This is a genomic window from Neomegalonema perideroedes DSM 15528 (assembly GCF_000374145.1).
Classification (GTDB): domain Bacteria; phylum Pseudomonadota; class Alphaproteobacteria; order Rhodobacterales; family Rhodobacteraceae; genus Neomegalonema; species Neomegalonema perideroedes.
Window position 1 is genome coordinate 743,680 of record NZ_KB893653.1, and the last position, 109,953, is coordinate 853,632.

At 68.6% G+C, this 109,953-nt stretch carries 107 protein-coding genes, 4 tRNA genes, 1 other RNA gene and 1 pseudogene (1 of these 113 only partly in view); 58 read left to right on the forward strand and 55 right to left on the reverse strand.

Features of this window, described 5'->3' with window-relative positions:
- Positions 1-695, forward strand: partial view of a prolyl aminopeptidase gene (pip, locus tag B161_RS0103515; protein ID WP_018631990.1) — the 3' portion only. The gene continues 268 nt to the left of window position 1, outside the view; the window shows 695 of its 963 coding nt (coding positions 269-963); the start codon falls outside the window, past its left edge; it ends in the stop codon at positions 693-695.
- Between the two features lie 38 nt (positions 696-733).
- Here the strand turns inward: pip and B161_RS19935 are convergent, their stop codons facing one another.
- Together B161_RS19935 and B161_RS20265 are read right to left on the reverse strand one after the other, a co-directional pair.
- A complete protein-coding gene (locus tag B161_RS19935; RefSeq protein WP_240471577.1) occupies positions 734-1,306 on the reverse strand; it encodes a hypothetical protein in 573 nt (190 codons plus the stop codon).
- Between the two features lie 81 nt (positions 1,307-1,387).
- Positions 1,388-1,744: pseudogene (locus B161_RS20265) on the reverse strand (nuclease-related domain-containing protein); the annotation flags it as partial.
- A gap of 349 nt (positions 1,745-2,093) precedes the next feature.
- Here B161_RS20265 and pyrH point away from each other — a divergent pair.
- The 13 genes from pyrH to B161_RS0103585 all read left to right on the forward strand — a co-directional run bounded on the left by pyrH (position 2,094) and on the right by B161_RS0103585 (position 14,697).
- Positions 2,094-2,897: a UMP kinase gene (gene pyrH, locus B161_RS0103525; RefSeq protein WP_018631992.1), complete on the forward strand. Its 804-nt coding sequence runs from the start codon at positions 2,094-2,096 to the stop codon at positions 2,895-2,897.
- 41 nt (positions 2,898-2,938) lie between these two features.
- On the forward strand, positions 2,939-3,499 hold the full coding sequence (gene frr, locus B161_RS0103530) for a ribosome recycling factor (RefSeq protein ID WP_018631993.1): 561 nt from the start codon (positions 2,939-2,941) through the stop codon (positions 3,497-3,499).
- 60 nt (positions 3,500-3,559) lie between these two features.
- A complete protein-coding gene (uppS, locus tag B161_RS0103535) occupies positions 3,560-4,309 on the forward strand; it encodes a polyprenyl diphosphate synthase (RefSeq protein WP_018631994.1) in 750 nt (249 codons plus the stop codon).
- An 82-nt stretch (positions 4,310-4,391) separates the two neighbouring features.
- Positions 4,392-5,219 carry a phosphatidate cytidylyltransferase gene (locus B161_RS16530; protein ID WP_040789205.1) on the forward strand — a complete coding sequence of 276 codons (828 nt, stop codon included), beginning with the start codon at positions 4,392-4,394 and terminating at the stop codon, positions 5,217-5,219.
- The gene (gene dxr, locus B161_RS0103545) at positions 5,216-6,397 is read left to right on the forward strand and encodes a 1-deoxy-D-xylulose-5-phosphate reductoisomerase (protein WP_018631996.1); all 1,182 of its coding nucleotides are present in this window, start codon (positions 5,216-5,218) and stop codon (positions 6,395-6,397) included. Before B161_RS16530 ends, dxr begins: the two co-directional genes overlap by 4 nt.
- An 11-nt stretch (positions 6,398-6,408) precedes the next feature.
- The gene (rseP, locus tag B161_RS0103550; protein WP_018631997.1) at positions 6,409-7,764 is read left to right on the forward strand and encodes an RIP metalloprotease RseP; all 1,356 of its coding nucleotides are present in this window, start codon (positions 6,409-6,411) and stop codon (positions 7,762-7,764) included.
- Between the two features lie 63 nt (positions 7,765-7,827).
- Positions 7,828-10,158, forward strand: coding sequence for an outer membrane protein assembly factor BamA (gene bamA / locus B161_RS0103555; RefSeq protein ID WP_026310169.1), 2,331 nt, complete (start codon positions 7,828-7,830; stop codon positions 10,156-10,158).
- A 36-nt stretch (positions 10,159-10,194) separates the two neighbouring features.
- Entirely contained in the window at positions 10,195-10,779 is a 585-nt protein-coding gene (locus B161_RS0103560) for an OmpH family outer membrane protein (RefSeq protein ID WP_018632001.1), read from the forward strand.
- A 132-nt stretch (positions 10,780-10,911) separates the two neighbouring features.
- A complete protein-coding gene (fabZ, locus tag B161_RS0103565) occupies positions 10,912-11,409 on the forward strand; it encodes a 3-hydroxyacyl-ACP dehydratase FabZ (RefSeq protein WP_018632002.1) in 498 nt (165 codons plus the stop codon).
- A 153-nt stretch (positions 11,410-11,562) separates the two neighbouring features.
- The gene (gene lpxA / locus B161_RS0103570) at positions 11,563-12,372 is read left to right on the forward strand and encodes an acyl-ACP--UDP-N-acetylglucosamine O-acyltransferase (protein ID WP_018632003.1); all 810 of its coding nucleotides are present in this window, start codon (positions 11,563-11,565) and stop codon (positions 12,370-12,372) included.
- Positions 12,369-13,250 (forward strand): LpxI family protein, encoded by an 882-nt coding sequence (locus B161_RS0103575; protein ID WP_018632004.1) that lies wholly within the window; start codon positions 12,369-12,371, stop codon positions 13,248-13,250. Before lpxA ends, B161_RS0103575 begins: the two co-directional genes overlap by 4 nt.
- 132 nt (positions 13,251-13,382) lie before the next feature.
- Positions 13,383-14,240 (forward strand): alpha/beta hydrolase, encoded by an 858-nt coding sequence (locus B161_RS0103580; RefSeq protein WP_018632006.1) that lies wholly within the window; start codon positions 13,383-13,385, stop codon positions 14,238-14,240.
- Between the two features lie 118 nt (positions 14,241-14,358).
- Positions 14,359-14,697 (forward strand): YnfA family protein, encoded by a 339-nt coding sequence (locus tag B161_RS0103585; RefSeq protein WP_018632007.1) that lies wholly within the window; start codon positions 14,359-14,361, stop codon positions 14,695-14,697.
- A gap of 13 nt (positions 14,698-14,710) precedes the next feature.
- On the opposite strand, the gene B161_RS0103590 is transcribed toward B161_RS0103585, so the two are convergent.
- The 16 genes from B161_RS0103590 to B161_RS0103670 all read right to left on the reverse strand — a co-directional run bounded on the left by B161_RS0103590 (position 14,711) and on the right by B161_RS0103670 (position 29,561).
- Entirely contained in the window at positions 14,711-15,184 is a 474-nt protein-coding gene (locus B161_RS0103590; RefSeq protein WP_018632008.1) for a hypothetical protein, read from the reverse strand.
- Between the two features lie 87 nt (positions 15,185-15,271).
- Positions 15,272-16,396 carry a branched-chain amino acid ABC transporter substrate-binding protein gene (locus B161_RS0103595; RefSeq protein WP_018632009.1) on the reverse strand — a complete coding sequence of 375 codons (1,125 nt, stop codon included), beginning with the start codon at positions 16,394-16,396 and terminating at the stop codon, positions 15,272-15,274.
- A gap of 315 nt (positions 16,397-16,711) precedes the next feature.
- Positions 16,712-19,231, reverse strand: a complete 2,520-nt coding sequence (locus B161_RS19500) for a M10 family metallopeptidase C-terminal domain-containing protein (RefSeq protein ID WP_018632010.1) — start codon at positions 19,229-19,231, stop codon at positions 16,712-16,714.
- A 388-nt stretch (positions 19,232-19,619) separates the two neighbouring features.
- Positions 19,620-19,695, reverse strand: a tRNA-Phe gene (locus B161_RS0103610).
- Between the two features lie 114 nt (positions 19,696-19,809).
- A complete protein-coding gene (locus B161_RS0103615; protein WP_018632011.1) occupies positions 19,810-20,010 on the reverse strand; it encodes a DNA gyrase inhibitor YacG in 201 nt (66 codons plus the stop codon).
- On the reverse strand, positions 20,007-21,071 hold the full coding sequence (locus B161_RS16535; RefSeq protein WP_018632012.1) for a ribonuclease E/G: 1,065 nt from the start codon (positions 21,069-21,071) through the stop codon (positions 20,007-20,009). Before B161_RS16535 ends, B161_RS0103615 begins: the two co-directional genes overlap by 4 nt.
- A complete protein-coding gene (locus B161_RS0103625; protein WP_018632013.1) occupies positions 21,068-21,667 on the reverse strand; it encodes a Maf family protein in 600 nt (199 codons plus the stop codon). Before B161_RS0103625 ends, B161_RS16535 begins: the two co-directional genes overlap by 4 nt.
- 2 nt (positions 21,668-21,669) lie before the next feature.
- Positions 21,670-21,888 carry a translation initiation factor IF-1 gene (gene infA / locus B161_RS0103630; protein ID WP_018632014.1) on the reverse strand — a complete coding sequence of 73 codons (219 nt, stop codon included), beginning with the start codon at positions 21,886-21,888 and terminating at the stop codon, positions 21,670-21,672.
- Positions 21,889-21,994: 106 nt separating this feature from the next.
- Positions 21,995-22,486: a UPF0262 family protein gene (locus B161_RS0103635; RefSeq protein ID WP_018632015.1), complete on the reverse strand. Its 492-nt coding sequence runs from the start codon at positions 22,484-22,486 to the stop codon at positions 21,995-21,997.
- Positions 22,483-23,787: a histidinol dehydrogenase gene (hisD, locus tag B161_RS0103640; RefSeq protein WP_026310173.1), complete on the reverse strand. Its 1,305-nt coding sequence runs from the start codon at positions 23,785-23,787 to the stop codon at positions 22,483-22,485. The genes B161_RS0103635 and hisD overlap by 4 nt, the downstream gene beginning before the upstream one ends.
- Positions 23,787-24,362, reverse strand: coding sequence for a DUF2948 family protein (locus B161_RS16540; protein ID WP_157755515.1), 576 nt, complete (start codon positions 24,360-24,362; stop codon positions 23,787-23,789). The genes hisD and B161_RS16540 overlap by 1 nt, the downstream gene beginning before the upstream one ends.
- A gap of 37 nt (positions 24,363-24,399) precedes the next feature.
- Positions 24,400-25,701: a UDP-N-acetylglucosamine 1-carboxyvinyltransferase gene (gene murA / locus B161_RS0103650; protein WP_018632018.1), complete on the reverse strand. Its 1,302-nt coding sequence runs from the start codon at positions 25,699-25,701 to the stop codon at positions 24,400-24,402.
- A 111-nt stretch (positions 25,702-25,812) separates the two neighbouring features.
- A complete protein-coding gene (locus B161_RS19715; protein ID WP_018632019.1) occupies positions 25,813-25,980 on the reverse strand; it encodes a hypothetical protein in 168 nt (55 codons plus the stop codon).
- Positions 25,977-27,200 (reverse strand): MFS transporter, encoded by a 1,224-nt coding sequence (locus B161_RS0103660; protein ID WP_018632020.1) that lies wholly within the window; start codon positions 27,198-27,200, stop codon positions 25,977-25,979. The genes B161_RS19715 and B161_RS0103660 overlap by 4 nt, the downstream gene beginning before the upstream one ends.
- A gap of 3 nt (positions 27,201-27,203) precedes the next feature.
- Positions 27,204-28,583, reverse strand: a complete 1,380-nt coding sequence (locus tag B161_RS0103665) for an aminotransferase (protein WP_018632021.1) — start codon at positions 28,581-28,583, stop codon at positions 27,204-27,206.
- A gap of 63 nt (positions 28,584-28,646) precedes the next feature.
- Entirely contained in the window at positions 28,647-29,561 is a 915-nt protein-coding gene (locus B161_RS0103670) for a LysR family transcriptional regulator (RefSeq protein ID WP_018632022.1), read from the reverse strand.
- Between the two features lie 184 nt (positions 29,562-29,745).
- Here B161_RS0103670 and B161_RS0103675 point away from each other — a divergent pair, with 184 nt between their 5' ends.
- Positions 29,746-30,495 (forward strand): sulfite exporter TauE/SafE family protein, encoded by a 750-nt coding sequence (locus B161_RS0103675; protein ID WP_026310175.1) that lies wholly within the window; start codon positions 29,746-29,748, stop codon positions 30,493-30,495.
- 23 nt (positions 30,496-30,518) lie between these two features.
- Here the strand turns inward: B161_RS0103675 and B161_RS0103680 are convergent.
- Positions 30,519-30,593, reverse strand: a tRNA-Thr gene (locus B161_RS0103680).
- A 187-nt stretch (positions 30,594-30,780) separates the two neighbouring features.
- Here B161_RS0103680 and B161_RS0103685 point away from each other — a divergent pair.
- Positions 30,781-31,278, forward strand: a complete 498-nt coding sequence (locus tag B161_RS0103685; protein ID WP_169338265.1) for an SH3 domain-containing protein — start codon at positions 30,781-30,783, stop codon at positions 31,276-31,278.
- Between the two features lie 9 nt (positions 31,279-31,287).
- Here B161_RS0103685 and B161_RS0103690 read toward each other — a convergent pair whose 3' ends face one another.
- The 3 genes from B161_RS0103690 to B161_RS0103700 form a co-directional block, all read right to left on the reverse strand.
- Complete coding sequence (locus tag B161_RS0103690; RefSeq protein WP_018632025.1) at positions 31,288-31,782, reverse strand: MaoC family dehydratase; 495 nt, start codon at positions 31,780-31,782, stop codon at positions 31,288-31,290.
- Between the two features lie 168 nt (positions 31,783-31,950).
- Positions 31,951-32,403 carry a YcgN family cysteine cluster protein gene (locus tag B161_RS0103695; protein WP_040789217.1) on the reverse strand — a complete coding sequence of 151 codons (453 nt, stop codon included), beginning with the start codon at positions 32,401-32,403 and terminating at the stop codon, positions 31,951-31,953.
- Between the two features lie 5 nt (positions 32,404-32,408).
- Positions 32,409-32,717 carry a hypothetical protein gene (locus B161_RS0103700; protein ID WP_018632027.1) on the reverse strand — a complete coding sequence of 103 codons (309 nt, stop codon included), beginning with the start codon at positions 32,715-32,717 and terminating at the stop codon, positions 32,409-32,411.
- Between the two features lie 148 nt (positions 32,718-32,865).
- Between B161_RS0103700 and B161_RS18540 the strand changes: the two genes are divergently transcribed.
- The gene (locus B161_RS18540; RefSeq protein WP_018632028.1) at positions 32,866-33,564 is read left to right on the forward strand and encodes a TlpA family protein disulfide reductase; all 699 of its coding nucleotides are present in this window, start codon (positions 32,866-32,868) and stop codon (positions 33,562-33,564) included.
- A complete protein-coding gene (locus B161_RS0103710; RefSeq protein ID WP_018632029.1) occupies positions 33,561-34,154 on the forward strand; it encodes a TlpA family protein disulfide reductase in 594 nt (197 codons plus the stop codon). Before B161_RS18540 ends, B161_RS0103710 begins: the two co-directional genes overlap by 4 nt.
- Here B161_RS0103710 and B161_RS16550 read toward each other — a convergent pair.
- Positions 34,151-35,497: an MFS transporter gene (locus B161_RS16550; RefSeq protein ID WP_018632030.1), complete on the reverse strand. Its 1,347-nt coding sequence runs from the start codon at positions 35,495-35,497 to the stop codon at positions 34,151-34,153. The two genes, B161_RS0103710 and B161_RS16550, sit on opposite strands and share 4 nt — an antisense overlap.
- The gene (locus B161_RS16555) at positions 35,494-36,345 is read right to left on the reverse strand and encodes a lysophospholipid acyltransferase family protein (protein ID WP_157755516.1); all 852 of its coding nucleotides are present in this window, start codon (positions 36,343-36,345) and stop codon (positions 35,494-35,496) included. Before B161_RS16555 ends, B161_RS16550 begins: the two co-directional genes overlap by 4 nt.
- Before the next feature lie 127 nt (positions 36,346-36,472).
- On the opposite strand from B161_RS16555, the gene B161_RS18545 reads away from it, so the two are divergent.
- Together B161_RS18545 and B161_RS0103730 are read left to right on the forward strand one after the other, a co-directional pair.
- The gene (locus tag B161_RS18545) at positions 36,473-37,096 is read left to right on the forward strand and encodes a TetR/AcrR family transcriptional regulator (RefSeq protein WP_018632032.1); all 624 of its coding nucleotides are present in this window, start codon (positions 36,473-36,475) and stop codon (positions 37,094-37,096) included.
- Positions 37,097-37,233: 137 nt separating this feature from the next.
- Positions 37,234-37,722, forward strand: a complete 489-nt coding sequence (locus B161_RS0103730; protein ID WP_018632033.1) for a hypothetical protein — start codon at positions 37,234-37,236, stop codon at positions 37,720-37,722.
- A gap of 19 nt (positions 37,723-37,741) precedes the next feature.
- Here the strand turns inward: B161_RS0103730 and B161_RS0103735 are convergent, their stop codons facing one another.
- Positions 37,742-39,064, reverse strand: a complete 1,323-nt coding sequence (locus B161_RS0103735; protein WP_018632034.1) for a DUF3422 family protein — start codon at positions 39,062-39,064, stop codon at positions 37,742-37,744.
- Positions 39,065-39,222: 158 nt separating this feature from the next.
- Entirely contained in the window at positions 39,223-40,746 is a 1,524-nt protein-coding gene (gene trpE / locus B161_RS0103740; RefSeq protein ID WP_018632035.1) for an anthranilate synthase component I, read from the reverse strand.
- A gap of 124 nt (positions 40,747-40,870) precedes the next feature.
- Here trpE and B161_RS16565 point away from each other — a divergent pair, with 124 nt between their 5' ends.
- Positions 40,871-42,001 (forward strand): endonuclease/exonuclease/phosphatase family protein, encoded by a 1,131-nt coding sequence (locus B161_RS16565; RefSeq protein ID WP_018632036.1) that lies wholly within the window; start codon positions 40,871-40,873, stop codon positions 41,999-42,001.
- Here the strand turns inward: B161_RS16565 and B161_RS0103750 are convergent.
- From B161_RS0103750 to B161_RS20155, 3 genes are all read right to left on the reverse strand, one after another.
- Positions 41,998-42,189, reverse strand: a complete 192-nt coding sequence (locus B161_RS0103750; RefSeq protein WP_018632037.1) for a hypothetical protein — start codon at positions 42,187-42,189, stop codon at positions 41,998-42,000. The two genes, B161_RS16565 and B161_RS0103750, sit on opposite strands and share 4 nt — an antisense overlap.
- An 81-nt stretch (positions 42,190-42,270) precedes the next feature.
- A complete protein-coding gene (locus B161_RS0103755) occupies positions 42,271-43,452 on the reverse strand; it encodes an alpha/beta hydrolase (protein ID WP_018632038.1) in 1,182 nt (393 codons plus the stop codon).
- A gap of 85 nt (positions 43,453-43,537) precedes the next feature.
- Positions 43,538-44,347, reverse strand: coding sequence for a hypothetical protein (locus B161_RS20155; protein ID WP_157755517.1), 810 nt, complete (start codon positions 44,345-44,347; stop codon positions 43,538-43,540).
- A 277-nt stretch (positions 44,348-44,624) separates the two neighbouring features.
- Here B161_RS20155 and rpmH point away from each other — a divergent pair, with 277 nt between their 5' ends.
- The 8 genes from rpmH to nudC all read left to right on the forward strand — a co-directional run bounded on the left by rpmH (position 44,625) and on the right by nudC (position 52,074).
- On the forward strand, positions 44,625-44,765 hold the full coding sequence (gene rpmH, locus B161_RS0103765) for a 50S ribosomal protein L34 (protein WP_018632040.1): 141 nt from the start codon (positions 44,625-44,627) through the stop codon (positions 44,763-44,765).
- A gap of 16 nt (positions 44,766-44,781) precedes the next feature.
- Positions 44,782-45,198, forward strand: a complete 417-nt coding sequence (gene rnpA, locus B161_RS0103770) for a ribonuclease P protein component (RefSeq protein ID WP_018632041.1) — start codon at positions 44,782-44,784, stop codon at positions 45,196-45,198.
- Positions 45,195-45,437 (forward strand): membrane protein insertion efficiency factor YidD, encoded by a 243-nt coding sequence (yidD, locus tag B161_RS0103775; protein ID WP_018632042.1) that lies wholly within the window; start codon positions 45,195-45,197, stop codon positions 45,435-45,437. Before rnpA ends, yidD begins: the two co-directional genes overlap by 4 nt.
- Complete coding sequence (ttcA, locus tag B161_RS0103780; protein ID WP_018632043.1) at positions 45,434-46,390, forward strand: tRNA 2-thiocytidine(32) synthetase TtcA; 957 nt, start codon at positions 45,434-45,436, stop codon at positions 46,388-46,390. Before yidD ends, ttcA begins: the two co-directional genes overlap by 4 nt.
- 101 nt (positions 46,391-46,491) lie before the next feature.
- Complete coding sequence (gene yidC / locus B161_RS0103785; RefSeq protein ID WP_018632044.1) at positions 46,492-48,321, forward strand: membrane protein insertase YidC; 1,830 nt, start codon at positions 46,492-46,494, stop codon at positions 48,319-48,321.
- A 3-nt stretch (positions 48,322-48,324) separates the two neighbouring features.
- The gene (gene yihA / locus B161_RS0103790) at positions 48,325-49,008 is read left to right on the forward strand and encodes a ribosome biogenesis GTP-binding protein YihA/YsxC (RefSeq protein ID WP_018632045.1); all 684 of its coding nucleotides are present in this window, start codon (positions 48,325-48,327) and stop codon (positions 49,006-49,008) included.
- A 39-nt stretch (positions 49,009-49,047) separates the two neighbouring features.
- A complete protein-coding gene (tkt, locus tag B161_RS0103795) occupies positions 49,048-51,036 on the forward strand; it encodes a transketolase (protein WP_018632046.1) in 1,989 nt (662 codons plus the stop codon).
- A 105-nt stretch (positions 51,037-51,141) separates the two neighbouring features.
- Positions 51,142-52,074: an NAD(+) diphosphatase gene (gene nudC / locus B161_RS16570; RefSeq protein ID WP_018632047.1), complete on the forward strand. Its 933-nt coding sequence runs from the start codon at positions 51,142-51,144 to the stop codon at positions 52,072-52,074.
- Positions 52,075-52,095: 21 nt separating this feature from the next.
- On the opposite strand, the gene B161_RS0103805 is transcribed toward nudC, so the two are convergent.
- Positions 52,096-52,368, reverse strand: a complete 273-nt coding sequence (locus B161_RS0103805) for an accessory factor UbiK family protein (RefSeq protein ID WP_018632048.1) — start codon at positions 52,366-52,368, stop codon at positions 52,096-52,098.
- 138 nt (positions 52,369-52,506) lie between these two features.
- On the opposite strand from B161_RS0103805, the gene lgt reads away from it, so the two are divergent.
- Positions 52,507-53,391: a prolipoprotein diacylglyceryl transferase gene (gene lgt / locus B161_RS0103810; RefSeq protein ID WP_018632049.1), complete on the forward strand. Its 885-nt coding sequence runs from the start codon at positions 52,507-52,509 to the stop codon at positions 53,389-53,391.
- Positions 53,388-54,458 carry a class I SAM-dependent methyltransferase gene (locus B161_RS0103815; RefSeq protein WP_018632050.1) on the forward strand — a complete coding sequence of 357 codons (1,071 nt, stop codon included), beginning with the start codon at positions 53,388-53,390 and terminating at the stop codon, positions 54,456-54,458. Before lgt ends, B161_RS0103815 begins: the two co-directional genes overlap by 4 nt.
- Here B161_RS0103815 and B161_RS16575 read toward each other — a convergent pair.
- A complete protein-coding gene (locus B161_RS16575; RefSeq protein ID WP_040789236.1) occupies positions 54,455-55,414 on the reverse strand; it encodes an ArsR/SmtB family transcription factor in 960 nt (319 codons plus the stop codon). The two genes, B161_RS0103815 and B161_RS16575, sit on opposite strands and share 4 nt — an antisense overlap.
- 186 nt (positions 55,415-55,600) lie before the next feature.
- On the opposite strand from B161_RS16575, the gene B161_RS16580 reads away from it, so the two are divergent.
- Both B161_RS16580 and B161_RS18550 read left to right on the forward strand, forming a co-directional pair.
- Positions 55,601-56,353, forward strand: coding sequence for an MlaA family lipoprotein (locus tag B161_RS16580; RefSeq protein ID WP_018632052.1), 753 nt, complete (start codon positions 55,601-55,603; stop codon positions 56,351-56,353).
- 41 nt (positions 56,354-56,394) lie between these two features.
- Positions 56,395-56,991, forward strand: a complete 597-nt coding sequence (locus B161_RS18550) for an MlaC/ttg2D family ABC transporter substrate-binding protein (protein ID WP_018632053.1) — start codon at positions 56,395-56,397, stop codon at positions 56,989-56,991.
- Positions 56,992-57,158: 167 nt separating this feature from the next.
- Here the strand turns inward: B161_RS18550 and B161_RS19505 are convergent, their stop codons facing one another.
- On the reverse strand, positions 57,159-58,667 hold the full coding sequence (locus tag B161_RS19505) for a sensor histidine kinase (RefSeq protein WP_157755518.1): 1,509 nt from the start codon (positions 58,665-58,667) through the stop codon (positions 57,159-57,161).
- Positions 58,668-58,981: 314 nt separating this feature from the next.
- Here B161_RS19505 and B161_RS18560 point away from each other — a divergent pair, with 314 nt between their 5' ends.
- From B161_RS18560 to B161_RS0103910, 14 genes are all read left to right on the forward strand, one after another.
- Positions 58,982-61,114: a S8 family peptidase gene (locus tag B161_RS18560; protein ID WP_018632056.1), complete on the forward strand. Its 2,133-nt coding sequence runs from the start codon at positions 58,982-58,984 to the stop codon at positions 61,112-61,114.
- A 152-nt stretch (positions 61,115-61,266) separates the two neighbouring features.
- Positions 61,267-62,772 carry a tyrosinase family protein gene (locus B161_RS0103850; protein ID WP_026310177.1) on the forward strand — a complete coding sequence of 502 codons (1,506 nt, stop codon included), beginning with the start codon at positions 61,267-61,269 and terminating at the stop codon, positions 62,770-62,772.
- Between the two features lie 198 nt (positions 62,773-62,970).
- A complete protein-coding gene (locus tag B161_RS0103855; protein ID WP_018632057.1) occupies positions 62,971-63,408 on the forward strand; it encodes a hypothetical protein in 438 nt (145 codons plus the stop codon).
- 121 nt (positions 63,409-63,529) lie between these two features.
- A tRNA-Leu gene (locus B161_RS0103860) sits at positions 63,530-63,613 on the forward strand.
- 179 nt (positions 63,614-63,792) lie between these two features.
- Entirely contained in the window at positions 63,793-64,407 is a 615-nt protein-coding gene (locus B161_RS0103865) for a ribonuclease D (RefSeq protein WP_018632058.1), read from the forward strand.
- 9 nt (positions 64,408-64,416) lie between these two features.
- Positions 64,417-65,427 (forward strand): KpsF/GutQ family sugar-phosphate isomerase, encoded by a 1,011-nt coding sequence (locus B161_RS0103870; RefSeq protein ID WP_018632059.1) that lies wholly within the window; start codon positions 64,417-64,419, stop codon positions 65,425-65,427.
- Positions 65,424-66,077, forward strand: coding sequence for an LPS export ABC transporter periplasmic protein LptC (lptC, locus tag B161_RS18565; RefSeq protein ID WP_018632060.1), 654 nt, complete (start codon positions 65,424-65,426; stop codon positions 66,075-66,077). Before B161_RS0103870 ends, lptC begins: the two co-directional genes overlap by 4 nt.
- Positions 66,070-66,630, forward strand: coding sequence for an LptA/OstA family protein (locus tag B161_RS0103880; protein ID WP_018632061.1), 561 nt, complete (start codon positions 66,070-66,072; stop codon positions 66,628-66,630). Before lptC ends, B161_RS0103880 begins: the two co-directional genes overlap by 8 nt.
- A gap of 45 nt (positions 66,631-66,675) precedes the next feature.
- On the forward strand, positions 66,676-67,455 hold the full coding sequence (gene lptB, locus B161_RS0103885) for an LPS export ABC transporter ATP-binding protein (RefSeq protein ID WP_018632062.1): 780 nt from the start codon (positions 66,676-66,678) through the stop codon (positions 67,453-67,455).
- 35 nt (positions 67,456-67,490) lie between these two features.
- On the forward strand, positions 67,491-69,020 hold the full coding sequence (gene rpoN / locus B161_RS0103890; RefSeq protein ID WP_018632063.1) for an RNA polymerase factor sigma-54: 1,530 nt from the start codon (positions 67,491-67,493) through the stop codon (positions 69,018-69,020).
- 191 nt (positions 69,021-69,211) lie between these two features.
- The gene (hpf, locus tag B161_RS0103895; protein ID WP_018632064.1) at positions 69,212-69,814 is read left to right on the forward strand and encodes a ribosome hibernation-promoting factor, HPF/YfiA family; all 603 of its coding nucleotides are present in this window, start codon (positions 69,212-69,214) and stop codon (positions 69,812-69,814) included.
- 89 nt (positions 69,815-69,903) lie between these two features.
- Positions 69,904-70,425, forward strand: coding sequence for a PTS sugar transporter subunit IIA (locus B161_RS0103900; RefSeq protein WP_018632065.1), 522 nt, complete (start codon positions 69,904-69,906; stop codon positions 70,423-70,425).
- Between the two features lie 2 nt (positions 70,426-70,427).
- Complete coding sequence (locus tag B161_RS16605) at positions 70,428-71,918, forward strand: ActS/PrrB/RegB family redox-sensitive histidine kinase (RefSeq protein ID WP_083922856.1); 1,491 nt, start codon at positions 70,428-70,430, stop codon at positions 71,916-71,918.
- Between the two features lie 125 nt (positions 71,919-72,043).
- A complete protein-coding gene (locus B161_RS0103910) occupies positions 72,044-74,593 on the forward strand; it encodes a sensor histidine kinase (protein WP_018632067.1) in 2,550 nt (849 codons plus the stop codon).
- On the opposite strand, the gene B161_RS19510 is transcribed toward B161_RS0103910, so the two are convergent.
- A complete protein-coding gene (locus B161_RS19510) occupies positions 74,574-75,485 on the reverse strand; it encodes a DMT family transporter (protein ID WP_040789248.1) in 912 nt (303 codons plus the stop codon). The two genes, B161_RS0103910 and B161_RS19510, sit on opposite strands and share 20 nt — an antisense overlap.
- 189 nt (positions 75,486-75,674) lie before the next feature.
- On the opposite strand from B161_RS19510, the gene tsaE reads away from it, so the two are divergent.
- The 9 genes from tsaE (at position 75,675) to B161_RS0103960 (ending at position 88,047) form a co-directional block, all read left to right on the forward strand.
- Entirely contained in the window at positions 75,675-77,204 is a 1,530-nt protein-coding gene (gene tsaE, locus B161_RS16610) for a tRNA (adenosine(37)-N6)-threonylcarbamoyltransferase complex ATPase subunit type 1 TsaE (protein WP_018632069.1), read from the forward strand.
- Positions 77,201-77,932 carry a nucleotidyltransferase family protein gene (locus tag B161_RS0103925; RefSeq protein ID WP_018632070.1) on the forward strand — a complete coding sequence of 244 codons (732 nt, stop codon included), beginning with the start codon at positions 77,201-77,203 and terminating at the stop codon, positions 77,930-77,932. Before tsaE ends, B161_RS0103925 begins: the two co-directional genes overlap by 4 nt.
- Complete coding sequence (gene addB / locus B161_RS16615; protein ID WP_018632071.1) at positions 77,929-81,036, forward strand: double-strand break repair protein AddB; 3,108 nt, start codon at positions 77,929-77,931, stop codon at positions 81,034-81,036. Before B161_RS0103925 ends, addB begins: the two co-directional genes overlap by 4 nt.
- Positions 80,976-84,668, forward strand: a complete 3,693-nt coding sequence (addA, locus tag B161_RS16620) for a double-strand break repair helicase AddA (RefSeq protein WP_083922860.1) — start codon at positions 80,976-80,978, stop codon at positions 84,666-84,668. The genes addB and addA overlap by 61 nt, the downstream gene beginning before the upstream one ends.
- A gap of 39 nt (positions 84,669-84,707) precedes the next feature.
- Positions 84,708-84,866, forward strand: a non-coding RNA gene (gene ssrS, locus B161_RS20365) — 6S RNA.
- Positions 84,853-85,473 carry a 5-formyltetrahydrofolate cyclo-ligase gene (locus B161_RS0103945; protein WP_018632073.1) on the forward strand — a complete coding sequence of 207 codons (621 nt, stop codon included), beginning with the start codon at positions 84,853-84,855 and terminating at the stop codon, positions 85,471-85,473. Before ssrS ends, B161_RS0103945 begins: the two co-directional genes overlap by 14 nt.
- Positions 85,470-86,300: a TIGR00282 family metallophosphoesterase gene (locus B161_RS0103950; protein WP_026310181.1), complete on the forward strand. Its 831-nt coding sequence runs from the start codon at positions 85,470-85,472 to the stop codon at positions 86,298-86,300. Before B161_RS0103945 ends, B161_RS0103950 begins: the two co-directional genes overlap by 4 nt.
- Positions 86,270-87,193 (forward strand): DMT family transporter, encoded by a 924-nt coding sequence (locus tag B161_RS0103955; RefSeq protein WP_018632075.1) that lies wholly within the window; start codon positions 86,270-86,272, stop codon positions 87,191-87,193. The genes B161_RS0103950 and B161_RS0103955 overlap by 31 nt, the downstream gene beginning before the upstream one ends.
- A 110-nt stretch (positions 87,194-87,303) precedes the next feature.
- Complete coding sequence (locus B161_RS0103960) at positions 87,304-88,047, forward strand: YebC/PmpR family DNA-binding transcriptional regulator (RefSeq protein WP_018632076.1); 744 nt, start codon at positions 87,304-87,306, stop codon at positions 88,045-88,047.
- A 133-nt stretch (positions 88,048-88,180) separates the two neighbouring features.
- Here B161_RS0103960 and B161_RS19515 read toward each other — a convergent pair whose 3' ends face one another.
- From B161_RS19515 to B161_RS0104010, 9 genes are all read right to left on the reverse strand, one after another.
- Entirely contained in the window at positions 88,181-88,582 is a 402-nt protein-coding gene (locus tag B161_RS19515; protein ID WP_157755520.1) for a hypothetical protein, read from the reverse strand.
- A gap of 122 nt (positions 88,583-88,704) precedes the next feature.
- Positions 88,705-91,473 (reverse strand): XrtA/PEP-CTERM system TPR-repeat protein PrsT, encoded by a 2,769-nt coding sequence (prsT, locus tag B161_RS0103970; protein ID WP_018632078.1) that lies wholly within the window; start codon positions 91,471-91,473, stop codon positions 88,705-88,707.
- Positions 91,474-91,682: 209 nt separating this feature from the next.
- Complete coding sequence (gene asnB / locus B161_RS0103980) at positions 91,683-93,572, reverse strand: asparagine synthase (glutamine-hydrolyzing) (RefSeq protein ID WP_018632080.1); 1,890 nt, start codon at positions 93,570-93,572, stop codon at positions 91,683-91,685.
- 64 nt (positions 93,573-93,636) lie between these two features.
- Positions 93,637-94,359 (reverse strand): class I SAM-dependent methyltransferase, encoded by a 723-nt coding sequence (locus B161_RS0103985; RefSeq protein WP_018632081.1) that lies wholly within the window; start codon positions 94,357-94,359, stop codon positions 93,637-93,639.
- Positions 94,360-94,481: 122 nt separating this feature from the next.
- Positions 94,482-94,555: transfer RNA gene (locus B161_RS0103990), tRNA-Gly, on the reverse strand.
- Positions 94,556-94,606: 51 nt separating this feature from the next.
- Positions 94,607-95,365, reverse strand: a complete 759-nt coding sequence (locus tag B161_RS16625) for a glycosyltransferase family 25 protein (RefSeq protein WP_018632082.1) — start codon at positions 95,363-95,365, stop codon at positions 94,607-94,609.
- Positions 95,362-96,159, reverse strand: a complete 798-nt coding sequence (locus B161_RS16630) for a glycosyltransferase (RefSeq protein ID WP_018632083.1) — start codon at positions 96,157-96,159, stop codon at positions 95,362-95,364. Before B161_RS16630 ends, B161_RS16625 begins: the two co-directional genes overlap by 4 nt.
- 149 nt (positions 96,160-96,308) lie before the next feature.
- Positions 96,309-96,773, reverse strand: a complete 465-nt coding sequence (locus B161_RS18570) for a cell division protein ZapA (protein ID WP_018632084.1) — start codon at positions 96,771-96,773, stop codon at positions 96,309-96,311.
- Positions 96,766-97,068 (reverse strand): hypothetical protein, encoded by a 303-nt coding sequence (locus B161_RS0104010; protein ID WP_018632085.1) that lies wholly within the window; start codon positions 97,066-97,068, stop codon positions 96,766-96,768. The genes B161_RS18570 and B161_RS0104010 overlap by 8 nt, the downstream gene beginning before the upstream one ends.
- Positions 97,069-97,443: 375 nt before the next feature.
- Between B161_RS0104010 and gap the strand changes: the two genes are divergently transcribed.
- Positions 97,444-98,451 carry a type I glyceraldehyde-3-phosphate dehydrogenase gene (gap, locus tag B161_RS0104015; protein ID WP_018632086.1) on the forward strand — a complete coding sequence of 336 codons (1,008 nt, stop codon included), beginning with the start codon at positions 97,444-97,446 and terminating at the stop codon, positions 98,449-98,451.
- A gap of 116 nt (positions 98,452-98,567) precedes the next feature.
- On the opposite strand, the gene B161_RS19520 is transcribed toward gap, so the two are convergent.
- The 8 genes from B161_RS19520 to fabD form a co-directional block, all read right to left on the reverse strand.
- Entirely contained in the window at positions 98,568-99,215 is a 648-nt protein-coding gene (locus B161_RS19520) for a hypothetical protein (protein WP_018632087.1), read from the reverse strand.
- Positions 99,216-99,454: 239 nt separating this feature from the next.
- The gene (locus B161_RS0104025; protein ID WP_018632088.1) at positions 99,455-99,748 is read right to left on the reverse strand and encodes a hypothetical protein; all 294 of its coding nucleotides are present in this window, start codon (positions 99,746-99,748) and stop codon (positions 99,455-99,457) included.
- 150 nt (positions 99,749-99,898) lie between these two features.
- Entirely contained in the window at positions 99,899-100,222 is a 324-nt protein-coding gene (locus B161_RS0104030) for a 2Fe-2S iron-sulfur cluster-binding protein (RefSeq protein ID WP_018632089.1), read from the reverse strand.
- The gene (gene mltG, locus B161_RS0104035; protein WP_018632090.1) at positions 100,219-101,250 is read right to left on the reverse strand and encodes an endolytic transglycosylase MltG; all 1,032 of its coding nucleotides are present in this window, start codon (positions 101,248-101,250) and stop codon (positions 100,219-100,221) included. The genes B161_RS0104030 and mltG overlap by 4 nt, the downstream gene beginning before the upstream one ends.
- 25 nt (positions 101,251-101,275) lie before the next feature.
- Entirely contained in the window at positions 101,276-102,547 is a 1,272-nt protein-coding gene (gene fabF / locus B161_RS0104040; RefSeq protein ID WP_018632091.1) for a beta-ketoacyl-ACP synthase II, read from the reverse strand.
- Positions 102,548-102,647: 100 nt separating this feature from the next.
- Positions 102,648-102,887 carry an acyl carrier protein gene (locus tag B161_RS0104045; protein WP_018632092.1) on the reverse strand — a complete coding sequence of 80 codons (240 nt, stop codon included), beginning with the start codon at positions 102,885-102,887 and terminating at the stop codon, positions 102,648-102,650.
- Between the two features lie 158 nt (positions 102,888-103,045).
- The gene (fabG, locus tag B161_RS0104050; RefSeq protein WP_018632093.1) at positions 103,046-103,783 is read right to left on the reverse strand and encodes a 3-oxoacyl-[acyl-carrier-protein] reductase; all 738 of its coding nucleotides are present in this window, start codon (positions 103,781-103,783) and stop codon (positions 103,046-103,048) included.
- A 13-nt stretch (positions 103,784-103,796) separates the two neighbouring features.
- Complete coding sequence (gene fabD / locus B161_RS0104055) at positions 103,797-104,741, reverse strand: ACP S-malonyltransferase (protein WP_026310182.1); 945 nt, start codon at positions 104,739-104,741, stop codon at positions 103,797-103,799.
- Between the two features lie 362 nt (positions 104,742-105,103).
- Between fabD and B161_RS16645 the strand changes: the two genes are divergently transcribed.
- On the forward strand, positions 105,104-105,793 hold the full coding sequence (locus B161_RS16645; protein ID WP_018632095.1) for a transglutaminase-like cysteine peptidase: 690 nt from the start codon (positions 105,104-105,106) through the stop codon (positions 105,791-105,793).
- Positions 105,794-105,970: 177 nt separating this feature from the next.
- On the opposite strand, the gene rplI is transcribed toward B161_RS16645, so the two are convergent.
- The 5 genes from rplI to B161_RS0104085 form a co-directional block, all read right to left on the reverse strand.
- Positions 105,971-106,552, reverse strand: coding sequence for a 50S ribosomal protein L9 (rplI, locus tag B161_RS0104065; RefSeq protein WP_018632096.1), 582 nt, complete (start codon positions 106,550-106,552; stop codon positions 105,971-105,973).
- Between the two features lie 10 nt (positions 106,553-106,562).
- A complete protein-coding gene (gene rpsR, locus B161_RS0104070; RefSeq protein ID WP_018632097.1) occupies positions 106,563-106,799 on the reverse strand; it encodes a 30S ribosomal protein S18 in 237 nt (78 codons plus the stop codon).
- A 12-nt stretch (positions 106,800-106,811) separates the two neighbouring features.
- Positions 106,812-107,273: a 30S ribosomal protein S6 gene (rpsF, locus tag B161_RS0104075; protein ID WP_018632098.1), complete on the reverse strand. Its 462-nt coding sequence runs from the start codon at positions 107,271-107,273 to the stop codon at positions 106,812-106,814.
- Positions 107,274-107,434: 161 nt separating this feature from the next.
- Positions 107,435-108,424: an N-acetyl-D-Glu racemase DgcA gene (dgcA, locus tag B161_RS0104080; RefSeq protein WP_018632099.1), complete on the reverse strand. Its 990-nt coding sequence runs from the start codon at positions 108,422-108,424 to the stop codon at positions 107,435-107,437.
- 77 nt (positions 108,425-108,501) lie between these two features.
- Positions 108,502-109,953 (reverse strand): OmpA family protein (locus B161_RS0104085; protein ID WP_018632100.1); only part of this gene is annotated, 1,452 nt, incomplete at its 5' end.

Sequence of the window (109,953 nt, forward strand, 5' to 3'; positions counted from 1 at the left end):
ATCTCGTGGCGGACATCGAGCGCATTCGCGCGCATCTCGGAATTGAAACTTGGGCGCTCTTCGGGGGCTCCTGGGGCTCGACTCTGGCGCTGGCCTACGCCGAGACCCATCCGGAGCGGGTGCGGGCGATGATCCTGCGCGGGATCTTCCTGCTGCGCCAAAGCGAGCTGGATTGGTTTTACGGCGGCGGAGCGGCTCATGTCTGGCCGGAGAACTGGGCGCGGCTGCTGGCGCCCATCCCGCTTGAGGAGCGCCATGATCTGGTCGGCGCCTATTATAAGCGCCTCATGGCTCCGGATTCGGAGGAGCGGCGGCTTTGCGCCCATCTCTGGGGGCAATGGGAGAGCTCGACCATCGCCTTGCGTCCGCCGCCGCCGCATTCCGCGCCGAATCTCTTCAACGCCCATGCTCTGGCCTTCGCCCGCATCGAGGCGCATTATTTCGTCCATGGCGGATTCCTCCGCGAGGACGGCCAATTGCTCAAAGACGCCGGACGCCTCGCCGGGATTCCCGGCGTGATCGTGCAGGGGCGCTACGACATGATCACGCCGCCCGTCAGCGCCTTCGACCTCAAGGCGGCTTGGCCGCGCGCCCGGCTGATCGTCGCGCCGGAGGCGGGCCACGCCGTCAGCGAGCCGGGGATCGCCTCGGCTCTGCTGGAGGCGGTGGAGGATCTCGCCGCCGGGCGGCTCTGAGGGGGCGGGCGCTCCGCCCCCCCCGCTCGTCAGGCGGGTCAGCTCCGGGCGATGCTGGAGATCTCCCGCAATTCGATGTGCTGCGGCTTCGGAGTCCCGGCGGCGTGGAAGAAGATCCTGTCGTGTGGGGCGGCCTCTTGAGATCCTAAGGCGCCGCTCAGGGAGAGAAGAGGCTTGGAGCCCCAGAGCGCCACGAAAAACTGCGACGCCTTCCCGAGGATGTTTTCAGTGCGATGACAGCTCACCTCGATGGCGCTGCCCTTGGAGAGGCTTTTCAAACAATAGGAGTCGGGGCCGATCTTGAGGTCGATCAGATCGCCTGTGAGCGTTCTGCCGCCCCAGAGGACCACCTTGTCGAAGCTGGACAGATCTTCGATGAGCCCGGAGGTTCTCTTATAATCCTGATCGGGGATGCTTCCGAAGAATTTTTCGACGAAGCCTTTGCTTTTTTCCTGACTCAGGCAGATTTCGAGAACGGCCGTCAGGAATTTCTCGCCTGATCTCGCATATTTCTGATCGCCGAGGAATTTATCCAAATCCTTGCTGGTGATGACGTCTGGATTTTCGGCGATGTTCTGAGGGATTTCCAGATTCTTATTGCAGAAAATCACCCGGCATATTCTTTTTTTGGGAATCGAAGCCCCTTTCGATTCAAGATAGCCGCATAAAGCGTCAAGCTTCCTGTGATTCTTCCGAAGAGGATTTTCATGGGGGACTATGGATTTATTATATCTTTCCTGAACCCATTGATCGCCGTCGATCTTCAGTCTTCCGGACCAATTCTTGATTTCAATGGCGCTGATCTGCTTTTGCGAGATGACGATCAGGTCGATCTCGAAGCGTTTCTGGTTGGGATGGCGCGGATCGCTCGGGACTCTCTTGGAGGAGGAAATGCTCGCCGATTTTAAATCCACCCTCTTCGCGACGAGGGATTGCAGCATCTCCTCAGCCTCGCGCCCCGCCTTCACCTCAAGACGCTCAGGATTGATCTGGGATTTTGAGATCTCTTTCCAGAATTCTATGCGGCGTTTTTGATTATTGGTGAGCATTTCTTGGAGAATTCCCGTATATAGCCCTGATTTTTCTGAATTAACTATGAAAACATGATTGAAGAATTAAGCATATCCGCGTATGTTTTTAAAATCCGAAGATCAATCCGATTGATTTTCTTGAAGTTCGACCTGAGGCGGGTTCTCGGGGAAATCGCCTCCTGAAGCCTGAGCGCATTGAAATCCGCTCTCTTCGACATGATAAGCTCCGTGGGGAGGCCGCGCGCGAGGAGGCGCGCAGGCTTGCGGCGGAGCTCTCCGATTCGCACTTGCCAGAGGGCCGCGAATTTCCGAGTTTGCGGGCCGTTTCGGTCTCGTCCCCATCCTCCTGCTTGCTGTGGAGCCCCCCATGACCTCGCCCGCCCCCTCGCCTGCTCCGACGCCTGCTCCGGCGCCCGCCTTTCCGGCTTCTCCGGCGGGCGCCGCGCCCGAGGCCGCTCCGGTTCTCTGGCCGCGCGTTCTGCTCAAGCTTTCCGGCGAGGCTCTGGCGGGGCCTCAGGGCTACGGCCTGCATCAGCAGACCCTCGACGATCTGGCGCAGCAGGTCAAAGCCGCCCATCAGCGCGGAGTCCAGCTGTGCCTCGTGGTGGGGGGCGGCAACATCTTCCGGGGGCTCTCCGGCGCCGCCAACGGCATGGAGCGCGCATCCGCCGATTATATGGGCATGCTCGCCACGGTGCTGAACGCTCTGGCCATGCAGAACGCCCTTGAGAAGGCCGGTCTGGAGACGCGCGTGCTCTCGGCCATTCCCATGGAGGCCGTCTGCGAGCCCTATATCCGCCGCCGGGCTCTGCGCCATCTGGAGAAGGGGCGCGTGGTCATCTTCGCGGCGGGCACGGGAAACCCCTTCTTCACCACGGATTCCGGCGCGGCTCTGCGCGCCATCGAAATGGGCTGCGGCGCTCTGCTCAAGGGCACGCAGGTGGATGGAGTCTATGATTCCGATCCGCGCAAGAATCCTGACGCGGTCCGTTACGAGCGCGTCGGCTACGACGAGGTTCTCGCGAAGAACCTCAACGTGATGGACGCGACGGCCATCGCCCTGGCCCGGGACAACGCCCTGCCGGTGGTGGTCTTCGACCTGCACGCCCCCGGCGCCCTTGCGGAGGTCTTGTCCGGCAAGGGAAAATTCACCATTGTGGAGGAGCGTTAGGGGGCTCGTCGCGCCCCCGCGCATAGAGCATGGATTCGCATATGTCCGACGCCGATTTCGACCTCGATCCGATCAAGCGCCGCATGGAGGGCGCGGTGGCCTCGCTGAAGCAGGAGTTCCAAACCCTGCGCACCGGGCGCGCCGCCTCCTCGATGCTGGAGCCGATCACCGTGGACGCCTACGGCTCGCCGACGCCGATCAACCAATTGGCGAGCATCAGCGTGCCTGAGCCGCGCATGCTGGCGGTGAACGTCTGGGACCGCGGTCTGGTCGGGGCGGTGGAGAAGGCCATCCGCAACTCCGGCCTCGGGGTCAACCCGATGACGGACGGCCCGATCATCCGCATCGTCGTGCCCGAACTGAACGAGGAGCGCCGCCGCGAGCTGACCAAGGTCGCCGGCAAATACGCCGAGGCCGCCCGCGTGGCCGTGCGCAACGTGCGCCGCGACGGGATGGATCAGCTCAAGAAGGCGAAGGCCGCGGGCATGTCCGAGGACGAGCATGATCTCTGGGGCGAGGAGGTCCAGAGCCTGACGGACGCCTTCGTCAAAAGGATCGACGAATCCCTGACGACCAAGGAAAAGGAAATCATGCAGGTCTAGGGCTCCGGCCCGAAGCCCGCGAGTCAGGCGCCACGGGGGCGGCGCGTTAGGGAGCGAGGAATGCTGAAGCTGCGCCCGCAGACGCCCTTCGCCGCAGGAGAAGGCGCGTCCTCCGCGCCCCCCCGGCATGTGGCCATCATCATGGACGGCAACGGACGCTGGGCCAAAGCGCGGGGTCTTCCGCGTCTGGCCGGCCATAAGCGCGGAGTGGACTCCGTGCGCGAGGTGGTCCGCGCCGCCGCCGAGGCGGGGGTGGGGCGGCTGACGCTCTACGCCTTCTCGACCGAGAACTGGCGCCGCCCCGAGGAGGAGGTGGCGGGGCTGATGGATCTGCTCCGCTATTATCTGCGCCATGAGGCCCGCAAGCTCGGACGCGACGGAATCCGGCTGAGGTTCATCGGAGACCGGGCGGGTCTGGCTTCGGATCTGCAAATGGCCATGGCCTCCGCTGAAGCCGTCGATTGCGCGGGCGAGCGCATGGTGCTTCAGATCGCGCTGAACTACGGCGGGCGGGCCGAGATCCTCGCGGCGGCGCGGCGTCTGGCGCGGCGGGTTGCGGAGGGCGAGCTTTGCGCCGAAAACATCGACGAAGGCGAATTCTCCGCCGCGCTGACCACCAAGGGCGATCCTGATCCGGATCTGGTCATCCGCACCAGCGGCGAGCGGCGGATCTCGAATTTCCTGCTCTGGCAGGCGGCCTACGCGGAATATATCTTCACGCCGGTCCTCTGGCCGGATTTCGGGCGCGAGGCTTTTCTCGCCGCTCTGGAGGAATATGGCGCGCGCGAACGCCGATATGGCGGAGTCTGATGCGTCGTTTCCCCTGCGGCGGCGGGCTGCTAGGATCGCGCCGGAAACCATCAGCGAAGCAGGGAGCCCGATGAGCGGCGGAATGCGGGAGAAGCTGGGCGCCGATCTGGGCGCGCGGGCGAAATCAGGCTTGGTCCTCGTGATCGCGGCGGCTCTGGCCTTGGGCTTGGGCGGCGGAACGACGGCTCTGCTGGCGGCTCTGGCGGGAGCGGCCATGGGCTGGGAATGGCGCGGGGTCTCGCTCGGGCGTCAGGAATCCGACGGGCTGGGGAGCGCGCCGCTCATGGCGGGCCTCGCGGGGGCGGCTCTGGCGACCTGGGCCTTCGGGCCTCTGGCGGGGATCGCGCTTTTGATCCTCGGCGCGGGCGTCGGGGCCTTTCTCGATCATCGGCGCGGCCTCGACTGGCGATGGGGCGTTTTGGGCGCTTCGGCCTTAGGCGCGGCGCTCTGCGCCTTCGTCTGGCTGCGCGGCGACGAGGCGGCGGGTCTGCGGACGGCGGTCTGGCTGATCGCCGTGGTCGCGGCCACCGACATCGGCGCTTGGGCGGCGGGGCGTCTGATCGGCGGGCCGAAGCTCGCGCCCAAGATCAGCCCCAAGAAGACTTGGGCCGGGCTGGCGGGCGGCGTGACGGCGGCGGCGGTCGTCGGGGCTTTGGGCTCGCTCTGGATTCCCGAAGGCGGCGCGGCGGGCCTTGCGGTCTTCGGGGCTTTGCTGGCGGTGGCGGCTCAAGGCGGAGACCTCGCGGAATCGGCCTTCAAGCGGCGCTTCGGCGTGAAGGACGCGAGCGCCCTCATTCCCGGACATGGCGGCGTGATGGACCGCGTGGACGGCCTTATGGCGGCGAGCCTCGTTCTGGCGGTGATTTCGGCGGCTTTCGGAGCGGCCTTGGGCGGGGGGGCGCTCTCATGACGCGCCGCCGCGTGACCTTGATGGGCTCCACCGGATCGGTCGGGGCCAACGCCGTGGACGTGATCCGCCGACGCGGCGGAGCCGAAGCCTACGAGGTCGTCGCGCTGACCGGCGGACGCAACGTCGCGCTTCTGGCCGAGCAGGCGCGGGAGCTGCGCCCGGAGCTGACGGTGATTCAGGACGAGGCCGCTTATCCGGCGCTGCAGGAGGCTCTGGCGGGCGAGGGCCTGCGCCTCGCGGCGGGCGACGAGGCCGTGGAGGCCGCGGGCGGGATGCCCGCGGATTGGCGTCTGGCGGCCATCGTGGGGGCGGCGGGTCTGCGGCCTTCCGTGGCGGCGGCGCGGGCGGGGGGCGTTTTGGCCCTCGCCAATAAGGAATGTCTGGTCGCGGCGGGCGAGGCCTTCCTCGCGGCGGTGGCGCAGGGGGGCGGCGCGCTGATTCCGGTGGATTCCGAACATAGCGCCCTGTTTCAGATCTTCGAAGGCGACCAGCTCAAGGCGGTGGACCGGCTGATCGTCACGGCTTCGGGCGGGCCTTTCCGCTCATGGAGCCGCGAGCGCATGGAGGCCGCCACGCCCGAGCAGGCGGCGGCGCATCCGAATTGGTCCATGGGGCTGAAGATCTCGGTGGATTCGGCCAGCCTCTTCAATAAGGCGCTGGAGGTCATCGAGGCGGCGCGGCTTTTTCCGGTGCGTCCCGATCAGATCGAGGTCGTGGTCCATCCGCAATCCGTCGTGCATGCGATGGTGGGCTATGCGGACGGGTCGGTTCTGGCCCATCTCGGGGCGCCGGACATGCGCACCCCCATCGCCTACGCCCTCGGCTGGCCGGAGCGCATTCCCGCCCCGACGCCGAAGCTCGATTTCGCCGCCCTCTCGCGGCTGGATTTCGAAGCCCCCGACGAGGCGCGCTTTCCGGCTCTGCGCCTCGCGCGGGAGGCTCTGGAGGCGGGGGGGCTCGCGCCCTGCGCTCTGAACGGCGCCAAAGAGGCCGCGCTGGAGGCCTTTCTTGAGCGCCGCATCGGCTTTCTCGACATGGCCGCCGCCGTGGAGGCGACTCTGGAGGCCCTTGCGCCGGGCGGCGAGGCCTACGATTTGCAGGACGTCTTCGCCATGGACGCCCGCGCCCGCCGCTTCGCCGCGGATTGGACCCACGACCATCGCCGCGCCTTCGCCTGAAAGGGATTCCTTTGCTCGACGCCATCGCCTCCATTCCCTATCTCGGCACGCTGCTGACCTATGTTCTGCCCTTTCTTCTGGTGCTGAGCGTGGTGGTGGCGGTGCATGAATACGGCCATTACGTCGTCGCGCGCTGGCGGGGCGTGCATTCCGAGGTCTTTTCGGTGGGCTTCGGCCCCGAGCTTTTCGGCTGGAACGACAAGCGCGGCACGCGCTGGCGGATCGCGGCGATCCCCTTAGGCGGCTACGTGCGCTTCCGGGGCGACGCCGACGAAGCCAGCTCCACCGTGGACGAGGCGGCTCTGACCGAACTCACGCCGGAGGAGCGGGCGCGCAGCTTCCCGGCGGCCTCGCTCTGGAGCCGCACGCTGATCGTGGCGGCGGGGCCGATCTTCAATTTCGTGCTGGCGGCCTTCATCTTTTCGGCCATGGCCTTCGGGCGGGGCCTGCCCGGCGACGCGCCGGTGGTGGGCTCGGCGCCGCAGACCAGCCAGGCCTGGGAGGCGGGCCTGCGCCCCGGAGACCGGCTGATCAGCTATGACGGCCGGCCTCTGGAGAGCTTTTCGCAATTCATGAACGCGCTGGATTCCGTCGATTCCACGCCCAAGCCCTTGGTTCTGATCCGCGACGGCGCGGAGATGGAGATTCCCTTCGCCTATGTCCGGACTCCCCGCGTGACGGGCGTGAGCCCCGGCTCTCCGGCGGCGGAGGCGGGCTTGCGCAAGGGCGACGTGATCCTCGCCCTCAACGGCGAACCCGTCGCCAGCTTCGACGAATTGTCGCTGCGGACCGGAGCCCTCGGCGCGGCGCCGATTCAGGTCGAGGTCGCGCGCGGCGACGGACGCCTGACCTTCACGATCACCCCGGAGATCCGCGAGATCCGCCTGCCCTCGGGCGAATTGCAGACCCGTTCCCTGATCGGCCTGCGCAACGACGAGTTCTTCGGCGCCTCGGCGGGCTTCGAGCGCATGGGCTTGGCCGAATCGGCCGTCCACGGCGTGAAGGAGACGGGCATGATCCTCAGCCTGACGCTTCAGCATCTGGGCGATCTGGTCCGCGGGCGGGGGGATCTCGACACCATCAGCGGGCCGGTCGGAATCGCCGAGGTTTCAGGCCAGGCGGCCCGGATGGGGCTGGATACGGTGATCCGGCTCATGGCCATCGTCTCGGCCTCTATCGGACTTCTTAACCTTTTCCCAATACCAATTCTGGACGGGGGACGGTTAGTGTTCTATGCCATAGAGGGAATTCTGGGGCGGCCCCTGAGCATCCGCGCGCAAGAGATCGGCGCGGGCGTGGGGGTCGCGCTGATGTTGATGCTGATGGCTTTCGCCACCTTCAACGATCTGACGAGGATTTTCTCCTGAGCCCGTCGCGGCGGGCGCGGCGCAGCGGAGCGGACGATGTCGATGAAGGCCGGAGTGGGGCGCATGAGGATTTTGGATAAATCAGCCGGGCGTCTCGGCGCCGCCAGCCTTTTGGCTCTGGCGCTGGCTTGGGCGGCGCCTGCGCCGCTTGAGGCGCAGCAGCAGACGGCCGTGATCGGCCGCATCCTCGTCGAGGGCAATCAGCGCGTGGACGCGGCGACGGTCCGCAGCTACATGCGCGTCCAAGAGGGCGCGCCCGCCGACGCGGTGTCGATCAACGAATCGCTCCGCGCGCTTTACGACACGGGGCTCTTCGCCGACGTGCGCGTCGAGCCCGCCGGATCGGATCTGCGGGTGGTGGTGCTCGAAAATCCGGTCATCAACGAGATCGCCTTCGAAGGCAACCGCCGCATCGACGACGCGGCCCTCGCGGGCGTGGTCCAGAGTCAGGCGCGCCGGGTCTTCACCCGCGCCCGCGCCGAGGCCGACGCGGCCGCCATCCTCGAAGCCTACCGCAGCTCGGGCCGCCATGCGGCCAAGGTCGAGCCCAAGATCATCACGCTGGACCAGAACCGCGTGAACCTCGTCTTCGAGATCGTCGAGGGCGAGCGCGCCGAGGTGCGGCGCATCGACTTCGTGGGGAATCAGGCTTTCTCCTCGGGCCGCCTGCGCGACGTGGTCTCGACGCGCGAATCGGCTTGGTGGCGCTTCTTCTCCACCACCGACTTCTACGACTCCGACCGCATGGACTACGACCGCGAGCTTCTGCGGCGCTTCTATCTGAACAACGGCTACGCCGACGTTCAGGTGACCGCCGGAACCGCCGAGGTCGCGCCGGGCGACGACGGCTTTTATCTGACCTACTCCATCGAGGAAGGCCCGCTCTACCGCTTCGGCGCGGTGGACGTCGAGGTCGACGTCGAGGGCGTGGATCCCGAGACTCTGCGCGACGCCATCCTGACCCGCTCCGGCTCGTGGTTCAGCGCCGAGCAGGTCGAGAAGACCGTCAGCGACATGACCTATAAGCTCGGTGAAAACGGCTACGCCTTCACCCGCATCGAGCCCCGCCTCAACCGCGATCCCGAGACCCTGACCATCGGCGTGACCTACGCCGTGACCTCGGGCCCGGCGGTCTACGTCGAGCGCATCGACATCACGGGCAACAGCCGCACGCTGGACCGCGTCGTCCGCCGCGAATTCGAGCTTTCCGAAGGCGACGCCTTCAACGCCGTGCAGCTTCAGCGCTCGCGCACCAACATCCGCGCGCTCGGCTTCTTCAAGACCGTCGATCTGACCTCGCGCGAGGGCTCGGCGCCCGACCGCATGATCGTCACCGCCGCGCTGGACGAGGCTTCGACCGGCTCGCTGCAATTCGGCCTCGGCTTCTCCTCCAGCGAAAACGTCTCCGGCGAAGTCGCGCTGATCGAGCGCAACCTCTTGGGCCGCGGACAATATCTGCGCCTGCGCGGACGCCTCTCCAGCACCCGCACCTTGGTGGACATGAGCTTCACCGAGCCCTATTTCCTCGGGCGCGATCTGGCGGCGGGCTTCGACGCCTATCACACCGAGGTCGATAATCAGTCCTCCTCCTCCTACGACACGCGCAACACGGGCTTCCGTCCGCGTCTGAGCTTCCCGGTCGGCCAATACGCCACCTTCTCGCCGCGCTATCAGATCTCGCATGACGAGCTGCGCGACGTGCCTTCCGACGCCTCGCCCTTCATCCAGCGCGACATCGGCAAGGAATGGACCTCCTCCATCGGCTATAGCGCCAGCTACGACCGCCGCAACGACCCCATCGAGCCGACGCGCGGCTATATCCTGCGCGCCGATCAGGACGTCTCGGGCCTCGGCGGCGACACGCGTTACGTTCGCACCCGCGTCAGCGGCAAGGCCCATATGCCCATCTACCGCGACAGCGTCGTGGGCAGCCTTGAAGTCGAGGGCGGCGCGATTCTCGGCTTCGGCGGCTATGACGTGAAGACCACCGACCGCTTCTTCCTCGGCGGCGACAGCTTTCGCGGCTTCGAGCCCGGCGGCCTCGGTCCGCGCGACGCGGGCGATTCGCTCGGCGGCAATTACTTCGCCATGGCCCGCGCCGAAGTGACCTTCCCGCTCGGCCTGCCGCAGGAATACGGCGTCTCGGGCGGCCTCTTCGCCGATGCGGGCACCGTCTGGGAGGTGGACAACCCCACCGTGGCCTATACGGATGCCAACGGAAACCCCGCCGTCGCCACGGTGGACGACGGCCTGAAGTTCCGCGCCTCGGTGGGCGCGAGCGTCTTCTGGTCCTCGCCCTTCGGCCCCATCCGTCTGAACTTCGCGACTCCCATCGTGAAGGAGGATTATGATGAGGCCGAATATTTCCGCCTGACGGCCGGCACGCGTTTCTGACGTTCAAGCCGGCGCGGGCTGACGAGAGGGCTTCGCATGGCGCGCTTTCCTGCACTCCCGCGCCGCTTTTGGGCGGCTTCGGCCGCGGCGGCTTTTCTCTGGGCCGCCGCGCCCGCCTTCGCGGAGGAGCGCGGGCCGCCTGAGGTCGTGACCATTAAAATGGACCGGGTGCTCACGGATTCCGCCGCCGCTCAGGAGGCGGGGCGCAAGCTCGAAGCTCTGGCCGAGGGGCTGCGCAACGACTTCCGCGCCCGCGAACGCGAGCTGAGGACCGAAGAGCAGGCCATCGCGGTGGTGCGCTCGCAGATCGACGAGGCCGAATTCACCCGCCGCGTTCAGGCCTATCAGCAGCGCCGCCGCCAATATGAGGAGGACATGGCCTCCTCCGAGGAGCGCCTCGCGGCGGCCCGCAAGGCGGTGGTCGCGGAGCTGCGCCGCCAGCTCGCGCCGGTGCTGCAGGAGGTCATGGTGCGTCGTCAGGCGCGGGTCATGCTCGATGAGAATCAGATCATCCTCGCCGCCCGCGAACTGGACGTGACCGAAGAGGCCATCCGCGCCTTCGACGCCGTGGCTCAGCCCATCGAGGTGCGTCTGCCGCCGGTTTCGGCGAAGCCGGAATGACGGCCTGAGGCGCGGCGCGCTTGACCTTGGTCGGGCGCTTCCGGCAGATTGGTCAACCGGGCGGAGGCGGAGGAGTCGAGGGATTCGCGGCCTGTGACGAGATTCAAGAAAACCCTCGGGGGAGATGACGGCATGGCGCCTGCGGAGGCTTCGGCGGAGCGGAGCGAAACGGGGGAGAGCCTCGGTCTCGACCGCATTTTGCGGATGATTCCGCATCGTTATCCTTTTCTGATGATCGACGCGGTCCGCGACCTGCATCAGCGCGAGCGGGCGGTGGGGATCAAGAACGTCACCATCAACGAACCGCATTTCACAGGGCATTTCCCCAATCACGCGATCATGCCCGGCGTGCTGGCCATCGAGGCCATGGCCCAGACCGCCGCCGTGCTGGTGGTGCACAGCCTCGGCATGGAGGGGCGGGGGATGCTCGTCTATTTCATGACCATCGACGAGGCGCGTTTCCGCAAGCCCGTGCTGCCCGGCGACCGGCTGGAGCTGCATGTGGCCGTCGAGCGCAATAAAGGCCGCGTCTGGCGCTTCAAGGGCGAGGGCCGCGTGGACGGCGTCGTCGTCTCCGAGGCGACCTTCAGCGCCATGATCATGGATCCCCCCGAGACGCCGAATTCCTGATCGGGGCCTTCATGAAGCTGCTTCGCGGCGTCGCTGCGCCGCGAAGGAGCCGCCGGAAAAGCCGCTCCAGCGCGTATGGAGGATTCAGCCCGTCTGAAAAAGGCGCTAGGCTGAAAGCCAGATCCCGAACATCCGCCCCCGGAGCATGACCTCATGAGCGTCCACCCATCCGCCCGCATCCATCCTTCGGCCGTCGTGGAGGCCGGGGCTCAGCTCGGCGCCGATTGCGTCGTGGGGCCTTTTTCGGTCGTCGGGCCGGAGGTCGTCCTTGGCGAGGGCTGCGTGCTGCATTCTCATGCGGTGGTGGTCGGCGCGACCGAGATCGGGCCGCGCAGCGAGATCTTCCCCTTCGCCTCGCTCGGGCATAAGCCGCAGGATCTGAAGTTCCGGGGGGAGCGCTCGCGCCTGACCATCGGCGCGGATTGTCAGATCCGCGAGGGCGTGACCATGAATCCCGGCACCGAGGGCGGCGGCGGGCTCACCACGGTGGGCGAGGGCTGCCTCTTCATGGCGGGCGCCCATGTGGCCCATGACTGCCGGATCGGAAACCGGGTGATCTTCGCCAATAACGCGACCTGCGCGGGCCATGTGACGGTCGGCGACTTCGCCTTTCTCGGCGGGCTCTCGGCGGTGCATCAATTCGTGCGGATCGGGACTCAAGCCATGCTCGGCGGCATGAGCGGGCTGGAGCGCGACCTCATTCCCTTCGGCATGGCGGTCGGCGACCGGGCGCGGCTCTCGGGGTTGAACGTGGTGGGCATGAAGCGCCGGGGCTTCAATCATTCGCAGGTTCTGGAGCTGCGCGGCGGCTATCGCCGGATCTTCGAGGAGCCCGAAGGCGGAAGCCTCGAAGAGCGCGCCCGCGCCGCTCTGGAGGCCGCGCCGGAGAATCCCGCCCTCCGCGAGATGGCGGAGTTCATCCTCGCGGGCGGCGACCGGCGTTTCTGCATCCCCGCGACGTGACCCCCGCGCCGGAGAAATCGGCGGTTCTGGGGCTGATCGCCGGAAGCGGCGCCCTGCCTCAGGAGATCGCCGAGGCCCGCCGCGCGGCGGGAGATCCCTATTTCATCCTCGCTCTGGAGGGGGCCTGCGGCGTCTGGGCCGAGGCTCATCCGCATGAGCGGCTTCCGGTGGGTCGGGCGGGCGCGATCTTCGCGGCTCTGCGCCGGGCGGGGGTGAGGCGCGTGGCCTTCGCGGGGGGCTTTCTGCGGCCCCGGCTGCGGGGGCTCCGCTTCGACTGGACGGGCCTGCGGACGGCTTTGCGGGTCGCGCGGCTGCTGCGGCGCGGCGACGACGGCCTCTTGCGCGGCTTGGCGGAGATCTTCGCGGAGCAGGGCTTCGAGTTGGTCGGGGCGGCGGAGCTTCTGCCGGAGGCGGTGGCGCGTCCGGGGCTTCTGGCGGGGCCTGCGCCCTCGGCGGAGGATCTGGCGGACGCGCGGCGCGCGGCGCGGATCGTGGCGGCGCTCGGGCCTCTGGACGTGGGGCAGGGGGCGGCGGTGGCGCGGGGGCTTTGCCTCGCGGTGGAGGCCATCGAAGGCACCGACATTCTGCTGGAGCGGCTCGCGGCCTTGCCGCCTGCGCGTCGGGCTTCGGCTCCGGCGCCTTCGGGAGCGCTCTATAAGGGCCGCAAGCCCGGTCAGGATTCCCGGCTCGACCTGCCCGCCATAGGTCCGCGCACGCTGGAGAAGATCGCGGCGGCGGGCCTCAAGGGCGTGGCTCTGGAGGCGGGCGGCGCTTTGATTCTCGAAGCCGGCGCCTGTCTGGAGCTGGCCGACCGGCTGGGGCTTTTCGTCTATGGGCTGGAGCCCTCGCCTCATCCGGAGCCCGCCGGAGAGGTTTGAACCTCCGGATATGGTCGGGGCGGAGCTTTGCGGCGCAAGGGCCACAGCGCGCCGATCGCTCGACTCCCGCGCGATCTCCCCGCATGGCTTTCGCTTTCGGCCTCTGGCAGACTCCGCCGCAAGGAGGAGGCGATGCGCCCGTGGGTCAAAACTCTCAGAACGGCGATTCCGGCGATGGCGCTGGCGGCGCTTCTCTCGGCGCTTTTGGCCTATGGGGCGGCGCTGTTCTATGCGTGGATGAATCCGAAGGCTTTGATCTATCAGCTGGATCGGCGCGACGTCGCGCCGCATGAGGCGGGATTGGAGGGGATTTTCATCGCCGAGAAGCTGGAGGCCGCCGACGGGACCCCTCTGACGGTCTGGGTCGCGCCGGGCCTGCCGAGGCGCCCTGTGGTGGTCTATCTCATGGGCGAGGCGGGGAGTCTGGCGGATCGCGCCGCGCGTCTGAAGCGCCTCGCGGCGGAGGGCTACGGCGTGGCGGCTCTGGCTTGGCGCGGATCGGGCGGCGCGGCGGGCGAGCCCTCCGAAGAGGCCTTTCTCTCGGACGCCGCCACGGTCTACGACGCCTTGCCCGAGCTTCTGGGCCATCGCCCGACGAGCTGGCGCGTGGTGGCCTATGGCGAGAGCCTCGGGGGGGCGGTGGCGGCGCGTCTGGCCGAGGAGCGGCCTTTAGGGGCGGTGGTTCTGGAATCGCCTTTCCTGTCGATCCGGGCTCTGGCGGAGGAGAATTTCGCCTTTCTGCCTGCGGGGCTCGCGCCGGAATCCTTCGACATGCTGGCCTCGGTGCAGGAATTGCAAATTCCGCTCCTCGTGATGTATGGGGGGCGCGACGCCTCGGTGCCGCCGGAGCAAAGCGCGCGGATCTTCGCGGCCGCCTATGAGCCCAAGCGCGTCTTCTACGCGCCGGAGGCGGGCCATGGGGCGCTCTGGAGCTATGGCGGCTTCGAGGCCGCGGCGGGCTTCATCGAATATTTCGCCCGCTTCCGATGAAGCTTTGTCCAGCGAAGCCGAAGGCTTCGCATCGTGAAAACGCGACCGCTTACAATATGAAGCCTTCGGATGATCCGCCTCGATCGGAAAAGGCTCTCAAGGCGAACAAGGGGGATTCATGCCGGTCTGGCTGACGACGGGAGCGATCTACGCGGGGGCGGCCCTCGCGGAGATCGCCGGATGCTTCGCCTTCTGGGCTTGGCTGAGGATGGGCAAATCCATCTGGTGGCTGGCGCCGGGGATGCTCGCGCTGACGGCCTTCGCGGCCCTGCTGACCCTCGCGCCCTCCGAGGCGGCGGGCCGGGCCTACGCCGCTTACGGCGGAGTCTATATCGCGGCCTCGATGCTCTGGCTGGCGCTGGTCGAGGGCCAGAAGCCCGACCACTGGGACATGCTCGGCGTGGCTCTGGCTCTGGCGGGGGCGGCGGTGATCCTCTTCGCGCCGCGCGGAGGATAAGGGCGGGGGCGGGTCAGGCGGGACATCCGCCGTCTCGCCGGAAGAGAATCTGAGTTTCAGACAAATTGCGGAGCAGAAGCTCCTGCTCCGCATGGCGGGCGAGGATCTTCAGGATCCGCGAGTCCGCTTCGGCTTCCGCATCCTGCGGGCGCCGGGGAGAGGCGGTTGCGGCGGCTTCCAGAGCCTTGCAGAACTGCCCGCGCGCCTCCTTCTCGCGCCCCGTCCTCAGCAGCGCGACGGCGTATTCCGTGTGAAAGCGGACATATTTTCCTTTCGGACCGCCGGTCAGGACCACGAAGCTCACGCCCGGCGCGGAGAAACGGCAAGAGGAGAGTTTCTTCTCCATATCGCGCGTCTCCTTCTGGCAGGTCCCATTCGCCAGAGCGGTCGCAAAGCCGAAGATCCAGAAGGACAGAAAAAGCATGACGTAGCCCGCCGTCAGTTCGTCTTTATGCGCGACGAGCCAGACCTTGACCTTCCTGATCATGCTTCCATCCTGCGGGGCCTCCGGGACGCGAAAAGGCCCGCATGGTCTCCCGCGCGGGCCTCCTGAAGCTCTGTGAAGCGCCGAAGCTTATTCGGCGGGCTCAAGCGCGGCCGAGGCCGGAACCGAAGCGCCCTCCACCCATTCATAGACCACGAAGGCTGGGGATTTCAGGTCGCCGTTCTCGTCATAGGACAGCGGGCCGAGCACCGTCGGGATCTCCAGCCCGCCCTTGAGCGCTGCGGAGACCGCCGCCGCGTCATCGGCTTTTCCGGCCGCCTCGATGCCCGCCTTCAGCACCTGCACCGCGGCGTAGGCGTTGATGGTGAAGGGCTCCACGGCGAAGCCTTTGGCGGTCAGATCGTCCACGGCTTCTTTGGCGATGGGATTATCGGTGGTGTCGAGGGCGCTGGTGAAGAGCGTGCCTTCGCCCGCTTCGGTGGCGATGGCCCAATATTCATTGGTCGAGAGGCCTTCGCCGCCGAGGATCCGCGCCTCGACGCCCTGATCCTTCAGCTGACGCGCCAGAAGAGCCGCTTCGGGATGATAGCCGCCGAAATAAATCGTATCGGCGCCGGCGGCCTTCAGACGGCCGACCAGAACGCTGAAGTCCTTTTCGCCGGGGGTGACGGTCTCGTAAAGAACCTCCGTGACGCCGCCCTTGTTGACGGCCTCCTTGAAGGCGTCGGCGAGGCCCTTGCCATAGGGCGCCTTGTCATGGATCACGGCGACTTTGGCGTCCGGCAGATTGGCCAAAACATGCTCGGCCAACACGAGGGCCTGCTGATCGTCGCGGCCGCAGGTGCGGAAAATGCCGTCGAGCCCGCGCTGGGTCAGGGCGGGGGTGGTGGCGGTGGGGGTGACCATCAGCACGCCGTTTTCGGCGAGCAGATCCGAGACCGGCATGGCGTTGCCCGAAGTGACCGGGCCGATGACGAATTGCACGCCCGCGCCCAGCAGATTATTCGCCGCCGAAACCGCCTGACGGGCCTCGCCCGCATCGTCTTCGAGGCGCACGACGAGCTGCTCGCCGAGAACGCCGCCCGCTTTATTGATGACGTCGACGGCGCTTTCGACGCCCTCTTTCACCTGAATGCCGTAAGCGGCCACGCCGCCGGTGACCGGGGCGATCACGCCGATGACGATTTCCGCCTGAGCGGCGGAGCCGAAGGCCACGCTGGCCATCAGCGCCAGGGCGGTTGCTCTGAGACGCATGTCTTTCCTCCACATGAAGCCTTTTGGCGGCTTCTGACATCACGGGGCGGGCGGTCCGAGCTTTCGTCGCGCCTTGGGCTCAAGCCGGAGGCTTAAGACTTTCGGGCGCCCCTTAAGCTCAAGATGTCGGCCGGATTCCGGCGAACTGCAAGCCTTTTCCGAAATTTCATATCTCGTAAGGAGGTCCGTCCGGGCGGAGAGGTCGGCGCGCCTCTTCAGACGCGGGCCCTGAGCTCCGGCCGGGCTTTCGGCGACGGCGCGTCCTCTGGCGGCATGGGCGAGGCCATGGGCCGCCGGAGGGCGCGCGCTGATCCCTCAGAAGAGGAAATCGCTGTCGCTGAGGGAGGAGACGCCGTCGAGGCGGATGGCGAATTCAGCCGCGGCGTCGGAATCGGTGTTGCCGAAGAGCGTGTTGGTGGCGGCGTCGAAGCGCAATTGTCCCGCCGCCGTGAAGCTCGCATTGGCCGCGATCAGGCCGGTGAAGCTCTGGCGTCCGGAGGCGGCGGAATTGGCGTCGAAGCTTGAGAAGTCGATCAGGTCTTGTCCGCGCGTGAAGTCGCCGATCACGTCGGCGGTCGCGGTCGTGGCGCCGGTTTCGGAGGCGCTGCGGAAGACGAAGACGTCCGAGCCTGCGCCGCCATAGAGGACATCCCGGCCTGCGCCGCCTTCAAGGACGTCGTTCCCCCCTTGGCCGTGCAGAGTGTCGTTTCCGGCGCGGCCGAGGATGACGTCGTCGCCGCCTTCGCCCCAGATGACGTTGGCGCCTGAATCGCCGCGCAGAACGTCGGCGTGCTGCGAGCCTTGCAGATTCTCGATGGAGACGAAGGTGTCTCCGGCGGCCTCGCCGGTGTTGGCGGCGGGGCTCGCGAGATCCACGGTCAGGCCCGTGGCGGATTCGGCGTAGGAGGCGCGGTCGGTTCCCGCGCCGCCGTCGAGGAGGTCGGCGCCCGCGCCGCCGCTGAGGATGTCGTTGCCGCCTTGGCCGTAGATCTTATCATTTCCGCCGCGTCCGCGGATGACGTCGTTCCCGCCTTCGCCCCAGATGACGTTGGCGCCTTCGTCGCCGCGCAGATTATCGGCGTGATGCGAACCCTGCAGATTCTCGATGGAGACATAGGCGTCTCCTTTGGCCTCGCCGGTGTTGACGCGGGCGTTGGCGAGATCGATGGTCATGCCCGTCGCGGCTTCGGCGTAGGAGGCGCGGTCGGTTCCCGCGCCGCCGTCGAGGAGGTCGGCGCCGAGCCCGCCGCTGAGAATGTCGTTCCCGCCTTGGCCATACAGCTTGTCGTTTCCGCCGCGTCCGCGGATGACGTCGTTCCCGCCTTCGCCCCAGATGACGTTGACGCCCTCGTCGCCGCGCAGGTTGTCGGCCTTTTGCGAACCTTGCAGATTCTCGATGGAGACGAAGGTGTCTCCGGCGGCCTCGCCGGTGTTGGCGGCGGCGTTGGCGAGATCCACGGTCAGACCCGTGGCGGATTCGGCGTAGGAGGCGCGGTCGGTTCCTTCGCCGCCGTCGAGGAGATCAGCGCCGAGCCCGCCGCTGAGGATGTCGTTGCCGCTCTGGCCGTAGATCTTATCATTTCCGCCGCGTCCGCGGATGACGTCGCCGCCGACGCCGCCCCAGATCCGGTTCGCGCCCTCGTCGCCGCGCAGATTGTCGTTGAACCGCGAGCCTTGCAGATCCTCGATGGAGACGAAGCTGTCTCCGGCGGCTTCGCCGGTGTTGAGCGAGGCGTCGGCGAGATCCACGGTCAGTCCGGCCGCCGCGTCGGCGTAGGAGGCGCGGTCGGTTCCTTCGCCGCCGTCGAGAGAATCCGCGCCGAGGCCGCCGTTCAGAACGTCGTTGCCGCCGAGGCCTTTCAGAACGTCGTCGCCCGCATTGCCTTTCAGGAGATTGGCGTGCTCGTTGCCGGTGACGCTGTCGTCGTTCGAGCCGCCGAAGCCGTTCTCGATCACGACGCCATAGGCGATGGTGTAGGCGGTCAGGGCGTCGCCCCAAGCGTCTTCGATGAAGGAGACCCAGCCGCCGCCGCCGGACTCGACCAGAAGCGAGGCCGCGCGCAGATCGATGACGGTCTTCTTGTCGGTGGAGCTGAAATCGATGACGTCCACGCCGTCGCCGTCCCAGATGGCCCGGACCTCGCGGCTGAAGCCGTAGGTGTCGTTTCCGGAGTTATAGGAGGCGTTGGCGCCGTAGAGCGCCTGCAGCGCCGCGATGTCCAGCGCCCCGAAGAGATTGATGTTCAGATCGTCGTAGGTGGGGAAGAACTCAAGCCCCGGCTGTTCGTAGACGTTGTTGTTGAAGCTGACGTAGGACATCCGCGTATAGAGCCGCGTGCCGAGATTATAATCGCCCGCGTCCGTGGAGCTGGAGACGCCGGGGAGCGTCGTGTCGCCGGAGAAGGGATGCGCGAGGCCGAGGGCGTGCCCCAACTCGTGAATCAGCACGAATTGATTGGCGTTGAGCAAGGTGCTGTCGATGACGACGGGCACATGCCAGTAATCCATATAGGGCCTGACGGCGTATCCGGCGGCGTCGCCGCCCGGCTCGTCGACGCTATAGAGGCTGATCTGCGCGTCGGAGGCGTAGGAGACTTCCGAGAAGGTCAGATTCGTGATGGCGGAGATCTCGGCGAAGGCCGCCCGCGCCAGAGCCTTCTGGCTCGCGTTCCAAGCGTTGGCCGTGGTCGAGCTGTCGGCGTAAGCGCCGTCGAAATCTCCCTGCGGGGCGAAGGAGTAGGTGACGTTGCTGCTCGTCCAGTTATAGCCTTGGTTGGTGAGCGCTCCAAGGAGCGGATGATCGTAAGGCGTGATGTTGCTGGCGCCTAAGGACATGTCGCTTCTCCATCCGTCAACTTTGCAGCCCGAGCCTTCGAACATCATAGAGCGCAATCGGAGGGCTGTGAACCGATTTCCCGATAATTTGCGCGGCGAATGAGAAACTTAGGTCTCATGAGGCTCCGCCGCGCCGGAAAACGGAGGGCGCGGGAGGGAATATCCCCGGTTGCAAGGCGGAATTTCACTCTTGAGTTGTTTTTCCGGCGGGCGGCCGCGAATCATCTGAATGCGGATGGGGCGGAGCGGATCTGAAGGGCCTTCGAAGAGCGCGCGGCTTCTCCGGCCGTCGGGCCGTGACGAAAGGCGTTCTGAGGGCGTCGGGCGCAAGCCGCGCCGCGGGCGATCCGCCGATTTCAGAATTAAATGGGGGATTTTTAACGCAAGATGGTGCCCAGGAGTGGAATCGAACCACCGACACAGCGATTTTCAGTCGCTTGCTCTACCAACTGAGCTACCTAGGCGCACCGTCTTGCGTGGGCGGGTTGATACCCGAAGCCGCGCGGCTTTGTCCAGAGCTTTATGACGTCCGCGCAACGAAGCTTCAAAGAACCTCCGGACCGGCGCGCGGGCGGGGATCAGACCTCGCCCTCGCCGACCTCGCGGGAGGGGATGTCCGTTTCTTCGCCGGGGATGCGGTAGTCGCCGCGCAGCCAGCGCGCCAAATCCAGATCGGCGCAGCGCTTCGAGCAGAAAGGACGCCAGCGCCTCAGGCCCGGCGCCCCGCAATGCGGACAAAGCCCGCCCGTCGGCTGCTGATCGGGAGAAAGTTCGGTCATGGCGCGCCTCCGAGTTCGGCGAGCGCGGCGGAGAGCGCAGGGCGGTCGCGCCGCCGCGTCGCCTCGAAAAAGCCGAGCGGGCCCCAGCCGAGCGGCCGCCAGGCCGGATCATGGGCCGCGCCCAGAACCTTGGCCAGACCCGCGCGGTCAGCCTCGCCCAGATCTCCGGCGAAGTCCACCGCCACCGCTCCGCCGAGGCCCAGCAGCCGCAGCCGTCGCGGAATCTCGCGCGCCGCCGCCCGGTTGACGCCCATGCGGTCGGCGCCCGCGTTCACGTCCACCGCGATCAGCGCGAGGGTCGGCTCGATCTTCATCCAGCCGCCGCCGCTCAGGGAGATCTGCGGCGCGGTCAGATCGGCGAGGCGGGAATCCAGATCCCAAGCCTCCATGAGCGAGCCCTCGAAGAGCCGCGCCTCCGGGATCTCCGCCGCCGCGCCCGCGTCGGCGAGCAGATCGGCGCCGCGCCAAAGCTCGGCGGCGCGGGCGAAGAGCCCCGGACCCGCCTTCAGCCGTCGCGGAGGCCCGGAGGCGGCTTCGGCCTCCAGAGCGCGATATTCTCCGACCAGCCGCGCCGCCTTGGCCCGCAGAGCCTCCGGCGCGAGCTTCGCCGCCTCGGTGCGGATGACGAAGCCGCCCTCCGCCGCGAAAGGCGCGAGGGCCGCCTGCAGCGCCTTGCGGGCCGCCGGGTCTTCGATCTTGCGCGAGACGTTGATTCCGGGCGTCTGGGGCGTGAAGACCAGCCAAGGCCCCCCCAAATCCGCGCCGATCCGGCAGCGCGCCGCCTTATCGCCCTCCGCGGGGCGCTGGACGGCGATCAGCAGCCGCGCGCCGGGCGTCAGGGCTCCGCCGCCGGTGAGGAAGCCGTCTTCGCCGCCGATGTCGAGGAAGGCCGCGTCCAGACGCGGCGCGACGCTCTCCACCTTGGCGATATGGAGGTCGCCCGGTCCGGCGCGCTCCTGAGCGGAGGCGGAGCGCAGGAAAAGATCCTCCAGCCTGCCGTCGACGATCAGCGCCGCGAGGTCGCGGCGGGCGTCGCGGCTGAAGAGGGCGCTCCGGCTCATGCCGCGAGGGGGGCGGGGGGCCGCCAGCCCGCCGCTTCGAGCAGCCCCGCCGTCTCGGCCAGAGGCAGCCCGACCACGGCGCTGTAGGAGCCGTTGAGCCAAGGCGCGAAAGCCGCCGCCCGGCCTTGAATGGCGTAGCCGCCCGCTTTGCCGCGCCATTCGCCCGAGGCGAGGTAATCCTCGATCTCGGCGGAGGAGAGGCGTTTGAAGCGCAGGACGCTTTCGACCGTGCGGGACCAATGGCGGGAATCGCGCATGCGGATCAGCCGGACGGCGGTGATCACGCGATGCCGACGCCCGGAAAGCCGCTCCAGATGGCGGCGGGCCTCGGCTTCGTCGGCGGGCTTGTCGAGGAGGCGGCGCCCCATGCAGACCGCCGTGTCGGCGGCGAGGATCAATTCCTCGGGCGCGGCCGACTCCGCCGCCTTCAGCGCCTTTTCATGGGCGAGGCGTTCGGCGTAGGGGCGGGGAAGCTCGCCCGGAAAAAGGGATTCGTCGATCTCGGCGGGCGCGATCCGCGCGGGAGGCACCCCGATCTGCGCGAGCAAGGCGGCTCGGCGCGGCGATGCGCTCGCCAGAACCAGCCGCGCATCCATGTTCAGCGGAAACGATAGGTGATGCGGCCCTTGGTCAGATCATAGGGCGTCATCTCGACCTGAACCTTGTCGCCGGCCAGAACGCGGATGCGGTTCTTGCGCAGCTTGCCCGCCGTATGGGCGATGATCTCGTGGCCGTTCTCCAGCTTCACGCGGAAGGTCGCATTGGGCAACAATTCCGACACGACGCCGGGAAACTCGAGCGTCTCTTCTTTCGACATGCAGATTCCGTCATTGGGAGGGCGGCGCAGGGCTGCGCCCGCCGAGGGCGTAAATGACCTCTGGCGCGAAAAAATGCAAGCGTCGCGTGACGAATCGGCCGCAGGATCAGCCGCGATATTGCAGCGCCGCCAGCAAAGTGAACAGTCGTCGCGCCGCGTTCTCGTCGAGGATCAGCCGCTCCGCCAGCTTTTCGCGCAGGAGCGCCGCGCCTTCGTCATGGGCGGCGCGGCGGGCCTCGTCGAAACGCTCGATCTCGGCGACGGGCAGATTGCGCACCGCCGAGACGTAGCCTTCGCAATAAGCCGCGTAATCCTTGAGGATCTTGCGGAAGGAGGCGATGGAGAGGTCGATCTCCGCCGCCTTGGCGCCCTCCGCCGTGGTGAGGAGCAAAGTCAGGCTCCGCGCCCGCAGCCCGAGCGTCAGGCGCCAAGGGCCGGGCGGGGGCGAGGGCTCGGCTTCGGTGGGGCGCAAGCCGAGGGCCGCGTTCTCCACGAGGTCGTAAATGGCGATGCGCCGCTCCATCTCGCCCTCGGGCGAGGCGGCGCCGTCGCCGTCGAGGACCACCTCGATCAGACGTCCTGAGGGGGCTTCCGTCATGCCGGGCCTCCATTGCCGAGCCGCAGGCTCACCGAAGCCCCATGGGCCTGCAAGCCTTCGGCCGAAGCCAGCCGCGCCGCCGCCGGACCTATGGCCGCCAGAGCCTCCGGCCCGGCCTTGAGCAGGCTGGTGCGCTTGAGGAAGTCCAGAACCGAAAGCCCGGAGGCGAAACGCGCCGTGCGGTCGGTGGGGAGGACGTGATTCGGCCCGCCGACGTAATCGCCGAGGGCTTCGGGCGTATGGAGCCCCATGAAGATCGCGCCCGCATGGCGGATCTGGGCCGCGAGGGCCTCGGGATCGGCCACGCAGAGCTGAAGATGCTCCGGCGCGAGGCGGTCGGAGAGGGCGGCGGCCTCGGTCAGATCCCGCACGAGGAGGATCGCGCCGTGCTTCTCCCAACTCGCGGCGGCGATCTCGCGGCGGGGCAGGGTCTTCAGCGCCCGCCCGACGGCTTGGGCCACGGCCTCGCCGTAAGACTCGTCCAGCACGATGAGGATGGATTGCGCCGATTCGTCATGCTCGGCCTGAGCCAGCAGGTCCATGGCGATCCAATCGGGATCGGCGTCGGATTCGGCGATCACCAGCACCTCGGAAGGCCCGGCGATGGAATCGATGCCCACCCGCCCGAAGACCTGGCGCTTGGCCTCGGCGACATAGGCGTTGCCCGGCCCGGTGATCTTATCCACCGGCTTGAGCGGCCCCGCGCCATAGGCGAAGGCGCCCACCGCCTGAGCCCCGCCGATGCGGTAGATCTCGCTCACCCCGGCCAGACGCGCCGCCGCCAGAGCCAGCGGATTCAAGGCGCCGTCGGGGGCGGGCATGCAGATGGCGATTCGCCGGACGCCCGCCACCTGCGCCGGGACGGCGTTCATCAGCACTGAAGAAGGATAGCTCGCCTTGCCGCCGGGCACGTAAAGCCCGACCGAATCCAGAGCCGTCCAGCGCCAGCCGAGCTCCACCCCGGCCTCGTCGGTCCAGCGGGCGTCCGGGGGGATCTGGCGCTCGTGATAGGCGCGGATGCGGGCGGCGGCCAGCTCCAGCGCCGCGAGATCCTCGGGCGCGCAGGAGGCCGCGGCCGCCTCGACCTCCTCAGGCGAGACCGCGAGGGTCTCCGGAGTCAGGCGGAGGCGGTCGAATTTGGCGGTGGCCTCGATCACGGCCTCGGCGCCGCGCGCGCGCACGTCCTCAAGGATGGCGCGCACCGCTCCGGCGACGTCGGGCGCGGCCTCGCGCTTCTGATCGAGCAGAGCCTGAAAGCGCGTTTCGAAATCCGCCGCGCGGGTGGAGAGGCTCACGGGCATCATTCGGCCCCTTTCGTCTTGAACAGCCGCCTGAGAAGGCCCTCGCGCGCCAAGGTCATGTTCTGAGCATGGCGGGGGCGATGGGCGGCGGCGCGCGGCGGCGCCAGATCGGTCAGGCTGGCCTCCAGAGCCTCCACTTTCAGCCGGAAGGCCGCGCCGCCCGAGCAGAGCAGCAGGATTTCTCCGCCGGGGCTGCGCGCGGGGGCGCCGGACTCTTCGTCGGCGGGCTCGGCGCCGGAGGCCGGATCGCGGCGGAACTCCACGGAGAGCAGATTCAGCGCCGTCGAATTCGTCGAGGACGGGCCGCCGGGCCTGAGGCCCTTCGCCTGAGCGCTCCGCACGTTCTCGAAGGCGAGGGCGGCGAGCACGCGCTCGTCGCGCTCGGCCTCCTCCCAGCGGAAGCGCTGGAGCGGCAGAAGAAAGCGCCTTTCGGCGGCGTTCCACCGGACGTCTCCGACGCGCCCCACGGCGTCCTGAAGCAAAGCCGAAAGGATCTCCAGATCCTCGGGCTCCTGCGCGCGCAGCCTCAGGCCGCGCGGCGCGACGGCCTGAGGCCGCCGATCCGCCTGCGTCATGACTTCGTCCCCCAAATTCCGCCCGATCCTCTGGGGATCAGGCGACCGCGGCGCGCGCGGCGGTCGTCGGCTGATCCCGCAGACGCCGGATCTCGGCGCCGCAGGCCGAAAGCTTGGCCTCCAGCCGCTCATAGCCGCGATCCAGATGATAGACGCGGCTGACGATGGTTTCGCCCTCGGCGGCGAGCCCCGCCAGAATCAGCCCGATGGAGGCGCGCAGATCGGTCGCCATGACCGGCGCGCCCTTCAGACGCTCCACGCCCTTCACCAGAGCCGAGCCGCCATGCACCTCGATGCGGGCGCCCATGCGGGTCAGCTCCGGAGCATGCATGAAGCGGTTTTCGAAAATGGTCTCCTCGATGCGGCTTTCGCCCTCGGCCATGGTGAGCAGCGCCATCATCTGGGCCTGAAGATCGGTCGGGAAGCCGGGGAAGGGCGCGGTTTCAATATCCACGGCCCGCAGACGCTCGCCCGGCTTGCGCGAGACGCGCAGGCCCCGCGGCGAATCCTCGATGGAGACGCCCGCCGCCTCCATGCGCTCGATCAGCGCCCCCACGAGGTCGCGCCGCGCGCCGAGGATCTCGACGGAGCCCCCCGCGACGGCCGGCGCCAGCATATAGCTGCCCATTTCGATGCGGTCGGGGAGGACGCGGTGATTGGCGCCGCGCAGACGCTCCACGCCCTGAATCCGGATGGTCGAGGAGCCTTCGCCCTCGATCCGGGCGCCCATGGCCCGCAGGCATTCCGCCAGATCGACGATCTCCGGCTCGCGGGCGGCGTTCTCCAGCACGGTTTCGCCCTTGGCCAGCACCGCCGCCATGAGCAGATTCTCCGTCGCGCCCACCGAGACCACCGGCGAGACGATCCGCGCGCCCTTCAGCCCGCCGGGGGCCTCGGCGAAGACGTAGCCCTCGCGCAGGTCGAGCTGCGCGCCCAGAGCCTCCAGACCCTTGAGATGCAGATCCACCGGACGCGCCCCGATGGCGCAGCCGCCCGGAAGCGAAACCTGCGCCTTATGCTCGCGGGCCAGCAGCGGCCCCAGCACGAGGATGCTCGCGCGCATCTTGCGCACCACGTCGTAAGGCGCGACGCAGCTTTCGATGGCCGAAGCCCGCAAGGAGAGCTGGCCCACCACCCGGTCGCGCCAGACCTCGACGCCCAAGCCTCCGAGCAGCGCCCCCATGGTCGCCACGTCGGCGAGGGCCGGAGCGTTGAGCAGGGTCAAAGGCTCGTCGGTCAGGATCGCGGCGGCCATGAGCGGCAAGGCGGCGTTCTTGGCGCCGCTGACCGGGATTTCGCCGAAAAGCGGCTTGCCGCCGCGCAATGCGATTCTGTCCATGGGTGGGTCCGTCTCCGCGGTGAGGATGTCATGACGCCGTTCAGGCTACGGTCATCCTCCTTAACGACCTGTTGCTTTCGTCTTAGGGCCGATGCGGAGCGAGGGCAAGAATCAAGCTGAGGAGCCGTCTTCCTCCGGGGGCGCCTCCGGCTTGGCCTCTTCTTCGGCGCGGCCCCGCGCCTGAGCCTTGCGGCGGCGCAGATTGGCCCGCAGCTCCGCCGCCAGACGCGCCGCCCGCTCGGATTTGGAATCGGGGGTTTTGGGAGTCTCGCCGCTCATGACGTCTTCTCCTGAGCCTCGGGCGGATGGCGCGGCGCGAGAGCGTAGATCAGCACGGCGCCCGACAAAGCCGCCGCATAGGCCCAGAAGACCGCGCCGTAAGCCAGAGCGGGAACCCCGAGCCCGCGCAAATCCGAGACGAGCGCGCCGGTCAGCGCCTGCCCGAGGCCCAAACCGCCGATGGAGAGGAAATTCATCAGCGTCACGCCTTGCCCGACCAGCCTTTCCGGCAGGAATCGCCGCGCATGGCCCAGATGCACGCCGAAGGACAGGCCGACCATGCCGATCAGCCCGAGCAGGACCACCGAGAGCGTCATGGAGCGATCCGCGAAAAAGGCGAGGACGCCGCAGAGGAGGGCCGTGATCCCCGCGCCGGGCAGCACCACCCCTTTCTGCGAGCCCGCCAGACGATCCAGCGGCGCATAGAGGAAAGAGCCCAGAGTCATGGCGGCGGCCATGACGAGGATCGCCAGACCCAGAGATTCGCCGCTCAATCCGAAAACCTCATTGAGGTAAGGTCCGGCCCAAAGCCCGCGAATCCCCGCCGGAACCGCATAGCTCACGAGGAAAAGCGGCATCATCGGCCAAAGCGCCTTGATCTTCAGCACCTCGAGGAAGCCGCTCAGACCCGGCGCCGCGCCCTCTTTGGGCGGCGGCGGATCGCGCACCAAGGCCCAGATCGCCAGAGCCCCCACGCCGGAGATCGCGGCCAGAGCCCAGATCGTCCCGCGCCATCCAAGCTCCTCCATGGCGAAGGAGAGCGGCGCGGCGCTCACCAGATTGCCCAGAGCCCCCACCCCGAGCAGCGTCGAGGAGAGAAAGGCGAAGCGCGCGGGCGGCATGGTCCGGGCGTAGATGTAGAGGCTGGCCATATAGATCGGCGCGCAGCCGACGCCGATCAGCCCCATGGCGAGAGTCACATGCCAGGGCGCCGTCGCCTGAGAAAACGCCGCCAGACCCGCCAGACAGCCGAAGGCCATGATCGCGCCCGTGAGCCGCCTCGGCCCGACCTTGCCCAGCATCGCCCCGATGGGGAATTGCATCAGCGCGAAGACGAGAAAGAACATGGCCGAAGCCGGAGCGAAATCCTCCGGCGCGACGCCGAACTCTTGGGCGAGGACCGGCGTCATCACCGCGAGGCAGGCGCGATAAAACTGACTCAGCACATAGCCGAAGGCCAGAGCGATCAGGCCCGGAAGGGCCGAAGAGACCAAAGGCACGGCTTATCCTCTCAGGATGGGCAGAGCGTCGTCGAGCGCGCCTTGCAATGCGTCGAAAATCTCGTCGATCTCGGCGGGCGCGACGATCATCGGCGGGCAAATCCCGATGCTGTCCGAAGGCAGAGGCCGCAAAAGGACTCCGCGCGCCGCCGCCGCCTCATAGACCTTGAAGGCCGCCTTGGCCGCAGCGGGGAAGCTCGCGCGGGTGGTTTGATCGGCCACGATCTCCAGCCCGCCGATCAGCCCTTTGCCGCGAGTCTCGCCGACGAGGGGATGCGCCGCCAGAGCCTTCAGGCGGCTCTGGAAATGGGGCGAGACCCGCCGCACATGGCCGAGGATGTCGCGCTCCTCGTAGATCTTCAGAGTCTCCAGAGCCACGGCGGCGCAGACCGGATGTCCGCCATAGGTCAGGCCGATCCCGAAGGTTCCGAGTTCGCCGCTGCGTTTGGCGAGGACGTCGTAAATTCGGTCTGAGATGATCGTCGCGCCGATGGGCAGGAAGGCCGCCGAAAGCTGCTTGGCGCAGGTCACGACGTCCGGCTCAAGCCCGAAGCTCTGAGAGCCCCAGAATTCGCCCGTCCGGCAAAAGCCGTTCACCACCTCGTCCGCCACGACGAGGATGTCATGTTTGCGGCAGACCGCCTGCATGGCGGGCCAATAGCCCTCTGGAGGAACCACCACGCCCCCCGCCGCCATCAGCGGCTCGCCGACGAGGGCGGCGATGGTTTCGGGGCCTTCGCGCTGAATCAGAGCCTCGAACTCCGCGACGAGCCGCGCGGTGAAATCGGCTTCGCTCTCGCCGGGACGGCCCTCGCGGTAGAAGCTCGGGCAGGTCAGACGCAAAAAGCGGTCGGAGGCGGGGAGGTCGAAGCCGTCCTGCTTATAGGCCAGCGCCGTGAGGCTCCCGGCGCCCAAGGTCACGCCGTGATAGCCCCGCGCCCGCCCGACGAGCTTCTTCTTCTCCGGGCGTCCGAGGGCGTTGTTGAAATACCAGACGGCCTGAATGGCGCATTCCATCGCCTCCGAGCCGGAATTCACGAAGAAAGGCCGATGGGCCGGAGCGGGCGCCAAAGCGCCCAGCGCCTCCGAAAGCTCGATCAGCGGCGGATGCGAGCGCTGCGCGAAGCTGCTGGAGAAGGGCAGGGCGCGCATCTGCTTCACGGCGGCTTCGACGAGCCTTTCCTCCGAGAAGCCGAGCCCCGCGCACCAGAGTCCCGCCAGCCCGTCGATGAAGCTTTTCCCCGATTCGTCGGTGAGACGGATTCCCTCGCCCGAGACCATCACATGCGCCCCTTGGGCCTTATGGGCCTGAAGATTGGTGTAGCCGTGGAAGACGGCTTCGGCGTCGCGGGCCGAGAGCGAATTGGGGCGAGTCTGGGTCATGGAAGGGGCTCCCTGGATGTCCGGGCATCCTAGGCCGGAGCCGGAGGCTTTGGGTAGTCCGATTCAAAGGCTCCCGAATCCGCCTTTGGAGGCGCCCCAGCCCGCCAGATGGGCCGCCAGAGCCCGCGCCGAAGCGGGCAGAGCGGCGAAATCCCGCGCCGCCACGACCAATTCGCGGCTCGCCCAAGGGTCGGAGAGGCGACGGATCGTCAGGCCCCGGCGCCTATGGCGCAGAGCCGCCGCCTCGGGCATGGGCGCCGCGCCGATTCCCTTCGCCGCCAGCAGCGCCAGAGCCTCGAAGCCCGGAGCCCGCAGCCGGACCCGCATCCGGCCTCCGGCGAGGCGGGCGCGCTCTTCGAGATGGGCCTGCAAGGGCGCTTCGGCGGGGAGGCCGACGAAATCCGCCTCCAGAGCCTCGGCTAAAGCCAGATCCCCCCGCCGCTTCGCGAGCGCATGGCCCGTCGGGATCAGCAGCGCGATGCGGTCGAGGGCGAAGGGCTGAAGCCGCAGGGCCTCGGCTTCGGGGCTGCGGGCGAGGACGCCGAAATCGGCCTTGCCGTCGAGGATGGCGCGGAGGATCTCGGCGCTGGGGCGCTCCAGAATCTCGACGTCCATGCCGGGGCGCCCGGCCAGCCAATCGGCGAGGGCTTCGGGCAGAAACTCCGTGGCGGCGGCGGTGTTGGCGGGCAGACGCAAAAGCCCTCGCGCGCCCGAGGCGCAATCCTGAAGCTCGGCGCGCAGATCCTCGGCCTCGCGGAGGATGCGCCTCGCCCGACGCGCGAGGATCTCGCCCGCCGCCGTGGGCGAGACGCCGCCGCGCCCGCGCTCCAGAAGCTTGAGTCCGCTCGCCTCCTCCATGCCGCGCAGCCGCGCGCTGGCCGAGGGCAAAGCCAGATTCGCCCGCGCCGCGCCATGGGTCAGGCTGCCCGCCTCGACCACATGCAGAAACAGCCGCAGATCCGTCAGATCGAAGCGCATAGAGGCTCCTTTCGCTCTTCCGAAGCCTGACTTCGGATCTTCCGCATGGCGCGCGCGGGCGCAAGTCCCGCAGGATCGTCCTGAGAGCGTTCTTCGATCCTCTCGGATCGTGCAAACGCCTCAGCTTCTGATCTTGTCGCGTTTTCGCGACGCGAAGCCTGGTCGGCTTCTCTGGAAAACGCTCATGACCCAAGATGCTTTTCTTTCGGCCGCTTTGATCGGCCTCGTCTTCCTCCTCGCCGGGATCGTCAAAGGCGTGACGGGCATGGGCTTGCCGACGGTGGCCATGGCGCTGCTCGGGGCTTTGTTGAGTCCGGCGGCGGCGGCGGGGCTGCTGGTTCTGCCTTCGCTGGTCACGAATCTGCAGCAGGCTTTCGCCGGGCCGGATCTGCGCGGGCTGCTGAAGCGTTTTCGGCTGATGTTCGCGGCGACGGCTCTGACGGCTCTCGTCGCCTCAGGCTGGCTGGCCAAGGGCGACGCGCGGCTGAGCGCCGGGATTCTCGGCGGGCTGCTGATGATCTACGCCGCTTATGCGCTCTTCGCGCCGCCTTTGCGCATTTCGCCCGAGATCGAGCGCCGGGCTTCTCCCTTCGTGGGCGCGGCGACGGGCCTCGCCACGGGCGGCGCCGGGATTTTCGTCATGCCCGCCGCGCCCTGGCTTCAGGCGCTCGGCCTCGGCAAAGAGGAGCTGACTCAGGCGCTCGGCCTCTCCTTCGCCGTCTCGACTTTGGCTTTGGCGGCGGGGCTGGCTCTGCATGGGGCTTATGGGCCGGGGAATCTCGGGGCTTCGCTTCTGGCGCTGGCTCCGGCGATGCTCGGCATGAGGATCGGCGAGATCCTGCGCCGCAGCGTCAGTCCGGCGTCCTTCCGGCGAATCTTTTTGATTTCTCTGGCGGTTCTCGGCGCGGAGATGCTTTCGCGGCTCTGGCGGTGAGATCCGGGGGCGCTGAAGGGAGATGGCGCCGCTTGTCCGATTTGAACGGACGACCTACCGCTTACAAGGCGGTTGCTCTACCCCTGAGCTAAAACGGCTTAGAGCGGAGCATGAACTAAGGAAGCCTTCAGGGCAAGCCTTCTCCGGAGCGGCCTCCCGCGCTTTCGCGCGGCCCGTCTCCTGCGCTTTCGCGCTGAGGCGCCTCGCTTGACGCCTCCGGAGGGCTGCGCTTATCTGCCTCCCATGATGACATCCGCGCCCCGAATCCTGCCCAGATTCCTGCTTGTGTCGGCCCTTTTGGCGGCCTCATCCTTCGCGCCGCCCCTCGCGGCGCAGCAGGAGGAGGAGCGCGTGGAGATCCGTCCGGGCCGGGTCTCCGGCCGCCCGACTCCCCGCTTCGAGAGCCTGCGCAATCCCGACACCAATCTGCGCGTCGGGCCGGGCGAGAGCTATAAGATCCTCTGGGTCTATCATCGGCGGGGGATGCCGGTGGAGGTCTATGACGAATACGACGTCTGGCGCCGGGTGCGCGCTCCGGACGGCGAAACCGGATGGCTGCATCACACGCAGCTTTCGCTCGCGCGCACGGCCTTCCTGCTCAAGGAGACGGAGTTGCGCGCCGCGCCGGATTCCGTCTCTCCGGCGACGGCGCGGCTGGAGGCCGGCGTGACGGCGACGCTCGTCGAATGCCGCGCCGACCTCTGCCTTCTGGAGGCGGCGGGGCTTCAGGGCTGGGCGCCCAAAGCGGCGCTCTGGGGCCTGCGCCCTGAAGAAGTCTTCTGAACCGGGGCTTCAGCCGCCCGCCGCGCTTTGCGCCGCCGCGACCTCGGCCTCAGGCTTGGGCGCGGGCCGACGATCCACGCGCATGACGGCTTCTCCGGTGAGCACGGCGCGTCCGCGCACGGCGCAGACGCAATCGAAGGTCACGTTGGCGCGCTCAAGGTCCACCTCCGCGACGGTGACTTGCGCGGTCACCGTGTCGCCCGCCCGCACCGGACCGCGAAAGGCGAGATTCTGCTTGATGTAGACGCAGCCCGGCCCCGGCAGGCGCGTGCCCAGCACCGTCGAGATGAAGGCCGCCGTCAGCAGGCCATGGGCGATGCGGCCTTTGAACATGCTCTTGGCGGCGAATTCCTCGTCGATATGGACGGGATTCATGTCGCCGGAGATCCCCGCGAAGAGGACGATGTCGGTTTCGGTCACGGTTTTGGAGAAGCGTTCGCTCATGCCGGGAGCGAGATCCTCCAGATAATAACCATGCGCGTCGTCTGGGGCGCCGCCGAACATGCCGAACTCCTCTGAGAGCCTTATAAGCAACAAGATTGCGCAAGATGCGCTTTTGATTGGCGCAAATTATCACAAGACTCCTGAAAAATGGAGCGCGAAGGCGTCGCACCCGACGAAAGTCCGAGGCTGCGGCTTTCAGGCGACGAATTCGGGCGGCGCAAGGCGGCTTCAGATGGGGTCGCGCAGAATGCGCTTCTCCCAGTCGCGCCGCCGGACCAGCTTCTCCGAGACGGTGCGCCCCTTCACGAGAATCCCCGCTTTGAGGGGGCCTTCAGGGTCGCCGCAGACCAGAGGATGCCATTCCGGAAGGTCTCTCCCCTCGGCGAGCAGCCGATAGGCGCAGGTCTTGGGCATCCAGCTGGCCGATTCGCGCACGGTCTCGGGCGTGAGCAGCACGCATTCCCGCACCCGCTTGCGGCGATTGGGATAATCGCGGCAGCGGCAGGTCTCGCCGTCGAAGAGCCGACAGGCGATGTCGGTGTAATGGACCTCGCCTTTCTCATCCTCCAGCTTGACGAGGCAGCAGCGTCCGCAGCCGTCGCAGAGCGACTCCCATTCCTCGGGGGTCATCTCCTCAAGGCTTTTGGCGCGCCAGAAGGGCTTGGCGGGGGGCTTGGCCATCTCGTTCACGATGCGGCTCCGGAATCTCCGACATGGCGGAAGAGCGCGCCCCAACCGTCGAGGAACAGCCCGATGATGAAGACGACCGCCGCCACGAAGACCGCGACGGCCAGAAGGTTCAACACGACGTTGCGCGGCGTCAGGCGCCAGTCGAGCGGCGGATCCGGATCGACCTCCTCGGGGTCGAGCCCCGCGCGTTCGCGGGCTTCGGCGCCGGTGAGCGCGCCGCCGGCCTCATGGCGGAGCTGGTCCAGCCGCGCCTGAGCGTCGCGGGCGGCTTCATGAGGATCTTGCGGCTTGCGGGATTCGGTCATGGGGGCAGCATATCCTCGCGGGAGGGCGCCGCAAAGAGGCCGCAAGGCCGCGGCTCTCCGGCTTGTGACCCGGGCTTGAGCTTTCGCGTCCCTGCTTTCTTCAGGAAAAAGATTATAAAACCTGTGAAAATCCTCTTCGGAGCCCCCTATGCGTCATGTTCTCTCCCGCTTCCGACCCCTCGCTTTCGGAGCCTTGGCCGCTTTGGCTCTGGCGCCCGCCGCTCAGGCCGCCTGCCGCGATCCGGGCGCCCGGACGATGTTCGCCGAGGGCGGATATTTCCAGCCGCCCGCGCCTCTGAAGCCTGAAGCCGTGCGCTTTCTGCGCGCCGACGGGAGCGTCGGCTCTCTGGAGGATTACAAGGGCAAATCGGTGATGCTGCTCTTCTGGGCGACCTGGTGCGGCGGCTGCATGGTCGAGCTGCCCGCGGTCGACGCCCTGATGAAGGATTACGAAGGGACGGATCTGGTCATCCTGCCGCTCTCCATCGACGAGGCTCAGGATCCGCAATCGGCGCGGCAGGCTTTGCTCTGGTATCGCGGCGAGAATCCCGAGGCCCCCGCCGAGCATCAATTGACCAGCCCCGTCGAGGAGATGCGCTTCCTGCGCGGCGCGATGCGCTGGTTCCTCGATCTGAAGGGCTGGAGCCATATCCCCGCCAACGTCGATTACGGCCGCGCGCTCTTCGACGAATTTTGTCAGGCGGGGACTCCGGCCCATGTGATCCTCAATCCCCAAGGCGAGGCGGTGGAGATCTTCGTGGGCGCCCAGCCTTGGGACAAGCCCGGCGGACGCCGCTATCTGGACCGCCTCGCAGGCAAGACTTCGGCGCAGGGAGCCGCGCAATGAACCGTTTTCTGAAAGGGGCCGCTCTGGCCTTGGGTCTGGCTCTGACGGCCGCCGCTCCGGGCGCGGCTCAGGTGGTTCCGGGCCTCAGTTCGGAGGCCGCGCTCTGGGCTGCGCAGCATGTGCAGCCGGGGCCTCAGGGGCTGACGGCGCCGGATTTCCCCATCCTCCACGCCGCCGACGGGCGCAAAGGCTCTCTGGCCGACTACAAAGGCCGGGTGGCGGTGGTGACGCTCTGGAAGAGCGATTGCCCCATCTGCCGCCGCGAAATGCCGGTCATCGACCGCATGGCGGCGGAGATGGCGCCGGAAGGGCTGGTCATGGCGCCTCTGACGCTGGACCTCGACCTCGACCGCGCGCGCTTCGCCTTCGAGGGCTGGGGCGTGCGGAGCCTGCCGGTGATTCAGGATCTGGAGCGGATCAACGGAACCTTCTTCGCGCTGAGCGTGCATCAGAGCATGTCCATCTCGACGCCGACGACCTACGTCCTCGATAAATCCGGCGTGATCCGGGGCGTGGTCTGGGGCGCCGGAGACTGGGAGGCGCCCGGCGCCAAGGCATGGCTCCGGGCTTTGATGGCGGAGAGCGTCTAACCCCGCTCTCCGAAGCCGACGGCCCGTCCGAGGCGCCCCAGAATTCCCTGCGGCGCGTCGGCGGCCACCCAGAGCGCCGCGACGAAGCCCGTCGCGCCGACGAGGGCGAAGATCGCCTCATGGGAAAGCCCCGCCGCGGTCATCCCCATGGCCGCTGCGGAGGACAAGACCATGAGCAGCGAATCCGCCACGTTCGAAGCCGCGACGACCCGTCCGCGCGCCTCCGGCTCGGCGGAGATCTGCATGCGGGCGTTCAGCGGCGTGATGTAGAGCCCCGCCGCCGCCGCCAGACCCACGAAGCAGAGCAGAATAGCCCAGGCCCAGTCCCGCGCCCAGAAGGCCGCCGGACCCATCAGAGCCTCCGCCAGAGGCTCCGCCCGATAGGCTTTGACGGCGAAGAAGAGCAGGATCGCCAGAACCGCCATCCCGACCGCCGCCCAGCCCGCGAGATCCACCCGCGCCTCGCCCTTATAGAGCCGCGCGCAGGCCGCCGAGCCGACCGCCACCCCGATGGAGAAGGCCGCCAGCAAGATCACCGAGACGTCTTCGTTCGCGCCGAGGGAGTCCTTCGCGAAGGGCAGCACCAAGGCCATATAGGTCGCGCCGAGGAACCAGAACCACGCGATGTTGAGGATCGCCTTGAAGGCGGGGCGATTGCGGCGCGTCTCCTTCAGCACCTCCCAGACGGCGCGGGGAAAGACCCAATCCACCTTGGGCGCCGTCGCGCCGAGGGGCGGCGCGGGCGGAGTCTTCAGACTGAAGAGCCAGCCCGCGATCGCCACCAGAATCACCATGACGGAGATGATCGTCACGCCCGCTTCGCTGAGGATCAGCTTCGCGCCGGCGATTTGTCCGACCAGAATCGCGAGGAAGGTCGCGGCCTGAATCAGGCCATTGCCCGCCACGAGTTCGCCCGGCTTCAGATATTGCGGCAGGATTCCGTATTTGATCGGGCTGAAGATCGCCGATTGCGCGCCCATCAGGAAAAGCAGCGCATAGAGCAGCGTCAGATTCTGCATCTGATAAGCCACGGCGCCGAAGATCATCAGCAGGATCTCCAGCGCCTTGACGCGCTTCATCATCAGGCCCTTGTCCATGCCGTCGGCGATTTGTCCGGCGGTGGGGGCGAAGAGCGCGAAGGGCAAAATGAAGAGCCCCGCCGCGAAGGCGTTGTGGAATCCGGCGTTCAGCCCGTGGAGATCCGCCAGACGATAGGTGATCAGCGCGACGAATCCGGTCTTGAACACCTGATCATTGAAGGCGCCGAGGGCTTGCGCGCCGAAAAGGGGCCAGAATCTCCGGTCGCCGAGCAGGCGCAGAGGAGAAGAGGTCTGAGCGGTCATCGGCGGAGAATCTCCTGAGGGCGAGCCTGAGCGGAGGCGGAAAGGCTCGGATGGGCCGCAGACTTCCCGCTTTCGCCGCCGCGCGCAAGCCGTCCGAAATCAGAAGCCGGGGAGGGGCGCGCGTCCTGGGCTTCGTGTTCGGCCTCCAGAGCCGAGACGGCGGAATCGAGGCGGCGCTCCAGCTCCAGCATGAACGCCTCCTTGCCGAGTCCCGGAGGAATGGGCGGCAGGAACTCTAAAGCCGCCGAGGCGCCGGGGTGCTTCAACCACTCGCGGCGCGGCCAGACCCGCCCGAGATCCTGCGCGACCAGATAGGCGGGGGCCTGCAAGGCGTCGTAGATCCGCCAAACGCCGCTGCGCAGAGGCCCGCGCTCGCCGACGGGCATCAGGCGGCCCTCTGGATAGATCAGCACCTGACGCCCCTCCGCGACGGCTTTGCGGGCGGCTTCGGCCACGGCGGCGGATTGCCCCTTTTCGCCTTCGGTCCGCACCAGCAGAAAGCCGAGCGCCCGCAGGATGGGGCCGAAGAAGGGATAGCGCTCCAGCTCGGCCATGGCCACCGGCGCGAGATCCGGCAGAAGCCGCGCCATGAGGATTCCGTCCAACTCGCTCTGATGATTCCCGACGATCAGCGCGCCGCCTTTGGGCATATGCGCGCGGCCCCGGATCTCGATCCCGCCGCCGAGCAGCCCGCGGGTCAGAGCCAGGACGCCGCCCGCCCAAAAGCGCAGCAGCGCCCGCAAAGGCCGCGTCGCGCCGAGCAGGGCGAAGGGCGTCGCGAGGAGGGCCATCGTCAGGGTGAAGCCGTAGAAAACGCAGTTGAACAGGCTCGAACGAAGGAGGCGCATGGCCGGACCTTTATAGTGAACAATGTTCATGTAATATGCGGGGTCTTGACCTCCGCGTCAAGTCCCGTGAACATCGCTCAAGATTACTTCGACGCAATGCCCCCAACGCCGAGGGAAAGGGAGCCTGATGGCGCGCCCGCGCAAATCCGAAGACGCGATAGCCGCGACCCGAGAAGCCTTGATCCTCAAGGCGCAAGCCGTGATCGGCGCCGAAGGGCTCTCCGCTCTGACGGCGCGTCGTCTGGCCGCCGAGGCGGGCTGCGCGGTGGGGTCGATCTACACGCATTTCCCGAATCTCGACGCGGTGATTCGTCAGGCGAGCCTGCGCGAATTCGAGGGGCTGCGGCGGGCTCTGGAGGCGCGGCAGGCTTCGGCGCGGGCGGAGGGGCTGGCGCCCGAGGCGGCTTTGCTGGCTCTGGCGGAGGCTTATCTGCGCTTCGCCCAGTCGCGCGGGCGCAATTGGAGCGCCATTTTCGAGCATCGGCCCGCGGATGGTCCTCCGGCGTGGTTCGACGAGGCGCGGGCCGCGCCTTTCCGCATCGTCGAGGAGGTGCTGGGCGATCTGACCGGGCCGGAGGCGGCGCCTCAGGGGGCGCGGGCGCTCTGGGCGGCTCTGCATGGGGTGGAGTCTCTGGCGAGCGCGGGACATCTGGCGCTGATCTCGGCGCCCGGCGCGGAGGAGCTGGCCCGCGATCTAGTTCAGGGCTATATCGCGGGCCTGCGCGCCCGGGCGCCCGCCGCCGCGAGGTGATCTCCCGATTCTGATCGGCGCGGAGGAGGGCGTCTCCTCCGGTCCGAAAGCCTCTTGACCCCTTGTTTCGCCGCATCCATTCTCAACTTAAGATGCGTTTCCTGAATTCATGACCGGGAAAATCGAGAGGGGCGGATGTGACGCAACCATTATTCATTCGCCGCGCATGCTTCCGTTTCGCCGCGCTTTTGCTGGCTTCGGGCTGCGCCGCGACCTCCGTTCAGGCTCAAGAGGGCCTGATCCAGAAATTCGAGGCGATGAACCGGCGGATCGCCGAGCTAGAGGCGAAACAGGCGCAGGAGGCTCAGATCTCCGCGCAGAGGATCGGCCATTTGGAGGAGCAACTCGCGGCGGCGCAGAATAGCTTGGGGCGCCTGAAGATCGTGCATCAGACGGGCTGGTTGGCTCCCCAACGGCTGCCTGGCCGACTGCATAATCTTAGCCAGCCTGTCGACAGCACGTTTTGTTATCTCACAGGCGTCGTCGGCGAATTCGCAGGCTTCGCCGAATTAGCCGAGATTCTCGCGAAGGACGGCCTGTGGCATGTCCGTGTCTCCTCGCATAGGCCTTACGTGCAGTTCAAGGTCTCCTGCGTGGGGCTGCCGGTTCAGGATCCCTCGGGTTGAGGGCGCGGCGCGGAGGCGGCTAATGCCCTCCGTCCTGCGCGATGCGGCTTTTCAGGCGCTTCAGGAAAAGCCAGACCCCGAAGAGGATCGGCGGCACGCTTAAGGCGGTGAGGATCTTGGGCTCCACGCCGATCTTCGCCGCCAGAGGCCCCAATAGATAACCCGCCAGACTCACGGCGTAATAGCCGATGGCCACCACCGAAAGCCCCTCGACGGTCTCCTGAAGCCGCAGTTGAAGATCCGCGCGGCGGTCCATCGAATGAAGCAAAGCCTGATTCTGCTCGGCGAGGGCCACGTCCACCCGGGCGCGCAGCAGGTCGCTGGCGCGGGTGGCGCGGGCCGATAGATTCTCCAGACGCTCGCCGCCGGATTCCACCGTGCGCATGGCGGGGGCGTAGCGGCGGGTCATGAATTCCTGAAGCGTCTGCACGCCCTCGATGCGTTCCTCGCGCAGAGCTGCGATGCGGTCCCAGAGAATCGCCCCATAGGCCCGCGCCGCCCCGAGCCGGAAAGCCGTGCGGGCGGTCATGGCCTCGATCTCCGCCGAAACCGAGGTCAGGCGCGCGAGGCTGGCGCGGTCGTCGCCTTCGGCGCCGCGCTCGGGGGCGCTGATGGCCTGAGTCGTTTCGACGAGCGCCGATTCCGCCTCCGCGAGCCGAGGCCCGATCTCGCGCATCACTGGCAGAGCCAGCATGGACATGGCGCGGTAAGTCTCGATCTCCAGCAGCCTTTGCGCCATGCGGCCCATTTGGCGCGGCGAGGCCTCCGGACGCACCTGCATGAGGAATCGCGTGAAGCCTTCGGCGTCGAGGCGGAAATCGCCGAAGACCCGCGCCGCCCCGCCCGCCGTGCCGCAGCCCGCGAGGCTCTCGCCGGTGAATTGGCCCGCCGCCTCCGGCGGAGGCCCCGCCTCCCCCGAGGAAGCCCCCTCCCAAAGCCGCAATTCGGCGTGGATGGCCGCCACCGCGACCCCCGGCGCCGAGGCCAGCCAGTCGGAGGGCAGAAGCCGCATCGGATTCTCGGCGAAGGGCTTGTCGCTCGCGCCTTCGGCGAAGACCGTGTAGGCGACGAATTCCGAATGCATCTCCCATTTCACGCGGAAGCGCCCGAAATCGGCGAAGTGATGCCCGGCCTCAGGCGCGGGCGGCGGCGCTCCGAAGCGCGCGCAGAGCGCCGCCATATGGGCGCGGTCTATGCTGCGGTCGCGGTCTATGGCGCGCTCGACGCGCTTGAAGGCCAGATGCGCCATGCGGCAAGGCGCCGTCAGAGCGGGCGCCGGACGGGCGTGCAGCTCGTTGATGAGCGCGGCGCGGCGGGGATGTTCGTGCAGATAGGGCGTCATGAGGCGGCTTTACGGCTAGGCGATGGGCTGGCGAGGCGCAGCATAACGCAAGACGCCTCCGGAGAGGGGGCGTCCATCCGTCTCATGCGCCTTCGGCGCAGGGCCAGTCTCATGCGCCTTCGGCGCAGGGCCGATCTCATGCGCCTTCGGCGCAGGGCTCAGCGCCGGTTGCGGGCTTTGTCCCCGGCGTGGCGGATGGCCTCTTCGGCGGCGCGGGCCGGAGCGCGGGCTTTGTTGATGGTCTCCTGACGCTCCATTTCGGAATCGGAGTCGTAGACCACGCCGCCGCCCGCCTGAGTGATCATCTCGCCGTCCTTGAACAAGGCCGTGCGGATGGCGATGCAGGCGTCCATTTCGCCGTTGGCCGCGAAATAGCCCACGCCCCCCGCATAAACGCCGCGCCGCTCGACCTCCAATTCGTCGATGATCTCCATGGCGCGGATCTTCGGCGCGCCCGAGACCGTGCCCGCGGGCATCCCCGCCAGAAAGACGTCGAGCGCGTCCACGTCCGCGCGCGGAACGCCCGTCACATGGCTGACGATGTGCATCACATGGCTGTAGCGTTCGATGGTGAAGGTCTCGGTGGGGCGCACCGTCCCGACCTTGGCCACGCGGCCCACGTCGTTGCGGCCGAGGTCCAGCAGCATGAGATGTTCGGCCCGCTCCTTGGGGTCGGCGAGCAATTCGGCTTCGAGGCGGCGATCCTCCTCAGGCGTGGCGCCGCGCGGGCGAGTCCCCGCGATGGGCCGCAGCTTGATCTCGTTCGGGGTGTAGGTCACGAGGATCTCCGGGCTGGCGCCCGCGATCTGAAAAGCCCCGAAATCGAAGAAGAACATATAGCTGGAGGGATTCGTGCGCCGCAAAGCCCGATAAAAGGAGAAGGGCGGCAGCTTGAAAGGCCGCCTCCAGCGCTGGCTGAGCACCACCTGAAAAATGTCGCCCGCGCGGATATAATCCTGAGCCTTCGCCACGATGGCCCGATAGGCTTCAGGCGTCATATTCGGCTGAGGCTCGGCCTGTCCCTCGTCGAAGGCGCGGCGGTCCACGTCCTCATAGGGCAGGCCGCGCTCGATGTCCTCCACCGCGTCGCCGAGGCGCTCGGCGGCGCGCTCATAGGCCGATTGCGCGTCCACGCCGGGCGAAGGCCGCACAGGCGTTGCGAAGATCACGACATCGCGGGCGTGGTCCACCACCGCCATGATGGTCGGGCGCAGAAGGATGGCGTCCGGCAGGCCGAGCTTATCCTCGGGCGGATCGGGCAGGCGCTCCACCTGACGGATCATGTCATAGCCGAGATAGCCGAAAAGCCCCGCGACCATGGGCGGCAGGCCCTCGGGCAGCGGAAGCCGGCTCTCGGCCATCAGCGCCCGCAGCGAGTCCAAAGCGGGCTTCGGGTCGGACGCGAAGGCTTCGGGGTCGATGCGGGCGGAGCGGTTGACCTCGGCTTTGCCGTCGCGGCAGCGCCAGATCAGATCCGGCTTGAGGCCGATGGAGGAATAGCGCCCCCGGTCTCCGTCGATCTTCACCGATTCGAGCAAAAAGCAGTCGCGCCGCCCATGGCCGAGCTTGAGCATCAGCGACACCGGGGTGTCGAGGTCGGCGGGCACGGTCGTCCAGAGAATCTGACCCTCGCCGCGTTCATAGGTTGCGCGAAAGGCGTCGAAGCCGGGCTCCAGATTCATCGGGCGCGCTCCTTGGCGGCTGGTCCGGAAGGGAAGGCCCAAGCTTATAGGCGCTCGCATGGACTTCGCCAAGGCGCGGGATTTGCTATAAAGCCGCAACGGAGAAGAAGGCGGAGGAAAGCGGATGCCTCAGGGCTTGGAGATGCGTCTGGCCTGCTGGAACGTCGAATGGTTCGACGCGCTCTTCGACTCCGCGGACAAGCTTCTGCTCGACGAAGGGCGCGCCCGGCGCTACGGCGTCGCGCGGCGCGAACAGGCGGAGGCCGTCGCCGCCGCGATCCGCGCCATAGACCCCGACGCGCTCTTGGTGGTCGAGGCGCCGAACACCGGCGCGCGCTCCGGACGCTCGGCGGTCAAGGCTCTGGAGGGCTTCGCCGCCCATTTCGGCCTGCGCCAGAGCGCCGCGATCTCCGGATTCGAATCGGAGACGGATCAGGAGCTGGTCCTGCTTTACGATCCCGCCCGCATCTCCGCGAAACATGATCCGCAAGGCCCCGCGCCCGAGCCGCCGAAGGGGCTCGCCGCGCTCGCGCCGCCCTCCGGGGAGGCCCCGCGCTTCGACGGGCTTTATCGTCGCGATCTGAACGGCGACGGCGAAGCCGAAGAGCATAAGTTCATCCGTCCGCCCTTGGAGCTGGATCTGCGCCATAAGCCGAGCGGCGCTTCTCTGCGGCTGATCGGGGCGCATCTGAAGTCCAAGGCGGGCGCCAATGGAAACGGCAAGGACCGCGAGGCCGCCGCCGCGCATCATCTCGCCAATCGCCGCAAGCAGCTCGCGGAGGCGCTTTGGCTGCGGGCGCGGATCGAGGCCCATCTGGCGCGGGGCGAGGATCTGATCGTGCTCGGCGACTTCAACGACGGGCCGGGGCTGGATCTTTATGAAAGGCGGCTCGGCGCATCGAGCCTCGACGCGATCATCGGAACCAAGGCCCCGCCGGAGAAGCGGCTGCGGACCTCCGAAACCAAAGTCCGCTGGACGCCGGAATATGGCTGGGTTCCGGCCAGCGCCCGTTTTTACGACGCCGCCACCGGCGGGACCGTCGACGCGCTCATCGACTTCATTTTGATCTCGCCGGGATTGGCCGAACGCGCGGAGCCGCATTGGCGGATCTGGAATCCTTGGCAGGACGCGGCCCTCGCCCGCGAGGTGGAGACGACCCGCGCCCTGACCACGGCTTCGGATCATTTCCCCGTCTCGCTGGATCTGCGGCTGGCGCTTCAGAGCGCGCCGCCCGCTTCGCCCATCGGGATTTAGGCGAGGTCGAGGCTCAGCGGGCGGGCCGCATCAATGGGGTCGGCGATCCGCTGGTTCATGGCTTCAAGCTGCTGGATCAGGCCCTCCTGAGCCTGAACGGAGGTCGCGGCGCAGGCCGAAGCCAGCAGAAGCGCGCAGGGCGCCGCGAAACGGGCGGCCGCGCGTCGGATGACGAGGGGGTGGTCCATGCTCCGATCCCTTCGATTTTCACGCCATGTCTTTGCGAGTTATATCCTCAGGGTTGAGAGTGCAGGAGGCGGTCCGGGGGGTCAATAGGCCTCCGAAGAGGATGCGCCTCCCAGAGGAGAGAGAAGCGCCGCCGGAGCGCTGAGCAGCAGATTCGCCGCGCCGCCCACCGTCCGGGCCGCGCCATGCACGAAGACGGTGAATTGATCGTCCAGAGGAATCGAATCCGAAGCCACCCGGATCTCGCCCGAATCGATCAGCCCGCCGAGAAGCCGCACGATCTCGGGGCTTTGCGCGAAAACGCCGTGGCTCAGGCGGTCGTCGCTCTTCATGCCGGTCAGATCCACCACCGTCAGATTGGTCATGCGCAGGCCGGTCTTATAGGGCTCGGCGTTGGGGTCGATCATGCCGAGGCGGTCCACCCCGCCGCCGATCCGCTGCGAGAGCGCCAGAGCCCGGTCGTCGCGCGAGACGAAGACCACGATGTTCGGCGGCGTCTCGCCCAATTCGAGGAATTGCCCCGCGAAGACGTCCACGTCCAGATCCGGCGCCGCGAGGGCCACGTCGCGGATTTTGGGATCGACGCGCCCGTCGCGGATCGCCATCTGGCGCAGAGACTCCATCGCCAGCCATGCGCCCATCGAATGGGCCACCACCGAGATCTCGCGGATCTCCGGCAAAGCGGCCAATCGGCGGAGGATCTCCTCCAGCGCCTCGCGCGAGAAGGTCGCGCTGTCGCGGTCGTAGACGTAATCCAGCGCCGAGCCGCGCGAGGGCCAGGAGAAGAGAAGCGGCGTCGCGGCCATGCGCGAATCCCAGGCGACCTGGGCGTAACGATAGACCGAGGCCTCGAAATTCGAATTATAGCCATGGACGAAGACCGCCACCCGGCCGCTCGGGGGGGGATGGCCGCGCGCCCAGTCGCCGAGCTGGTCGGGGGGCAGGCGGCGGGCCTCCAGCACGGCGAAATCCGTCGCGGGATTCGGCGGCAGGCGCTCGGGCCATTGCACCGCGCCGGGCTTGCGCGCCTCAGGCGGAGGAATCGAGACGCTCAGGGTGATCAGCGAGGGCTCGAAGCTGCGGCCTCCGGTGAACATCTCGCCCGGATCGGTCGAGGCCGCGCGGGTGGTGGCCACGAGCATCTCCACGCGCCCCGCGCCCGGAGGCGGCGGCTCGGCGATGGGCGCCAGCACGTTGACCGGGCGCGTCGCGCAGCCTCCGAGCAGGGCGACGCAGAACAAACAGGCGGAGATCAGGCGCGTCATGGCGGGGCCTCGCGGGAGGGCGGAGGCCTCCAGCTCTAAGGCGCCCGCCGGAAAGCCGCCAGAGGGGCTTTGCGCAGAAGGGCCGTCAGGCGCTGCGGCGGGCGGGCTCGGCGAGGGCCTCCTCCAGCGTCAGGCCCACCACGGGCTCGCCGGTGAGAGGGCTGGCGACGAGATGGCGCGCCTGAAAGCGGTCGCCGCTGGAGAGGGCGATGGTCGCGCCGTCCTGAAAGCCGATTCCGCTGTGGATCAGCGGCAAGGCCATGTCCGTCAGGCGGCGGCGCAGAGCGGCGGCCTCCAGAGGGCAGGGATGGATCTGCAATTCCCGTCCGACGAAGGGCGTCAGGCCGCGGGTCACGGCGCCGCAGCCCTCGGGGCCCTCGCGCAGATCGCAGCCGACCCAGATCCGGGCGGGGATTCCGCCCGCGCGGATCTCGCGGGCCGCCGCGATCAGATCCGGGCCGGAGACCAGAGTGCGGCCCTCGGAGAAGATCGCCGCCGGGGCCTGAAACAGCTCCGCCAGAACCCCCGCCGTCAGCGAGATCGTGCGGGCGCCCCGCAGCGCCGAGGCCGCTCCGGTCGGCGCCTCCACCAGCCCGACCACCGCATGGGCGCGGGCGGAGGCGGCGCGCTCGGCCTCTTCGGGCCGCTCCGGGCCGAGCCGCGCCAGCTTCAGCGATTCGGGGGGGAGGGGCCCCTCCTTGAACATGACCACCACCCCCGAGCCCTCCACCGAGAGGAGAATCGTCCCCTCCGGCTTGCCCGAGGGCGGCGGATCGAGCGGGGCGAGATCCTCGAAGATCCCCGGCGCGACGAAGCGGCGCATCTCGGCCATGAGGCCCCAGACGGAGAGCGCGGCGGGCCGCTCCAGAAGGACATGGGTGAGGAAGCGCGTCATGAGAGGGATCCTGAACAGGGCCGGAGGAGAGAACGCCGTAAGTCTGGCCCAAGAATCTTGCGGGAGGGTTTCAGGCGAGTCGCCGCGCGGATAGCTCTCCTTATTTTCCCGTCCCGCCTCTGCGCGCGCCGGAGATTGACGAGCGCCGCCGCCGCGCCTATAAGCGGCGGCCTGAACGGCGCGCGCTCTCATGAGGGCGCGCCCTTTCGATTTGACGATCCTCGCGCCGCCTCCGCCCATCGGGTCAGAAGCCGCGCCGAATTCTGGGAGAGACCCGATGGCCACGAAACGCACCTATCAGCCGAGCAAGATCGTCCGCGCCCGCCGTCACGGCTTCCGCGCGCGCATGGCGACCGTCGGCGGCCGCCTGATCCTGAAGCGCCGCCGCGCCAAGGGCCGCAAGACGCTCAGCGCCTGATTCTCTATGGCCCGCCATGCCCCGGCTTGAGCGGATCCGTCACCGGCGGGATTTTCTCGCCGCCGCCAAGGCCCGTAAATGGGTCGCGGGGGGCCTGATCCTGCAAATGCGCCGCCGCGCGCCTGAGGAGCCGCAAACGGCTCCTGAGACGGCGCGCGTCGGATTCACGGCCAGCCGCAAGATCGGCGGGGCCGTCGAGCGCAACCGCGCCAAGCGCCGCCTTCGGGCCGCCGCCGCGCAGGTCTTGGGCGAGGACGCCAAATCCGGCGTCGACTACGTCCTGATCGCCCGGCCCGAGGTCACGCTCAAACGTCCCTACGCCGCCTTGCTGACCGATCTCGCCGAGGCTCTGCGCCGCGTCGAGGCGCCGCCCCGCGTCAAGGATTCCGCCAAGGACGCGCCGTCCAAGCCGAAGGGGGAGGGCGCTCCATGAGCTTCGCCCGCGCTCTGGCCAAAGCTCCGGTGCTGTTCTATCGCGCGGCGATCTCGCCTTTGCTCGGACCGGGCAAATGCCGCTTTCAGCCGACCTGCTCCGCCTACGCCCTCGAAGCCATCGAAAGCCATGGCGCGCTCAAGGGAAGCTGGCTGGCGCTGAGGCGGCTTCTGCGCTGCCATCCTTGGGGCGGTTCGGGCTATGATCCGCCGCCGCCTTCCTCCCGGAGCCGCCCATGAACGCCTTACCCGAGATCGAGGATCCGAGCGCGCCGGAGGGCGGGCCCGCCGTCTTCAAAACCGCGCCGAACAGCGGCGAATTCCATAAGCTGCGCAATCGCCTCGCCAAGCTGACCCGTCAGGCCCTCGACGATTACGGCATGGTCGACCCCCGCACCCGCGGCGCAGGAGAGCGCTGGCTGGTCTGCCTCTCGGGCGGCAAGGATTCCTATACGCTGCTGGCCATGCTGATGGATCTCAAATGGCGCGGCGTGCTGCAGGCGGATCTGCTGGCCTGCAATCTGGATCAGGGTCAGCCGAATTTCCCGAAAGAGGTTCTGCCCAATTATCTGACCTCCATCGGCGCGCCCCATCGAATCGAATATGAAGACACCTACTCCATCGTCACGGAGAAGATTCAGAAGGGCGCCTATTGCTCGCTCTGTTCGCGGCTGAGGCGCGGCAACCTCTACCGCGTCGCGCGGGAGGAGGGCTGCAAGGCTGTGGTCCTCGGCCATCACCGCGAGGACATCCTCGAAACCTTCCTGCTGAACCTCTTCTACGGCGGGCGGCTGGGGGGCATGGCCCCCAAGCTGCTCAACGAAGACGGCGATCTGCTGGTGCTGCGGCCTCTGGCGCTCTGCGCGGAGGCCGAGGTGGCCCGCTTCGCCCGCGCCATGGCCTTTCCGATCATCCCTTGCGACCTCTGCGGCTCTCAGGAGGGCCTTCAGCGCAATGAGATGAAGGCCATGCTCGCCGAATGGGACAAGGCGCGTCCGGGGCGGGTGGCGACCATGTTCCGGGCGCTCTCCAACGTCCGGCCGAGCCATCTGATGGACCGCCGGATGATGGATTTCGCCGGGCTCGACGCGCCCGAGGCCGCTTTCGAAGCCTTAGGCGCGCGCGCCGCGCCGGAGGCCGCCGAGCCTGCGTCTCCCGGTCCGACGCCGCCGAATTTACGCGAAAGAGCTTGACGGGCGCGCCCGCGCCCGCTTCAACCGCCACGCCGGAGGGGGGCGCCGCCGCCTTTCGCCGATGATTTCCGACAAGCCGCCGAGAGGTTCAAAGGCTCCGCATGGGCGACAACAAGAATTTCCTCATCGCGATGCTGCTGAGCATGCTCGTGATCTTCGGTTGGGATTATTACTTCGTCGAGCCGCAAAGGCGCGAGGCCGAAATCGCCCGTCAGCTCGCCGAAGTCGAGGCGCAGGCCCAGACGGGCGCCGCGCCCGGCCAGCTGAGCGCGGCGAGCGCGCCCGGGGGCTCCGTCGCGGGGCTGACGCCGGGGATCGTGGGGCGGGCTCAGGCTCTGGAGGGCGCTCAGCGCGTCGCCATCGACACGCCCAGCGTGGACGGCTCGCTCTCGCTGACCGGCGGCCGCCTCGACGATCTGTCGCTGAAGCGTTACCGCGAGACGATCAAGCCCGGCTCGCCGGAAGTCACCTTGCTGACGCCTCAGGGCGCTGAAAACGCCTATTACGCCGCCTTCGGCTGGCTGGGCGGAACGAACGCCACCCCCGGCCTCGACACGGTCTGGCGCCAGCGCGAGGGCGGGACTCTCGCGCCGGGCGCGCCCGTGGTTCTCGAATGGGAGAACGGCGCCGGGCTGCGCTTCGAGCGCCGCGTCGAGGTGGACGCCAATTACATGTTCACCGTCACCGACCGCGCCGAGAATCAGGGCGCCGCGCCGGTGGATCTCGCCTTTTACGGTCTGACCGCCCGTCATGGAGTGCCGCCGGGGCTTCAGAACTTCTTCATCCTGCATGAAGGCGCCATCGGCGGCTTCGACGGGGTGATCCAGCCGCGCGATTATAAAGACCTCGACAAGATGGAGGCCGCGCCCGGCCAGCCCGGCGTCCGCGCCGAGGAGTTCAAGGCCGCTTCGGACGCGTGGATCGGCTTCACGGATAAATATTGGATGGCCGCTCTGGCCACCTCGCCCGGCGAGGCCGCCACCACCGCCTTCCGCCGCGCGGGAACCGATTCCGCCCCGGTCTATTCGGCCTATGTGCAGCGCCCGACGGTCACCCTCGCGCCCGGCGCGGCGCAAGAGGAGAAGATGATGCTCTTCGCCGGCGCCAAGCAGGCCGAGGTCATCAAGGATTATCAGGACCGGCTCGGGATCAAGAGCTTCTACGACTCCATCGACTGGGGTTGGTTCTTCTTCCTGACCAAGCCCTTCTTCGCCCTGCTGAACGGCATTTATAAGATCGTCGGCAATTTCGGCGTGGCGATCCTCATTCTGACCGTTCTGGTGAAGGCCGTCGTCTTCCCGCTGGCTTATAAGTCCTACGCCTCCATGGCGAAGATGAAGAAGCTCCAGCCCCAGATGGAGGCGCTGCGGGCGCGTCATAAGGACGATCCGCGCGCCATGCAGACGGGCATGATGGAGATGTATAAGCGCGAGAAGGTGAATCCCGCCTCGGGCTGTCTGCCGATCATCGTGCAGATTCCGATCTTCTTCGCGCTCTATAAGACGCTCTTCGTCACCATCGAGATGCGGCATGCGCCCTTCTTCGGCTGGATTCAGGATCTCTCCGCGCCCGATCCGACGAGCCTCTTCACCCTCTTCGGGCTGATCCCTTGGACGCCGCCGCTCTTCCTTCAGATCGGCATCTGGCCGCTGATCATGGGCGTGACCATGTGGCTGCAGCAGCAGCTCAATCCGGCGCCGCCCGATCCGATCCAGAAGAAGATCTTCAACTGGATGCCGGTGCTCTTCACCTTCATGCTGGGCGCCTTCCCGGCGGGTCTGGTGATCTACTGGACCTGGAACAACATCCTGACGATCATCCAGCAATCGCTGATCATGAAGCGCTTCGGCGCCAAGATCGAGCTGTGGGACAACGTCAAAGCGCTCTTCCGGCGGACGCCTAAGGACTCCACGCCGGGCGCGGGACGCTGAATCATGGCCAAACCCGATCCTCAGAGCTTCTTCCAGCTTGATCCTCCGGTTTCTCCGGAGGCTCTGGAGGCGGGGCGTCTGCTCTTCGCGCAGAAATGCGAATTCATGCTGAGCGTGGCGCATCTGGATCAGCTTCCGGAGCCCGATCCGGAGGCCCCGCGCACGGAGGTCTGCTTCGCCGGACGCTCCAACGTGGGCAAATCCAGCCTCATCAACGCCCTGACCGGACGCAAGATCCTCGCCCGCGCCTCCAATACGCCGGGACGCACCCAGCAGCTGAACTTCTTCGATCTCGGAGAAAAAGTCTGGCTGGTGGATCTGCCCGGCTACGGCTACGCGCAGGCGCCCAAGGATCTGGTGGATCGCTGGCAGAAGGTCTTGAAGGCCTATCTGCGGGGGCGGCAATCTCTGCGGCGGGTCTTCGTGCTCATCGACTCGCGCCATGGCGTGAAGGCGGTGGATCACGAGATCCTCGACATGCTCGACAAGGCCGCCGTGAGCTTTCAGGTCGTGCTGACCAAAACCGACAAGATCTCCCGCACGGCGCTGGAGGAGGTCGTGGTTCAGGTCAAAGCGGAGCTTGGCCGTCATGCGACCTCCTATCCGGAAATCATCTCCACCTCCTCGGAGACGGGGAAGGGGCTGCCGGAGCTGCGCGCGGCCATCGAGAAGCTGACCCGCGGCTGACGAATTGAAATTTTCGGATCGCGCTCTAGGGAGAGAACCATGGTTGCGACCCCCGCCTTGATGGCGAACACCATCCGTTTCCTCGCGGCCGACGCCGTGGAGGCCGCCAATTCCGGACATCCCGGCATGCCCATGGGCATGGCCGAGGCGGCGACGGTCCTGTTCACGCGGCATATCAAGCTCGACCCCTCGCAGCCCCATTGGCCCGACCGCGACCGCTTCGTCCTGTCGGCGGGCCATGGCTCGATGCTGCAATACGCCCTGCATCATCTCCTCGGCTATGAGGACATGACGCTGGAGCAGATCAAGAATTTCCGCCAGCTCGGCGCGATCACGGCGGGCCATCCGGAATATGGCCATGCTCTGGGAATCGAGACCACCACCGGGCCTTTGGGTCAGGGAATCGCGACGGCGGTCGGCCTCGCCCTCGGCGAGCGCCTGATGAACGCCCGCTTCGGCGACGATCTCGTGGGGCATTTCACCTATGCGATCGCGGGCGACGGCTGCCTCATGGAGGGGATCAGCCATGAGGCCGTCGACCTCGCGGGCCATCTGAAGCTCGGGCGGCTGATCGTGCTCTGGGACGACAACTCCATCTCCATCGACGGCGCGACCAATCTCTCGACCAGCACGGACCAACGCACGCGCTTCGCCGCCGCCGGATGGGACGTGATCGAAGTCGACGGCCATGATCAGGACGCCGTGGACGCCGCCCTCGAAAGCGCCAAGACGAATCTCGACAAGCCGACGCTCATCGCCTGCAAGACGGTGATCGGCATGGGCGCGCCGACCAAGGCGGGCAGCTCCAAGGTCCACGGCTCGCCGCTGGGCGCCGAGGAGCTGGCGGGCGCCCGCGCGGCGCTCGGCTGGAGCTACGGCGCCTTCGAGATCCCGGAGGATTCGCTCAAGGCTTGGCGCGGCGCGGGCCAGCGTTCGCGCGGCGCCCGCGAGGCTTGGGAGAAGCGCCTCGCGGCTTCGGCGAAGAAGGCCGAATTCGAGGCCGCCGTCTCGGGCGCCCTTCCCGCCGATTTCGACGCCAAGCTCGGCGCCTTCAAGGCGAAGCTCGTCGAGGAGAAGCCGAAGGTCGCCACCCGCAAGGCCTCCGAGAACGCCTTGGGCGCGATCAACGCCGCGACCACGCTGACCATCGGCGGCTCGGCGGATCTCACCGGCTCCAATCTGACGCTCACCAAGGGCATGGGCGAGGTGAAGCCCGGCGATTTCTCCGGGCGCTACGTCTATTACGGCGTGCGCGAGCATGAGATGGCCGCCGCGATGAACGGTCTGGCGCTGCATGGGGGCTTCATTCCCTATGGCGGCACCTTCCTCGTCTTCGCGGGCTATATGGCGGGCGCCATGCGGCTTTCGGCTCTGATGGGCCTGCGGGTGGTCTATGTGCTGACCCATGACTCCATCGGCCTCGGCGAGGACGGCCCGACCCATCAGCCGGTCGAGACCCTCGCCACCTTGCGCGCTCTGCCGAACATGCTGGTCTTCCGCCCCGCCGACGCGCTTGAAACCGCCGAGGCTTGGGAGATCGCGTTGACGCAGAAGAACCGGCCTTCGGTGCTGGCTCTGTCGCGGCAGAATCTGCCTTTCCTGCGCGGCGGCGCGGAGCGGAACCTCACGGCGCTGGGCGGCTACGTGCTGCGCGAGGCCGAGGGCGGCGCCCGCGACGTCACGCTGATCGCCACCGGCTCCGAGGTCGAGATCGCCCTCGCGGGCGCCGAGAAGCTCAAGGCCGAGGGAATCCGGGCGGCGGTGGTCTCCATGCCCTCGCAGGAGCTCTTCGCGGAGCAGGAGGAGGCTTATCAGGCCAAAGTCCTCGGCTCGGCGCCGCGGGTGGCCGTCGAGGCCGCCGTGGAGTTCGGATGGTCGCGCTTCACCGGAGATTCCCGCAATTTCGTCGGCATGAAGGGCTTCGGCGCTTCGGCTCCGGCGGGGGCGCTCTATAAGCATTTCGGCATCGACGCGGAGCATGTGGCGGCCAAGGCCAAAGAGGCCCTCGCCCGCCGCGCCCGCGCCTGAAGCTTTTTCGACCGCACCTTCCGAAAGACGCGCCGGAGCCCTCCGGCGCGTCTTTTTCCTTACGGTTTCCTGTGTATGATCCGCGCCGCAAGGCCGGAGGAAAGCATGGCGGAGAGAAATTTCAGAGATTTCACGGGCGGGCTGGCGGATCGGGCCGCGGAGCTGCGCGGGAATCCTGAGGCTTTGGAGGCGCTGCTCAAGGCGCCCGAAGCCCGGGTCATGGCGGCGAGGGCGGGGGATCCTCTGGTTTTCGGCGAGGATCTCGCCTGGATGCGCCTCACGCCGGAGATTCTGGCTCTGGCCGCCGAACCGCCGACGCTCATGGGCCGCACCCAAGCCGGAGAGCCCCGTTTCGCGCTGGATCTGACCGGGAGGGAGGAGATTCCGCCCGCTCTGGCGGCTCTGGCCCCCGAGGGCGCGACGGCGGCCTTCCTGCCGCTCCGCGAGGCGGCGACGAAGATTTCGCCGGAGGATCTGGCTTTAGCGGGCTGCGCGCGCTCGCTTTTCGTCTGGCGCAACGACAACCGCCATTGCGCCCGCTGCGGCGGAGCGATGAACTCGGCTTCAGGCGGCTGGCGGCGCGATTGCGCGGCCTGCGGCCATCAGAGCTTTCCGCGCACCGATCCGGTGGTCATCATGCTGGTGGAGCGCGGCGAGCGCTGTCTTTTGGCGCGCCGGGCCGGAGGAGCGCTGTGGGCCTCGGTGCTGGCGGGCTTCGTCGAGCCGGGCGAGACCGTCGAGGAGGCGGTGCGCCGCGAAGTCGCGGAGGAATCCGGCCAGCGCGTCGGGCGGGTGGATTACGTCTGCTCGCAGCCTTGGCCTTTCGGCGGCCAATTGATGATCGGCTGTCTGGCCGAGAGCCTCGGCGAGGCGCCGCTGAAGCTGGAGCTTGAGGAATTGCGCGACGGCGTCTGGGCCACGCGGGCCGAGGTGGCGCGCGCCGTCGCCGGGCGCGGCTATCTTCAGATTCCGCCGAGCTTCAGCATCGCCCATCGGCTGCTGAAGCTCTGGTCGGAAGGGCGGATCGGCTTTCGCTGATCCGCAGGGCGCGGGGCGGGCTCAGGCGTCGGCCTGAGGCGTCTCCAGAGCGGCCAGCCGGGCCTCCAGCCGGGCGAGCTTGGCCGTCAGAGCGTCGTTCTCCTCGCGGGCCTTCTGGGCCATGTCGCGCACGGCTTCGAATTCTTCGCGGGTGACGAAGTCCATGCCGCTGACGAGGCCCTCCACCCGCGACTTCACGAAGCCTTGAGCTTCGTCCTTCACGCCCTGCGCCACGCTGGCCGCGCCGGTGACGATCCGGGAGAGGTCGTCGAAGAATTTCGAATTGGTCTGCATAGCTTTCTCCATGGACCTGAGGGCCTTCGCGCCTGATATGGCGCTTATGGAGAGGCGGAGCAAGGCCGCTCGCAGGGCTGCTTGACGGGGAGGGCGCCGCCGCTCAGGATGCGCCCGCCGGAATCAGGAGGCTCCATCATGCTCGCGCAATTGAATTTTCCCGAATGGAGCCCCTATCTTCTGCGCGTCGGCGGCTTTGGAATCCGCTGGTATGCGCTGGCCTATATCGCGGGTCTGCTGATCGGCTGGCGCTACGTCTCGGCGCTGATGAGCCGTCCGAAGCTCTGGCCGGGCGCCGTCGCGCCCATGCCCGCGCAGCGGACGGAGGATCTGCTCCTCGCCATGGCTCTGGGCGTGATCCTCGGCGGAAGGCTCGGATTCGTGCTGCTCTATCGGCCGGGGGATTATCTCTCCGCGCCCTGGAACATCCTCAAGACCTGGGAGGGCGGCATGTCCTTCCACGGCGGTCTGATCGGCGCGGCTCTGGCGATCTGGATCTTCGCGCGGCGGGTCAAGGCCGCGCCCTTGTCGCTGGGCGACGCCGTGGCCTGCGCGACGCCCATCGGGATCTTCTTCGGGCGTCTGGCGAATTTCGTGAACGCCGAGCTTTACGGCCGCGAGACCGCCGCGCCTTGGGGCATGAAGTTCCCGCTCTGGAGCGACGCGCAGAACATGTGGATCTATCGCGGCGACGAGGTCGCCCGCCATCCGAGCCAGTTGTACGAGGCGGGCCTTGAGGGGCTTTTGCTCGGGCTGATCCTCTTCTTCGCATGGAGGGGCGGCGCTTTGCGGCGTCCGGGGCTTTGCGCGGGGATCTTCCTTGCGGGCTATGGCGCGGCGCGGCTCTTCGTCGAGAATTTCCGGCAGATGGACTACTTCATGCCTGACGAGGGCTATGCGCTGATCCTCGGGCCGCTGAAGCTGACCATGGGGCAAGTCTATTCTCTGCCGATGGTTTTGGTCGGTCTGGGGCTGATCGCCTTCGCGCTGCGCGCCCGGCCGCCCGCCGCCGCCTCCAGATGACGCGAGGCGCGCGCGAGGGGCTTCTGGCGCGTCTGCGGACGGACGGGCCGATGAACGTCGCGGAATATATGCGCTTTCGGCTGGCCGATCCTGAAACCGGCTATTACCTGACCCAAGAGCCTTTCGGCGCGGGCGGCGATTTCGTCACCGCGCCTGAGATCTCGCAGATGTTCGGCGAATTGCTCGGGCTTTGGCTGGCGCAAGTCTGGCTGGATCAGGGCGCGCCGGAGTCCTTCCTGCTGGTCGAGATGGGGCCGGGGCGCGGAACGCTCATGGCCGACGCTCTGCGCGCGGCGGGGCGAGTCCCCGGCTTCCTCAAGGCGGCGCGGCTTCAGTTGATCGAGATTTCGCCGAGGCTGCGGGCGCTTCAGGCCGGGAAGCTGGCGGCCTTCGCCCCCGCCTTCGCCGCCGATTTCGCCGAGCTTCCCGCAGACGGCCCTCTGCTGCTCATCGCCAATGAACTCTTCGACGCCTTGCCGATCCGGCAATTTCAGCGCGCGGGCGGCGCTTGGCGCGAAAGGCTGATCGGCCTCGCGCCGGAGGGCGACGCGCCGCGTTTCGGGCTCGGGCCGCCCGTCGAGGCGGCGGGCGCCCCTGCGAACGCCCCCGAAGGCGCGATCTTCGAGGCTTCGCCGGAGAGTCTGCGTCTGGCGGCGCGGATCGGGGCGCGTCTGGCCCGAAGCGGCGGGGCGGCGCTCTGGATCGATTATGGCCATGCGGGCCCGGCCTTGGGCGACACGTTTCAGGCGCTGCGCCGACACGCCTTCGTCGATGTTCTGGACCTCGAAGGCCCCGCCGACCTCACCGCCCATGTGGATTTCACGGCGCTCCGCGCGGCGGCCTCCGGCGCGGGGGCGCGGGCTTGGCCTTTGCGGAATCAGGGCGATTTATTGGAGGCTCTGGGAATCGGGGCGCGGGCCGAGGCTCTGGCGCGGGCCAATCCGGCGCGGGCCGGGCGAATCGCCGCCGAGCGCCTCCGCCTGACCGCGCCCGATCAGATGGGACGGCTCTTCAAGGCTCTGGCGGTCACAGGGCCGGAGGCGCCTGCGCCTCCGGGCTTCGGCTAAGCTTTCTCCGCCAGCCAGAAGGCGAGGGTCAGCCCGTCGCGGCGGGGCGGCCCGAGCTTGCGCGTCTCGATCGGCTTCAGCCCCGCCGCCGCGCAGAGCTCCGAGATTTCGGCGTCCGAGAACCCGAGCCGCCGATGGGCGTGCTTCTCGCGCAGCTCCTCGAGGGCGTGGGGCGCGAAATCGCCGATGAGCAGCCTGCCGCCCGGCGCCAGAACCCGCGCCGCCTCGGCCACGGCCTTGGGCGGATCCGAGAGATAGCGCAAAACCTGATGGCAGATCGCCCCGTCGGCCGCGCCCGAAGCCTCGGGGAGATCCAGAATATCCGCCTGACGCAATTCGCAATGCGGAAACTCCGGCCCCTGAAGCCGCGCCCGCGCATAGGCCAGCATGGGCGGATGCAGATCATAGCCCACGCCCCACAAATAACGCTCCGCGAAGATCTCCAGCATCCGCCCGTCGCCCGCGCCGAGATCGAGGAAGCGCCGGAACTTCGCCCCATCCGCCGGGCGCAGCAAAGCGAGGGCGGCGGCTTCGGCCTCTTGCGCGGGGGCTTGCAGCCCGCGCAGGGAATCGCCCGCCCGCGCGCGCTCCTGCACATAGGCGGCGGCCTGCTCGGCGCGGCGGCGGCGGACCTGCTCCAGACCCGCGCGGTCGGCGGCGAGGGCGGCGTCCTCCGGGGCGCTCCGCAGGAGCAGGAAACCCGCGAGATCCCCCCCGAATCCCTCCCGCGCCAGCCGGAAGAAGGCCCATGCCCCTTCGCGCCGCCGCTCGATCAGGCCCGCCTCGGCGAGAAGCCTCAGATGCCGGCTCACGCGGGGCTGGCTCTGGCCGAGGATCTGCGTCAATTCCGCGACCGCCAGCTCTCCATGCGCCAAAAGCGCGAGAATCCGCAGGCGAGTCTCCTCGCCCGCGCCCCGCAGAGCCGTCAGCATATGATCCAGATCGCGCGCCCTCATGGCGGCGCTTATGGCGCCCCGCGCGCGCGCCGACAAGTTCTGCGGCAAGACCGCCGCATCTCTCGGGAACTTGACGCGCCGCAGCAGGAAAAGCCTTCCGCGCTCTGGCGATGCGGGAGGCGGGGGCCTATTTTAGAGAGCGCTTGAGAGTGAGGAGACGCGACGGTGCAGATCAGAAGGCTCGGAATGGTTTTGACGGCGGTCGTCTTGGCGGGAGGCCTCTCGGCCTGCGCCGCGGGCGGCCACCAAGCGGCGGGAGACGGCCTGATCGCCGATCCCTTCGAGCCCGCCAACCGCGCGATCCACGGCTTCAACAAAGCCGCCGACCGCTTCGCCCTGCGCCCTGCGGCGCAGGTCTACGAGGCCGCGACCCCGGCGCTGGTCAAACATCTGGTGGGCAACGCGACGGATCACCTCGCGGTTCCCGCTCAGGCGGTGCAGGGCGCCTTGCGGGGCGACCTCCAGAGCGCGGCGACCTCCGTCGGCCGCTTCGCCGTGAACACGCTCGTCGGGGCGGGCGGCCTGCTCGATCCGGCGACCGAAGTCGGCTTGCCCAAGCAGCAGGAGGATTTCGGCCGCACCCTCGCCGCCTGGGGCGTGGGGGAGGGGCCCTATGTGGAGCTTCCCCTGCTCGGGCCCTCCACGGCCCGCGACGCGGCGGGGCGTCTGGGCGGCATGGCGCTGGATCCGGTCTCCTGGGCCACGGGCGCGGCCAAGCCCGAATGGACGGATTGGGTTCAGCCGACGGCCTTCGTGGCCGGAGGCGTGGATTGGCGCGCCAAGAACATGGCCTCGGTGGACACCGCCCTTTACGAGTCCGCGGACAGCTACGCCATCGCCAAGAGCGTCTGGCTGCAGCAGCGCCGCGCGCTGATCGCAGGCGGCGATCCCACGGCGGCGCCGTTCGCGCCGGACATCTATGAGGACGAGCCCTTCTAAAAAAGGCCGCTTTCCCTCGATCAGTTTAAGGAACTCCGACGATGACGACCCTTCTCCGCTCCTCGGCTTTGGCTTTGGCCCTCGCCTTCGGCGCGCCCGCCGCGGCTCTGGCCGTAGACGCCCAGACCGCCCGGACGCTGGTGCAGGACGCCGCCAGCCGCGTGATCGCCATCGTCGGCGACGGCAGCGTCGCGGGCGAGGAGGCGCAGATGCGCGCCGTCCTGACCCAATACGCCGACGTGCGTCAGATCGCGGGCTTCGCGCTCGGCCGCTATTCGCGCGACATGCCCGAGGCCCGGCGCGAGGAATACGTCGACCTCTTCACCAATTACGTGCTGCGCTGGTTCACCGACCGCTTCACCGGCTATAACGGCGAGATGCTGTCCATCGTGGGCGCGACCGACCTCGGCGACCGGGGCGTGGTGGTGAACACCCAGATCGCCCGGCCCGGAACGGCGCCGGTCAACGTGCAATGGAGCGTGAGCGACCGCTCCGGCTCGCCCAAGGTGGCGGATCTGGTGATCGAGGGCGCTTCGCTGGCTCAGACCCAGCGCAGCGAATTCGTGGCCATGATCGAGGCCCGCGGCGGCGACATGAACGCCTTCCTCAACGATCTGCGCGCCCGCGCCGGACGCTGAGCCCCAAGCCTTTAGCCTGAACGTTCGAAAAGGGCTCCCGCGCGGGAGCCCTTTTTTCTGTCTGGAGCGTTTTCCGGTCCAAATGGACCGTTCAGGCGCTCCAATTCCTTCGTGGTCGCGTTTTCACGACGCGAAGCCGTCCCGGCTTCGCCGGCCGACGCTCCGGGTCACACCGCCGTGGAGACGGCGCTGGGCGCCTCGGGCAGGCGGCGGACCGCCACCGCGCTTTCCGGCAATTCGAGGCTGGCGCGTCCGCCGCCCGGCGCGTCGGCGTCTATGGCCACGTCGCCGCCATGCAGCCGCATGATCTGGCGCGAGATCGGCAGCCCGAGCCCCAGCCCCGTCTGTTTGTCGCGCACATAGGCGTTTTGCTCGCTGGAGAAGCTTTCAAACAGCTTCTCGACGTCGCGCCCGCCGAATCCGGAGCCCGAATCCTCCACCACGAAGGCCACGCCGCCGCCGGGGCGGTCCAGAAACCAGACCCGCACCGCGCCGCCCTCGGGCGAGGCCTTGATGGCGTTGTCCACCAGATTCAGCAGCGCCTGCTTCACGAGGCGCCCGTCCACGCGCAGCGTGTCGGCCAGAGACACCGGCCGGTCCGCCAGCTCCAGCCGCACGCCTCGCGCGCTGGCCTTGGCCTCGCCGAGCACCCGCGCCGCCCGCAGCAATTCGCTGGCGTGGACGAGCGAGGGATGGATCTCCATCCGGCCCTGCTGAAGGCGCGTCAGATCGAGGATGTCGTTGATGATCCCCAGCAGATGCTCGCCCGCTTCATGAATGTCGTTGGCGTAGTCGCGATACAGCGGTTCGGAGACCTCGCCCATCATCTCGTCCTTGATGATCGAGGCGAAGCCGATCACCGCGTTGAGCGGCGTGCGCAATTCATGGCTCATCATGGCGAGGAAGCGCGATTTCGCCTCGTCGGCGCGATGCAGCTCGCGCATGCGGGTGGCGAGGATGGCGTCGCGGCGGCGGACCTCCTCGGCGAGATGGTCGTAGGCGTGGACCACCGGGCCGAATTCGGCGGGCGGCGGAGGCTCCATGCGCAGGGGCTCGGGCGGGACGACGCGGCGCGAGGCCTCGATGGCCGCCCCGAGCGCCTCCAGAGGCCGCGTCACCAGCCGCCGCACGAGCAGATGGGTCATCAGCAGCGCCGCCGCGAGGGTGGTCAGCAACAGCAGCATCTTCGAGCGGGCCTGAACCGCCAGAGCCTGCGCGAAGTTCGGCGCGCGCCAGACCATCTCCAGCTCGCCGACCTTGCGGGGGGCGTTCTGCACCATCCTCAGGATCGGGGCGCGTTTGACGACCAGTTCGCCTTCTTCGTCCTCGGCCTCCTGCTGCGCGGCGCGCGCGAGGAGAAGCTCGCCGTCATGACGGAAGACGCGCATCCGCAAGACGCCGTTTTCGATGGCGGCCTCTCCGATGGCGCCGATCATGGCGTGATTCTCGTTCCAGACCGGCTGAGCCAAAGCCCCCGCCAGACTCCGCGCGAGATGCGAGCGGACGATGCGCTGAGTCTCGGCGCTGGCGCCGGCCTCGCGCCATGCGGAGACGCCTGCGAAGCCTAAGAAGGCGGCGCAGATCGAGGCGGAGAGGCCCAAGGCCAACCGCGTCGAGAAACGCGCCCCCAAAGGATGTTGGGCGGCGGAGGGCGGATCGGCCGCAGGGTCAGGCATGTCGGCATCCATGAATTGCGCCTGCCTCAGTGAGGGCCCATCTGGTGTTTTTTCCCTTAACGCCCGTCGCGCGCCCGTGCGATTCACGCGGGCGCGCCCGAAATCGGCTTCTCCGGCGCGCCGGAGAAGGGCGAAGAGGGCTGCTGAGGCTTCGACGATCCAAAGCGCCGCGCGGCCGGACCCGCGCGCTGCAAAGAAGGTTCGCCTTTCAAAGACAGGAGAAGTCTTGCGGAATCGTTGATTTTCGCGCCTTTTGATGATCCTGTTCAAAAGGATAAGCCAGACGTGAACTCGCGCGACGGAGGCGCTCCGCCATGAGGATTCCGCTCTCTTGCGCCGCCTTCGCCCTTTGGGGAGCGGCCTGCCTCGGGCCGGGGAGGGCCTCGGCGGAGGATCCCGTCTCCTTCTCGCCTTACGTCGAGCCCGCGATCCATGAGACGATCCGGCTGCGCGGCGCGGCGCGGGCGGTGATCCGGCTGCGCGAGGCCGAAGCCGGCGCCCCAAGGGCGGGCGGCAGGTTCTCCGCCGCCGCCGCCGCCGCGCAGGGCGCATTAGAGGGGGGCGCATTAGAGGGGGGCGCGGGCGGGCTTCAGCCGCTCGGCGGAGATCTGCGGGTGGCCGAGGTCACGGCGGCGCAGCTTCAGGCGCTGATCGATTCGGGCGCGGCGGCCGAGATCTATGTGGACCGCCTCACCTCCGTGGCCTTCGACCGCCTGAGGCCCTGGGCCGCCGAGCCGCCCAAAACGCCGCCCAAAACGCCGCCTGAACTTCCGCCTTCGCCGCCAGCCCAAACCCAAACTCAGCCCCCGACCCCGCCCCCGGCCCCGGAGAATGGGGCGCCCTCCTCCGAATCCGCCTTCTCGGATCCGGCGCCCGGGCCGATTCCCGAACCTCCGCCGCCGGAGGGCCCCGCCGCCGCCGTGATCGACACCGGCGTGGACGCCGAACATCCTTATCTCAAGGGTCTGGTGGTGCGTCAGGCCTGCTTCTCCTCCACGGTGGCGGCGGATCGGGCGCGCACGCTTTGTCCCAACGGACGCGCCGCCCAGACGCTCGGCGAGGCCGCGCGCCCCTGCGATCCTCAGGAGATGGGGCCGCTCTGCGCCCATGGCACCAAGGTGGCCGGATTGATCTCCGGGCGGGGCGGGGCCTATTTCGGGCCGGAGGGCGAGCGCCGCGCCATCGAGGGAATCGTCCCCGGCGCGCCGATTCTGGCGATTCAGGTCTTTTCGCGGGTGGAGGATCCTCTGACCTGCGCCGCCTTCGGCCAGAGGGCGCCTTGCCCGCTCTCTTACGTCTCGGATCAGATCGCGGCTTTGCGCTTCGTCTCCAGCGTGGCGGCGGAGCATGACGTGGCGGCGGCGAATCTCAGCCTTGCGAGCGCCGCGCCCGACGATCCTTGCGACGAAGCCTTTCAGGGACGGCAATATCTCGCGGAGATCGCCTATCTCCTCGACCGCATGGGCGTGGCGACGGTGGCGGCCACCGGCAATTCCGGCGTGGTGGGCCGGGTGGGGATGCCCGCCTGCGTCTCGCGGAGTCTGGCGGTGGCGGCGCTCGACGCCCAAGGCGAGGCTCTGGCGGGCTTCAGCAACGTCAGCGCTTCGGCGGATCTGGCGGCGCCGGGCGTGGGGATGGTCAGCTCGACCCTCGGCGAGACCCCTTACGCGACGGATGAAGGCACCTCCTTCGCCGCGCCTCAGGCGACGGGGGCCTTGCTCAGGCTGCGGCGGCGGGCGCCGAATCTCTCCATGGAGCGCCTCTTCGCGCTGCTGGAGGAGACGGGGCCCCGGCTGGAGGACGGCCTCCCGATTCTCGACCTTCCGGCGGCGCTGTCGAGTCTGGAGGCGACCGCCTCGGCCGGAGCGGGGAGCAAGGCCCCGCCGGGGCTGGCCTCGGCCTCTTCGGGCGGGACGGCGCTTCTGCCGCCGCGGATCGGGCCGCCCGGCGCGCCGACGGCGCTGTCTCCCGAGGTTCTCGCGCGTCTGCGCCCCGAGGGAGGCGGGACGGAGTCCGGCTTGTTCGGCTCCGCCGCCTACGCCCGGACGACGCTCTCCCGCATGCCGCCGACCTATGTCCCGGCCCCGCCGCCGGTCCTTTCTCCGCCTCCTCCTCCGGTTCCCGCGCCTGTCGTCGTCGCGGAGGGGCCGGATTTCGGGGCCATCCGCGCGGGCACCGGAGCGCGCTTCATGTTCGAGATCGACCCGGAGATGCTGGATCTGGCTCTGGGCGGCGCGGAGGGTTCGTCCGAGGCGCGGCTTCAGGCTTTGCGCGGTCTGGCGCTTCAGGCCGCGCCCGCCGAATCGCCGGTGGCGGAGCTTCAGCTCGATCCCGCGACGGGCCGGGGCGTCATGGCCTTCGAAACCCGCCTCGACGCGCGTCAGGCTGAGAGCTTCGCGGAGGGATTTCCGGGCTTCGTGGCCCCGGACCGCCTCTCGGCTCCCTGAAGGTGAACAAGATTCGAAAAAATCCGGGCCTGAGACGAGAGCGTGAATTGGCGAGGAGACTCGCGCGCGCTAGGATGCCGCGAGGCCGACGAGAATCGCTGTGAAGACGACGGGCCGGCCTCCATCTGCGACATTCAGGGAGAACCAGCCGCATGACTCGGAACGCGCGTTTTCGTCCGACCCGCCGCGCCGCTTTGTTGCTCGCGGGCGCCGCTTTGGCCGCTCCGGCGGTCCAGAAGCTGGCGCTGGCGCAGCCCGCCGGTCCTCCCGTCCGTCGTTCGGCGCATGAGCTGAGCGAGCGCGATCAGGTGGTGCAGTCGCTGCGGCGCGGAGTTCAGGCGATGCGCGCTCTGGACGCCGGGATGCCGCAGGGTCTGCCGCATCCGGGCGGCTGGCGTCAGGGGGCGCTTTATCACGCGCAGATCTGCGGCCCCTCGGCGCGGCTGAACGCCGGGCGGCGCGATCCTGAGAACGAAGTCCACGGCGGCTGGTGGTTCCTGCCTTGGCACCGGGCTTATCTGGCGGCGATGGAGCTGCGGCTGCGCGAGGCTTCGGGCGATCCGAATCTGGCGCTGCCCTATTGGGACATGCACGCCAACCCCACGATTCCGCAGATTTATCAGGGCGATCCGGCGAGCAATCCTTTGGCGCACGCCGCGCGGGCGGTGGGAGTCTTCTCCCGCGAGCCCCTGCCTTTCGCGGGCTCCAGCCGCCAGACGGAGCGTCAGGCGGCGCGGAGCGCGAGCTTCGCCGAATTCGCCGGAGGCCGTCCTCTGCGGGGCGTCTTCGCGCCGGGACAGCTGGAGATGGAGGCGCATAACTCCGCCCACGCCTATGTCGGCGGCGACATGTTCGACTTCGCCACCTCGGGCTTCGATCCGCTCTTTTACGCTCTGCACGCCAACATAGACCGGCTTTGGGAGGTCTGGCGCAGTCAGGGCGGGGCGGGGCGGGTCTCGCCGACCGATCCGGTCTGGGGCGCGCGGCGCTTCGCCTTTCAGAATCAGAACGGCGGCATGCTGCAGATCGCCACGCGCGACCTCGAAGACAGCTCCAGAATCGCCTTCGTCGAGTTTGGTCTGAACGGCGCGCGCAACGTTCCGGCCGCCTATCGCTACGACCGCACGAATTTCGGCGCCTTCGGCGGAGTCGCGAGCGCCGCAGGCGCCTCCTCCACGCGGAATTTCGAATATGTCCTCGCCGTGGAGGGAGAGGCGACGCTCGGCGCCGCCGCCCGCGTCCTGACCGCGCCCCGGCGCGAAGGGGCCTCGGGCGGAAACGGCGAGAGCGCTCTGGCGGCCCCGGCCTCGGCGGGCGGCGGCGCCGTCGCGCCGCCCGCGCCGCCGCCCGTCACCGCCAATGGAAGCGTGGATCTGCTGCTGACCGGCGTGGCTCTGCCGCAAAAGCCCGGTCGCCTGATTTTGGAGGCCCGCCGCGGCGCCGAGGGAGAGACCTTCCTTCTGGCCGACCGCGTGCTGATGCCGACGCTGATCGGCGCGGCGGCGGAGGGCGCGCGCATGTCCTTCAGCATGGAGGCGGGTCCGGGCCTGATGGAGCGCAATCTGCGTCCGGCGGACATTCAATTCCTGCTGCGCCTCGAATCGGCGGAGGGCGATCAGAGCCTTTCTTTCGAGAAGATCGTTCTGCGCTATAAATGACGCTGGACGAGACCTCCGGGGGCGGTCTTCGCGCAGGGCTTCGCGTTTGACGTGAGGCCCGCCCTCAAGCTTGCTGTTTTCCCTGAGGATCCTTCTATTTTTGAACGCTGCGGATCAGGCGCGGCCTCTTGCCGCCTTGGGAAAAGCGCCGCATTCTGACGAACTCGGGGCGGAGATTTTCGGCGAGGAGGGAGCGGGATGCCTGCGCGTCTGGCGGTTTGGGGAACGGCGGCGATTCTGATCGGCTGCGCGACGACGACGGAGCCGCCGCCGCGCGCCGCGGCTCAGGCCATCGATCTGGATTATCGCCTCGCGGCCCTGCCCTGGGGCGAGGGCGGCCATATGCTCTTTCTCGCCAAGGCGGTGGAGGAGGACGGCGAATTGAAGCTCTGCGGCGCCTATGGGCTCGCGAACGTCCGCAAGCCGGCGAAGGGCTCGTCTCGCGCGGCGGCCGAATCGGCGGTTCTGCGGCTTGGTTCGGTTCAGGTGGCGCAGGGGCTGGGCTTCATGGCGCCGCACGACGGTTCGCGCGCGCCTTTGGGCCAGCCCGCCCGCTGCGCTCTGACCGGGCTCGACTGGCGGCCGGAGTTCGCCGAGGCGCGTCCCTCCGTGCGTCTGCGCAGCGACGCCCTCTGAAAGGCGGCGCCTCCGGCCCGGGGCGGCCGTCGAAAAGCGCGCAAACCGGCGCTTTCCGAGAATCCGGGCCTTGACAAAGGGGCGGCGGGGGCCTTATCTCCCCGGCGTCGCGACAAGCGGCGCCCAGATGGCGGAATGGTAGACGCACTAGTTTCAGGTACTAGCGCTGCAAGGCGTGGAGGTTCGAGTCCTCTTCTGGGCACCAAAATTCCGGACGGGTCGAGGCGAAGAGGCGAAGTCCTCGATCACAGCCGACGACCCGCCCCCTCGACCTTAAGCCCGCAGGCTCCTGCGGGCTTCGTCGTTTCCAGAGCCTTCGGCTTCGGATCTCCGCAACCCGCGCGGCGCCTGCGCCTGATGGGTCCGCGCTCTGGATTTCGCCGCATGACCGTCATTCGTCTTCATGAGGGCGATTTGCCCGCCGGCCTCGACCTCGGCCCCGTCGTGGCCGTCGACACCGAGACTCTCGGGCTGCGTCCGCATCGCGACCGGCTGTGTCTGGCGCAGCTCTCCTCCGGAGACGGGACGGCGCATCTGGTCAAATTCGCGCCCGGCCCGATCCACGCGCCGCGTCTGGCGGCTTTGCTGGCCGATCCCCGGATTTTGAAGCTCTTTCACTTCGGGCGCTTCGACATCGCGGTTTTAGACAAGGCTCTGGGCGCGACCGCGCGTCCGGTCTGGTGCACGAAGATCGCCTCCAAGCTCTGCCGCACCTACACCGACCGCCATGGGCTCAAGGAGATCTGCCGCGAGCTGCTCGGCGTGGACGTCTCGAAGGCGCAGCAAAGCTCGGATTGGGGCGGCCCGACGCTGACTTCCGCGCAGCTTGAATACGCCGCCGGCGACGTGCTTTACTTGCATCGGCTGAAGGCCGAGCTTGAAACCCGTCTTGAGAGAGAAGGGCGTCTGGATCTGGCCGAGGCCTGCTTCCGGTTTTTGCCCGACCGGGCGCGGCTGGATCTCGCCGGCTGGCCCGAGTCGGATTTGTTCGAACATTAGGCGTTCCGCATGACCCCCGCTCTGGCTCTTCCTCTCTCCGCCGCGCGCAAGCCGCAATCCGAAGCCGACCTCTCCGTGGCCCGCCGCGTGCTGAAGGTCGAGGCGGAGGCGATCCTCGCCCTCTCCGAGGCGCTGGACGACCGCTTCGCCGCCGCCGTCGATCTGCTGATGACCGTGCGCGGGCGCGTGATCGTCTCGGGCATCGGCAAGAGCGGCCATGTGGGGCGCAAGATCGCCGCCACGCTGGCCTCGACGGGGACGCCCGCGCAATTCGTGCATCCCGCCGAGGCGAGCCATGGCGATCTCGGCATGGTCACCGCCGAGGACGTGGCTCTGATCCTCTCCAACTCCGGCGAGACCAAGGAGCTCTTCGATCTGCTGAGCCACGCCGGACGCTGGCGGATTCCGATCGTCGCGATCACGGCCCGGGAGGAAAGCACGCTGGCCCGCGCCGCCGCCGTCCCTCTGATCCTGCCCAAGGCCCCCGAGGCCTGCCCCATGGGGCTGGCGCCCACCACCTCCACCACCATGACCCTCGCGCTGGGCGACGCTCTGGCGGTGGCGCTGATGGAGCGCCGGGCCTTCAATCCGGACCGCTTCCGCATGCTGCATCCGGGCGGCACCTTGGGGGCGGCCCTGCTGCGGGTCGAGGATCTCATGCGCGCGGGCGAGAGCCTGCCGCTGATCTCGGTCGACGCGGAGATGGAGGAGGCCGTGCGCGAGATCACCGCCAAGGCCCTCGGGCTGGTGGGCGTGGTCGACGGGCGGGGCGCTTTGGTCGGGGTGATCACCGACGGCGATCTGCGGCGCCATATCGTCGGGCTTCTGGATCTCTCCATCCCCGAGGTGATGACCGCCACGCCGCTCACCGTGCGGCGCGGGGCCATGGCCGTCGAGGGGGTGGCGGTGATGAACGAGCGCAAGGTGACCGCGCTCTTCGTGGTCGACGCCGACGGGCCGGGGGCGCGTCCGGTGGGGCTGCTGCATATCCACGACTGCTTGCGCGCCGGGGTGAAATGACGGCCGCCGCCGCGCCTCCCGCCGCGCCGCGCAGCCGTCGCCGCTGGCGGACGGCCTTCTGGGCTCTGGCGGCGGCGGCGCCTTTCCTCGGGGTCTTCCTCGCCTCCTCGCGGCCTTCGGCGCCGCTGATCGTGCTGTCGCCTCAGGACCGCGAGGCGCTGGAGGACGGATTGCGTCTGACAGGCCCCCGGCTTTCGGGCCGCACCGCCCAAGGCGAGGCCTACGCCTTGGCGGCGGATTGGGCCGAGCCGGACGGGCCTCAGCCGAAGCTCGTGCGGATAGGGCCGCTGGAGGGCCGCTTCGAGGCCGCCGACGGCGCGCCTTTGCGGCTTCAGGCGGGGGGCGGCGAATTCCTCGCCGAGAGCCGCGAATTGACCCTGACTCAGGGCGTGCGGGTCGAGTCCGAGGAGGGATATTGGATGGAGACCGAGGCCGCGCGGCTCGACGGGCGGACTCAGGCGGCGAGCAGTCTGGCGCCGGTGCAGGGGGCGGGTCCGGCGGGCGAGATCTCGGCCGAGTCTTTGGAGGCTCTGGACGGAGACGCCCGCAATGTGCTTTTCAAGGGGCGCGTGCGCATGACCGTGCTGCCCGCCGCCGCGCGCGGCTCTTCGGCCCCGGCGAGGTCCAGCGAGGAGATCCCCGATGACTGACTCCCCCCAGACGAGTCCCGCGCCGCGCCGCCTTGGGCGGGCTTGGGCGGCCTTGGCGCTGCTCGCCGCCTTCAGCCCGGCGGCTCCGGCTCTGGGCCAGGCGGGCCTGGGGGCGCTCGGCGGCTTCCGCCAGAATCCGAATCTGCCCATCGAGATCGCCGCCGATTCCCTCGAAGTCCGCCAGAGCGAGCAGCGGGCGGTCTTCTCCGGCGGCGTGGACGCCCGTCAGGGCGAATTGCGCCTTCAGGCTCAGCGCGTGGAGGTGGTCTACGCCGGAGACGGCGGGGCGAGCGCGGCCTCCGGGGCTCAGGGCGCGATCCGCAGCCTGCGCGCCGAGGGCGACGTCTTCATCACCAACGGCTCCGAGACCGCTCAAGGCTCATGGGCCGAATACGACGTGGCGGGCGGCGTGGCGCTCATGGGCGACGACGTGATTCTCACGCAGGGCGAGAACGTGATTCGCGGACCCCGCCTGCGCATCGACCTGAACAGCGGACAGGCCCGCCTCGAAGGCGGCCGCGTGCAGACGCTGTTCCGTCCCGAAGGTCGATGACGTAAACTCTTGAGCATAGCGAATTCTAAAGGAGGGCCGGGCAGCATGGCCGAAGACGAAGGGTCCGCGCGGGCCGCGGCGGGCGCTTGGGGCGCCGAAGCGGCTCAAGGGCTCGTCGTCGACCGGATCGGCAAGAGCTTCAGGGGCCGGGCCGTGGTCCGGGACGTCAGCCTCACGCTGCGGCGCGGGGAGGCGGTCGGACTTTTGGGGCCGAACGGGGCGGGGAAGACGACATGCTTTTACATGATCGCGGGTTTGGCGCCGGCGGATTACGGACGCATCCTGATCGAAGGTCGGGACGCGACGGCCTTGCCGATGCACAAACGCGCCCGCATGGGCGTCGGCTATCTCGCTCAGGAGGCTTCGATCTTCCGCGGCCTGAGCGTGGAGAAGAACATCCTCGCGGTTCTGGAGATCGTCGAGCCGAGCGCCGCCAAGCGCCGCAAGACTCTGGAGCGGCTGCTCGCGGAATTCTCCATCGAGCGTCTGCGCGACGCGCCTTCGGCGGCGCTGTCGGGCGGCGAGCGGCGGCGTCTGGAGATCGCGCGGGCTCTGGCCTCCAAGCCCTCCTATCTCCTGCTGGACGAGCCCTTCGCGGGCGTGGATCCCATCGCGGTGGACGAGATCCGTCGGCTGGTGGCGCAGCTCAAGACGCGGGGCGTGGGCGTTCTGATCACCGATCACAACGTCCGCGAGACCTTGGGCGTGGTGGATCGGGCCTATATCCTGCACGAGGGTTCGGTGCTGCGCGAGGGCGTCCCGGAGGCTTTGGTGGCGGACGAGGTGGTGCGGCGGGTCTACTTGGGCGAAGGCTTCCGTCTGTGAGCCTCTCGCGCTCCGGAAGGGGCTGAGGTCGCGCCATGGCATTCGCTCCCCGCCTTGAAATCCGTCAGAGCCAGCAGCTCGTCATGACTCCGCAGCTGCAGCAGGCGATCAAGCTGCTGCAGATGTCCAATATGGAGCTTTCGGAGTTCGTCCTTCAGGAGATCGAGCAGAATCCCCTGCTGGAGGTGGTCGAGCCGCACGCCGACGCCCCCCGCGAGGAGCCTCCCGCCGACGCGCCGCCCGCGGACGCCGCCTCCGCGGAGCCCGCGGGCCTCGATTCCGAATTGCGCGAGGATCGTCTGGCCCTCGCCGAGGAGACCTTCGACACCGGGCTTGAAAATCTCTACGCCGACCGCTCCATCGCGGATTCCGACGGCCCCGCCCCCGGCGACGCGGGCGGCGACTGGAGCAACGTCGGCAAGGGCGGCGATTCGCGATTCGAGGAGATGGGGTCCGCCGTCGAGGAGACCCTCGCCGAATCGGCCAATCTGCGCGAGCATCTTCTGGCGCAGCTGGGGCTCACGCGGGCGCCGGGGATCGTGAAGCTCATCTGCGCCGATCTCGTCGAGGCGGTGGACGAGGCGGGTTATCTGCGCGCCGATCTGGAGGAGACCGCCCACAGGCTCGGCGCGGGCGCGGCGGAGGTCGGGGAGGCGCTGAAGCTGCTGCAGGGCTTCGACCCGACCGGCGTGGGCGCGCGGGATCTGGCGGAATGCCTCGGGCTGCAATTGGCCGAGCGGGACCGGCTCGATCCGGCCATGGCCAAGCTCCTGCAGAATCTGGAGCTTCTGGCCAAGGGCGAGCAGGCCAAGCTGCTGAAGCTCTGCGGCGTGGACGCCGAAGACCTCGCCGACATGCTCGCCGAGATCCGGCGTCTGGAGCCGCGTCCGGGCCGCCCCTTCGGCGGCGAGCCGAGCCAGCCGGTGATTCCCGACGTCTTCGTGCGCCCCGACCAGCATGGCGGCTGGACGGTGGAGCTGAACGGCGAGACTCTGCCGAAGCTCATCGTGAATCAGCGCTATCTCGCCCGAATCAGCGGCGGCGAGAAGAAAGGCGAGGTGAAGTCCTACATCGCCGAGAAGCTGCAGACCGCCAATTGGCTGGTGAAAAGCCTCGATCAGCGGGCGCGGACGATTCTCAAGGTCTCCTCGGAGATCGTGCGTCAGCAGGACGGCTTTTTCGCCTATGGGGTGCGCGAATTGCGGCCTCTGAACCTCAAGACGGTGGCCGCCGCCGTGGAGATGCATGAATCCACCATCTCCCGCGTGACCTCGAGCAAATACATGGGCACGAATCGGGGCGTCTTCGAGCTGAAGTATTTCTTCACGGCGGCCATCGCCTCCGCCGACGGCGGCGCGGCCTTCTCGGCCGAATCCGTGCGCCACCGCATCAAGGGCATGATCGACGCCGAGGCGCAGGGCGCGCCGCTCTCGGACGACGACCTCGTGAAGGCCCTCCGCGCCGACGGCATAGACATCGCCCGGCGCACGGTGGCCAAATACCGGGAATCGATGAATATTCCCTCATCCGTCCGCAGAAGGCGTCTGGGCGGCGTCCTCGCCTGATTAGGTCTTGAAACCTCCGGGGTCCGCCTCCATTCTCAGAGAAGGGCGGGTCGGGATCTCCAGAGAGAACCGAGGTCGTCCGTAGGCGTCGGCTTCTTTCCCGCGCCGGATTCGCGTCGGGAGAGAAACCAGAGGGAGAAAAGCGGGACGCGGACTCGCTTCGCGCCGCTCAACAAGGAAAAGAGGCCATCATGCGGATGAAAGTCACGGGCCGTCAGATCGACGTGGGCGATTCGCTGCCGAAACATGTCGAGGAGAAAATCCTCGCCGTCGTCACGAAATACGCCGATGAGCCGCTTGAGACGGAGGCGACTTTCTCCCGGGACGCCGCGAAGAATTATCGCAGCGAAGTCACGGTCAAGCTCTCCACGGGTCTGACGATTCAGGCCGAGGGCCGCGCCGCCGACATTTATCCCGCCTTCGAACAGGCCGCCGCGCGCGTCGAAAAGCAGGTGCGCCGGCATAAGCGCCGCCTCAAAGCCCATTCCACCCGCCGCAAGGGCGGCGTGAATCGTCTGGAGCCGGCGACCTCCTTCATCCTCACCGCCTATGGCGACGACGAGGCGCCGGACGCCCTCGAAGGCGAGGCCGCGCTCCAGCCCGTGGTGGTGGCGGAGGCGAAATCGAGCATCCCGTCCTTGACCGTGGGCGAGGCGGTGCTGCAAATGGAGATGGCGGACGAAGCCGTCCTCATGTTCCGCAACGAGGCGCATGGGGAGCTGAACGTCGTCTATCGGCGCCCGGACGGCCATATCGGCTGGATCGACCCGAAGGGCGCCGCTCAGGGGAGATGAGAAGCCGCCGTCCTTGAGGGGGCGGTCAGGTGGAGGCGGCGTCGGGGCGGGCTTTCCCGCCGCGGCGCCCGAGGCATAGGTGTGAGACGATGCGGATCAGCGATTTGCTTGGGGAAGCCGTCGAACAGGCGGTGGTTCTGGATTTTCGCGCGTCGGATAAAGCAGAAGCCATGGCCGAGATCGCCGCGCGCGTGGCGCGACGGAGCGGGGTGGGGCGCGAATACGCGCTCGACTCCCTGCGCCGCCGCGAGGCCCTGGCCGCCACGGGGGTCGGCGACGGAGTCGCCATGCCCCACGCCCGACTCAAAGGGATAGATCAGGCCCTCGGCCTGTTTCTGCGGCTGGAGAAGCCGTTGCGCGACTGGAGCCTTCCGTTCCAGATCGCGCCGGACGGACGCGAGACGCCCGCTTCGGGCGACGACGCGCCGGTGGATCTCGTCTTCGCCCTGATCTCTCCCGAAGAGGCCGGGGCGCAGCATCTCAAGGCTCTGGCGCGGATCTCCCGGACGCTTCGTCATGCGGAGACGCGGGCCAATCTGCGCGGAGCGCCCGACGCGCGCAGCGCCTATCTCCTGCTGACTCAGGAGCCCGCCGCCTCTCGCGCGGCGTGAAGATGGCCGATTCCTCCGTCCCTCCTCTTGAGGCTTCGGCTGCGCCGACGACCTCCGGCGGGGCGGAGCGCGGCTTCAGCCTGATCTCGCGTCCGACGCCGCGCCTGAGGCCCCGCGCCATGCTGGGGCTGCGCTCGGTCTTCGCGCCGGAGCCCGAGCCTTTGGTTCTGGCGCGCCATCTGCTGCTCTGGCGCTGGCTGGCGGCGGCGGGGCAGGTGGGCGCGCTGACGGTGGGCTGGCTGCTCGGCTTTCAGATTCCCGTGCTGCATTGCGTCATGGCGGTTCTGGCGCTGGTCTGGTTCAACCTCATCGCGATGGTGGTTCTGCCGCCCAACGCCCGGCTCTCCGAGCGGGGGGCTTTGGGCTGGCTGCTCTTCGACGCGGCGCAACTGGCTTTGCTGCTCGGGTTCACGGGCGGCTTCGACAATCCTTTCTGTCTGCTCTTCGTGGCGCCTTCGGTGGTGGCGGCGGCGGTGCTGACACAGCGCGCGACTCTGGTCGCGGGGATGGTCTCGCTGGCGCTGAGCGTGGCGCTGTATCTCTGGGCGTGGCCTTTGAGGCGGGCCGACGGGCTGACCATCCTCCAGATCCCCGAGCTGCATCGGGCGGGGGTGGCGGCGGCTCTGGCCATCGGGGTGGTCTTCGTGGCGGTGCACGTGCGGCGCCTGACGGGCGAGGAGCAGCGCATGTCCTCGGCTCTGGCGGCGACCGAGGCCGCTTTGGCCCGCGAGCAGAAATTAGCGGCCATCGGCACCTTGGCGGCGGCGGCGGGGCATGAATTGGGCTCGCCTCTGGCGGCCATCGCCATGGCGGCCAAGGAGATGGAGCGCGACCTCAAGGCCCAGCCCGATCAGGCGGAGGAGGCGGCCTTCATCCGGGCTCAGGTGGAGCGCTGCCGGGGCATCCTCGCCAAGCTGGCCACGGCCCGCGCCGACGCCGAGGGCCATTTCGACGTCATCAGCCTGCGCGCGCTTCTGGAGGAGGCGGCGGGTCCGGTCACGCCGCGCGACCGCCGTCTGGAGATCATGGGCGGCGCGGCCTCTTTGCCGGTGGAGCGCCGTCCGGCCATTCTGCACGCCCTGCGCAATTTCCTCCAGAACGCCATGGATTTCTCGGAATCCCGCGTGCGGGTCGAGGCGGCGCTCGACGGGGGCAAAGTGCTGCGTCTGCGCATCTGCGACGACGGGCCGGGCTTCTCGCCGGAGGCTCTGGCGCGGCTGGGCGAGCCCTACGCCTCCACCCGCGCCCGCGAGGCGGGGGGCTCTCCGCGCGAGGGCTACGAAGGCATGGGGCTCGGCGTCTTCATCGCCAAGACCCTTCTGGAGCGCGGCGGGGCGCGGGTGCGCTTCGCCAACGCCCGGCCCAACCGCTCGGCGCGTCCGGCGCGCCCTGAGGAGGGGGAGCCGCTGGAGGGCGCCGTGGTCGAAATCCTCTGGCCCGCGGACCGGCTGCTCGCGCAATCCGTCTTCGCGGAGGATCCGGCGGCGGCCTAGCGCCATACGCCAGAGGGGGTTGTCCGGGCTTCGGAGCGGGCTAGTCTTCGCCTTCCGGCTTTCGGGGCGGAAAGGCGGAGCGGCTGGCGCTCCGCGAGGGGCTTGCAGGCCTTCTGGGGGGCCTTGTGGATTCGAACGCATCAGAAGATTCCTGCGGGGCGGCGGGCGGCCTCCGACGGACCCGCGCGCGCCTTTGGGCGGGCGCGGCGCTTTGGCTCGCGGGGTCGGCTTGGCCCTTGCGGGCGCAGGAGGCCGCCGAAGAAGGCGAGCCTCTGCTCTTCGCGCAGGCGCAGGCGCAGGCCGCCGAATCCTTCGCCCCCGTCGAGCTTCTGACCGCCGGGGCCTTCGCTCTGGCGACCTTGCTGGCCTTTTGGGCTTTTCGCCTGAGGGCGCGTCTGCGGCGGCTGACCGAAGCCGCGGAGGCCGGAAGGCTCTCCGAAGCCCGCGCCTCTGAAGCTCTGGAGGCCCTGACCCTCGCGCGGGCCGACGGGGCCCTGATCTGGCGCGGCGACGAATTGGCCGGAGCGGTGGGCTTCGCCGAGGGCGCGGCGCGGCGTCTGGCGGGCGAGCGGGGCGTGAACGCCTGGCGTCTGGCGGCGGAGGCGGTGGCCGCGCCTCAGGCGGCGGGGGCTTTGGCGGGGGCCATGCGGCGGCTCTGCGAGCGGGGCAGCGCCTTCGACTTCGACGTCTCCTGCGTGGACGGGCGCCTGCGCCGCGTGGAGGGCCGCACGGTGGGCGGACGCGCCGTGGTGCGGCTGCTCGACGAGACCGAGGCCCGGCGCGAATTGGCCGTGGCCGCGCAGCAATCCGCCGTCGACGCCCGCGAGCGGACCCGGCTTCAGGCGGTTCTGGATCAGGCGCCGGTCCTTTACTGGCGGCGCGACCGCTCGGGGCGTCTGACCTGGACCAACATGGCCTACGCCCGCGCGGTGGAGGCCGAGACTCCCGCCGCCGCCGTGGCCGCCGAAGTGGAGCTTTTGTCCGGCGAGAAATCCGGCTCGGCGGCTTTGGCGCGTCTGGCGCGCGAGACGGGCCGGATTCAGAAAGGGCGGCGCCGGCCTTTGGTGGTCGGGGGGGCGGTGCGCAATTTCGACCTCTTCGAAATCCCGACCGAAGAAGGTTCTCTCGGCTACGCCCTCGACCTCACGCCGGAGGCCGAGGCCGACGCCGAATTGCGCCGCTATAAACAAGCCTATGAGCAGACTCTCGACGCCATGCGCGTCGGGATCGGCGTCTTCGACCGCGACGAGCGCCTGTCCTCCTGCAATCAGGCCATGGCGCGGCTCTGGAGCATGGGCGACGCCGAGATCGACGCCCATCCGACGCTCTCGGAGGTCTTCGACCATCTGCGCGCCCGCCGCCGTCTGCCCGAGGAGCGCGATTACGGCCTCTGGCGCGCCGAACAGCTTCAGCAGATCCGCGGGCTGACCGGACAGCAGATCTTCGATTCCTATTGGCATCGCCCCGACGGCCGCACCGTCCATGCGAGCTGGCGGGCGCATCCTTTAGGCGGGGCTCTGGCCGTCTTCGAGGACGTGACCGAGACCCTCGCGCTGAAGAGCCAGTATAAATCCGCCCGCTCCAGCCAGAAGACCATGCTCTCGCATCTGCGCGAGGGCGTGGCGCTCTTTGGCTCCGACGGCGCCTTGCAATTGGCCAATCAGGCTTTTCTGGAGATCTGGAGCCTGCCGGACTTCAGCGGCGCGCGGCCGCATATCGCCGAGATCGCGCGGCTCTGCGCGGAGCTGCATCCCGACGCGGACATGTGGGACGGCGTGGTGGCGCAAGTGGCGGGGGCGGGCGAATCGCGGCGTTTCTGGCGGCGCACTCTGCGGCGGCGCGACGGCGCGACGGTGCAGATGGCGGCGGCCCCTCTGCCCGACGGCGCGACCCTGCTCACCACCCTGCCCATCGAGGAGGAGGCTTCCGCCGCCGGGGCTCTGGGGATGGGAGAGCGCAGGGCGGGGGCTCCGTCGCTCAAGCCCCGGGTGCTTCAGGCCATCGGCTCGGCGGGGCGGGATCTGCGCGGCTCGCTCAGCGTGATCTCGGGCTTCGCCAATGCTCTGGAGCAGGGCGAGCGCGGGCCTCTGGCGGGCGCCCAGACCGAGGCGGCGCGTCAGATCCGGGTGGCGGCGCAGGAATTGCGCCAATGGGTCGACGAATTGATCGACTACGCCCGCATCGTCTCGGAGGCGGAGCGGCTGGAGTTCGTCCCCGTCGAGCTTTCCGAGACTCTGGGGCCGATCTTCGCCTGGCTGGGCCAGCAGGCGGCGGCGCGCGAGGTGACGCTTCAGGTCGAATTGCCGGATCTCGGCCAGGTGCTCGCCGATCCGCCGCGTTTGGGCCACGCCGTCTATAACGCGGTGGGCGCCCTGATCCGCAACGCCCGTCCCGGCCAGATCGTGCGGGCGGAGGCGGAATGCGACGCCGGAGAAATCCGCATCCGGACTTGCGGGGCGGGGCTGGCTCTGCCGCCGGAATTCGCCGAGGCTCTGGCCGTCCCGCGCGATTCCGAGGATTGGCCGGAGCTTTCGCTCCCCGCGATGCGCCTTTCGCTGGCGCGGCGGATTCTGCGGCTCCATGGCGGCGACCTCGAATTGCGCGAGGAGCCGGGGAAGGGCGTCCGGGCGCTGATGCGTCTGGCGCGGCGCCCGCCTAAGTCTCCTGCGTCCTGACCTTGCGGGTGGCCCAGAAGATCCCCGCCGCGATGAAGGCGCCGCCGATGAAGTGATAGGCCTCCGGCCTTTCGCCGAGAAAGACCATCGCCAGCAGAATGCCGAAGAGCGGCGTCAGATGCAGATAGGGGCTGGCGGCGGGGGCGCCTATGGCCTCCACCGCCCGGTTGAAGGCGATATAGGCGATGAGCGAGGGAAAAAGCCCCACGTAAAGGAAGGCCGCCAGAGTGGTCGGCGTCAGATCCACGCCGCCCCGCGCCCCGCGCTCCCAGAGATAGAAAGGCGCCAGAAAAATCACGCCGATCAGGAAGGTGGCGAGCAGGAAGCTCATGGGATGGGCGTTCTTCGGCCTCAGACGCAAGGCGGCGGTGTAGAGCGCGTAGACGGCCACCGCCGCCAGCATCCAGACTTCGCCGATTCCAAAGCCCAGATGCGTCAGGCGCCCGATCTCGCCATGGGTGGCGATGACCAGCACGCCCAGCATCGAGAGCAGCACGCCTCCCCAGATGCGCCCGGGGATCTTCTCGCGGAAGATCAGCGCCCCGATGACCAGCACCAGAGCCGGAATCGCCGATTGCAAAGTCAGGGTGTTGATCGCCGTGGTGTGGCGCAGGCCCTCGTAAAGAAAGGTGTTGAAGAGCGCGACTCCGGTCAGCCCGAGGAGCAAGGTCTCCTTCCAGCCCGCTTTCAGCGCGGGGAGATCCTTGATGAACTGACGCCAGACGAAAGGCGCCACGACCGCCGCCGCGATCGTCCAGCGCCAGAAGGCGAGGGTCACGGGCGGAATATCCTCGCGCACGGCCCGCCCCACGACGGAGTTGCCGCCCCAAAGCAGCATGGTGATCACGAGCAGCAAAACGGGATGGTCGAGCTTGCGGAGCAGGCTGGGCATGGGAAGGGGCCTTGTGAAGACGCGCAGGGAGGTCCGGGCGGAAGCCTGAGCGGAGAGCGGGGGCGGAGCGGGAACATTGCGCCCGCCCGCGAGAAGGTTTAAGGCGAAGACGGAAGGCCATGCAAGCGCAGCCATGCGCGCGGAGAGCCTTCGCCGCCCTCCCCCGAAGGACCGACCCCCGAGGCCTCGATGAATTTTGAGCTTTCCGCCCCTCATCCGGCCGCCATGGCGCGGATCGGCGCGGCCCTTGGGCGGGCCGCCGCCCGGGGCGACGCGATTCTGCTGGAGGGCGACCTCGGCGCGGGCAAGACGACCCTCGCGCGGGCGATTCTGCAAGGGGGCTTGGGCGCCGCGGCGGCCCGCGAAGCCTCCAGCCCGAGCTTCGCCCTTGTTCATGAACATGCGGGGCCTCAGGGGCTCTGGCGCCATGCGGATCTCTATCGTCTGCGGGCGGCCTCCGAGCTGGAGGAGCTGGGCTTGTTCGACTGGGCGGAGGCGGTCAGCCTCGTGGAATGGCCGGAGGCCCTCGGCGGGCGCGCCCCCCGCGACGCCCTGCGCCTCCGCGTCCTGCCGAGGCCGGAGGGCGGGCGGCTTTTGCTCTTGAGCGCTTCCGGCCCGCGCGGCGAGGCTTTGGCTTCGGCGGCGCGCGCGGCCTCGGCGGCCGCGCCCGACCGCGCGGAGGCGCTGGAATCTCTGCTCGAAGGCGCGGGCTGGAGCGAGGCGGCGCGGCTTCCTCTGGCGGGCGACGCCTCGGCGCGGCGCTATCTGCGTCTGCGGGCGGAGGAGGGCCTCACGGCGGTTCTGATGGATTGCGATCCGGCGACGGGGCTCAGCGTGACGCCTTTCGGCGCGGTGGGGGACTGGCTGCGCGGGCGGGGCTTTTCGGCGCCCGAGATCCTCGCCGCCGATCCCGAAGCGGGGTTTCTGCTGCTCGAAGACATGGGCGAGGGGATTTTCGCGCGGCTTTGCTCCCCCGATCGGACGGGCGCGCCTTCCCGCGAGCCGGAGCTTTACGCTCTGGCGGCCGAGACTCTGGCCAAGCTTCAGGAGGAGCCCATCCCCGAGATTCTGAGCTTCCTTGGGACGGCGCATCGCCCTCCGCTTTACGACGAGGCGATCATCTCCCGCGAGGCGGCCCTCTTGGTCGACGTCTGGGCCTCCGCCGCCGGAAAGCCCTTAGGCGAGGCCGAGCGGGCGGAATGGCTTGAGCTGATCTTCGCGGCTTTGGCCCCTCATCGCGCGGAGGCGGGTTACGTCCATGTGGATTACCACGCCGAGAATCTGCTTCATCTGCCGGAGCGCTCCGGCGCGGCGGCTTTAGGGATCCTCGATCATCAGGACGCCCGGCGCGGCTCCGGGGCTTATGATCTCGCCTCTTTGCTGGAGGACGCCCGCCGCGACGTCTCGCCGGATCTGGCGGAGGCTCTGAAGCTGAGCTTCGCCGCGCGCAGGGGCTTTGATCCGAAAAGCTTCGCCCTGAGCTATGACGCTTGGGCGGCGCAGCGCAACGCCAAGATCCTCGGACTTTTCGCCCGCTTCGCCCTGCGCGGCGATTCCCGTTATGTGAAGCTGATCCCCCGCGTCTGGGGCCATTTTCAGCGCGATCTCTCGACTCCCGCCCTGAAGCCTCTGGCGGATTTCGTCGCGCGCCATATCCCCGCCCCGACCCCTGAGATCCTCGCCCGCCTTTCGTCGCCGCAGAAGGAGCCCTCCCGATGACCCTGACTCCCCCGGCGGCGCTGATCTTCGCGGCGGGTCTCGGCACGCGCATGCGGCCTTTGACCAACGACCGCCCCAAGGCTCTGGTGGAGGTGGGGGGCCGGACTCTGCTCGACCGGGCTCTGGACCGCGTGAAGGAGGCGGGAATCCCGCGCGCCGTGGTCAACGTCCACGCCTTCCCGGATCAGATGCGGGCGGCTCTGGCGCGGCGCGGGGATCTGGAGATCCTCATCTCCGACGAATCCGATCTTCTGCTGGAGACCGGCGGCGGCATGCGCAAGGCTCTGCCTTTGCTGGGTCCGGGTCCGGTTCTGGCTCTGAACGCGGACGCCATATGGACGGGCGCGGCTCCGGTCCCGGCTTTGCTCAAGGCTTGGGCGGGCGCTTGGGAGGGCGGGCGGATGCGCCTTCTGCTTCTGCTGGTCGAGAAGGCGCGGGCCGTGGGCTATGCGCGGGCGGGCGACTTCCTGCTGGACGAAGCCTCCCGCCTCAGCCGCCCTCCTGCGGGCGAGGGCGCGTCCTGGGTCTACACCGGCGCGCAGATCCTCGATCCGGCCTTGCTGGCCGATCGGCCCGAGGGAGCCTTTTCGCTCTCGCCGATCTTCTTCGCCGAGGCGGCGGCGGGCCGGGCCTCAGGCCTGCGCCATGCGGGCGGCTGGGCCGACGTGGGGACTCCGGCGGGCGTTCCCGCCGCCGAGGCTATGTTGAGGGAGGCGGGCGAGGCGTGACGGGGATCTTCGCCGATCATCCGGGCACGGGTCCGAGGTTCTATCAGGCGCCTCCGGGGGCGCATTTCTCGCGTCTGACGGCGCGGGGCCTGCTGCGGCGTCTGGGCGGCCCGCGCGCCGATCCGGCGGCTTTGGCCCGCGCGACGATCTACGTCGGCACGCGCCGCGCCGCCCGCGCTCTGCGCGAGGCCTTCGCCCATGAGGCCGGAGGCGTGACTCTGACGCCGCGCATTCTGGCTTTTCCGGATCTTCCGCCGCCGCCCGGCTCGCCGCCCGCGGTCGCGCCTTTGCGGCGGATTCTGACCTTCGCGCGGCTGGTGCGGGGATTGGCCCGCCATGCGCCGGATCTGGCGCGCGAGGAGGCTTCGGCGGCTCTGGCGCTTCAGATCGCCGATCTTCTCGACGAGATGCGGACGGCGGGGATCGATCCTCGGGAGCTGGCCTTTCTGGCGCCGGAGGATCACGCCGCCCATTGGGAGCGCTCCTTAGAATTCCTGCGGATCCTCAGCGGCGCATGGCCGGAGCAGCGCCGCCTCTGGGGCGTGGAGGATGCGGCGGCCCTGCGCGTGGCGGCCCTCGAATCGCGCGTCGCGGCTTGGCGGACGCATCCGCCTCAAAGGCCGGTTCTCGTGGCGGGCGAGGCGGGGCGCTCCGCCGCGGAGCGCGACTTCGTCCGGGCGGTCGCGCGCCTGCCGCAGGGGGCCGCGATCCTGCCTTGGCTGGACGACACGCTCGGCGCCGAGGAATGGCTCAAGCTGGACGAGCATCCCGAGCATCCCGGCGGCGAGGCTTCGGCCCTGCTCAAGCTGGAGGGCCTGCCGCGCGAGGACGTCCCCTGGTGGGAGGCGCCCGCCGGGGAGGCTTTGGCGCGGGCCCGGCTGTTGGGCCACGCCTTGCGGCCTCCGCCCTTCACCGACGCCTGGAGCGCCGCCGAACGGAATATTCGCGCCCTCGCGCCTCAGGCCTGCGCGGGCCTGTCGCTGATCGAGGCCCGCAGTCCGCGCGAGGAGGCCGCCGCCGTCGCGACGGTGATGCGCCGGGTGCTGGCCGAGCCGGGCCGCACGGTGGCCCTCGTCACGCCGGACCGCGCCTTAGGCCGCCGCGCGGCGGCGACTCTGGGGCGCTGGGGGATCCTCGCCGACGATTCCGGCGGGCGGCCTCTGGCGCTGACTCCGCCGGGAATTCTGCTGAGCCTTTTGGCGCGGGTCTTCTGCGGCGATCCGGAGAAGCCTTTGCCCGCGACGGAGCTGTTAAGCCTGCTGAAGCATCCCCTCGCGGCGGCGGGCGAGGAGCCCGGAGAAGCCCGCCGTCTGCATTTGCGGCTGGCGCGGCGCTATGAGCGCTTCGCCTTGCGGGGGCGGCGGCTCGGGCCGGGTCTGGGGGGCGCGGCCGAGGCGGTCGAGGGGGCGCTCGCCGAGGCTCTGGCCTCCGCCGAACGCCGCTCCGATCCTGAGGCGCATCGTTTGCGCGCCGAACGCGAGGCCGGGGAGCTGCGCGCGTGGATCGCCGGTCTGACGCGGATCCTCCAGCCCTTGGCGGAGGCGGCGGCTCCGCGCGAAGCCGAAGGCGCCGCGCTTCTGGCGGCCCAGCGTCAGGCGGCTTTCGAACTGAGCGGCGGCGCCTCCGAGCGCGGGTCCACGGGCGAGGCTCTGGCGGGCTTTCTGGATCGTCTTCAGGAGGCGGCGCCGGATCTCGGCCCGATCTCGCCGCGGGCCTGGCCCGCGCTTTTCGCGGATCTTCTGCGCGGCGAGGCGGCGCGTCCGCCCGGCGGCGGCCATCGCCGGGCCTTCGTCTGGGGCCCCGCCGACGCCCGCGCCCAAACCGCCGACGTGGTGATTCTCGGCGGCCTGAACGAAGGCGTCTGGCCCGCCGCCTCCCAGCCCGACGGCTGGCTTTCGCGGCCCATGCGGCGCGATCTCGGGCTGGAGCCTCTGGAGGCCGAGACGGGGCGTCTGGCGCAGGATTTCGCCCGCATCCTCTGCGGAACTTCGGAAGTCTGGCTGACGCGGTCGCGCAAACAGGGCGGGGCTCCGGCTTCGGCCTCGCGCTGGCTGCGGCGTCTGGAGATTCTGCTCGGCGGCTACGCCCGGACGGATTGGGAGGCGGCGCGGACGCGGGGCGAGGCGGCCTTGCTGACGGCCCGCGCGGCGGAGGCCGAATCCGGCCCGCCCGAGCCGGAGGAGCGTCCGGCGCCGCGTCCGCCTCTGGAGCGCCGTCCGCGCCGTCTCTCCGTCACGCGGATCGAGACTCTGGTCCGCGATCCCTACGCCATTTACGCCCGGGAGATCCTCGGGCTGGAGCCTCTGCCCGCGCTGGAGGCCGAGCCGGACGCGCTCTCGCGGGGGCGGGCGCTGCATCAGGCGCTCGAAAGCTTCGTCAAGGCGACGCGAGCGGGCCTTCCCCCCGAGGAAGAGGCCCTCGCGCTCTTCGCCGAGGGGCTGGAGGAGGCTCTGGCCGAACTCGCCGACCGTCCTGCGCTTCAGGAGAGCTGGCGCGTGCGGGCGATGGGCTTCGCGCGGGACTTCATTCCGCGCGAGGCCGAGCGGCGCGCGGAGGGCGAGCGCCCGGTCCTGCTGGAGACGCGGGGCGAGATCCTGCTGCCTCTGAGTTCGGGACGCCGCTTCCGCCTCACCGCCGAGGCCGACCGCATCGACGCCGCGCCGGGCGGGGGCTATCTGCTCATCGACTATAAGACCGGGACTCCGCCCGGCGGCGGCGAGGTGCGGGCCTGGGCGCGGCAATTGCCCCTTGAGGCGGCGATTCTGCGCCGGGGCGGCTTCCCGGACGCCGCAGCCGATCCGGAGATGCGAATCCGGGGCCTGCGCTACGTCTCCATCTCGCCGGGGGCGAAGGAGAGCGATTTCTCCAGCTTCAAGGAATTGGGTCAGCCGGAGGATCTGACGGAGTTTTCTGAAAAGACCCTTCAGGAATTGATCTGGCTGCTGGAGACCTATGAGGATCCTGAAACGCCCTATCTTCCGCGTCTGCGGCCCCGGCTGCTGAAATTCGAAAGCCCTTACGACCATCTGGCCCGGGTGGGCGAATGGGGCGGCGAAGAAGGCGGCGAGGACGCGGGAGAAGGCGGCGAAGGAGGCGAGGCGTGAACGCGAGGAATTCAGCTCCGGGGGATCCGATCCGCGAGGTCGAGAAGGCCCAGCGCGCGGCGGCGGATCCGCAATCCTCGGTCTGGGTTTCGGCCAACGCCGGCTCGGGCAAGACGCGGGTTCTGGTGGACCGCGTGGCGCGTCTGCTGCTGGCGGGGGCGCGGCCTCAGAAGATCCTCTGTCTGACCTACACCCGCGCCGCCGCCGCCGAAATGCAGGACCGCCTCTTCAAAACCCTCGGCGGCTGGGCGCTGATGGAGGAGGCCGCCTTGCGCGAGGCTCTGGTCCGGCTCGGCGAGGGAGGACGCGATCTCGCGGAGGCGCGGCGGCTTTTCGCGCGGGCGCTGGAGACTCCGGGCGGGCTGCGGCTCCAGACGATCCACGGCTTTTGCGAAAGCGTGCTGCGGCGCTTCCCCGTGGAGGCGGAGCTCTCTCCGCGCTTCGCCGTGATGCCCGAGGAGGAGGGCGAAACTCTGCGCCGGGAGGCGGCCCATCAGGCGCTGCTCGATCTGCGCGATTCGCCCGCGGAGGCCGATCAGGCGGCGGCGAAACGCTTCTTCGCCGAGGCGCGGGTGATGGACGCGGGGCCTTTCGGGCGTCAGGGGAGCCTTGAGGGTCTGGCTTCGGCGGCCTTCCTCCATCGCGAGCGCTTCCTCGCGGAGGAGCAGGCTCAGGCGGCGCCGGGCGCTTGGGCGCGGGAGGCTCTGGGCCTCGCAGAGGGCGAGACGGAGGAGGGCCTCTGGTCGGAATTCGCCCGGGGGCTGGATCTTCCGCTTCTGGCCGAGGCGGCGGATCATCTCACGACCGCGAAAGGAGCGGGCAAGACCGATCTCGCGCGCGGGAAGGGTTTAAAGGCGGCTCTGACGCTCTCCGGCTTGGCGCTGCGCGAGGCTCTGAGCGCGGTTCTGCTGAAGAAGGACGGCGAGCCCTATCAAAGCCTGATGACCAAAAGCCTTCGAGAGGCCCGCCCCGACCTCGCGCAGGCCCTCGCCGAGTGCGCCGAAGCCCTTTACGAGCTCAATAAACGCCTCTCCGCCTTTCCCGCCGCCGCGCGGGCGGCGGATTTCGCCCGCTTCGCGCGCCGCCTCATCGAGGGCTACGACTCCGCCCGTCTGCCGCGCGGGCTCCTCGATTTCGACGACCTCATCGCCAAGGCGGCGGCGCTGTTCGACGGCGACGCCGCCCGCGCCTGGGCGCTCTTCAAGCTGGACGAGGGCGTGGACCACATCCTCGTGGACGAGGCGCAGGACACCAGCCCCGCGCAATGGCGCGTCGCGGCCTCTTTGGCTGAGGAGTTTTACGTTGGGCGCGGCGCCCGCGAGGAGACTAAGCGCACGCTCTTCGTGGTGGGCGACGAAAAACAGTCGATCTACAGCTTTCAGGGCGCCGACCACGCCGCCTTCGCCGCTCAGCGCGCGCGCTTCGAGCGCAAGGCCGTAGAAGCGCGCGATCCTTTGCGCGACGTGCCTCTGACTCGCTCCTTCCGCTCCTCTCCGGTGATTCTGGAGGCGGTGGACCATGTCTTCGCCGATCCCAAGGGCCTGACCTCCGCGCCGGGAATCAGCCATAGCTCAGCCCGCCCGGAGCTGCCGGGCCGGGTGGAGTGGTGGCCCGCCTTCCGCAAGGAGGAGGAGCCGGAGCCTCCCGAATGGACCAGCCTCGCCCCCGCCTCCGCCGCGAGCGATCCGCAAACCCGCCTCGCCGAGTTCCTCGCCGGACGTCTGGCGGCGTGGATCGGCGAGGAGCCTCTCGCGCCGGGCGGCCGCAAGCTCCGCGCGGGCGACGTGCTGGTGCTGGTGCGCAATCGCGGCGCCTTTTCGCGGCGGCTGATCTCGGCGCTGAAGGAGCATGGGCAGCCGGTGGCGGGCGAAGACCGCATCGGGCTGCGGGCTTCTCTGGCGGCGCAGGATCTGCTCGCGACGGCGCGGGCGGCGCTTCTGCCCTCCGATTCGCTGAGTCTGGCGACGGCTTTGCGCTCGCCGCTCTTCGGCTTCTCCGAGGCGGATCTGCTGGAGCTGACCGCGCGGCCTCCGGGCGAGCGCGGGCGCGGCACGCTCTGGGGCGCCCTGACGCGCCGCCGGGAGGAGCGGGCGCATTGGGCTTTAGCCCATCGGCGCATGGGCGACCTCATCGCGCGGGTGGATTTCCTGCGCCCCTATGAATTCTTCGAGAAGATCCTCTGCGATCAGGACGGGCGTCGGCGTCTGCTGCGGCGTCTGGGCTCGCCCGCCGCCGAGCCGGTGGACGAGCTCTTGACCCAAGCTCTGGATTACGAGGCGGGCCGCCCCCCGACGCTGCAAGGCTTCCTGCGCTGGATCGAGGGGCTGGGCGCCGAGATCAAGCGCGACATGGAGCAGAGCGCCGACGAGATCCGGGTGATGACCGTCCATGGCGCCAAGGGCCTTGAGGCGGAGATGGTGGTGGTCGCCGATCCCGGCGAGGCGCCGGACGACCGCCGCGAATCCCGGCTGATCGCGGCGGGCGAGGGGGTGCTTTGGCTCGGGCCGAAGGAGGAGGGCCTCCCCGCCAAGGCCGAGGAGGTCCGTCAGGCGCGCCTCGCGCGGATTCAGGCCGAGCATCGCCGCTTGCTCTATGTGGCCATGACCCGCGCCCGCAAGCGGTTGATTCTCTGCGGCTGGCGGAAGGGCGAGCCGAAGACGGATCCCGACAAGGCCTCTCCCGCCGATCTGGCGGGCGCCGGAGCGGAAGGCAGTTGGCACCACGCCGTCTGGACGGGGCTGAAGTCCATGCCGGGCGTGCGGAGCTTCCCCTTGCCGGACTTGGGCGCCGCTTTCCCGGAGGCGCTCTGCGTCGAGCGCGGCGGCGCGGCGGAGGCCGAGGCTCCCGCCGCCGCCCAAGCCTCGGGATCCCCCCCGAAGCCTTGGCCCGTCGGCCGGATCGCCGGAATCCTGCCGCCCGAGCCTGCGCCGCCCGCGCCGCTCGCGCCTTCCCGCCTCAGCCTCGATGCGGAGCCCGCCGATTTCGCCGAACCCGGCTCCGCCGAGTCCGAGCCCGAACCCCGGCTTTTCCCGGCGGGCCCCGGCCTGACGCGCGAGGAGGCCCGAGCGCGCGGCGTGGCGCTGCATCGGATTCTGGAGCGTCTGGCGGAGGGCGAGGCGCCCGATTCCGCCGAGCCTCCCGATCTTCTGGCTCTGGCCGAGCGCCTGACCTCCCATCCCGATCTCGCCGAGGTCTTCCGGCCCGGCCCTGAGGCGCGGATTCTCAGCGAGGCGCCCGTGTTCGGAGCCATGGCGGCTTTGGACGGACGCTCCGTCTCCGGCTCGATCGACCGGATGATCGTCGCGCCGGACCGCGTCCTCGTGGTGGATTTCAAGACCGGGGCTCCGCCGAAGCCGGAGAAGATTTCTCTCGGCCATCGGCGGCAATTGGCGGTCTATCGGGCGGCGGCGATGGAGATCTTCCCCGGCCGTCTCGTCGAGGCGGCTTTGCTCTGGCTGGACAAGCCGCGTCTGGACCGGCTGGACCCGCAGGATCTGGATCAGCGGCTCGCGGAGCTGAAAGCCCGTCTGGAGCGCGCGCCGCCCGAGGCGGAGGCCGATCTGGAGGCGGAGGAGGAGGAGGGGACTGGGGAGGCGCGGGCCGAGACGCCGCCCGAACCCGTCGAAACATGAGCTTGGCGGAAGCCCGCGCGCGATGTATTCTGAGGGCGGCGGGTTCTGTCCGGTGCGAGACGCCTTGAATCCTGGTGGCCTTATATCTTCTCGCGGGAGCTGTCCCTGTTTCGGACCCTGGTCTGAAGCACATGGCGCCCACCTGGTTACCCAGGCTCGCGAGGATCAAACCGCGTGACGGCCCATGATGGTTCCCGCCGCCTTTCCCCTGAAGGACATGGCCGCCCGCAAGGCGGCTCTGCGCCGCGAGGCCCTCGCGCGCCGCGAGGCCGCTTTCGCCGCTCAGGGCGCCGAGGCCGCGCAAGCCGCCGCGCGGCGCTTTATGGCGGCCGCGCCTGCGCGCGGCGGCGTTTGGGCGGGCTATTGGCCCATCCGCTCCGAGATGGATCCTCTGCCTTTGCTGCGTCTGGCCCATGAGGCGGGTTCGCGCGTCGCTTTGCCGGTGATTCTCGGGAAGGGGCGGCCTTTGGCCTTTCGGCTCTGGATCCCGGATTTGGCTCTGATCGAAGGCCCTTTCGGCGCGCGCGTCCCTCCGCCCGGGTCGCCGGAGGTCGAGCCGGATGTTCTGGCGATCCCTCTGGTCGCCTTCGACCGCTCGGGCGGCCGACTCGGCTACGGCGGGGGCTTCTACGACCGGACTCTGGCGGATTTGCGCGCGCGCAAGTCGGTTTGGGCCTGCGGATTGGCCTTTTCCGCGCAGGAATCGGCGAATCTGCCTCAGGAGCCGACGGACGCGCCGCTTGACGCCGTGGCCACGGAGCGCGAAACCATCCTCCTGACGCGAGAGGGGGAGACGGGCGCTTGAGGATTTTGTTTTTGGGCGATTTGCTCGGCCGTTCGGGCCGCGAGGCGGCGGTCCGCGACATTCCGGGCCTGAGGAGCGATTTGCAGCTCGACTGCGTGGTGGTCAACGCCGAAAACGCGGCTTCGGGCTTCGGCGTGACCTCCAAGATCGCCGAGGCGGTCTTCGAGGCGGGCGCCGACGCGATCACTCTGGGGAATCACGCTTTCGACAACCGCGAGATCCTGCCCTATCTCGACCGCGATCCGCGGATCGTGCGCCCGGTGAATCTGCCGAAGGGGACTCCGGGGCGGGGCTCGGCTTTGGTGGTTCTGCGCGACGGTCGGCGGGTTCTGGTGGTCAACGCCTTAGGGCGGGTCTTCATGAATCCCTGCGACGATCCTTTCGCGGCCATCGACGCCCAATTGACGGCCTGTCCTTTGGGGGTCGCCTGCGACGCGGCGCTGATCGACTTCCACGCCGAAGCCACCTCCGAGAAGATGGCCATGGGCCATTGGTGCGACGGGCGGGCCTCTTTGGTGGTGGGCACCCACACCCATGTCCCGAGCGGCGACGCGCAGATTCTCTCGGGCGGCACCGCCTATCAGACCGACGCGGGCATGTGCGGCGATTATGATTCCGTCATCGGCATGGTCAAAGAGGAGCCTTTGCGGCGCTTCACCACCGGCCAGCCTCTGAACCGCTATGAGCCGAAGCTCGGCGAGGCGACGGTCTGCGGCGTCTTCGTCGAGACCGACGACGCGACGGGTCTGGCCAAGCGGATCGCGCCTTTGCGGCGGGGCGGAAGGCTCGCGGAGGCTTGGCCCGATCCGGCGAGCGGCGCGGCTTGACGCCCTCGGCGCCTCCGGCCTCAGGAGCCTCTTCGCGACGCGAGGGGCTTTTGGCGGCTTTCGCGGGGGTGCTGCTCGTGTCGCCGGACGCCTTATTCGTGCGTCTGGCGGAGGCTCCCGCCCTGTCGGTGACGGCTTGGCGGACAGGCGCGGGTCTGACGGCGATTTTGCTCTGGATGCTGGCGCGCCATGGCCTGCAAGGGACTCTGGCGCGTTTTCGCGGTCTGAACCTCTGGGCTTTGGCGGGCGGAGCCTGCGGCGCCGCTTCGGGCCTGAGCTTCATCGCGGGGGCCAATTGGGCGACGGCGGGAACTCTGCTGGCGCTTCTCTCGACCTCGCCGCTCTGGGCGGCTTTCGCGAGTCGTCTGCTGTTGGGCGAGGCGCTGTCCCGGCGCAAGCTGTCCGCGATTCTCCTCGGCGTGGCGGGGGCGATGGTCGCGGGGATCGGCGGCGTCCACGAGGCTTTGCGCCCCTCCGAGGCTTGGGGGGCTCTGGCGGCTTTGGCGGCGGGCGCCTTTTTCGGAGTTTCGGTCACCTGCATGCGCCGGGCCGAGGGCGCGCATCCGCTGGCGATGATGGCGACGGGCTCGCTGATCGGCTTTTGCGCGGGGATGATCCTCGGCGCTCCGGGCGAGATGGCGGCGGATCAATGGATCTGGCCGGTCCTCTTCGGCGGGATTCTGGCGCCTTCGACCTTCGCCTGCGTGGCCTTCAGCGCGCGGCGCGTTCCGAGCGCGGAGACCTCGCTGATCTTCCTGCTGGAGGCGCCTTTAGGCGCGCTTCTGGTCTGGGCGGTTCTGAACGAGCGCCCCGGCTGGGCGGCGGTCCTGGGCGGCGCTGTGATCCTCGGCGCGGCGGTCTGGTCGGGGCTGGACCGGGGGCGCGAGGCCTGATCCGCCCGGTCGGCTTGGCGAGCCGCGTTTTTGGGCCTATAAGACGCTCCACTTATTCCACAACATATCCGAGCGACGCGCCCTTGACGGGCGAGGAGGACAGGAGTCCGATGGCCGGCCATTCTCAATTTAAAAACATCATGCACCGCAAGGGCGCTCAGGACGCCAAGCGCTCGCAGATGTTCTCGAAGCTCTCGCGCGAAATCACCGTCGCGGCCAAGATGGGGGGCGCGGACGTCAACACCAACGCGCGCCTGCGTCTGGCGATCCGCGACGCCCGTTCGCAGTCCATGCCCAAGGACAACATCGAGCGCGCCATTAAAAAGGCCGAAGGCGGCGATTCCGCCAATTACGAGAGCGTGCGCTACGAAGGCCGCGGCCCCGGCGGCGCCTCGCTGATCGTCGAGGCCCTGACCGACAACCGCAACCGCACCGCGGGCAACGTGCGGTCTTATTTCTCGAAGTTCGGCGGCTCTCTGGCTCAGGACGGCGCGGTCACCTACATGTTCGACCGCCTCGGCGAGATTCAATTCCCGCTTTCGGCCGGCGACGCCGACAAGGTGCTTGAGGCGGCCCTCGAAGCCGGCGCCGACGACGTCCAGACCGACGAGGAAGGCCATTGGGTGCTCTGCGGCGAAAAGGATCTCCATGAGGTCGCGCGCCAGATGGAGGCCGCCCTCGGCGAGGCCGAGAGCGCCAAGCTGATCTGGAAGCCCCAGACTCCGCATGTGATGGACGACGAGGATTCCGCCCGCACGCTGATGAAGCTGCTGGAGATCCTCGACGACGACGAGGACGTGCAGACCGTCACGGGCAATTACGAATTCCCCGACGAGATCGCCGCGAAGCTCTGAGCGCGATCCGAAAAGTTGACAGACTTTTAATCGCGCGACCCCAAAAGCCGGAGTCTTCGCGGCCCGCCCTTTCACATGAAAACCCCCGGCTCTTCGCGGAGCCGGGGGATGCGCGTCTCGCCATAGGCGTGCGTCATGCTGTGGTCGGTGATCGCCTTGCGGATTTCGATGACCAAGCCGCGTGCACGCGGTGGAGTTCAGATACCCAGCAGGAGAGAATATCGCTTGTGTCGCGCCCAAGCTGATTGGCGAGTTCGTAGAATCCTTGTCCCGGCTGCATATCTCCAGCCTTATGCACGACCAAGACGCTGAGCATGCCTCGCCCTGCGGCGTCTTCCTCTGTTGAAATCTCGCCCAAAAGATGAAATAATTTTTGATCATACGCTAAAAAATTGATCGAACTTATGTGTTGGATCAACTCTGAGTAGGCGATCATTCCCCGCACACGGGCGCGAGCCGTCATGACGGCGATAGCTTCCTGCTTCGCAGCCTCCCAGAGATGTTGAGGAACGCCAAACTTGAATTTGCTCGACATGTGCGCCTCCTGAAGATGGCTCTGATTTCGGCTCGACGATATAACAGAAATCAGTCGCCGGGCGAGGCGCTCGCCTCGCCCGGCTCGCCGATTTTAAATTGAGGCCATGCCTCAAGGGCGGCTTACTTCAGCCGCGCCATGAGCGCCTCGGCCTCGGCGCGCGCGGAGAATTGCGCGCTTTCCGCCAGCACCTTGCCGAGCAGCGCGCGCGCTTCGGCGGTCTGTCCGGCCTGATGCAGGGCGTAGGCGAGGTGATACCGCGCGTCGGCGTTCTCGGAAGAGGCGTCGACGGCGGCGCGCAGCACCTCCAGACCCCGGCGCAGGCGTCCGTTCTGCACCAGCAGCCAGCCGTAGGTGTCGGCGACTTCGGGCGAGGCGGCGGCCACGTTGTAAGCGCGCTCGGCGTAGTCGAGGGCGTCATGGCGGCCGAGCTCATGGCGCAGCCAGGCGAAGTTGTTCAGCGCGGCCGGATTGGCCGGATCCAGCGCCAGAAGCCGCAGATAATCCACTTCGGCCTTTTCGAGCTCGCCCACGCTCTGCAGGCTCATGGCCCGGACCATCAGCGCGCGGCGGTCGTCCGGCGAACGGCCGAGCCAATCGGCGAGCCCTTCGAAGGCGGCGGCCTCTTGTCCGGCGCGGCGGCGGGCGGAGAAGAGGTCCAGCGCCAGATCCGAGTCGGGCTTGGCCTGATAGGCGGCGGCGAGCCGCTCGACGGCCTTGCCCGGCGCGCCGAGCCGCAAGAGGGCGTCGGCGCCGAAGCGGGCGGCGGCCACAGGGTCTTGCGCCTTGAGCGCCTCGGCGGCGGCGAGGGCGCCCGCCTGATCCTTCTCGCGCACGGCCAGATCGACCAGCGCGCGGGCGATGAGCAGATCCTGCGGAGCTTTGGCGCGGGCCTCGGTCAGCACCTTGCGGGCGGCGCCGAGGTCGCCTTTGTCGAAATGGGCCTGAGCCAGCATCACCGCCGAGCGGGGTTCGTTCGGTTGGGCCGCGGCGAGGCGGCGGGTGGCCTCCAGCGCCTGATCTCCGGCTTGGGAGTCGCGCAGGGCGGCGGCGGCGAAGGCGAGGGCGGCGGGATCGCTGCTGGATTGCGAGAGGCGATAGGCCTCGCGGGCGGCGCCTTGCTTGTCGCCGCGCAGGAACTTCAGCCGGATCAGAGCCTCCGAAAGCTCGAAGGAGCCGCCCGGCTCGGCCTCGACGCGCTTCTGCAGGAAGCTTTCGGCCTCTTCGCCGCGTCCGGCCTCGGAGAGGCCGATGGCGTAGCGCAGCGCGATTCCGGCGTCTTCGGGCTTGGCGGCGGCGGCGCGTCCGAGCCGGTCCAGCGAGGCGGCGGGATCCTGCGCCATCTTATCCAGCGCTTCGAGCATCTGAAGCGTGGCGTCGAAGCCGGGGTCCACGGCGAAGGCGGCCTCCAGCGTGGCGCGCGAGGCTTTGAGGTCGCCGCGGGTCTCCTGCACGCGGGCGAGCAGGTTCAGCGCATGGACGTTGCGCGGGGCCTTGGCGACCACGGCCTCGGCGACTTCTCCGGCCTTGTCCGGGGCGCCGATGCGCAGCAGCTCCACGCCCTTGAGGATCTCGCGCCCGAGGGCGGCGTCCGCCACGGCGTTGGGCCCGACGCCCAGCAGCGCCAGAGCGCTTTCAGCCTCGCGGGCGGCGAGGACGTGGTTCATGCCCGCCAGCCGGCGCAGCTGCTCGATGGCCTCCTGCGGGCGGTCGGCGACCACATAGGCGCCCGCCAGATGCCGCCGGGTGGTGAGGCTCTGAGGCTGTTCGCGCTGAAGCTGGCGTTCGAGGATCTGAGCCGCCGAGAGCGGCTGTCCGTTGCGCACGCGCACCATGGCGAGCGCGCGCTGGGCCTCGGAGTTGGCGGGGTTCATCATCACATAGCGGCCGAGGAAATGCTCGGCCTGCCCGAGATCGCCCTTGCGGTATTTGATGAGGCCGCCGAGCAGCATGGCGGGCGGGAAGGCCTCGAAGATCTGCTGAATGCCGTTGAATTCCTGATCCGCCTTGGCGAGGTCGCCCTCCGCGAAATAGATGGCGGCGCGCAGATAGCCCACGATGGGATCGCGCGGCGACAGCTCCGCGACGCGGGAGGCGTCCTGCTTGGCGCCGTCGAGATCTCCGGCGGTGAGCCGGGCGCGGGCGCGGGCGGTGAAGGCGTGGGCGTTGGTGGGCAGCAGGTCGATGGCGCGGTCGAAGGCGGCGAAGGCGCCGTTCATGTCGCCGCGGGTGAGCGAGACCTCGCCGAGCATCATCCAGCCGGGGGCGTAATCGGGGCTCCCCTTCAGGATGGCGTCGAGCGCGAGGATGGCGGCGGGCTCGTCGCCGCGCAGAACCGCCACGCGCGCGAGGCCGTAACGGGCCTCGATGCGGTTGGGCTCCATCTCCAGAGCGGCCTTGTAATGGGGCTCGGCGAGATCGGGCGCGACGCGGGCGATCTGGGCGGCGCCGAGGGTCAGGCGCTTGCGGATGCGCATTTCGGGCGTGGCGGCTTCGAGCGTGACGGTCTTCACGGCGTCGTCGAAACGGGCCTGGCCCATGAGCGATTCGGCGAGGAGGATCTGAGCCTCGTCCGCGCCGCCGAGCTCGAAGGCGCGGCGGAATTCGGTTTCGGCGGAGCCGGGGGTGTTGGTGGAGAGGTAGATCTTGCCGAGCAGAATGCGCGCTTCGGGATCGTTGGGCGCCGATTGCAGGGCGTTCTTGGCCTCGATCATGGCCTCGCGATAGCGCTTTTCCTCAAAGAGCTTGGCGGCGCGGTCATAGGCGGGTTTGGCGGCGGGATCCACGGCGGCGTAGGCGGCGGAGGGCGCGAAACCCGGCCCCGGAGCGCCGAAATAGGCGGCGGCGGCGAGAAGGGCGACCAAGCCGGGGCGACGGGAGCGCAGGGTCATGGAGGTCAGGTCTCCGCTTGAGATCCGTCCGGCTGGAGAGGCGCGACGGAAGGAATGGGCGAGGATTCCGCCGAATGAGAATCCTCCGAATGCGTCAAAAACCTACGCCTTTGGATTTAAGGAGCGCTTAAAGCGATCTCCAGCCGCGCCGCTCCGGCCTCGCATCGTGAAACCGCGTAAAAAGAGAGGCTTAGAGCTTTGCGCCGGCCTCACTTCCCCGGAAGGCGCGCTAAGCGGGCCTCCAGCATGAGGCAGGCCCACAGCGCGCGGCTATGGTCGCGGCGCTCCTCGAAGGTCTCGCGGCTCAGGCGGCCCAGCGCGGCGAGGTCCAGCCAGGGCCCGAGGGCCTCGCTGCGGGCCATGGCCTCGACGCGGCCCCGCAGCGGCCCCATGAGCCAGGCCTTGAGCGGCGGAACGAAGCCGCGTTTGGGGGCCTTGAGGATCTCCGGGGGCGCATAGGGCTCCAGAGCGGCGCGCAGAACCCGCTTGCCGGAGAAGCCGTCCAGCTTGAGCCGCGTCGGCAGCCGCGCGGCCCAGAGCGCCAGATCCTTGTCGAGCAGCGGATTGCGCGCCTCCAGCCCCACGGCCATGGAGGTTCGGTCCAGCTTGACCAGCATCCGCCCCGGCAGCCAGGTCGTGAGGTCGGCGTATTGAGCGCGGGCCAGAGGGTCGTCGGTCTCCGCCTCGGCGAGGGCCTTGCGCAGGAGATCGGCGGGATCATGATCCTTGAGACGGGCGCGCAGCGCGGGCGAGAGCAGGGCGCGGCGGGTGGGTTCGTCCATAATGGCGGTGGCGCGCAGCAGCCCCGCCGCCTGATCTCCCGCCAGAGCCTCCAGCGTGGCCCCGGCCCGGAGCGGTCGCGGCAGAGCCTCGCCGCGCGGCCAGATCCGGGCGAGTCCGCCGAAGAGCGGCCCGCGCAGGCTCAAAGGCAGCAGGGATTTCGCCCTCTCCTCGCGCAGATGGAAGGGATAGCGGCGATAGCCTGCGAAAACCTCGTCTCCGCCGTCGCCGGAGAGCGCGGCCTTCATGCGCCGCGCCGCCAGACGGCAGACCGCCAGAGTCGGCGCGGCGGAGGGATCGGCGAAGGGCTCGCCGAAGATCGCGGCCAGCCCTTCGGGATCGGCCATGGCTTCGGGATCGGCCTGCTCGACGAGATGCTCGGCTCCCCAGCGCCGCGCCATGAGCGCGGCCGCCTCGGTTTCGTCGAGATCGGGGTCCGCGAATCCCATGGTGCAGGCGGTCAGCGGCGTTCCGCGCGCCCGGCTGGCCATGGCGAGGGCGGCCCCGCTGTCGAGCCCCCCGGAGAGCAGAACGCCTAAGGGCGCGTCGGCGACGAGCCTTTTGCGCACGGCGGCGTCGAGCAGGGCGTCGAGCTCTTCGGCGGCTTCGGGGAGGCTGCGGCCCTGATCTTCGGGATGGATGCGGATGCGCCCCCAGCGCCGGGATTTCGGCCTTGGGCGTCCTCTGCGCCAGATGAGCAGCGAAGCGGGCGGCAGCTTTTCGAGCCCCGCATGGAGCGCGGTGGAATCGGGCACATAGCCATAGGCGAGATATTCGGCGAGAGCCTCTTCGCGCAGACCGGGAGCTTGATCCAGACCGGCGAGGAGGGCGTCGGCGTCCGAGCCGAAGAGCAGCTTGCCGCCGGTCTCGGCGAGATAAAGCGGCTTCTTGCCCCAGAGGTCGCGCATGAGGACCAGCGTCTCGGCCTCGGCGTCCCAGAGCCCGACGGCGAAGAATCCGTCCAGCTTTTCAGGCAGAGCCTCGCCCCATGCGCGCCAGCCATGGAGCAGGACTTCCGTGTCGCAATGGGTGCGGAACTGCGCGCCTTGGGCCTCCAGATCGGCGCGCAATTCGCGGAAGTTATAGATCATGCCGTTGAAGACCACGGCCAGCCGCCCGTCTTCGCTGAGCATGGGCTGGGCGCCGCCCGCCGGATCGATGATCGCCAGCCGCCGGTGTCCGAGCGCGAGTCCGGGGGCGAACCATGCGCCTTCGCCGTCGGGACCGCGCCGGGCTATGGCGTCGGTCATGGCTTTGAGGCGGGCGGGGGGGACGTCGGCTTCGCCCCGCGCGTCGAAGATCCCAGCGATTCCGCACATGCGCGCCCCCAAGGCTGAAGAAGGCGGCCAGCATGGCGGGATTTGGTCAAGGATCGGTCAAGGCTTAGCTCTCGGCGTAGCCCGCCCATCCCCGGAAGGTCAACCCGGCGTAGAAGAGGGCGACGCCGGAGAATCCCGCTTCGCGGAGCATGGCTTCGTCCTCCTCCGGCGAGAGGACGGAAAGCCGGGTCGCCATCGCTTGCGCCGAGGTCTCCGCCTTGGCGGGATCGACTCCGGCGAAGGCGAGATGTCGCGCGATCCACAAGGATTTCTCGGCCTCGCCCTGCGGGAAGCTGAGATGCGCGACGACGAAAGGCGCTCCGGGCTTCAGGCGGCGGCGGATCGCGCGGAGAGTCTCCAGCCGTTGCGCGCGCGGGACGAAATGCAGCGTCAGCAGACAAATTCCGCCGTCGAAAGGCCCTTCCGGCGCGGAATCGACATAGCCGTGAATCAGGCGCGTCCGGGCGTTCAGCGGCCCAAGCAGATCCTCCGCCGCCTGAAGCATCTCCGCCGAGGGATCGACGCCGTCGAAGCTCCATCCGGCGTGGTCTTCCGCGAGAGCCTTGATCTCCAGCCCGCCGCCCGCGCCGAGGACCAGCAGCCGCCCTTGCGCCGGAACGCGCTCCGCCAGCAGCAGCGAGGCCATGCGATGCAGAGCGGCGAAGCCGGGGACTTGTCTGGGCGGCCCTTCGGCGTAGGCGCGGGCGTGAGCCGCGCGAAAGGCTTCGGAGGCGGAGTCGGAGGCGGGGGCGGAGGCGGAGGCGGGAGGCGGCTTGTCTGAGCTCATAAGCCTTGGTGGCTCAGGCCGCGCGGGGCGTCAAGCTCTGAGGAATAGGAGGGCGCGACCCGCCCCGCAGAGGGCGATTTCAGATCGAAAGAATTGTTTTCGCAGGGAGTTCGGCGCCGAATTGGAGCGGGCAGCGGGAATCGAACCCGCACGAGCAGCTTGGGAAGCTGCCAGGCTACCACTACATCATGCCCGCGATTCGCCTGTCCGAGAAGCTAGCGCCCTCGTTCTTCGGGCGCAAGCGCCCTCATTCTTCTTTCAGCGCCGCGGGTCGGAAGCGCCGCCGCGCCCGCATGGCGCGGAGCTTGTCGCCCATGAGCCGCCTTTGCTTGCGCCATCCATAGAGCAGGCTGCGCCGGGCGGTCTTGCGCACGGAGGCCCCGATGTCGCTCTCGGCCCCGGTGGTGGTCGCGAGCGGCGGCTTGAGCGCCAGACCTCCGCCTTCGCGCGTGAGCCATGCGCGGAGGAAGTTATCCACCGGAGCGCCGATCCTCCCGCCGCCGACCTTGAGGAACTCCTCCGCTCCGGCGCGCGACCAGAGCAAGGCGGTGGTGGTCATGGGGAAATAATGGGCGCCGTAAAGCTCATAGCGTCCGAAGCTGCGGATCGGCGTCGCGATCTTGAGCTTCTGCGCCGCCAGATGGACCAGCCGCCAGCCGGATTTCTCCCGCAATGCCGCCGTCAGCTCCCCGAGCTTTTCGCTGAAATCGGGCTCCAGCTCTACGTCGTCCTCCAGAACCACGCCCATGGGCGCGCCCGTCGCGAGGAGGCGCCGCGCGCAATCCAGATGGCTGAGATAGCACCCGACTTCTCCGCCGCGCATCACGCGGCCCATATGCCGCAGCGAGGCGGCTTCGTCGTAAAGCGGGAGGCTGCGCACGTCTCGTCCGCGCCCGTCGAAGGCGGGGACGCGCTCGAAGGCGAGCCCCTGCGCCCGCAGGCTTTCGGCGGCGTGGGCCAGACGGTCGTCGCTGCCGTCGAGATTGATCAGGTAGAGAGGAATCATGAGAGGAATCCGTCGCGCCGCGCTTCCTCGACGAGCCGCGCCACATAGGAGCCTTCCGGAGCCCGGCCTCCATGCTGGCGCGCGAGGTGCTGGCGCAGTTTATTGGCCCAGAGATGCAGGCCGTAAGCCTCGGACGGAATTCGGGCCGGCTCCAGCCCCTCCGGATCGCAGAAGCGCGCGACCTCCTCCATAGGAACGGCGTAGAAGGCGGAGGGCGGCAGAGCGTGGCGGATCTCGCCGGTTTCGCGCAAGCTCCGCGTCAGAGCCTGCGGCCCGACGGAGCCCCAAGGCCAATGGCTGATCGGCAATCCTCCGGCGAGCAGGCTCCGCCAGCCGTAGCGCAGCCGCTGGAGGCCCTTGAGATGGGGGGGCAGGCCGCGCGTTTCGGGCTTATAGGCGGCCAGCGCCGCCAGCGCGGGCGAATCCTGCGGCAGCCCCAGCACGGCCGAGCCGACGACCTCCGCGGTCTCCATGGCGAAGACATGCTCGGAAGGGAAGCCGAAGGGCTTCAGCGCGATCATGTCGAGATCCGACCAGATCGCGCCCGTCTTGGCGATGAGCGCATAGCGGAAAAGATCGGAATGCAGCGCCGGACTGCCGGACTTATGCCGCACGATGGGATCGCCGGAGAGGATTTCGCCCGCATCCGCGACCTCGACGCCGCGCGGCGCTCCGGCGAGGGGGCCATAGGCGTAGAGCTTCACCCGGTGGCCTTGCCGGGCGAAGGACCAGAGGCTGGCGATTTCAAGATCCTGCAGGCGCTCGCCGATCCAGAGCGTCGCGATTTGGCGCATGATGTGCGAGGCTCCGGCGGGATGGAGAAACGCCCGCGTCGCGCCTTCTTCGGCGCGGGGCGTCAACGGAGGAAGGAGGATCGCGCGAAACCCGGAGCGCGTCCAGAGATCCTTTCGAGCCCCCGGGCGGCGCGCTTGGGGGCTCGCGCTTAGGGCGTGACGTCGAGCCGGTCGGCCATGCGCTCCATCTGCTCGGCGGCCTGACTGAGCAGATCGGCGACCATGATCTCGATCTCCGCCATGCGTTCGGGCGTGACGAGCGCGTCCTCCGCGGCTTGCTGCGCGGAGGGGGGGGGCGCAGAGGGCGGCGGCGCGGAAGGGGGGGGCGCGGCGGCGGCGGCCCGGGCGCGGCTGGCCGAGGCCTTGATGCGCAGATCGCTCACCTGCGCCTCCAGCTCATGGATGCGGGCCTCCGCCTCGCTCAATTCGTCGGCGAGCATCAGCCCGGAGAGCAGCATGAGCCGCGCCTCGTTGGGGGCGATTCCGGCGCCGCGCGCGATGGCGGCGGCGTGGCGGTCGAGCCTTGCGCCCAATTCGCCCAGATGCGGCTCTTGCCCGTCCTCGCAGGCGACGCGGTAGGCCCTGCCGTTAATTTCGAGATTCACTTCAGCCATGATGCGCGGGCCCCAGACTGCGGCGCAATTCGGAGATCACGGCGTCGATGCGCCCGAGCGCCTCTTTGCGCAGGCCGGATTCCTCGCTTTGCAGCTCCAGCGCGGCCTCAAGCTCCCGGGAGAGGGATTCATGCTGGCCGCGCAGCCGACGCAGCTCCTCCAGCAGCATTTCGCGCCGCTCCTCCGGATCTCCGGCGGCCGCGAGGGCGTCGCGGCGCTCCATGGCGCCTTGAAGCCGTCTCAGCGCGACGGTGAAGCGCGCCGTCGCCGCTTGCAGAGCATCTCCCTCGGCCATGCGTCCCCGCTTGTCATCCGCATTCCCCGACCCGTCCCCCTCCCGTCCCCGGAGCGGAGTCTCGAATCGAACCTTTCGACGTGCTTAACACGCGCCCCCCCGCCGACGCCAGAGCGACGCCGCGGCGCCCCCCTTAAGGCGTCCTTGCGGGCCTTTCCGCACAGGCTTCGGAGCGGCGTTGCGCGGGCCGTCCGGGCGGGTCTATACAGGGCCGCCTTTCGGAGGAGGGGGCTGAGGCCCTCCGCCCGGAGTCTTGCGGCTTTCTGCGGAGTTCCGCTTCAGGAGGCTCGCCTTTACTCTGCCGGGCCGGAAGGCGTGTGGAGCGTTCAGGACGGAGGCGAGGGGCCTTCGCGGCGCGTGCAAGGAGGATGCATCATGGCGGTTCGCGTGGCGATCAACGGGTTCGGACGCATCGGGCGCAACGTGCTGCGCGCGATCGTCGAATCGGGCCGCACCGACATCGAGGTCGTGGCGATCAACGATCTCGGCCCGGTGGAGACCAACGCGCATCTCATGCGCTATGATTCGGTGCATGGCCGCTTCCCCGGCGAGGTGAAGGTCTCGGGCGACAGCATCGACGTGGGCCGCGGCCCGATCAAAGTGACCGCCGTGCGCGATCCGGCGCAGCTGCCGCATAAGGAGCTTGGGGTCCAGATCGCTCTGGAGTGCACCGGCATCTTCACGGCGCGCGACAAGGCGGCGGCGCATCTGGCGGCGGGCGCCCAGCGGGTGCTGATCTCGGCCCCTGGCGAGGACGCCGACGCCACCATCGTCTATGGCGTGAACCACCAGATCCTGACCAAGGACCATTTGATCGTCTCGAACGCCTCCTGCACGACGAATTGCCTCTCTCCGGTGGCCAAGGTGCTTCAGGAGACGGTGGGGATCGTGAAGGGCTATATGACCACGATCCACGCCTACACCGGCGATCAGCCGACCCTCGACACCATGCATAAGGATCTCTACCGCGCCCGCGCGGCGGCTCTGAGCATGATCCCGACCTCGACCGGCGCGGCCAAGGCGGTGGGCCTCGTGCTGCCCGAGCTGAAAGGCAAGCTGGACGGCTCCTCCATCCGCGTGCCGACGCCCAACGTCTCGGTGGTGGATCTGAAGTTCACGGCGGGCCGCAAGACCTCCGCCGAAGAGATCAACGCGGCGGTGAAGGCCGCGGCGGAAGGCCCGCTCAGGGGCGTTCTGGGCTATAGCGAGGCCCCGCTGGTCTCCATCGACTTCAACCATGATCCCCATTCCTCGACCTTCGCCGCGGCGCAGACCAAGGTGATGGACGGCGATTTCGTGCGCGTGCTGGCTTGGTACGACAATGAATGGGGCTTCTCGAACCGCATGAGCGACACCGCCGTGGCGATGGCGAAGCTGCTCTGAGGCCGGTCGGGGGAGGGGTCTCCTCTCTCCCTTCCGTTTCGGTGAGGAGATGAGAAAAGCGGCCCGCGAGGGCCGCTTTCCGCATTTATAAGGATCATCGGAGCCTGAGACGGGGCTCAGGACTTCTTGTGGCCGCCATGGCCGCCATGGCCCGAGCCGCCGCCGATCTGACCGCCCCAGGAGCCGCCGCCGTGGCCGCCGCCGATCTGACCGCCCCAGGAGCCCGAGCCCGAGCCGCCGCCCCAGGAGCCGGATCCGCTCCAGCCGGCGCCGCCGCCATGGCCGCCGCCCCATCCGGCGCCGCCGTGGCCGCCGCCATATCCGCCGCCGCCCCAGGATCCGCCGTAGGAGCCGCCGCCGCCATGGTCATGGCCGTATCCGCCGCCCCAGCCGCCCTGAGAGCCGCCGCCCCATCCGGCGTCGTTGCCGCCGCCCCAGCTGGCGTTGAGGCCGTTGTTGAGCAGGCCGCCGAGGACGTTGGCGCCCGCGCCGAGCAGACCGCTGAGCAGCTGGCCGCCGCCTCCGCCGCCGCCGAAGGAGGAGCCGCCGCTCCCGCCGCCGAGCAGGCCGCTGAGGATGTTGCCGAAGAGGCCGCCGCCGAGCAGACCGCCCGCGCCGCCGCCATGTCCGCCGCCCCAAGAGGCGCCGCCATGGCCGCCGCTCTGACCGCCGCCGAGCAGATTGCCGAAAAGACCGCCCGAGCCGCCGCCGAGAAGGCCGCCGAGGAGGCCGTTGCCGAGCCCGCCGCCGATGCCGATGACCATGGGATTTTCTCCTTGAAAAAAGCCAGTGGCCGGGATTTTAGCAGGAGTGATCCATTTTGATACGTATTTCTTATAATTTGGCCCATAAAAAAACAAATTAACCTGTTCGTTCTCCAAATAAGCGGATTATTCATGTAAAATCTTATAAATCGCGCCTATTCAGGAAAAAACCTTTCAAAAGAAGTCGGAGCATTTAAAATTCAAGGTCGAATTGATCGATTCAGAGAATAATCGCCGATTCAGAACAATCCCGGCCTTGGGGCTTTGCATTTGGAGAAATCTCCCGGCCCGACCCTGCAATGGATCGGCGGACGCGAGCCGCAATTGGGGCAGGCTTCTTCATGGAAAGGCGGATCGGGCAGCCGGGGGCTATAGAGCGCCCAGAGCAGGATGGCGCAGATCGGGTGAATCGTCAGCGCGCCCAGCACGGCCAGAAAGAAGACGAAGAGCGTCAGCCACGGCCCCCAAGTGGTCGAGATGATCCTCAGGGCCGCATAAATCAGGAGCAGAAAAGCCAGAAGAGCCGGGTCCATCTTCATCTCCCCGAACGGCCGACCGGAAGGAAAAACCATCCGGATCGCACGTTTCAGGAAAGATGAAGACTGCGCTTCAAATGAGGCGTTCGTAAGACCCCTTTAAGGTCAGGGCGCTCTCTGGCGCAATCCTGGATTGCGAAGGCGCGCTCAAGCCTCCGGATCGGTCTCCGGGGCGAGGGTGAGGCGCAGGCCGTCCATCTCCGGCTGAAAGATCAGCTGACAGGAGAGCCGCGAATTCTCCTCCTCCGAGGGCGCGTCTCCGAGCCGGTCGCGCTCTTCCTCGCGCATGGCGGGCAGACGCTCCAGCCAATCCTCGTCGACATAGACGTGGCAGGTGGCGCATTGGCAGGCCCCGCCGCATTCGGCTTTGATGGGCACGCCCCAGTCGCGGATGATCTCCATCACGCGCCAGCCCGGCTCCGCCTCCAGCTCATGCTCTTTGCCCGTGAGGTCGACGACATGGATCTTCATGGCTCTGCTCCCGTCTCGCTCGGCGCCGGGGCGGCGGGCGCGGCGACGGGCCCGGCGGCCCGGGCGCGCTCGATCTCGCGCCAGCGGCGGACGTTGGCGTTATGCTGTTCGAGGGTTTCGGCGAAGGCGTGCCCGCCCGAGCCGTCGGCGACGAAATAGAGGTCTTTCGTCTCCATGGGGTTCAGCGCGGCGGCGATGGAGGCGCGGCCCGGGTGGGCGATGGGCGTCGGCGGCAGCCCGGCCACGGCGTAGGTGTTGTAGGGCGTGGGGGCGTCGAGCTCGCTGCGCCGGAGCCCGCGCCCGAGATCCGCGCCTTTGACCACGCCGTAGATCACCGTGGGGTCGGATTGCAGCCGCATGCCTTGGCGGAGCCGGTTGACGAAGACCCCCGCGACGCGCTCGCGTTCGGCGGCCACGCCGGTCTCCTTCTCGATGATCGAGGCGAGGACCAGCGCCTCTTCTTTGGTGGAGAAGGGGAGGTTCGGCGCGCGGTCGGTCCAAAGCTCGTCGAGGATGCGGCTTTGCGCCTGCGCCATGCGGGCGACCAGCGCGGCGCGGGTCTCGCCTTTGAGATAGAAATAGGTGTCCGGCGCGAGAGCGCCCTCCGGGAGTTCGGCGGGGGTCTCGCCTTCGAGCCCTTCGGCCTGATCGAGCAGCGCCCGGAAGCTCAGGCTGGAGACCCCTTCGGCGAGGGTCACGCGCCTTTGGACGACTTCGCCGCGGGCGATCTTCTGAAAGACCTCCTGCAGCGAGGCGCCGGGCGGAAAGGAATATTCGCCCGCCTTGAGCGCGCCGCCTTCGTCGGAGAGCCGGGCGCTGAGCCGGAAGAGCAGGGGATCCGAGATGGCGCCCGCCGCTCCGAGCCTTTCGGCGATGGCGGCGGCGCTGGCGCCTCGGGGGATCTCGACGATGGTTTCGGCGGTCAGCGGCCCCGGCGCGGTGAGCCGGTCGCGGACGAGCAGGGCGAGAACCAGTCCCGCCGCCGCGCCGAAGAGCAGAAGCCCGAAGAGTTTGGCCAGAAAGCGCACGCCAAGGGCCTCCGTTCGAGAGGGATCAGACCTGCGTCAGCACGAGCGAAGCGTTGGTGCCGCCGAATCCGAAGCTGTTGGAGAGGGCGACCCGGATCTCGCGCTTGCGGGCCTTGAGCGGCACGAGATCCAGCGGAGTCTCGACGCTCGGGTTTTCGAGGTTCAGCGTCGGCGGCGCGATCTGGTCGCGGATGGCCAGCGCGCAGAAGACGGCCTCGACGGCGCCCGCCGCGCCGAGCAGATGCCCGATGGAGGATTTCGTGGAGGACATGCTCGCCTTGGCGGCGTGGTCTCCGAGCAGCCTCTGCACCGCGCCGAGCTCGATTTCGTCGCCCATGGGCGTCGAGGTGCCATGGGCGTTGATATAATCGAGATCGGCGGGGGTCAGCCCGGCGTCGGCGAGGGCGGCGCTCATGGAGCGGAAGCCGCCATTGCCGTCGGGGGCGGGCGAAGTGACGTGATAGGCGTCGCCGGAGAGGCCGTAGCCCTTCACTTCGGCGTAGATCTTCGCGCCGCGGGCCTTGGCGTGCTCGTAATCTTCGAGCACGACGACTCCCGCGCCTTCGCCCATGACGAAGCCGTCGCGGTCCTTGTCATAGGGGCGCGATCCGCGCGAGGGCTCGTCGTTGAATCCGGTGGAGAGCGCCTTGCAGGCGACGAATCCCGCGATGCCGAGGCGGCAGATGGCGCCTTCCGCGCCTCCGGCGACCATGACGTCCGCTTCGCCGCGCTGGATGAGGCGGGCGGCGTCTCCGATGGCGTGGGCGCCGGTGGAGCAGGCCGTGACCACGGCGTGATTAGGGCCCTTATAGCCGTATTTGATCGCCACCTGTCCCGAGCAGAGGTTGATCAGGCTGCCGGGGATGAAGAAGGGCGAGATCTTGCGCGGACCTTTTTCATAGAGATCCAGCGTGGCCTTCTCGATGGAGGGCAGGCCGCCGATTCCCGATCCGATCAGCACGCCGGTGCGCAGCTTTTCGGCTTCGGAAGGCGCCTCCCATCCGGCGTCGCGCACGGCTTGGGCGGCGGCGACCAGCGCATAGACGATGAAGTCGTCCACGCGGCGCAATTCTTTGGCTTCGACCCAATCCTCAGGCGTGAATCCGCCTTCGGCCGTCGGGCCTTTCTTGAGTTCGCCCGCGATGCGGCAGGGCAGATCCGAGGCGTCGAAGCGCGTGATCGGCCCGAGGCCGGATTCCCCTGCGAGAAGCTTCGACCAAGTCTCCTCGACTCCGCAGGCGAGCGGCGTGAGCAGACCCAAACCGGTGACGACGACGCGGCGTCCGGAGGCGGCCATGGGCGGGATCCTCGACTAGGATGCGGGGGGGAGGCGCATAGGCTTCGGGGGCGGAAGGCTTTGACCGCCTTCCGCCCCCCGGAATCTCGACGCAGGAAGCTTAGGCGGCTTGCTGCTTGGTGATGAAGGCGACGGCGTCGCCGACGGTCTGGATGCTTTCGGCGGCGTCGTCGGGGATCTCGACCCCAAATTCCTCCTCGAAGGCCATGACCAGCTCGACGGTGTCGAGGCTGTCGGCGCCGAGGTCGTCGATGAAGCTGGCCTCCAGCGTCACCTTGCCCTCGTCGACGTTCAGATAATTGACGACGATCTTCTTCACGCGCTCGGCGACATCGCTCATCGTGTTGCTCCTTAAGCTCCCGTCACGCGGCTTGAGCCGGAGCGGGGGGTTGGCGCTTCGCTCCCTTCGAGGCCGGGGTTCGCCCGACGTTCGCATGAAGCGCTCGGCGCGGGTTTACCACAGCGCCGAAGATTTTCAATATTTCCGGCGGAGGAGGCCTAGATCATGGCCATGCCGCCGTTGACGTGCAGAGTTTGGCCCGTGACGTAAGCGGCTTCCTCGCTGGCGAGATAGACGACGGCGGCGGCCACGTCGGCCCCGGTCCCCAATCTGCCTGCGGGCACGGCGCCGAGAAGCTTGGTCTTCTGGTCTTCGGTCAGGTCTTCGGTCATGGCGGTGGCGATGAAGCCCGGCGCCACGACGTTGACGGTGACGTTGCGCGACGCGATTTCCTGCGCCAGCGCCTTGCTCAGACCGATCAGACCGGCCTTGGAGGCGGCGTAATTCCCTTGTCCGGGATTGCCCGTCGTCCCCACGACCGAGCCGATGGAGACGATGCGTCCCCAGCGGCGTTTCATCATGCCGCGCACGGAGGCGCGCATGAGGCGGAATCCGGCGGCGAGATTCACCTCCAGAACCGTGCTCCATTCCTCGTCCTTCATGCGGAGCATGAGGTTGTCGCGGGTGACGCCCGCATTGTTGACGAGGACGTCCATCTTGCCGAAGGCCTTCTCCACCTGACCGGGCAGAGCCTCGGTCGCGGCGGGATCGGAGAGATCGGCGATGAAGATTTTGGCGCGTTCGCCGAGTTCGGCCTGCAGGGCCTCCAGCGGCGCGGCGCGGGTGCCGGAAAGCGCGACCTCCGCCCCCCGGGCGTGGAGCGCGCGGGCGATGGCCCCGCCGATGCCCCCTGATGCGCCCGTGACGAGGGCGGTCTTGCCGCTGAGATCGAACATGAAAGGGCGCTCCTCAGGCGATGGACTTCAGAAAGGCCTCGACGTCGGCGGGTTCGCCGACGGCGGCTCCTTTCAGAGCGGGATCGATGCGGCGCGCGAGATTGGTCAGCACCTTGCCCGCGCCCAGCTCCACGAGATCCTCGACGCCCTGAGCCTTCAGCCAGAGCATGGATTCGCGCCAGCGCACCATCCCCGTGACCTGCTCGACGAGCAGATGGCGGATGGTCTCGGGATCCTCGACCGCCTCGGCCGTGACGTTGCAGACGATGGGCAGGGCGGGCGCCTCGATCTTGGCGCGGGCGAGGGCCTCGGCCATGACCTCGGCGGCGGGCTGCATGAGCGCGCAATGGAAGGGCGCGGAGACCGGCAGCAGGACGGCCCGCTTGACGCCGCGTTCGGGCGCCAGCCTGATCGCCCGCTCGACGGCGGATTTGGTCCCGGAGACGACGACCTGTCCGGGGCTGTTGTCGTTGGCCACGGAGCAGACTTCGCCCTCGGCGGCTTCGGCGGCCAGAGCCTCGGCGGCTTCGAGATCGGGGCCGAGCAGGGCGGCCATGGCGCCCTCGCCCTGAGGGACGGCTTTCTGCATGGCCTGTCCGCGCAGCCTGAGCAGCTTGGCGGCCTCGGCCAGCTCCAGCGCTCCGGAGGCGACGAGGGCCGAATATTCCCCGAGCGAATGCCCGGCGGCGAAGGCGGCGTGATCGGCGAGTTTGATCTTGCCCTCGGCGGCGATGGCGCGGGCCACGGCCGTCGAGACCGCCATCAGCGCGGGCTGAGCGTTCTCGGTTCGGGTGAGCTCCTCCTCGGGGCCTTCCCAAATGATCTGAGAGAGCTTCTGACCGAGAGCCTCGTCGACCTCCTGGAAGACCTCGCGGGCCGCCGGAAAGGCCTCCGCCAGAGTCCGGCCCATGCCGACCGTCTGGGAGCCTTGTCCCGGAAACACGAAAGCGCGCGCCATGTCCTCTCCCGTCCCTTGAAGATTGCGGACGCTTAATGTGCGGCGCGGCGCCATGTCAAGCCGTCCTGCGGCTTCTTCGCCGGAGCGGGAATTTCGTCCCCGGCCTTTTTGAAGATGAAGTTAAGAACCTATGCTTTTGATGAGGTTTTTACGCAACATTTTGAAGTTTTGCGAAAAATCGGGACGCTGTGCGCCGTAGGATGTCTTAGATTAAGACGAATCTCGCGTTTTTAAACTCTTGGCGTAAAAATTGCTCTCCCGACCCTTAACGCTCCTTTAAGCGTCCGGCTCCGGCTTCAGCCTTTTTCTTCTCCGGCTGAGGCGGAGAAACGACGCGAAAACGTCCGATTCGGAGGCCCGCCATGATTCGACCGCAGGTGATTTTGGGGGCTCTGGCCATGGCGGGCGTCGTTTGCGCGAGCGCCGTCTTCGCCCAGAGCGGCGCCGCGAGCTCTCTGGCGGCGGTCGAAATGCGGGAGGGCGCCCGGATGAGCGGCCCCTCCGCCTTCTACGCGCTCTGCGCCCAAACCCCCGAGGACTGCCCCGCGCCCCGCGCCGCCCTGACCCCCGACCGCGTGCGTCTGGACGAGGCCGCCGCCGAGGCGATCATGTCGGTGAATCTGACGGTCAACCGGGCGATTCAGCCGATCTCCGACGCCGAGCGCCATGGCAAAAGCGACGTCTGGGAGTTCCCGCGCGACGGCGTGGGCGATTGCGAGGATTACGTCATCGCCAAGCGCGCCGGGCTTTTGGCGATGGGCTTCCCGGAAAGCGCGCTGTTGATCGGAGTCGCGCTGGGCGTGGACACGCCTTATCACGCGGTTCTTTTGGTCCGCACCGATTCGGGCGAGATCGTGCTCGACAATCTCACGGATCGCGTCAGCCCTTGGCGCGAGAGCGGCCTGACCTTCGTGGCGCGTCAATCGGCCGTGGATCCGCGCCATTGGACGCGGGTGGAGCGCCCGACGCCCTCCCTCGCCGAGGAAGGGCCGGTGACCAACGTCTCCTCGACGCCCATGCGCGTCATCCGCCCGCCGGAGAGATTCCGCTGAGATCGCCCGCCTCGGCGGGAAAAGCGAACCTCGCCGCTCCGCGCCCAAGGACACAAGCGGAGCCTCAAGCTCCGCGCCCAAGGAAACGAGCGGAGCCTCAAGCTCCGCGCCCAAAGAAAAAGGCCGGGAAGCTTGCGCCGCCCGGCCTTTCTGAAATTCAGCCTCGCGAGAGGGCGATCAACGGTCGTCGTCGTCGCCGCGAGCCTCGTCCGGGTCGAACAGCGACTTGACGTCGAATTCGGCGGCGGCGGCGGCTTCCTCTTCGGCGCGCAGCTGCGCGACGGTCTTGCCGCTGGCCTGAAGCGCGGCTTCGTCCTGCGAGCGGGCCACGTTCACCGAGACCTCGGCGAAGACCTCCGGATGGAGCTGCACGCTCACCGGATGGACGCCGAGATTCTTGATCGGCTTATCCAGCGCGATCTGGGTGCGCGAGATCTCGACGCCGGCGGCCTGAGCGGCCTCGGCGATGTCGCGCGGCGCCACGGAGCCATAGAGATGGCCGCCGTCGCCCGCCTGACGGATCACGACGAAGATCTGGCCGTTGAGCGCCTCGGCGACGGTCTCGGCTTCGGCCTTGAGCTCAAGGTTCCGGGCTTCGATGTTGGCGCGCTGCGCCTCGAAGCGGCCGAGGTTGTCGCGGGTGGCGCGGAGCGCCTTGCCCTGCGGCAGCAGGTAGTTGCGCGCGAAGCCCGGACGGACCTTCACGACGGAGCCGATAGCGCCGAGCCTTCCGACGCGTTCAAGCAAAATGACTTGCATCTGCGCCTCCTTACTTCAGCACATAGGGGAGGAGCGCAAGGAAGCGCGCGCGCTTGATCGCCTGAGCGAGCAGCCGCTGCTTCTTGGCCGAAACCGCGGTGATGCGGCTCGGCACGATCTTGCCGCGCTCGGAGATGTAGCGCTGCAGGAGCTTGACGTCCTTGTAATCGATCTTCGGCGCGCCCTGACCCGAGAAGGGGCAGGATTTGCGACGACGGAAAAACGGTCTGCGCGGAGCGGTCGCCATGATCCCTCCTCCTTAAGCTTCGGTGGACTGGGCGGCGTCGTCGGCCGGGGCCGAACGCTCGTCGTCGCGACGGCGGGGACGGTCGCCCCGATCGCCGCGGTCGCCGCGATCTCCGCGGGGGCCGCCCGGGCCGCGCCGGTCGTCGCCGCGGTTCTTGTTGAGCAGGACGGCCGACTGGCCTTCCTCATGGGCGTCCACGCCGATGGTGATGTAGCGCATCACATCGTCATGGAGACGGAGCAGACGCTCCATCTCATGCACGGCCGGCGCGGGGGCGCTGGTGCGCAGATAGAGATAATGGCCCTTGCGGTTCTTGTTGATCTTATAGGCCAACGAACGCAGACCCCAATATTCCGTGCCGACGACTTCGCCGCCTTGCTCTTTCAGAATATTGCCGAATTCTTCGATCAGGCTCTCGGCCTGGGCGCCGGAGATGTCCTGACGCGCGATGACGACATGCTCGTAAAGCGGCATGACCCGTCCTTCATCTTGTCGCAAAGCTTCCCCGCGCGGACTGCAATCGTCCCCCGCCCGCGCTTCGAGCGGCTTCACGTCTTCACCTGTGAGGGACGCGCTCCATTAGCCCAAAGCGCCGGACAAAACAAGCGGATTCGCCCCTCGGGCGCCGAACCGGCTCACCCCCAGAGCGCGGCCTCCGGCGCCCCGACCCATGCGCCGCGATAGGCCAGCCCCGGCGCGCGGTCCTTCGCCAACAGCAGGGGCCCGTCGAGATCGGCGAATTCGGCGCCCTGCGCGAGGATCAGAGCGGGCGCCATGGCGAGGGATCCGGCGAGCATGCAGCCGACCATGATCCCGAATCCTTCGGCCTGAGCCTCGGCTTTGAGCGCCAGCGCCTCGGTGAGGCCCCCCGCCTTGTCGAGCTTCACGTTGATTCCGTCGTAGAGCCCCTTCAGCCGGGCCAGAGAGGCGCGGTCATGACAGGATTCGTCGGCGTAGACGGGCGTGGGGCGCGGCAGCTCGCGCAGGAGGTCGTCGGCTTGGGCGGGGAAGGGCTGCTCGATCAGCGCCACCCCGAGATCCGCGAAGGCGGGGACGAAAGCCAGATAACGGGCTTCGTCCCAAGCCTCATTGGCGTCCACGACGAGCCGCGCCTCCGGCGAGGCCTCCCGCGCGGCGGCGACCCGGGCGAGGTCGAAGGCGTCGCCGCCCAATTTGAGCTTCAGCAGCATCCGCCCCTCGGCGCGGGCGGCGCGGGCGGCTTCGCCCATGGCGTCGGGCGTTCCGAGCGAGAGGGTGAAGGCGGTCTCGACGGGGCGGGGCTCGGGCAGGCCGAGCAGATCCCAGACCCGCCGTCCGGCCTGTTTGGCCTCCAGATCCCAGAGCGCGCAATCGAGGGCGTTGCGGGCGGCTCCGGCGGGGAGGAGGCTTTGAATCTCCGCCCGCCCTGCTCCCGCCTCCACCGCCGCCGCGACCCCCTGCAAGGCGGCCTCCACGGAATCGAGGCTTTCCCCATAGCGTTTATAGGGGGTGCATTCGCCGCGCCCCCGCATCTCTCCGGCCCCGACCTCGACGAGGAGGGTTTCTGCGGAGGTCTTGGCCCCCCGGGAGATGACGAAGGCGCCCTTGGCGGGCCAGACCTCGCGCGAAACCTTCATCTGCGGCATGGTCGGAGAATCCCCATGAAAAAGCCCGCCCGGATTGCTCCGGGCGGGCGGGTCTTGTCAAGCGGGCTTCCGAGAGCTCAGCGCGGCAGCACCGAGAACTCCAGACGCCGGTTTTGCGCGTTGGCGGCGGCGTTGGTCGCCCGGACGATGGGCTGGGTGTCGCCGAATCCGGCGGTGGCCAGACGGCCCGCCGGGACGCCGCGCTCGATGAGATAGGCGGCGGCGGCTTCGGCGCGCGCGGTGGAGAGCGCCATGTTGTTGGGGAACTGCGCCGTGTTGATGGGCTGCAGATCCGAATGGCCCTTCACCAGGAAGGTGAAATCGCTGTTCGGATAGCGGGAGAGATAGCCGTTCAGCGCGGTCGCCATCTGGTCGAGCGCCGCCCGGCCGTTCGCGGAGAGCGTGGCGGAGGCGCTGTTGAAGGTGACGCCGGTGAGGACGAAATCGTCGCCCCGGATCGAGCCGTCGGCGCCGATGGCGGCGACGAGCTGGTCGAAGACGGTCGAGCGCAGGTCCTGCGCCAGCTCCCGCCCGGTCAGCGCGGCCGGAACAGCCGGGAGGGCCGGGGTCGGCGCGGCCGCGACGGCCTGAGCGGCGGCGAGCCGGGCCTCCAGCTCGCGGATGCGGCCTTCGAGCGAAACGACCTCCTCCTGAGCGGCGAGTCCGGCGGCGCGCTGAGCTTCGAGATCGACGAGCCGGGCGCGCAGGATGTCGGCGTCCGAGAGGTTTTCCGAAGCGGCGGCGAGTCGGGTCTGCAGATCGGCGATCTCCGCGCGCAGCGCGTCGGCGTCTCCGGCTTGCGCGGAGGCGGCCTGAACCTGAGCGCTCAGAGTCTCGCGCTGCGCGTTCAGATCGGAGAGCTGAGCCTCCAGCGCGGCGAGGCGCTGGGCGGCTTCGTCCTGAGCCGCCTGAAGGGCGGCGGCGGCTTCGGCGCGCGCGGCGGCCAGCGCCTGCTCGCCTTCGGCCCTCAGCCTTTCGGTCTCGGTCTCCACGTTCCCGGAGAGGGTGGTCCGCACCTGCTCGACTTCGGCGCGGGCCGCATCGCGGTCCGCTTCGAGCGCGGCGAGGCGCTGAGCCGCCTCGTCCTGAGCCGCCTTCAGAGCGGCCTCGGCTTCGGCGCGCGCGGCGGCGAGCGCCTGCTCGCCTTCCGCCTTCAGCCTTTCAGCCTCGGCCTGCACGTCTCCGGTCAGGGAGGTCCGCACCTGCTCGACTTCGGCGCGGGCCGCGTCGCGCTCCGCTTCCAGCGCGGCGAGGCGCTGAGCGGCTTCATCATGGGCCGTCTGAAGGGCGGTTTCAGCTTGAGCGCGCGTAGCGTTCAGAACTTCCTGAGCCTCCGCATTCAGCCTTGCGACCTCGGCCTGAGCCGCGTCGCGGTCGGCCTCCAGAGCGGCGAGACGCTGAGCCGCCTCGTCCTGAGCCGCCTTCAGAGCGGCTTCGGCCTCGGCGCGCGCGGCGGCCAGCGCCTGCTCGCCTTCCGCCTTCAGCTTTTCAGCTTCAGCCTGCACGTCTCCGGTCAGAGAGGTCCGCAC

Excerpts from the sequence above, each read along its gene's own strand:
- B161_RS0103585 (WP_018632007.1), top strand. The coding sequence starts at position 14,359 with ATGCCGGTCTGGCTGACGACGGGAGCGATCTACGCGGGGGCGGCCCTC.
- fabG (WP_018632093.1), bottom strand. The coding sequence starts at position 103,783 with ATGTTCGATCTCAGCGGCAAGACCGCCCTCGTCACGGGCGCATCAGGG.
- B161_RS0103615 (WP_018632011.1), bottom strand. The coding sequence starts at position 20,010 with ATGACCGAACTTTCTCCCGATCAGCAGCCGACGGGCGGGCTTTGTCCG.
- B161_RS16555 (WP_157755516.1), bottom strand. The coding sequence starts at position 36,345 with ATGCGCCTCCTTCGTTCGAGCCTGTTCAACTGCGTTTTCTACGGCTTC.
- fabD (WP_026310182.1), bottom strand. The coding sequence starts at position 104,741 with ATGGCGCGCGCTTTCGTGTTTCCGGGACAAGGCTCCCAGACGGTCGGC.
- ttcA (WP_018632043.1), top strand. The coding sequence starts at position 45,434 with ATGAACGCCTTACCCGAGATCGAGGATCCGAGCGCGCCGGAGGGCGGG.
- B161_RS0104010 (WP_018632085.1), bottom strand. The coding sequence starts at position 97,068 with ATGGCCGAGGGAGATGCTCTGCAAGCGGCGACGGCGCGCTTCACCGTC.
- B161_RS0103560 (WP_018632001.1), top strand. The coding sequence starts at position 10,195 with ATGGCGCGCTTTCCTGCACTCCCGCGCCGCTTTTGGGCGGCTTCGGCC.
- B161_RS0103590 (WP_018632008.1), bottom strand. The coding sequence starts at position 15,184 with ATGATCAGGAAGGTCAAGGTCTGGCTCGTCGCGCATAAAGACGAACTG.
- B161_RS0103670 (WP_018632022.1), bottom strand. The coding sequence starts at position 29,561 with ATGCGCTTCGATCTGACGGATCTGCGGCTGTTTCTGCATGTGGTCGAG.
- B161_RS18540 (WP_018632028.1), top strand. The coding sequence starts at position 32,866 with ATGCGTCATGTTCTCTCCCGCTTCCGACCCCTCGCTTTCGGAGCCTTG.
- B161_RS0103850 (WP_026310177.1), top strand. The coding sequence starts at position 61,267 with ATGACTCGGAACGCGCGTTTTCGTCCGACCCGCCGCGCCGCTTTGTTG.
- B161_RS0103865 (WP_018632058.1), top strand. The coding sequence starts at position 63,793 with ATGACCGTCATTCGTCTTCATGAGGGCGATTTGCCCGCCGGCCTCGAC.
- lptC (WP_018632060.1), top strand. The coding sequence starts at position 65,424 with ATGACGGCCGCCGCCGCGCCTCCCGCCGCGCCGCGCAGCCGTCGCCGC.
- B161_RS16535 (WP_018632012.1), bottom strand. The coding sequence starts at position 21,071 with ATGAGCCGGAGCGCCCTCTTCAGCCGCGACGCCCGCCGCGACCTCGCG.
- B161_RS16580 (WP_018632052.1), top strand. The coding sequence starts at position 55,601 with ATGGTTTTGACGGCGGTCGTCTTGGCGGGAGGCCTCTCGGCCTGCGCC.
- B161_RS0103925 (WP_018632070.1), top strand. The coding sequence starts at position 77,201 with ATGACCCTGACTCCCCCGGCGGCGCTGATCTTCGCGGCGGGTCTCGGC.
- lgt (WP_018632049.1), top strand. The coding sequence starts at position 52,507 with ATGCTCGCGCAATTGAATTTTCCCGAATGGAGCCCCTATCTTCTGCGC.
- B161_RS16605 (WP_083922856.1), top strand. The coding sequence starts at position 70,428 with ATGGCCGATTCCTCCGTCCCTCCTCTTGAGGCTTCGGCTGCGCCGACG.
- nudC (WP_018632047.1), top strand. The coding sequence starts at position 51,142 with ATGGCGGAGAGAAATTTCAGAGATTTCACGGGCGGGCTGGCGGATCGG.
- B161_RS16540 (WP_157755515.1), bottom strand. The coding sequence starts at position 24,362 with ATGACGCAGGCGGATCGGCGGCCTCAGGCCGTCGCGCCGCGCGGCCTG.
- B161_RS0103750 (WP_018632037.1), bottom strand. The coding sequence starts at position 42,189 with ATGGACCACCCCCTCGTCATCCGACGCGCGGCCGCCCGTTTCGCGGCG.
- dgcA (WP_018632099.1), bottom strand. The coding sequence starts at position 108,424 with ATGCCGCAGATGAAGGTTTCGCGCGAGGTCTGGCCCGCCAAGGGCGCC.
- B161_RS0104030 (WP_018632089.1), bottom strand. The coding sequence starts at position 100,222 with ATGAAGATCCATGTCGTCGACCTCACGGGCAAAGAGCATGAGCTGGAG.
- B161_RS19510 (WP_040789248.1), bottom strand. The coding sequence starts at position 75,485 with ATGCCCAGCCTGCTCCGCAAGCTCGACCATCCCGTTTTGCTGCTCGTG.
- B161_RS0103635 (WP_018632015.1), bottom strand. The coding sequence starts at position 22,486 with ATGACGGAAGCCCCCTCAGGACGTCTGATCGAGGTGGTCCTCGACGGC.
- B161_RS16550 (WP_018632030.1), bottom strand. The coding sequence starts at position 35,497 with ATGACCGCTCAGACCTCTTCTCCTCTGCGCCTGCTCGGCGACCGGAGA.
- B161_RS0104045 (WP_018632092.1), bottom strand. The coding sequence starts at position 102,887 with ATGAGCGATGTCGCCGAGCGCGTGAAGAAGATCGTCGTCAATTATCTG.
- B161_RS19520 (WP_018632087.1), bottom strand. The coding sequence starts at position 99,215 with ATGGTCATCGGCATCGGCGGCGGGCTCGGCAACGGCCTCCTCGGCGGC.
- hisD (WP_026310173.1), bottom strand. The coding sequence starts at position 23,787 with ATGCCCGTGAGCCTCTCCACCCGCGCGGCGGATTTCGAAACGCGCTTT.
- rplI (WP_018632096.1), bottom strand. The coding sequence starts at position 106,552 with ATGCAAGTCATTTTGCTTGAACGCGTCGGAAGGCTCGGCGCTATCGGC.
- yidD (WP_018632042.1), top strand. The coding sequence starts at position 45,195 with ATGAGCTTCGCCCGCGCTCTGGCCAAAGCTCCGGTGCTGTTCTATCGC.
- gap (WP_018632086.1), top strand. The coding sequence starts at position 97,444 with ATGGCGGTTCGCGTGGCGATCAACGGGTTCGGACGCATCGGGCGCAAC.
- yidC (WP_018632044.1), top strand. The coding sequence starts at position 46,492 with ATGGGCGACAACAAGAATTTCCTCATCGCGATGCTGCTGAGCATGCTC.
- addA (WP_083922860.1), top strand. The coding sequence starts at position 80,976 with ATGGGGCGGCGAAGAAGGCGGCGAGGACGCGGGAGAAGGCGGCGAAGG.
- pyrH (WP_018631992.1), top strand. The coding sequence starts at position 2,094 with ATGACCTCGCCCGCCCCCTCGCCTGCTCCGACGCCTGCTCCGGCGCCC.
- prsT (WP_018632078.1), bottom strand. The coding sequence starts at position 91,473 with ATGACCCTGCGCTCCCGTCGCCCCGGCTTGGTCGCCCTTCTCGCCGCC.
- B161_RS19505 (WP_157755518.1), bottom strand. The coding sequence starts at position 58,667 with ATGCCTGACCCTGCGGCCGATCCGCCCTCCGCCGCCCAACATCCTTTG.
- uppS (WP_018631994.1), top strand. The coding sequence starts at position 3,560 with ATGCTGAAGCTGCGCCCGCAGACGCCCTTCGCCGCAGGAGAAGGCGCG.
- B161_RS20155 (WP_157755517.1), bottom strand. The coding sequence starts at position 44,347 with ATGACGCGCTTCCTCACCCATGTCCTTCTGGAGCGGCCCGCCGCGCTC.
- rpsR (WP_018632097.1), bottom strand. The coding sequence starts at position 106,799 with ATGGCGACCGCTCCGCGCAGACCGTTTTTCCGTCGTCGCAAATCCTGC.
- B161_RS0103945 (WP_018632073.1), top strand. The coding sequence starts at position 84,853 with ATGATGGTTCCCGCCGCCTTTCCCCTGAAGGACATGGCCGCCCGCAAG.
- fabF (WP_018632091.1), bottom strand. The coding sequence starts at position 102,547 with ATGGCCGCCTCCGGACGCCGCGTCGTCGTCACCGGTTTGGGTCTGCTC.
- B161_RS0103710 (WP_018632029.1), top strand. The coding sequence starts at position 33,561 with ATGAACCGTTTTCTGAAAGGGGCCGCTCTGGCCTTGGGTCTGGCTCTG.
- B161_RS0103595 (WP_018632009.1), bottom strand. The coding sequence starts at position 16,396 with ATGCGTCTCAGAGCAACCGCCCTGGCGCTGATGGCCAGCGTGGCCTTC.
- B161_RS0103735 (WP_018632034.1), bottom strand. The coding sequence starts at position 39,064 with ATGACGCCCTATCTGCACGAACATCCCCGCCGCGCCGCGCTCATCAAC.
- B161_RS16530 (WP_040789205.1), top strand. The coding sequence starts at position 4,392 with ATGCGGGAGAAGCTGGGCGCCGATCTGGGCGCGCGGGCGAAATCAGGC.
- B161_RS16575 (WP_040789236.1), bottom strand. The coding sequence starts at position 55,414 with ATGAGGGCGCGCGATCTGGATCATATGCTGACGGCTCTGCGGGGCGCG.
- tsaE (WP_018632069.1), top strand. The coding sequence starts at position 75,675 with ATGAATTTTGAGCTTTCCGCCCCTCATCCGGCCGCCATGGCGCGGATC.
- B161_RS0103870 (WP_018632059.1), top strand. The coding sequence starts at position 64,417 with ATGACCCCCGCTCTGGCTCTTCCTCTCTCCGCCGCGCGCAAGCCGCAA.
- B161_RS16645 (WP_018632095.1), top strand. The coding sequence starts at position 105,104 with ATGATTCGACCGCAGGTGATTTTGGGGGCTCTGGCCATGGCGGGCGTC.
- infA (WP_018632014.1), bottom strand. The coding sequence starts at position 21,888 with ATGTCGAAAGAAGAGACGCTCGAGTTTCCCGGCGTCGTGTCGGAATTG.
- rpoN (WP_018632063.1), top strand. The coding sequence starts at position 67,491 with ATGGCATTCGCTCCCCGCCTTGAAATCCGTCAGAGCCAGCAGCTCGTC.
- rpsF (WP_018632098.1), bottom strand. The coding sequence starts at position 107,273 with ATGCCGCTTTACGAGCATGTCGTCATCGCGCGTCAGGACATCTCCGGC.
- lpxA (WP_018632003.1), top strand. The coding sequence starts at position 11,563 with ATGAGCGTCCACCCATCCGCCCGCATCCATCCTTCGGCCGTCGTGGAG.
- B161_RS0103880 (WP_018632061.1), top strand. The coding sequence starts at position 66,070 with ATGACTGACTCCCCCCAGACGAGTCCCGCGCCGCGCCGCCTTGGGCGG.
- bamA (WP_026310169.1), top strand. The coding sequence starts at position 7,828 with ATGAGGATTTTGGATAAATCAGCCGGGCGTCTCGGCGCCGCCAGCCTT.
- B161_RS0103855 (WP_018632057.1), top strand. The coding sequence starts at position 62,971 with ATGCCTGCGCGTCTGGCGGTTTGGGGAACGGCGGCGATTCTGATCGGC.
- B161_RS0103625 (WP_018632013.1), bottom strand. The coding sequence starts at position 21,667 with ATGGATGCGCGGCTGGTTCTGGCGAGCGCATCGCCGCGCCGAGCCGCC.
- lptB (WP_018632062.1), top strand. The coding sequence starts at position 66,676 with ATGGCCGAAGACGAAGGGTCCGCGCGGGCCGCGGCGGGCGCTTGGGGC.
- murA (WP_018632018.1), bottom strand. The coding sequence starts at position 25,701 with ATGGACAGAATCGCATTGCGCGGCGGCAAGCCGCTTTTCGGCGAAATC.
- B161_RS0103700 (WP_018632027.1), bottom strand. The coding sequence starts at position 32,717 with ATGACCGAATCCCGCAAGCCGCAAGATCCTCATGAAGCCGCCCGCGAC.
- B161_RS0103675 (WP_026310175.1), top strand. The coding sequence starts at position 29,746 with ATGACCCAAGATGCTTTTCTTTCGGCCGCTTTGATCGGCCTCGTCTTC.
- B161_RS0103755 (WP_018632038.1), bottom strand. The coding sequence starts at position 43,452 with ATGACGCGCCTGATCTCCGCCTGTTTGTTCTGCGTCGCCCTGCTCGGA.
- B161_RS18570 (WP_018632084.1), bottom strand. The coding sequence starts at position 96,773 with ATGGCTGAAGTGAATCTCGAAATTAACGGCAGGGCCTACCGCGTCGCC.
- frr (WP_018631993.1), top strand. The coding sequence starts at position 2,939 with ATGTCCGACGCCGATTTCGACCTCGATCCGATCAAGCGCCGCATGGAG.
- B161_RS16565 (WP_018632036.1), top strand. The coding sequence starts at position 40,871 with ATGCCTCAGGGCTTGGAGATGCGTCTGGCCTGCTGGAACGTCGAATGG.
- B161_RS0103665 (WP_018632021.1), bottom strand. The coding sequence starts at position 28,583 with ATGACCCAGACTCGCCCCAATTCGCTCTCGGCCCGCGACGCCGAAGCC.
- B161_RS16630 (WP_018632083.1), bottom strand. The coding sequence starts at position 96,159 with ATGCGCCAAATCGCGACGCTCTGGATCGGCGAGCGCCTGCAGGATCTT.
- B161_RS0104025 (WP_018632088.1), bottom strand. The coding sequence starts at position 99,748 with ATGGACCCGGCTCTTCTGGCTTTTCTGCTCCTGATTTATGCGGCCCTG.
- B161_RS0103985 (WP_018632081.1), bottom strand. The coding sequence starts at position 94,359 with ATGAGCTCAGACAAGCCGCCTCCCGCCTCCGCCTCCGCCCCCGCCTCC.
- B161_RS0103580 (WP_018632006.1), top strand. The coding sequence starts at position 13,383 with ATGCGCCCGTGGGTCAAAACTCTCAGAACGGCGATTCCGGCGATGGCG.
- asnB (WP_018632080.1), bottom strand. The coding sequence starts at position 93,572 with ATGTGCGGAATCGCTGGGATCTTCGACGCGCGGGGCGAAGCCGACGTC.
- yihA (WP_018632045.1), top strand. The coding sequence starts at position 48,325 with ATGGCCAAACCCGATCCTCAGAGCTTCTTCCAGCTTGATCCTCCGGTT.
- B161_RS19500 (WP_018632010.1), bottom strand. The coding sequence starts at position 19,231 with ATGTCCTTAGGCGCCAGCAACATCACGCCTTACGATCATCCGCTCCTT.
- B161_RS0103960 (WP_018632076.1), top strand. The coding sequence starts at position 87,304 with ATGGCCGGCCATTCTCAATTTAAAAACATCATGCACCGCAAGGGCGCT.
- rnpA (WP_018632041.1), top strand. The coding sequence starts at position 44,782 with ATGCCCCGGCTTGAGCGGATCCGTCACCGGCGGGATTTTCTCGCCGCC.
- B161_RS19515 (WP_157755520.1), bottom strand. The coding sequence starts at position 88,582 with ATGTCGAGCAAATTCAAGTTTGGCGTTCCTCAACATCTCTGGGAGGCT.
- B161_RS19715 (WP_018632019.1), bottom strand. The coding sequence starts at position 25,980 with ATGAGCGGCGAGACTCCCAAAACCCCCGATTCCAAATCCGAGCGGGCG.
- B161_RS16625 (WP_018632082.1), bottom strand. The coding sequence starts at position 95,365 with ATGATTCCTCTCTACCTGATCAATCTCGACGGCAGCGACGACCGTCTG.
- tkt (WP_018632046.1), top strand. The coding sequence starts at position 49,048 with ATGGTTGCGACCCCCGCCTTGATGGCGAACACCATCCGTTTCCTCGCG.
- fabZ (WP_018632002.1), top strand. The coding sequence starts at position 10,912 with ATGGCGCCTGCGGAGGCTTCGGCGGAGCGGAGCGAAACGGGGGAGAGC.
- B161_RS18550 (WP_018632053.1), top strand. The coding sequence starts at position 56,395 with ATGACGACCCTTCTCCGCTCCTCGGCTTTGGCTTTGGCCCTCGCCTTC.
- B161_RS0103690 (WP_018632025.1), bottom strand. The coding sequence starts at position 31,782 with ATGTTCGGCGGCGCCCCAGACGACGCGCATGGTTATTATCTGGAGGAT.
- B161_RS18560 (WP_018632056.1), top strand. The coding sequence starts at position 58,982 with ATGAGGATTCCGCTCTCTTGCGCCGCCTTCGCCCTTTGGGGAGCGGCC.
- hpf (WP_018632064.1), top strand. The coding sequence starts at position 69,212 with ATGCGGATGAAAGTCACGGGCCGTCAGATCGACGTGGGCGATTCGCTG.
- rpmH (WP_018632040.1), top strand. The coding sequence starts at position 44,625 with ATGGCCACGAAACGCACCTATCAGCCGAGCAAGATCGTCCGCGCCCGC.
- dxr (WP_018631996.1), top strand. The coding sequence starts at position 5,216 with ATGACGCGCCGCCGCGTGACCTTGATGGGCTCCACCGGATCGGTCGGG.
- B161_RS0103695 (WP_040789217.1), bottom strand. The coding sequence starts at position 32,403 with ATGGCCAAGCCCCCCGCCAAGCCCTTCTGGCGCGCCAAAAGCCTTGAG.
- trpE (WP_018632035.1), bottom strand. The coding sequence starts at position 40,746 with ATGAATCTGGAGCCCGGCTTCGACGCCTTTCGCGCAACCTATGAACGC.
- B161_RS0103805 (WP_018632048.1), bottom strand. The coding sequence starts at position 52,368 with ATGCAGACCAATTCGAAATTCTTCGACGACCTCTCCCGGATCGTCACC.
- B161_RS0103815 (WP_018632050.1), top strand. The coding sequence starts at position 53,388 with ATGACGCGAGGCGCGCGCGAGGGGCTTCTGGCGCGTCTGCGGACGGAC.
- B161_RS0103900 (WP_018632065.1), top strand. The coding sequence starts at position 69,904 with ATGCGGATCAGCGATTTGCTTGGGGAAGCCGTCGAACAGGCGGTGGTT.
- B161_RS18545 (WP_018632032.1), top strand. The coding sequence starts at position 36,473 with ATGGCGCGCCCGCGCAAATCCGAAGACGCGATAGCCGCGACCCGAGAA.